The organism is Streptococcus sp. FSL E2-3494 (assembly GCF_038007085.1).
Lineage (GTDB): Bacteria > Bacillota > Bacilli > Lactobacillales > Streptococcaceae > Streptococcus > Streptococcus thermophilus.
This window is the reverse complement of the sequence record NZ_JBBOWN010000002.1, coordinates 57,672-173,014: the sequence shown is the minus strand read 5'-3', so window position 1 is coordinate 173,014 and position 115,343 is coordinate 57,672. Positions and strand designations below refer to the sequence as shown.

Annotated in this window: 95 protein-coding genes, 2 tRNA genes, 3 rRNA genes, 1 other RNA gene and 16 pseudogenes (2 of these 117 cut by a window edge); 95 read left to right on the top strand and 22 right to left on the bottom strand. The window is 40.2% G+C overall.

All coding sequences use genetic code 11. The annotated features are described in order from the left end of the window. Positions 1 to 392 (bottom strand): annotated as a pseudogene (locus NST05_RS09235) (CHAP domain-containing protein) (its annotated part extends 316 nt beyond the left edge of the window); the annotation flags it as partial. A 57-nt stretch (positions 393 to 449) separates the two neighbouring features. Beyond that, positions 450 to 1,130, bottom strand: a complete 681-nt coding sequence (locus tag NST05_RS09230; RefSeq protein ID WP_014621075.1) for an IS6 family transposase — start codon at positions 1,128 to 1,130, stop codon at positions 450 to 452. A 168-nt stretch (positions 1,131 to 1,298) separates the two neighbouring features. Here NST05_RS09230 and NST05_RS09225 point away from each other — a divergent pair, with 168 nt between their 5' ends. After that, positions 1,299 to 2,597 carry a polysaccharide deacetylase family protein gene (locus NST05_RS09225; protein WP_071417287.1) on the top strand — a complete coding sequence of 433 codons (1,299 nt, stop codon included), beginning with the start codon at positions 1,299 to 1,301 and terminating at the stop codon, positions 2,595 to 2,597. A 519-nt stretch (positions 2,598 to 3,116) separates the two neighbouring features. On the opposite strand, the gene dhaL is transcribed toward NST05_RS09225, so the two are convergent. Both dhaL and NST05_RS09215 read right to left on the bottom strand, forming a co-directional pair. Then, the gene (dhaL, locus tag NST05_RS09220; RefSeq protein ID WP_256498068.1) at positions 3,117 to 3,611 is read right to left on the bottom strand and encodes a dihydroxyacetone kinase subunit DhaL; all 495 of its coding nucleotides are present in this window, start codon (positions 3,609 to 3,611) and stop codon (positions 3,117 to 3,119) included. Continuing rightward, positions 3,590 to 4,270 carry an IS6 family transposase gene (locus tag NST05_RS09215; RefSeq protein ID WP_014621075.1) on the bottom strand — a complete coding sequence of 227 codons (681 nt, stop codon included), beginning with the start codon at positions 4,268 to 4,270 and terminating at the stop codon, positions 3,590 to 3,592. The genes dhaL and NST05_RS09215 overlap by 22 nt, the downstream gene beginning before the upstream one ends. A 155-nt stretch (positions 4,271 to 4,425) precedes the next feature. Here NST05_RS09215 and NST05_RS09210 point away from each other — a divergent pair. The 18 genes and pseudogenes from NST05_RS09210 to NST05_RS09125 all read left to right on the top strand — a co-directional run bounded on the left by NST05_RS09210 (position 4,426) and on the right by NST05_RS09125 (position 22,585). Next, positions 4,426 to 5,644: pseudogene (locus NST05_RS09210) on the top strand (CapA family protein). A 322-nt stretch (positions 5,645 to 5,966) separates the two neighbouring features. Next, the gene (locus tag NST05_RS09205; protein WP_071417285.1) at positions 5,967 to 6,233 is read left to right on the top strand and encodes an ACT domain-containing protein; all 267 of its coding nucleotides are present in this window, start codon (positions 5,967 to 5,969) and stop codon (positions 6,231 to 6,233) included. Between the two features lie 17 nt (positions 6,234 to 6,250). Beyond that, positions 6,251 to 7,588, top strand: a complete 1,338-nt coding sequence (locus tag NST05_RS09200) for a PFL family protein (protein WP_084828434.1) — start codon at positions 6,251 to 6,253, stop codon at positions 7,586 to 7,588. 116 nt (positions 7,589 to 7,704) lie between these two features. After that, positions 7,705 to 8,409, top strand: coding sequence for a histidine phosphatase family protein (locus NST05_RS09195; protein ID WP_071417283.1), 705 nt, complete (start codon positions 7,705 to 7,707; stop codon positions 8,407 to 8,409). After that, positions 8,396 to 9,193, top strand: a complete 798-nt coding sequence (locus NST05_RS09190; protein ID WP_037623333.1) for a M15 family metallopeptidase — start codon at positions 8,396 to 8,398, stop codon at positions 9,191 to 9,193. Before NST05_RS09195 ends, NST05_RS09190 begins: the two co-directional genes overlap by 14 nt. After that, positions 9,190 to 9,774, top strand: coding sequence for a glycoside hydrolase family 73 protein (locus tag NST05_RS09185; protein WP_084828435.1), 585 nt, complete (start codon positions 9,190 to 9,192; stop codon positions 9,772 to 9,774). The genes NST05_RS09190 and NST05_RS09185 overlap by 4 nt, the downstream gene beginning before the upstream one ends. Positions 9,775 to 9,961: 187 nt before the next feature. Continuing rightward, positions 9,962 to 11,044, top strand: a complete 1,083-nt coding sequence (hrcA, locus tag NST05_RS09180) for a heat-inducible transcriptional repressor HrcA (RefSeq protein ID WP_024704303.1) — start codon at positions 9,962 to 9,964, stop codon at positions 11,042 to 11,044. Further along, entirely contained in the window at positions 11,037 to 11,609 is a 573-nt protein-coding gene (grpE, locus tag NST05_RS09175) for a nucleotide exchange factor GrpE (protein WP_024704304.1), read from the top strand. Before hrcA ends, grpE begins: the two co-directional genes overlap by 8 nt. A 123-nt stretch (positions 11,610 to 11,732) precedes the next feature. After that, the gene (dnaK, locus tag NST05_RS09170) at positions 11,733 to 13,556 is read left to right on the top strand and encodes a molecular chaperone DnaK (protein ID WP_024704305.1); all 1,824 of its coding nucleotides are present in this window, start codon (positions 11,733 to 11,735) and stop codon (positions 13,554 to 13,556) included. Between the two features lie 427 nt (positions 13,557 to 13,983). After that, on the top strand, positions 13,984 to 15,135 hold the full coding sequence (dnaJ, locus tag NST05_RS09165; protein WP_024704306.1) for a molecular chaperone DnaJ: 1,152 nt from the start codon (positions 13,984 to 13,986) through the stop codon (positions 15,133 to 15,135). A gap of 105 nt (positions 15,136 to 15,240) precedes the next feature. Then, positions 15,241 to 15,987, top strand: a complete 747-nt coding sequence (gene truA / locus NST05_RS09160) for a tRNA pseudouridine(38-40) synthase TruA (protein WP_024704307.1) — start codon at positions 15,241 to 15,243, stop codon at positions 15,985 to 15,987. Next, positions 15,980 to 16,741, top strand: coding sequence for a bifunctional hydroxymethylpyrimidine kinase/phosphomethylpyrimidine kinase (locus tag NST05_RS09155; protein ID WP_024704308.1), 762 nt, complete (start codon positions 15,980 to 15,982; stop codon positions 16,739 to 16,741). Before truA ends, NST05_RS09155 begins: the two co-directional genes overlap by 8 nt. Beyond that, positions 16,731 to 17,201, top strand: coding sequence for an ECF transporter S component (locus NST05_RS09150; RefSeq protein WP_024704309.1), 471 nt, complete (start codon positions 16,731 to 16,733; stop codon positions 17,199 to 17,201). Before NST05_RS09155 ends, NST05_RS09150 begins: the two co-directional genes overlap by 11 nt. Positions 17,202 to 17,585: 384 nt before the next feature. Then, a 16S ribosomal RNA gene (locus NST05_RS09145) occupies positions 17,586 to 19,133 on the top strand. 54 nt (positions 19,134 to 19,187) lie between these two features. After that, a tRNA-Ala gene (locus NST05_RS09140) sits at positions 19,188 to 19,260 on the top strand. A 147-nt stretch (positions 19,261 to 19,407) separates the two neighbouring features. Then, positions 19,408 to 22,307: ribosomal RNA gene (locus tag NST05_RS09135) — 23S ribosomal RNA — on the top strand. 83 nt (positions 22,308 to 22,390) lie between these two features. Further along, positions 22,391 to 22,506: ribosomal RNA gene (gene rrf / locus NST05_RS09130) — 5S ribosomal RNA — on the top strand. The 16S, 23S and 5S rRNA genes sit together here with 2 tRNA genes alongside, the layout of an rRNA operon. 5 nt (positions 22,507 to 22,511) lie before the next feature. Then, a tRNA-Asn gene (locus NST05_RS09125) sits at positions 22,512 to 22,585 on the top strand. A 76-nt stretch (positions 22,586 to 22,661) separates the two neighbouring features. Here NST05_RS09125 and NST05_RS09120 read toward each other — a convergent pair. Continuing rightward, a pseudogene (locus tag NST05_RS09120) lies at positions 22,662 to 23,910 on the bottom strand (ISL3 family transposase). Between the two features lie 630 nt (positions 23,911 to 24,540). Here NST05_RS09120 and NST05_RS09115 point away from each other — a divergent pair. Further along, positions 24,541 to 24,757, top strand: a pseudogene (locus NST05_RS09115) (transposase); the annotation flags it as partial. Positions 24,758 to 25,091: 334 nt separating this feature from the next. Then, on the top strand, positions 25,092 to 25,589 hold the full coding sequence (locus NST05_RS09110; RefSeq protein WP_002949220.1) for a sigma factor: 498 nt from the start codon (positions 25,092 to 25,094) through the stop codon (positions 25,587 to 25,589). A gap of 99 nt (positions 25,590 to 25,688) precedes the next feature. On the opposite strand, the gene NST05_RS09105 is transcribed toward NST05_RS09110, so the two are convergent. Continuing rightward, entirely contained in the window at positions 25,689 to 26,531 is an 843-nt protein-coding gene (locus tag NST05_RS09105; protein WP_041828985.1) for a mechanosensitive ion channel family protein, read from the bottom strand. Between the two features lie 141 nt (positions 26,532 to 26,672). Here NST05_RS09105 and tig point away from each other — a divergent pair, with 141 nt between their 5' ends. From tig to NST05_RS09065, 8 genes and pseudogenes are all read left to right on the top strand, one after another. Further along, positions 26,673 to 27,956 carry a trigger factor gene (tig, locus tag NST05_RS09100; RefSeq protein ID WP_011680653.1) on the top strand — a complete coding sequence of 428 codons (1,284 nt, stop codon included), beginning with the start codon at positions 26,673 to 26,675 and terminating at the stop codon, positions 27,954 to 27,956. Positions 27,957 to 28,113: 157 nt separating this feature from the next. Further along, the gene (gene rpoE, locus NST05_RS09095) at positions 28,114 to 28,689 is read left to right on the top strand and encodes a DNA-directed RNA polymerase subunit delta (protein ID WP_024009706.1); all 576 of its coding nucleotides are present in this window, start codon (positions 28,114 to 28,116) and stop codon (positions 28,687 to 28,689) included. 250 nt (positions 28,690 to 28,939) lie between these two features. Further along, complete coding sequence (locus tag NST05_RS09090; protein WP_002949230.1) at positions 28,940 to 30,544, top strand: CTP synthase; 1,605 nt, start codon at positions 28,940 to 28,942, stop codon at positions 30,542 to 30,544. Positions 30,545 to 30,638: 94 nt separating this feature from the next. Next, the gene (locus tag NST05_RS09085) at positions 30,639 to 31,109 is read left to right on the top strand and encodes a DUF3013 family protein (RefSeq protein ID WP_084828437.1); all 471 of its coding nucleotides are present in this window, start codon (positions 30,639 to 30,641) and stop codon (positions 31,107 to 31,109) included. Between the two features lie 15 nt (positions 31,110 to 31,124). Beyond that, positions 31,125 to 31,571, top strand: coding sequence for an NUDIX hydrolase (locus NST05_RS09080; RefSeq protein WP_004197447.1), 447 nt, complete (start codon positions 31,125 to 31,127; stop codon positions 31,569 to 31,571). After that, complete coding sequence (gene prmA, locus NST05_RS09075; protein WP_084828438.1) at positions 31,571 to 32,524, top strand: 50S ribosomal protein L11 methyltransferase; 954 nt, start codon at positions 31,571 to 31,573, stop codon at positions 32,522 to 32,524. The genes NST05_RS09080 and prmA overlap by 1 nt, the downstream gene beginning before the upstream one ends. Then, positions 32,525 to 33,268, top strand: coding sequence for a 16S rRNA (uracil(1498)-N(3))-methyltransferase (locus NST05_RS09070; RefSeq protein WP_084825734.1), 744 nt, complete (start codon positions 32,525 to 32,527; stop codon positions 33,266 to 33,268). Between the two features lie 183 nt (positions 33,269 to 33,451). Then, positions 33,452 to 36,033, top strand: a pseudogene (locus tag NST05_RS09065) (bifunctional 2',3'-cyclic-nucleotide 2'-phosphodiesterase/3'-nucleotidase). Here NST05_RS09065 and nrdI read toward each other — a convergent pair. Further along, positions 36,020 to 36,478 (bottom strand): class Ib ribonucleoside-diphosphate reductase assembly flavoprotein NrdI, encoded by a 459-nt coding sequence (gene nrdI, locus NST05_RS09060; protein WP_084828439.1) that lies wholly within the window; start codon positions 36,476 to 36,478, stop codon positions 36,020 to 36,022. The pseudogene NST05_RS09065 and the gene nrdI overlap by 14 nt on opposite strands. A gap of 168 nt (positions 36,479 to 36,646) precedes the next feature. Here nrdI and NST05_RS09055 point away from each other — a divergent pair, with 168 nt between their 5' ends. The 9 genes and pseudogenes from NST05_RS09055 (at position 36,647) to ilvA (ending at position 42,849) form a co-directional block, all read left to right on the top strand. Beyond that, positions 36,647 to 38,866, top strand: a complete 2,220-nt coding sequence (locus NST05_RS09055; RefSeq protein WP_084828440.1) for a RelA/SpoT family protein — start codon at positions 36,647 to 36,649, stop codon at positions 38,864 to 38,866. Between the two features lie 12 nt (positions 38,867 to 38,878). Next, a complete protein-coding gene (dtd, locus tag NST05_RS09050) occupies positions 38,879 to 39,322 on the top strand; it encodes a D-aminoacyl-tRNA deacylase (protein WP_084828441.1) in 444 nt (147 codons plus the stop codon). Between the two features lie 298 nt (positions 39,323 to 39,620). Further along, positions 39,621 to 39,782, top strand: a complete 162-nt coding sequence (locus NST05_RS09045; protein WP_232992630.1) for a hypothetical protein — start codon at positions 39,621 to 39,623, stop codon at positions 39,780 to 39,782. After that, a complete protein-coding gene (locus NST05_RS09040; RefSeq protein WP_065972829.1) occupies positions 39,763 to 40,047 on the top strand; it encodes a glycoside hydrolase family 66 protein in 285 nt (94 codons plus the stop codon). Before NST05_RS09045 ends, NST05_RS09040 begins: the two co-directional genes overlap by 20 nt. Further along, positions 39,977 to 40,225, top strand: a pseudogene (locus NST05_RS09035) (glycoside hydrolase family 66 protein); the annotation flags it as partial. The gene NST05_RS09040 and the pseudogene NST05_RS09035, both read left to right, overlap by 71 nt. Before the next feature lie 86 nt (positions 40,226 to 40,311). Next, entirely contained in the window at positions 40,312 to 40,491 is a 180-nt protein-coding gene (locus NST05_RS09030; RefSeq protein WP_223899617.1) for a hypothetical protein, read from the top strand. A 195-nt stretch (positions 40,492 to 40,686) separates the two neighbouring features. Beyond that, complete coding sequence (locus tag NST05_RS09025) at positions 40,687 to 40,905, top strand: hypothetical protein (protein WP_223899612.1); 219 nt, start codon at positions 40,687 to 40,689, stop codon at positions 40,903 to 40,905. A gap of 18 nt (positions 40,906 to 40,923) precedes the next feature. After that, positions 40,924 to 41,286 (top strand): hypothetical protein, encoded by a 363-nt coding sequence (locus tag NST05_RS09020; protein WP_232693754.1) that lies wholly within the window; start codon positions 40,924 to 40,926, stop codon positions 41,284 to 41,286. Positions 41,287 to 41,598: 312 nt separating this feature from the next. After that, entirely contained in the window at positions 41,599 to 42,849 is a 1,251-nt protein-coding gene (ilvA, locus tag NST05_RS09015; RefSeq protein WP_084828442.1) for a threonine ammonia-lyase IlvA, read from the top strand. Between the two features lie 160 nt (positions 42,850 to 43,009). Here the strand turns inward: ilvA and def are convergent, their stop codons facing one another. Further along, positions 43,010 to 43,624 carry a peptide deformylase gene (gene def / locus NST05_RS09010; RefSeq protein WP_011225356.1) on the bottom strand — a complete coding sequence of 205 codons (615 nt, stop codon included), beginning with the start codon at positions 43,622 to 43,624 and terminating at the stop codon, positions 43,010 to 43,012. Positions 43,625 to 43,724: 100 nt separating this feature from the next. Then, positions 43,725 to 44,363, bottom strand: a complete 639-nt coding sequence (locus NST05_RS09005; protein WP_011680661.1) for a cyclic nucleotide-binding domain-containing protein — start codon at positions 44,361 to 44,363, stop codon at positions 43,725 to 43,727. Positions 44,364 to 44,469: 106 nt separating this feature from the next. Between NST05_RS09005 and NST05_RS09000 the strand changes: the two genes are divergently transcribed. Beyond that, entirely contained in the window at positions 44,470 to 45,633 is a 1,164-nt protein-coding gene (locus tag NST05_RS09000; RefSeq protein ID WP_011680662.1) for an MFS transporter, read from the top strand. Positions 45,634 to 45,781: 148 nt separating this feature from the next. Continuing rightward, positions 45,782 to 46,051, top strand: coding sequence for a 30S ribosomal protein S15 (gene rpsO / locus NST05_RS08995; protein ID WP_002949247.1), 270 nt, complete (start codon positions 45,782 to 45,784; stop codon positions 46,049 to 46,051). A gap of 229 nt (positions 46,052 to 46,280) precedes the next feature. On the opposite strand, the gene NST05_RS08990 is transcribed toward rpsO, so the two are convergent. After that, positions 46,281 to 46,862 carry a VanZ family protein gene (locus tag NST05_RS08990; protein WP_011225359.1) on the bottom strand — a complete coding sequence of 194 codons (582 nt, stop codon included), beginning with the start codon at positions 46,860 to 46,862 and terminating at the stop codon, positions 46,281 to 46,283. A gap of 337 nt (positions 46,863 to 47,199) precedes the next feature. Between NST05_RS08990 and NST05_RS08985 the strand changes: the two genes are divergently transcribed. The 3 genes from NST05_RS08985 (at position 47,200) to NST05_RS08975 (ending at position 49,116) form a co-directional block, all read left to right on the top strand. Further along, on the top strand, positions 47,200 to 48,375 hold the full coding sequence (locus NST05_RS08985) for an IS256-like element IS1191 family transposase (RefSeq protein WP_014622044.1): 1,176 nt from the start codon (positions 47,200 to 47,202) through the stop codon (positions 48,373 to 48,375). Between the two features lie 376 nt (positions 48,376 to 48,751). Beyond that, positions 48,752 to 48,922: a hypothetical protein gene (locus tag NST05_RS08980; RefSeq protein WP_167740656.1), complete on the top strand. Its 171-nt coding sequence runs from the start codon at positions 48,752 to 48,754 to the stop codon at positions 48,920 to 48,922. Positions 48,923 to 49,008: 86 nt separating this feature from the next. Next, a complete protein-coding gene (locus tag NST05_RS08975; RefSeq protein ID WP_081247985.1) occupies positions 49,009 to 49,116 on the top strand; it encodes an LPXTG cell wall anchor domain-containing protein in 108 nt (35 codons plus the stop codon). 86 nt (positions 49,117 to 49,202) lie between these two features. Here the strand turns inward: NST05_RS08975 and NST05_RS08970 are convergent, their stop codons facing one another. Then, positions 49,203 to 49,943: an amino acid ABC transporter ATP-binding protein gene (locus NST05_RS08970; protein ID WP_002949253.1), complete on the bottom strand. Its 741-nt coding sequence runs from the start codon at positions 49,941 to 49,943 to the stop codon at positions 49,203 to 49,205. Beyond that, positions 49,943 to 51,493, bottom strand: coding sequence for an ABC transporter substrate-binding protein/permease (locus NST05_RS08965; protein ID WP_011680665.1), 1,551 nt, complete (start codon positions 51,491 to 51,493; stop codon positions 49,943 to 49,945). The genes NST05_RS08970 and NST05_RS08965 overlap by 1 nt, the downstream gene beginning before the upstream one ends. A gap of 202 nt (positions 51,494 to 51,695) precedes the next feature. On the opposite strand from NST05_RS08965, the gene NST05_RS08960 reads away from it, so the two are divergent. Then, a complete protein-coding gene (locus NST05_RS08960; protein ID WP_011680666.1) occupies positions 51,696 to 52,550 on the top strand; it encodes an undecaprenyl-diphosphate phosphatase in 855 nt (284 codons plus the stop codon). Between the two features lie 51 nt (positions 52,551 to 52,601). Here NST05_RS08960 and NST05_RS08955 read toward each other — a convergent pair whose 3' ends face one another. Further along, positions 52,602 to 52,892, bottom strand: coding sequence for a DUF3021 family protein (locus NST05_RS08955; protein WP_223899616.1), 291 nt, complete (start codon positions 52,890 to 52,892; stop codon positions 52,602 to 52,604). A gap of 283 nt (positions 52,893 to 53,175) precedes the next feature. On the opposite strand from NST05_RS08955, the gene mecA reads away from it, so the two are divergent. From mecA to NST05_RS08785, 34 genes and pseudogenes are all read left to right on the top strand, one after another. Further along, entirely contained in the window at positions 53,176 to 53,925 is a 750-nt protein-coding gene (mecA, locus tag NST05_RS08950) for an adaptor protein MecA (protein WP_011680667.1), read from the top strand. Between the two features lie 3 nt (positions 53,926 to 53,928). Further along, positions 53,929 to 55,086: a glycosyltransferase family 4 protein gene (locus tag NST05_RS08945; protein ID WP_014621088.1), complete on the top strand. Its 1,158-nt coding sequence runs from the start codon at positions 53,929 to 53,931 to the stop codon at positions 55,084 to 55,086. A 160-nt stretch (positions 55,087 to 55,246) separates the two neighbouring features. Further along, the gene (sufC, locus tag NST05_RS08940; RefSeq protein WP_002947634.1) at positions 55,247 to 56,017 is read left to right on the top strand and encodes a Fe-S cluster assembly ATPase SufC; all 771 of its coding nucleotides are present in this window, start codon (positions 55,247 to 55,249) and stop codon (positions 56,015 to 56,017) included. Positions 56,018 to 56,053: 36 nt separating this feature from the next. Beyond that, the gene (sufD, locus tag NST05_RS08935) at positions 56,054 to 57,316 is read left to right on the top strand and encodes a Fe-S cluster assembly protein SufD (RefSeq protein ID WP_011680669.1); all 1,263 of its coding nucleotides are present in this window, start codon (positions 56,054 to 56,056) and stop codon (positions 57,314 to 57,316) included. Positions 57,317 to 57,369: 53 nt separating this feature from the next. Next, a complete protein-coding gene (locus NST05_RS08930; RefSeq protein ID WP_011225367.1) occupies positions 57,370 to 58,602 on the top strand; it encodes a cysteine desulfurase in 1,233 nt (410 codons plus the stop codon). Then, positions 58,589 to 59,023, top strand: coding sequence for a Fe-S cluster assembly sulfur transfer protein SufU (sufU, locus tag NST05_RS08925; RefSeq protein ID WP_014607895.1), 435 nt, complete (start codon positions 58,589 to 58,591; stop codon positions 59,021 to 59,023). The genes NST05_RS08930 and sufU overlap by 14 nt, the downstream gene beginning before the upstream one ends. Positions 59,024 to 59,102: 79 nt before the next feature. Continuing rightward, on the top strand, positions 59,103 to 60,521 hold the full coding sequence (sufB, locus tag NST05_RS08920; protein ID WP_002947647.1) for a Fe-S cluster assembly protein SufB: 1,419 nt from the start codon (positions 59,103 to 59,105) through the stop codon (positions 60,519 to 60,521). Positions 60,522 to 60,804: 283 nt separating this feature from the next. Continuing rightward, a pseudogene (locus NST05_RS08915) lies at positions 60,805 to 61,811 on the top strand (peptide ABC transporter substrate-binding protein); the annotation flags it as partial. A 7-nt stretch (positions 61,812 to 61,818) separates the two neighbouring features. Then, a pseudogene (locus NST05_RS08910) lies at positions 61,819 to 62,037 on the top strand (ABC transporter permease subunit); the annotation flags it as partial. A gap of 69 nt (positions 62,038 to 62,106) precedes the next feature. Further along, positions 62,107 to 62,508: pseudogene (locus tag NST05_RS08905) on the top strand (ABC transporter permease); the annotation flags it as partial. A gap of 13 nt (positions 62,509 to 62,521) precedes the next feature. After that, a pseudogene (locus tag NST05_RS08900) lies at positions 62,522 to 63,564 on the top strand (ABC transporter ATP-binding protein). Between the two features lies 1 nt (position 63,565). After that, entirely contained in the window at positions 63,566 to 64,504 is a 939-nt protein-coding gene (locus NST05_RS08895; protein ID WP_011680672.1) for an ABC transporter ATP-binding protein, read from the top strand. Between the two features lie 221 nt (positions 64,505 to 64,725). Continuing rightward, complete coding sequence (locus NST05_RS08890) at positions 64,726 to 64,914, top strand: hypothetical protein (protein WP_011225379.1); 189 nt, start codon at positions 64,726 to 64,728, stop codon at positions 64,912 to 64,914. 146 nt (positions 64,915 to 65,060) lie between these two features. Continuing rightward, entirely contained in the window at positions 65,061 to 65,927 is an 867-nt protein-coding gene (gene hslO, locus NST05_RS08885) for an Hsp33 family molecular chaperone HslO (RefSeq protein ID WP_002949275.1), read from the top strand. After that, positions 65,920 to 66,897 carry a tRNA dihydrouridine synthase DusB gene (dusB, locus tag NST05_RS08880; protein WP_011680674.1) on the top strand — a complete coding sequence of 326 codons (978 nt, stop codon included), beginning with the start codon at positions 65,920 to 65,922 and terminating at the stop codon, positions 66,895 to 66,897. Before hslO ends, dusB begins: the two co-directional genes overlap by 8 nt. Before the next feature lie 228 nt (positions 66,898 to 67,125). After that, the gene (locus NST05_RS08875) at positions 67,126 to 68,394 is read left to right on the top strand and encodes a peptidase (RefSeq protein ID WP_011225384.1); all 1,269 of its coding nucleotides are present in this window, start codon (positions 67,126 to 67,128) and stop codon (positions 68,392 to 68,394) included. A 105-nt stretch (positions 68,395 to 68,499) separates the two neighbouring features. Then, positions 68,500 to 68,943, top strand: a complete 444-nt coding sequence (locus tag NST05_RS08870; protein WP_014607905.1) for a zinc-dependent MarR family transcriptional regulator — start codon at positions 68,500 to 68,502, stop codon at positions 68,941 to 68,943. Position 68,944: 1 nt separating this feature from the next. Then, a complete protein-coding gene (locus NST05_RS08865; RefSeq protein ID WP_059257368.1) occupies positions 68,945 to 69,652 on the top strand; it encodes a metal ABC transporter ATP-binding protein in 708 nt (235 codons plus the stop codon). Then, on the top strand, positions 69,645 to 70,457 hold the full coding sequence (locus NST05_RS08860; RefSeq protein WP_084828444.1) for a metal ABC transporter permease: 813 nt from the start codon (positions 69,645 to 69,647) through the stop codon (positions 70,455 to 70,457). Before NST05_RS08865 ends, NST05_RS08860 begins: the two co-directional genes overlap by 8 nt. 161 nt (positions 70,458 to 70,618) lie before the next feature. Further along, positions 70,619 to 71,557 (top strand): AEC family transporter, encoded by a 939-nt coding sequence (locus NST05_RS08855; protein ID WP_011226824.1) that lies wholly within the window; start codon positions 70,619 to 70,621, stop codon positions 71,555 to 71,557. A gap of 150 nt (positions 71,558 to 71,707) precedes the next feature. Further along, positions 71,708 to 73,894: pseudogene (locus NST05_RS08850) on the top strand (PTS transporter subunit IIBC). A gap of 100 nt (positions 73,895 to 73,994) precedes the next feature. Then, the gene (locus tag NST05_RS08845; protein ID WP_024704165.1) at positions 73,995 to 74,807 is read left to right on the top strand and encodes an endonuclease/exonuclease/phosphatase family protein; all 813 of its coding nucleotides are present in this window, start codon (positions 73,995 to 73,997) and stop codon (positions 74,805 to 74,807) included. A gap of 108 nt (positions 74,808 to 74,915) precedes the next feature. Beyond that, positions 74,916 to 76,265, top strand: coding sequence for a glucose-6-phosphate isomerase (locus tag NST05_RS08840; RefSeq protein WP_011680683.1), 1,350 nt, complete (start codon positions 74,916 to 74,918; stop codon positions 76,263 to 76,265). A 187-nt stretch (positions 76,266 to 76,452) separates the two neighbouring features. Beyond that, on the top strand, positions 76,453 to 77,169 hold the full coding sequence (locus tag NST05_RS08835; RefSeq protein ID WP_002949309.1) for a YebC/PmpR family DNA-binding transcriptional regulator: 717 nt from the start codon (positions 76,453 to 76,455) through the stop codon (positions 77,167 to 77,169). A 125-nt stretch (positions 77,170 to 77,294) separates the two neighbouring features. Next, complete coding sequence (locus NST05_RS08830) at positions 77,295 to 77,633, top strand: preprotein translocase subunit YajC (RefSeq protein ID WP_011225395.1); 339 nt, start codon at positions 77,295 to 77,297, stop codon at positions 77,631 to 77,633. A gap of 128 nt (positions 77,634 to 77,761) precedes the next feature. Continuing rightward, positions 77,762 to 78,511: an isoprenyl transferase gene (locus NST05_RS08825; protein ID WP_002949314.1), complete on the top strand. Its 750-nt coding sequence runs from the start codon at positions 77,762 to 77,764 to the stop codon at positions 78,509 to 78,511. Between the two features lie 12 nt (positions 78,512 to 78,523). Next, positions 78,524 to 79,318 carry a phosphatidate cytidylyltransferase gene (locus NST05_RS08820; RefSeq protein WP_014607913.1) on the top strand — a complete coding sequence of 265 codons (795 nt, stop codon included), beginning with the start codon at positions 78,524 to 78,526 and terminating at the stop codon, positions 79,316 to 79,318. Positions 79,319 to 79,334: 16 nt separating this feature from the next. After that, on the top strand, positions 79,335 to 80,597 hold the full coding sequence (gene rseP, locus NST05_RS08815; protein ID WP_011680685.1) for an RIP metalloprotease RseP: 1,263 nt from the start codon (positions 79,335 to 79,337) through the stop codon (positions 80,595 to 80,597). Between the two features lie 70 nt (positions 80,598 to 80,667). Then, positions 80,668 to 82,530, top strand: a complete 1,863-nt coding sequence (locus tag NST05_RS08810) for a proline--tRNA ligase (RefSeq protein WP_134973053.1) — start codon at positions 80,668 to 80,670, stop codon at positions 82,528 to 82,530. A 615-nt stretch (positions 82,531 to 83,145) separates the two neighbouring features. Continuing rightward, positions 83,146 to 85,086 carry an ABC transporter substrate binding protein gene (locus tag NST05_RS08805; protein ID WP_084828446.1) on the top strand — a complete coding sequence of 647 codons (1,941 nt, stop codon included), beginning with the start codon at positions 83,146 to 83,148 and terminating at the stop codon, positions 85,084 to 85,086. Further along, the gene (locus NST05_RS08800) at positions 85,086 to 85,889 is read left to right on the top strand and encodes an ABC transporter ATP-binding protein (RefSeq protein WP_002949330.1); all 804 of its coding nucleotides are present in this window, start codon (positions 85,086 to 85,088) and stop codon (positions 85,887 to 85,889) included. Before NST05_RS08805 ends, NST05_RS08800 begins: the two co-directional genes overlap by 1 nt. 166 nt (positions 85,890 to 86,055) lie before the next feature. Continuing rightward, positions 86,056 to 86,343: a co-chaperone GroES gene (gene groES, locus NST05_RS08795; protein ID WP_024009719.1), complete on the top strand. Its 288-nt coding sequence runs from the start codon at positions 86,056 to 86,058 to the stop codon at positions 86,341 to 86,343. A 48-nt stretch (positions 86,344 to 86,391) separates the two neighbouring features. Beyond that, on the top strand, positions 86,392 to 88,011 hold the full coding sequence (gene groL / locus NST05_RS08790; RefSeq protein WP_084828447.1) for a chaperonin GroEL: 1,620 nt from the start codon (positions 86,392 to 86,394) through the stop codon (positions 88,009 to 88,011). A gap of 97 nt (positions 88,012 to 88,108) precedes the next feature. Then, positions 88,109 to 89,066: pseudogene (locus NST05_RS08785) on the top strand (IS3 family transposase); the annotation flags it as partial. On the opposite strand, the gene NST05_RS08780 reads toward NST05_RS08785, so the two are convergent. The 4 genes and pseudogenes from NST05_RS08780 to NST05_RS08765 all read right to left on the bottom strand — a co-directional run bounded on the left by NST05_RS08780 (position 89,019) and on the right by NST05_RS08765 (position 91,655). Further along, on the bottom strand, positions 89,019 to 89,297 hold the full coding sequence (locus NST05_RS08780; protein ID WP_252989161.1) for a superinfection immunity protein: 279 nt from the start codon (positions 89,295 to 89,297) through the stop codon (positions 89,019 to 89,021). The pseudogene NST05_RS08785 and the gene NST05_RS08780 overlap by 48 nt on opposite strands. 670 nt (positions 89,298 to 89,967) lie before the next feature. Continuing rightward, positions 89,968 to 90,271 (bottom strand): annotated as a pseudogene (locus NST05_RS08775) (DUF2752 domain-containing protein). After that, complete coding sequence (locus NST05_RS08770) at positions 90,271 to 90,603, bottom strand: TM2 domain-containing protein (protein WP_113870446.1); 333 nt, start codon at positions 90,601 to 90,603, stop codon at positions 90,271 to 90,273. The pseudogene NST05_RS08775 and the gene NST05_RS08770 overlap by 1 nt, the downstream one beginning before the upstream one ends. Before the next feature lie 179 nt (positions 90,604 to 90,782). Then, positions 90,783 to 91,655, bottom strand: a complete 873-nt coding sequence (locus tag NST05_RS08765; RefSeq protein WP_084828448.1) for an RluA family pseudouridine synthase — start codon at positions 91,653 to 91,655, stop codon at positions 90,783 to 90,785. Positions 91,656 to 91,720: 65 nt separating this feature from the next. Between NST05_RS08765 and pbp2a the strand changes: the two genes are divergently transcribed. The 5 genes from pbp2a (at position 91,721) to NST05_RS08740 (ending at position 95,780) form a co-directional block, all read left to right on the top strand. Next, on the top strand, positions 91,721 to 94,048 hold the full coding sequence (gene pbp2a, locus NST05_RS08760) for a penicillin-binding protein PBP2A (protein ID WP_340743000.1): 2,328 nt from the start codon (positions 91,721 to 91,723) through the stop codon (positions 94,046 to 94,048). Positions 94,049 to 94,096: 48 nt separating this feature from the next. After that, positions 94,097 to 94,249 (top strand): 50S ribosomal protein L33, encoded by a 153-nt coding sequence (gene rpmG, locus NST05_RS08755; protein WP_002946904.1) that lies wholly within the window; start codon positions 94,097 to 94,099, stop codon positions 94,247 to 94,249. An 8-nt stretch (positions 94,250 to 94,257) separates the two neighbouring features. Further along, positions 94,258 to 94,434, top strand: a complete 177-nt coding sequence (gene secE / locus NST05_RS08750) for a preprotein translocase subunit SecE (protein WP_011680694.1) — start codon at positions 94,258 to 94,260, stop codon at positions 94,432 to 94,434. 196 nt (positions 94,435 to 94,630) lie between these two features. Next, positions 94,631 to 95,170: a transcription termination/antitermination protein NusG gene (gene nusG / locus NST05_RS08745; protein ID WP_002883644.1), complete on the top strand. Its 540-nt coding sequence runs from the start codon at positions 94,631 to 94,633 to the stop codon at positions 95,168 to 95,170. Between the two features lie 121 nt (positions 95,171 to 95,291). Further along, complete coding sequence (locus NST05_RS08740) at positions 95,292 to 95,780, top strand: phosphatase PAP2 family protein (RefSeq protein WP_014607924.1); 489 nt, start codon at positions 95,292 to 95,294, stop codon at positions 95,778 to 95,780. A 131-nt stretch (positions 95,781 to 95,911) separates the two neighbouring features. Here the strand turns inward: NST05_RS08740 and NST05_RS08735 are convergent. Then, positions 95,912 to 96,742: pseudogene (locus NST05_RS08735) on the bottom strand (Cof-type HAD-IIB family hydrolase). Next, positions 96,717 to 97,466, bottom strand: a pseudogene (locus NST05_RS08730) (DeoR/GlpR family DNA-binding transcription regulator). Before NST05_RS08730 ends, NST05_RS08735 begins: the two co-directional pseudogenes overlap by 26 nt. A 175-nt stretch (positions 97,467 to 97,641) precedes the next feature. Between NST05_RS08730 and leuS the strand changes: the two are divergent. The 7 genes from leuS to pepC all read left to right on the top strand — a co-directional run bounded on the left by leuS (position 97,642) and on the right by pepC (position 106,460). Beyond that, complete coding sequence (gene leuS, locus NST05_RS08725; protein WP_340742999.1) at positions 97,642 to 100,143, top strand: leucine--tRNA ligase; 2,502 nt, start codon at positions 97,642 to 97,644, stop codon at positions 100,141 to 100,143. Between the two features lie 99 nt (positions 100,144 to 100,242). Then, a complete protein-coding gene (locus tag NST05_RS08720) occupies positions 100,243 to 100,698 on the top strand; it encodes a MarR family winged helix-turn-helix transcriptional regulator (RefSeq protein ID WP_023909370.1) in 456 nt (151 codons plus the stop codon). 56 nt (positions 100,699 to 100,754) lie between these two features. Further along, positions 100,755 to 101,987, top strand: coding sequence for an acyl-CoA thioesterase/BAAT N-terminal domain-containing protein (locus tag NST05_RS08715; RefSeq protein WP_340742998.1), 1,233 nt, complete (start codon positions 100,755 to 100,757; stop codon positions 101,985 to 101,987). A gap of 290 nt (positions 101,988 to 102,277) precedes the next feature. Further along, positions 102,278 to 103,732, top strand: a complete 1,455-nt coding sequence (locus NST05_RS08710; protein ID WP_232979817.1) for a nicotinate phosphoribosyltransferase — start codon at positions 102,278 to 102,280, stop codon at positions 103,730 to 103,732. An 11-nt stretch (positions 103,733 to 103,743) separates the two neighbouring features. Next, complete coding sequence (gene nadE / locus NST05_RS08705) at positions 103,744 to 104,565, top strand: ammonia-dependent NAD(+) synthetase (protein WP_002949400.1); 822 nt, start codon at positions 103,744 to 103,746, stop codon at positions 104,563 to 104,565. 15 nt (positions 104,566 to 104,580) lie between these two features. Further along, positions 104,581 to 105,021, top strand: coding sequence for a DUF805 domain-containing protein (locus NST05_RS08700; RefSeq protein WP_011680699.1), 441 nt, complete (start codon positions 104,581 to 104,583; stop codon positions 105,019 to 105,021). A gap of 101 nt (positions 105,022 to 105,122) precedes the next feature. Then, positions 105,123 to 106,460 (top strand): aminopeptidase C, encoded by a 1,338-nt coding sequence (pepC, locus tag NST05_RS08695; protein ID WP_014607929.1) that lies wholly within the window; start codon positions 105,123 to 105,125, stop codon positions 106,458 to 106,460. Positions 106,461 to 106,530: 70 nt separating this feature from the next. Here the strand turns inward: pepC and NST05_RS08690 are convergent. The 3 genes and pseudogenes from NST05_RS08690 to recU form a co-directional block, all read right to left on the bottom strand. Continuing rightward, positions 106,531 to 107,780: pseudogene (locus tag NST05_RS08690) on the bottom strand (ISL3 family transposase). A 205-nt stretch (positions 107,781 to 107,985) separates the two neighbouring features. Then, complete coding sequence (gene pbp1a / locus NST05_RS08685) at positions 107,986 to 110,316, bottom strand: penicillin-binding protein PBP1A (protein ID WP_100273714.1); 2,331 nt, start codon at positions 110,314 to 110,316, stop codon at positions 107,986 to 107,988. After that, the gene (gene recU / locus NST05_RS08680) at positions 110,316 to 110,912 is read right to left on the bottom strand and encodes a Holliday junction resolvase RecU (RefSeq protein WP_002949408.1); all 597 of its coding nucleotides are present in this window, start codon (positions 110,910 to 110,912) and stop codon (positions 110,316 to 110,318) included. Before recU ends, pbp1a begins: the two co-directional genes overlap by 1 nt. A 76-nt stretch (positions 110,913 to 110,988) precedes the next feature. Between recU and NST05_RS08675 the strand changes: the two genes are divergently transcribed. The 5 genes from NST05_RS08675 to NST05_RS08655 form a co-directional block, all read left to right on the top strand. Continuing rightward, on the top strand, positions 110,989 to 111,504 hold the full coding sequence (locus NST05_RS08675; RefSeq protein ID WP_002949411.1) for a DUF1273 domain-containing protein: 516 nt from the start codon (positions 110,989 to 110,991) through the stop codon (positions 111,502 to 111,504). 108 nt (positions 111,505 to 111,612) lie between these two features. Next, positions 111,613 to 111,945 (top strand): cell division regulator GpsB, encoded by a 333-nt coding sequence (gene gpsB / locus NST05_RS08670; RefSeq protein ID WP_014607932.1) that lies wholly within the window; start codon positions 111,613 to 111,615, stop codon positions 111,943 to 111,945. Between the two features lie 15 nt (positions 111,946 to 111,960). After that, positions 111,961 to 112,332, top strand: an RNA gene (gene rnpB / locus NST05_RS08665) — RNase P RNA component class B. Between the two features lie 149 nt (positions 112,333 to 112,481). Further along, positions 112,482 to 113,648 carry a THUMP domain-containing class I SAM-dependent RNA methyltransferase gene (locus tag NST05_RS08660; RefSeq protein WP_100273718.1) on the top strand — a complete coding sequence of 389 codons (1,167 nt, stop codon included), beginning with the start codon at positions 112,482 to 112,484 and terminating at the stop codon, positions 113,646 to 113,648. 2 nt (positions 113,649 to 113,650) lie between these two features. Further along, positions 113,651 to 115,343, top strand: the 5' portion of a protein-coding gene (locus NST05_RS08655) for a cell division site-positioning protein MapZ family protein (protein ID WP_064355650.1). The gene runs 170 nt beyond the window's last position; only the first 1,693 of its 1,863 coding nucleotides appear in the window; the start codon lies at positions 113,651 to 113,653; its stop codon lies beyond the right edge, outside the window.

The window sequence follows — 115,343 nt, the reverse complement described above, 5'->3', positions numbered from 1 at the left end:
TGTCCCCAAGGATAAGACAGTCCTGTGTGGCTTGAGGTATTGATTTCTTTGGTGAGGCTATAGCCTTGTGGGACATCCCCTGTTGTGACACCACCTCCGTCTCTGGTTTTTCCTGTCGTCTGTTCAGGGGCTTTTGGTGTACCTCCATGCTCATCGATATAGGTATCGAGTTTTTGCATGGTTTCAGCACGCCTTTTCCTAGAGCCAGAGGTATCGGTGAAGTAGACGCCACCATCTGTTGACGTGTTGAGAGAACCACTCGCAAATTTTTGCGCTTTGTCATCTTGGACTTTGAAGGTTTCATTTTTATTGCCAATGATGGTCTGCTTTGTGAGTCCAACAACGGCTACTTCATCGTTAAAATTATTGGCATTTTCTGGATTAGAGTCAAATGTGGTTCTGTTGCAAAGTTTTAAATAAAGAATAAAATCCCTTACGGTATCTATGATTTAGGCTGTTATTCCCATTAATACCTTGATTTCAGTAGACACCGAAAAGCCGAAGAGAGTGCCTTCTTTTCGGGTTTTCTTATATAATCCTCGAATGGCTTCCATGCCTTTAATCGTGGTTGAGGCAATGCGTAAACTTCGATAGAATTTATTGTGTCTCTTTACTGGACGATGGTCTTGTTCAATCAAATTATTCAGGTATTTAATGGTACAATGTTCTGTCCCTTGATAAAAGCCGTATTCTCTTAGTTTCTTAAAGGCACTTGTAATAGAGGGGGCTTTATCTGTGACTACAACCTTCGGTTCATCAAACTGCTTAACTAACCGTTCAAGAAAAGCATAGGCTGTTTGTGTGTCCCGTTTTTTACGTAACCAAATACCCAAGGTTAAACCATCTGCATCGATGGCTCGATACAAATAATGCCATTTTCCTTTAATTTTGATGTATATTTCATCCATTTTCCATGAATAAAAGGATTTTTTATTTTTCTTTTTCCAAATTTGATAGAGTAGTTTGCCATATTCTTGCACCCAACGATAAATCGTCGTATGAGAAACGTTAATGCCACGATCATATAAGATTTCTTGAACTTCACGATAGCTAAGGTTATAACGAAGATAGTAGCCCACGGCTACAATAATCACATCCTGCTGAAATTGCTTTCCTTTAAAATGATTCATCGTCATTCCTCCTGCTATCTTTTTCTATTATTCTACCTTATTTGATAGTAGATTTAAAACTTTGCAACAGAACCCTATATTCGTTACAATGGTTATGGGAAGTTTTTCAAAAGGTTAAGAAAAGCTTACGGGGGTTTTTGAAATCAAAAAGTAGTAGGGGACGATAAAATGAAACATACACACAAAATCATATTGGCTGTCACTTCTGTATGCACTGTTATTATTCTAGGTGTAAGTATCTTTTTTGTTACACAAGCAGTAACAAACAATAAATTAGAAAACACTAGTCAAACAACTCAACACTCAAGCAGCAGCTCAAAACCTGTTGAAGATAAACAAACGACGAAACAGCTTGATCAAGCAAAACAGCTTGCTGCAAGTTATCATTATGATGAAGCCATCGCCTTACTTGAAAAAGACGACGCCAAAGAAGCGCAACAATTGTTAGCAACTTTGAAAAAAGAAAAAGAATCCTTGGTAAAATGGGAAGACCCGACCAAAATCTCACACGTCTTCTTTCATAGTCTGATTGTTGATCCAGCTAAGGCTTTTCATACCCAGCAAGCACAAGGGTATAAAGATTATATGGTCACTATTTCCGAATTCAATAAAACCCTTGATCAGTTATATAAAAATAACTATGTTCTTGTTAATCTAAATGGATTAGTCAAAAAAGGAACAGATGGAAAACTGACCTTTACAGGTGTTTCTCTTCCAGAAGGAAAGAAACCGTTAATTCTTTCGCAAGACGATGTCAGCTATTATGAATACATGGACAATTCAGGATTTCCAAGTAAGTTGATTGTCGATAAACAGAACCAAATCAAGAATATTTATATCGACAATAAGAAGGAAACTGTTGGTGACTATGATATGGTTCCATTGATCGATTCATTCATTAAAAAACATCCCGATTTTTCTTATCAAGGCGCCAAAGGAACGTTAGCTTTAACAGGCTATAATGGTGTATTAGGTTACCGTACATCAAAATCAGAATATGGTGATAACGAAAAAACAAACAAAGAAATCGAAGCAGCCAAAAAAGTTGCTGATCAATTAAAGAAAGATGGTTGGAGTTTTGCTTCTCATACTTGGGGACACTTGAATATGACACAAGCTTCTTTAGCCGATATCCAACAAGATAATGAACGTTGGCAAAATGAAGTTGCACCTATTTTAGGCAAAACAAATATTTTGATCTACCCATTTGGCGCTGACATCAGCGATTGGCAACCTTATTCTGAAGCAAATCAAAAATTTGCTTACTTGAAACAACAAGGATTTGATATCTTCTGCAATGTCGATGCCTCAACTCCTGCATGGGGACAACTAGGAACTGACTACTACCGTAACGCCAGAATCAATATTGACGGTATCCGTTTCGAAGTTGACCTAAAAGGAGAAAATCCAATACTTGATCAATTTATCAACGTCAAAGAAGTGTATGACCAAAAAGATCGAGGATAGAGGTTGTGAAAGAAGCGTCCAGCTCCGAGCAAATAAGAACTAGATTTCTAAAATAGTTTCTCATATTTTGGAAATCTAGCGCTTATTGCTGAGGAGTTGCTTCTTGAACACCGTGGATAAGATTGTGAAAAGGCTGGTCTGCATCAAGCAATAAGAATGAACAGAGAAAAACAGCTTCTTGAATACCGCAGATAGGTTGTAAAAAAACCGTTTTGACCTGACGATAACCAGTAAAACAGAGGTGAGACCATTGCTAAAAGTAGCAGTGGTCTCATCTCTTTTTTTGCACAAGTCATATTTGATTGTTTCGTTATTTTAATCAGGATAAAGTTCTTTTTTTTTCATGCTAAAGAGTGATTCTTTCTTCTCGATTTTCACTTTCTTCGTTTAACTTTTGGTAAATACTTCTGTCAGAAAAAGCTCTAGGTAGACACACGAAAGCAGATAAAAAGCCTAACTTTTGCAACAGTTTATGCTGTCGTTCAAAGATAGGCTTTTACAGTTTATAAATAGCCCTTTCTATCCATGAATCACATCAAGTAATGTCTGGAATAAGATTGCACTAGAAGCTGCTCCTGGATCAATGTGTCCAATCGCCCGCTCCCCTAAATAAGAAGCACGTCCTTTTTTTGCGACCAAATTTTTAGTATGTTCTTTGGCATTTTCGATGACGTCTGCGGTTAGCTGATTGTTTTTTAATGCTTCCGTAACAGGCAACCAAACATCTAGCATTGTTTTATCCTCTGCTTCAGCTTTTCCTCTTGCTTGTATCCCATTTGTACCTTCTTCGATGATTTTCCCTAATTGCTCTTGTGAATTGATGACGTCAACATCCTTTGTCGCTTTCATCATGTTCATGAATGCTGAACCATATAGCGGACCTGAAGCTCCTCCAACTTTGGAGATCATTGCCATCGAAAGAACTTTAAAGGTATCACGGTTCTGTTGCAAAGTTTTAAATAAAGAATAAAATCCCTTACGGTATCTATGATTTAGGCTGTTATTCCCATTAATACCTTGATTTCAGTAGACACCGAAAAGCCGAAGAGAGTGCCTTCTTTTCGGGTTTTCTTATATAATCCTCGAATGGCTTCCATGCCTTTAATCGTGGTTGAGGCAATGCGTAAACTTCGATAGAATTTATTGTGTCTCTTTACTGGACGATGGTCTTGTTCAATCAAATTATTCAGGTATTTAATGGTACAATGTTCTGTCCCTTGATAAAAGCCGTATTCTCTTAGTTTCTTAAAGGCACTTGTAATAGAGGGGGCTTTATCTGTGACTACAACCTTCGGTTCATCAAACTGCTTAACTAACCGTTCAAGAAAAGCATAGGCTGTTTGTGTGTCCCGTTTTTTACGTAACCAAATACCCAAGGTTAAACCATCTGCATCGATGGCTCGATACAAATAATGCCATTTTCCTTTAATTTTGATGTATATTTCATCCATTTTCCATGAATAAAAGGATTTTTTATTTTTCTTTTTCCAAATTTGATAGAGTAGTTTGCCATATTCTTGCACCCAACGATAAATCGTCGTATGAGAAACGTTAATGCCACGATCATATAAGATTTCTTGAACTTCACGATAGCTAAGGTTATAACGAAGATAGTAGCCCACGGCTACAATAATCACATCCTGCTGAAATTGCTTTCCTTTAAAATGATTTATCGTCATTCCTCCTGCTATCTTTTTCTATTATTCTAACTTATTTGATAGTAGATTTAAAACTTTGCAACAGAACTGATGTAACCGTTTATTAATCTTTTTTATCATCTATGGATAACATTTTTTTGTTACACTAGGAGTATGAAAAAGGAGATATGATGAAACAGAGCCAAGCTAAAAAGCATGACAATACGATGACTAATAAGATTTTGATGAGGTTGATTGCTCTTGTCTTAGGTTTGCTTTTTCTTGAAATTTTGATTATTCATAGTAAAAATGAGCAGCAAAAGAGTGTTTCAAATCAAGTACAGACAGCACGTATCATGGCTAATGGGGACTTGCTTTATCATGATGGTCTCTATATGAGTGCCTTGCAGGCAGATGGCAGTTATGAATTTTACTGAAAATTTTACATATGTGAAGCCATGGTTAAAGCAGGCTGATTTGGTCTTGGGTGATTTTGAGGGAACTATCAATCCTGATTATCCTTTGTCAGGCTACCCTCTGTTTAATGCTCCTCAATCAGTGACGGCAGCTATTAGTGATGCCGGCTATGATGTTATGGATTTGGCCCATAATCATATTTTGGACTCTGGTTTAGAGGGAGCTTTTACAACAGCCGATGCATTTAAAGAGGTGGGCATTGACCCTGTTGGTGTTTATGAAAATCCTGTGCGTGATAAGGCGCCTCTGTTTATCAAGAATGTTAATGGCATCAAGGTAGCAATACTTTCTTATGCCTATGGTTTCAATGGCTTGGAGTCAAATCTGACCGAAAAAGAGATTGCGAATCATTTGTCGAATCTTGATGAAAAACGGATGAAAGTAGAGATTGAGCGGGCTGAAAAAGAGGCTGATGTTACGGTTATCATGCCACAGATGGGCGTGGAATATCGTTTGGAACCGACAGATGAACAGGTAAAGCTTTACTATAAGATGATTGATTGGGGTGCTGATATTATCTTTGGGGGCCACCCTCATGTGGTTGATCCGTCTGAAGTGGTTAAAAAGGATGGACAGCAAAAACTCATTATTTACTCAATGGGGAATTTCATCTCTAACCAGCGCATAGAGACTATGGATGGTGTGGATAGTGCAGCATGGACAGAGAGGGGCGTCTTAATGGATGTCACTCTTGAGAAAAATAATGGTCAAACCACGATTAAGACAGCTCAAGCGCATCCAACCTGGGTTAACCGCACACCTAAGGGAACAATTTCGCCAGAGGGATATCCTTTATATACTTATCAAACCTATATTTTAGAGGATTTCATTAAAGGTGGAAAATACAGAAATAAACTAGATGAAGACACTAAAGAGCGTATAGATACTGCCTATAAAGAAATGAATGCTCATGTTAATCTAAAATGGAAATAAAGCTAAGATATCGCTAAAATTTGGCGATATCTTAGCTTTATCGACAAGTTACCAACAGACTTATCAACAGGTGTGGATAAGTCTGTTCTCAGTGTTAAACCTTGATTTTTCATGGTTCTATTAGAATTGTATTGTTTTACTTGTTAACAAGTTTATCCACAAGTTGTTGGATTGATAGAGACTGAATTTTATAAACGATACTGGTTAAATGTTGTAGAAACATTCGTTTTTTTCCAATAAAAAAGGTGTAATTTCTATAAAAAATAGCGTTTTTAATCAAAATATGCTAAAATTATACAAAATAAAATGATGGAGGCTTCTCATGAAAGCGATTATTACAGTTGTAGGTAAGGATAAAGCGGGTATTGTTGCAGGTGTTGCGACTAAGGTCGCAGAACTTGGTTTGAATATTGATGATATCACTCAAACAATTCTTGATGAATTCTTTACCATGATGGCGGTTGTATCATCGGAAGATAAGAAAGATTTTACACACCTACGTGCTGAATTAGAAGCTTTTGGTGAATCATTAAACGTCAAAATCAATATCCAAAGCTCAGCGATTTTTGATGCTATGCACAACTTATAAGATAGGGGTAGTTGAAAATGGATATTAAACAGGTTACAGAAACCATTGCTATGATTGAGGAGCAGAACTTTGATGTTCGTACTATCACCATGGGAATTTCACTTCTAGACTGTATCGATTCAGATATTGATAAGGCAGCAGAAAAGGTATACAACAAGATTGTTTCTAAGGCTAAGAACTTGGTAGCTGTTGGTGACGAAATTGCGGCTGAACTTGGTATTCCGATTGTTAATAAACGTGTTTCTGTTACTCCGATTTCAATTATCGGTGAAGCGACAGATGCGACGGATTATGTACCGTTTGCTAAGGCACTAGACCGTGCAGCTAAGGAAATTGGCATTAACTTTATTGGTGGTTTCTCTGCATTAGTTCAAAAGGGCTACCAAAAAGGTGATGAGATTCTTATTGATTCTATCCCACGTGCGCTTGCTGAGACTGATTTTGTCTGCTCATCTGTTAATATTGGTTCAACAAAAACTGGTATTAACATGACAGCGGTACGTGATATGGGACGTATCATTAAAGAGGCTTCTGATGCAGATCCAATGGGTCCAGGTAAATTGGTTGTCTTTGCTAATGCGGTTGAAGATAATCCATTTATGGCAGGTGCCTTCCACGGTGTTGGTGAGGCTGACGTTGTAATCAATGTTGGGGTTTCAGGTCCTGGTGTTGTGCAACGTGCTGTTGAGAAGGTTCCAGGTGAAAGTTTTGATGTTTTAGCTGAAACAGTTAAGAAAACTGCCTTTAAAATCACACGTGTAGGGCAGTTGGTTGGTCAAATGGCTAGCGAACGTCTAGGTGTCGAGTTTGGTATTGTAGACTTGTCTCTTGCACCAACTCCAGCAGTAGGTGATTCGGTAGCTCGTGTACTTGAAGCCATGGGGCTTGAAGTTGTTGGTACGCATGGTACTACTGCGGCTCTAGCTCTTCTTAATGACCAAGTTAAAAAAGGTGGTATCATGGCATGTAACCAGGTCGGTGGTTTGTCAGGTGCCTTTATCCCAGTTTCTGAAGATGAAGGAATGATTGCAGCAGTTCAATCTGGGCATATCAACCTTGAAAAATTGGAAGCCATGACGGCTATCTGTTCTGTTGGTCTAGACATGATTGCCATTCCTGCTGATACGCCAGATACAACAATTGCGGCCATGATTGCCGATGAAGCGGCTATTGGTGTCATTAATCAGAAAACAACAGCTGTTCGTATTATTCCTTATGGTAAGGAAGGGGACATGTTGGAACTTGGAGGTCTTCTTGGTTATGCACCAGTAATGAAGGTAAACAAAGCTTCATCGGCGGACTTCATTGCGCGTGGTGGCCAAATCCCAGCCCCTGTTCACAGCTTTAAAAACTAAACGGATGATAAGTGCTTTACCGGATTGGTAAGGCATTTTCTGATGATTTCGCTAGCTAGATAGTCAGGTGGATTTGTGCTATAATGAGTTCAAAATGACGGAAAGAAGGAGGGGTCATGAGTAAGGTTAAGTTATATATTGCGAGACACGGCAAGACTATGTTTAATACTATTGGTCGTGTTCAAGGTTGGTCTGATAGCCCTTTGACCCCGTTCGGTGAAGAAGGAATTCGCGAACTGGGGTTAGGTCTGAAAGCGGCAGGTATCCCGTTCAAATCTGCTTATTCTAGTGATTCAGGTCGAACTATTCAGACCATGGACATCATTTTACGTGAGACGGGTTTGGAAACTATTCCTTATAAACGTGACAAACGTATTCGTGAGTGGTGTTTTGGTAGTTTTGATGGTGGCTATGATGGCGAGTTTTTTTATGGTGTATTGCCGAGAACAGCTGCTTTTCAAGGTAAGAATATACATGATGTAACTTATCCTGAGCTTGCCCAGAGTATCCTTGATGTAGATACGGCTGGTTGGGCAGAATCTTGGGAAGTTCTCAGAAAACGTATTATAGAAGGTTTTACAGCTATTGCAGAGGATCTTGAAAGGTCCGGTGGTGGTGATGCTTTCGTCGTTAGTCACAGTATGACCATTGCAACTTTTGCTTGGTTAATGGATCCTTCTGTCGAGCATCCTCCATTGGACAACGGTTCGGTTACTGTCGTTGCTTATGAAAATGGTAGATTCACATTGGAAACACTTGGCGATATGACTTATCGTCAGGTTGGACGAGAGATAATAGAAAAAGACAATGGTAAAAAATAGCTATCCGAGTCGCCGTCAGGCGAAAAAGCAAACCAATTGGTTTTTGGTTATCAGTGGCGTCTTGACTGCAATTCTTTTAGTTACAGCAGGACTTTATTCAGTATTTGGTGTCAGTCGTACGGTCCAACAAACCAATGGATCGTCAGTAACAAAAAATAGTAAGCAAATTACTGATTCGACTCAAAGCAAGGATACAAAAGGACTACCTGATGTATTGCCTAAAGACTGGAAATTGCTTTTGGTAAATCGAGATAATAAGTCTAAAGAGCTTAATCCTGAGCTTGTTAACGTATATGGTGTTTCTGTAGATGCGAGAATTGCGAAAAATGTTGAAGAATTTTTAGCAGCAGCTCAAGAAATTAATCCAAGCTATCATTTGATTTCGGGTTATCGTAGTGTTGCCTATCAGACAGAACTTTATAACAGTTATGTTCAGCAGGAAATGGCTGATGATCCTACTTTGACAGAGTCCCAGGCAGAGAAGAAGGTTCAGACTTATTCACAACCACCGGGTGCTAGTGAGCATCAGACAGGTCTTGCGATTGACATGAGTACTGTAGACAGTTTAGATGAAGCAGATCCAGCTACTGTGGCTAAGGTCAAAAAAATAGCGCCAAAGTATGGCTTTGTTCTTCGTTTCCCAGATGGTAAAACATCGTCAACAGGTGTGGGGTATGAAGATTGGCATTTCCGCTACGTTGGTAAAGAATCAGCAGAGTACATGACTGCACATAATCTTACTTTGGAAGAATATCTGGTACTATTAAAGGAGAAAACTAAGTGAGACGACGTTTTAAACTAAAAGCCTTTATAATCTTAGTTGCTGTTTTCGCTTTAGGGATTCTCTTACCGCTGATTCTTCATGCATCTACAGCTGATAATGCTCGTACGGTAAAGGTTGCCTATACGCAGAAAGGGTTTATTGAAAACTTAGCGCCAACAGCACAAAAAATGTCTAAAAACTATGGTGTCCCTGCGTCGATTCTCCTTAGCCAAGCCGCATATGAGTCGAACTATGGTAGTAGTCTCTTATCTGTTAAATACCATAATATCTACAGTCTCCCTGCTCGGCCAGGACAAGAACATATCTATCTAAAGGATAATGTTTATAGTAAAGGCAAATGGCAATATCAAAAAGTAGATTTTGCAGTTTTTAGAGACTGGTCAAGTTCTATGTCATCTTATCTAGAAGAACTACGCCAAGGTAGATGGGGAGAATCAACCTATAAAGAGGTGGCAGGAACTACGAGTTATAAAGTTGCGGCAGAAAAGCTACAAGCTGCAGGTTTTAATAGTGATCCTGATTACGCTAAACATCTTATTTCTATTATTGAGACCTATAATTTGGTAAAATATGATCTCTGAGATTAGAACACCCCTAAGGGTGTTTTTTAATGTTTCTAGGTCTCTAGATGTATTTTTAGCACTCTTTCAAAAAGAGTGCTAATTTTTTTGTTTTTTGGGTTGACATGTTTAAGTTTAGGTGTATAATAGAATCATAAGTTAGCAGTCGTTGTACGAGAGTGCTAATAAATAGAAATGAGGTGACATCGTGATTACGCAAAGGCAAAACGCTATTTTGAATTTGATAGTTGAGATGTTCACTCGTACACATGAACCAGTTTGTTCTAAAGCATTACAAGACTCGATTGATTCAAGTTCAGCGACCATTCGTAATGACATGGCTAAGTTAGAAAAGATGGGTTATCTTGAGAAAGCTCATATCTCTAGTGGACGCATGCCAAGCCGAGCAGGTTTCCAGTATTTTGTTGCTAATTCTTTGAATCTTGATACGATTGATGAGCAAGATGTTTACCAAGTTGTCAAGGCCTTCGACTTTGAAGCTTTTAAACTTGAAGATATCTTGGATGCGGCGGCAAAGCTGCTGGCAGAAATGACAGGATACACAGCAGTGATTCAAGATGTGGAACCGACCAGACAGCGTCTGACAGGATTTGAAATTGTTCAGCTGTCTAATCACGATGCGTTGGCAGTTCTGACTCTAGATGAATCTAAGCCAGTGACAGTTCAGTTTGCCATTCCAAAGAATTTCTTGTCAAGCGATTTGGAAATTTTTCATAAGCTTGTTCAAGGACGGTTTTTAGGAAATACTGTCTTAGATATCCATTACCGATTGAGAACAGAGACTCCTCAGATTGTGCAAAAGTATTTTAAGATAACAGATAATGTTTTAGATTTGTTTGATTATATCTTTTCACACCTCTTTAAGGAACTGATTTTTATAGAAGGTAAGGTTGCATCACTGGCCTATGCTGATTTGAACACTTATCAATTTTTGGATAATCCACAACATGTGGCTCTTGCGCTTCGATCAGCTATCTCCGATGATGAAGTGACCAAAATTTCGGTCGCAGAATCAACTGAAGAAGCTCTTGAAAATGTCACGGTTATGAGTCATAAATTCTTGATCCCCTATCGTGGGATGGCACTCATGCATGTGATTGGACCCATTGAAATGGATTATCGTCGCATGGTTAGTTTAGTCAACGTTATCAGTCGAGTTCTGGTTATGAAACTAACGGATTATTACCGTTATCTCAATAGCAACCATTACGAAGTTTTCTTAAGCCGTAACGTTTTAAAAAATATAGAAAGAGGTGAATGCCTTGACTGAAGATATTAAAAAAGAAGAAGTAAAAGAAGAGAAAGCTACCGAGACAACTGAAGAAGTTGTAGAAGAAGCAAAGGAAGCTACCGAGACAACTGAAGAAGTTGTAGAAGAAACAAAGGAAACTTCTGAGCTTGAAGAAGCTCAAGCGCGTGCAGAGGAGTTTGAAAATAAGTACCTTCGTGTCCATGCAGAGATGCAAAATATTCAACGCCGTGCTAAAGAAGAACGTCAACAATTACAAAAGTATCGTAGCCAAGATTTAGCAAAAGCAATCTTGCCAGCACTTGATAACATTGAACGTGCTCTTGCTGTTGAAGGATTGACTGATGATGTTAAAAAAGGTTTGGAAATGATACAGGAAAGTTTGATAAATGCTCTTAAAGAGGAAGGAATCGAAGAAATCGCAGCAGACGGTGAGTTCAATCACAACTTTCATATGGCTATTCAAACCATGCCTGCAGATGATGAGCATCCGGCGGATACCATCGCACAAGTCTTCCAAAAAGGCTACAAACTCCATGACCGCATCCTACGCCCAGCCATGGTAGTAGTATACAAAGAGAACTAAAAAAACCTTGTCCGAAACGACAATAAACTATGAGAGAAAAGATAAGAGGCAAGCCGAAGGTTTGCAAAAAGAAATATCAGAAAAGAAGAAAAAGCTTAGAAAAAGCTTAAGGAGATAAAACATATGTCTAAAATTATTGGTATTGACTTAGGTACAACAAACTCAGCAGTTGCAGTTCTTGAAGGAACTGAACCAAAAATCATCGCTAACCCAGAAGGAAATCGTACAACTCCATCTGTAGTTTCATTCAAAAATGGTGAAATCATCGTTGGTGATGCTGCAAAACGTCAAGCAGTCACAAACCCAGATACAGTAATCTCTATCAAATCTAAGATGGGTACTTCTGAAAAAGTTTCTGCTAACGGCAAAGAATACACTCCACAAGAAATCTCAGCAATGATCCTTCAGTACTTGAAAAGTTATGCTGAAGAATACCTCGGTGAAAAAGTAACCAAGGCTGTCATCACAGTTCCAGCTTACTTTAACGATGCTCAACGTCAAGCAACTAAAGATGCTGGTAAAATCGCTGGTCTTGAAGTAGAACGTATCGTCAACGAACCAACTGCAGCAGCGCTTGCTTATGGTTTGGACAAGACTGACAAAGAAGAAAAAATCTTGGTATTTGACCTTGGTGGTGGTACATTCGACGTATCTATCCTTGAACTCGGTGATGGTGTCTTTGATGTATTGGCTACTGCAGGGGACAACAAACTTGGTGGTGATGACTTTGACCAAAAAATTATCGATTACATGGTTGAAGAATTCAAGAAAGAAAACGGCATTGACTTGTCAACAGACAAGATGGCTCTTCAACGTTTGAAAGACGCAGCAGAAAAAGCTAAGAAAGACCTTTCAGGTGTAACTTCAACACAAATCAGCTTGCCGTTCATCACGGCTGGTGAAGCTGGACCTCTTCACTTGGAAATGACTTTGACTCGTGCCAAATTTGATGATTTGACTCGTGACCTTGTAGAACGTACTAAAACTCCAGTTCGTCAAGCCCTTTCAGATGCAGGTTTAAGCTTGTCAGACATTGACGAAGTCATCCTTGTTGGTGGTTCAACTCGTATCCCAGCTGTTGTAGAAGCAGTTAAGGCTGAAACTGGTAAAGAACCAAACAAATCAGTAAACCCTGATGAAGTAGTTGCTATGGGTGCTGCTATCCAAGGTGGTGTGATCTCTGGTGATGTGAAAGACGTTGTCCTTCTTGACGTAACACCATTGTCACTTGGTATCGAAACAATGGGTGGCGTCTTCACAAAACTCATCGAACGTAACACAACAATTCCAACATCTAAATCACAAGTTTTCTCAACTGCAGCAGATAATCAACCAGCCGTTGATATTCACGTTCTTCAAGGTGAACGCCCAATGGCAGCAGATAACAAGACTCTTGGACGTTTCCAATTGACTGATATCCCAGCTGCACCTCGTGGTGTCCCACAAATCGAAGTAACATTTGACATTGATAAGAACGGTATCGTATCTGTTAAAGCGAAAGATCTTGGAACTCAAAAAGAACAAACAATTGTCATCCAATCTAACTCAGGTTTGACTGATGAAGAAATTGAAAGAATGATGAAAGATGCTGAAGCAAATGCTGAAGCAGATGCAAAACGTAAAGCAGAAGTAGAACTTCGTAACGAAGTCGACCAAGCTATCTTTGCCACTGAAAAAACAATTAAAGAAACAGAAGGTAAAGGCTTTGATACAGAACGTGATGCTGCCCAAACAGCACTTGATGAGCTTAAGAAAGCTCAAGAATCAGGTAATCTTGATGACATGAAGGCTAAATTGGAAGCTCTTAACGAAAAAGCCCAAGCTTTGGCAGTTAAACTCTACGAACAAGCAGCAGCGGCACAACAAGCTCAAGCAGGAGCAGAAGGCGCACAAGCAACAGATAACTCAGGCGACGATGTCGTAGACGGAGAGTTTACTGAAAAGTAAGATGTAAAGACTGTTAAAATCTCACAGTGAAAATAGGAAATCAGGCGAAGAAGCTTTAGTTTCTAGAAAGAATTGCACCTAAAGGTAGCCTTATATGTAGTTCGCTAAAGCGAAAACTGCTACGTCTCTTTTTCACACAGAAGTTAAGGTGTGCTCAATTCAACCTTACGAGTTCAAAAACAAAGCATAAGAAGAAATCCAGAGGTTGCAAACCAGCCTCTGTTTTTCGCTAAAATAAGTGAAGTGAATATAATGTATATTTTACTTCATTTCGTAACAAATAAAATAGAAAGGATCAAAGAGTGTTCGTCGTTGAACACGGGCTATGGAACAAGCCAAAAAGATAGATGGTTTTGAGGGACCAGTAGTCCATCTTCGAAACTATTACTTTGGCTTTCTCCATTAGATGCCCTTTGTATCTTAAATTATGAACAATACCGAATATTACGATCGTCTTGGGTTATCTAAGGATGCCTCTCAAGACGAAATTAAACGTGCCTATCGTAAGCTATCTAAAAAATACCACCCAGATATCAATAAAGAACCAGGTGCGGAAGAAAAATATAAAGAAATTCTAGAGGCCTATGAAACTCTAAGTGATGCCCAAAAACGTGCAGCCTATGACCAATACGGACCAGACGGTGCGAACGGCTTTGGTGGCCAGGGTAGCTTTGGTGGCCAAGGTAGCTTTGGTGGCTTTGATGGTGGTGCAGGCTTCGGAGGTTTTGAGGATATCTTCTCGAGCTTCTTTGGTGGCGGTGCTACTCGCAATCCAAATGCTCCTCGTCAAGGAGACGACCTTCAGTATCGTGTCAACCTAAGTTTCGAAGAGGCTGTTTTTGGTGCTGAAAAAGAAATTCACTACAATCGTGAAGTGACATGTAAGACATGTTCAGGATCTGGTGCTAAACCTGGAACAAGTCCTGTAACCTGTGGTCGCTGTCATGGTCATGGGGTTATCAATGTTGATACACAAACACCACTTGGTATGATGCGTCGTCAAGTAACCTGTGACGTCTGTCACGGAACAGGTCAAGAAATCAAGGATCCTTGTCCAACTTGTCGTGGAACAGGTCGTGAAAAACAAAGCCATACAGTATCGGTCAAGATTCCAGCGGGTGTTGAAACAGGTCAACAAATCCGTCTTGCAGGCCAAGGTGAAGCTGGTTTCAACGGTGGTCCTTATGGAGACCTCTTTGTAGTCATCAATGTTAATCCAAGCGATAAATTTACTCGTGATGGATCGACAATTTACTATACACTTAACATTTCTTTTGTCCAAGCAGCTCTTGGTGATACTGTTGAAGTACCTACCGTTCACGGTAATGTTGAGATGGTTATTCCAGCGGGTACTCAAACAGGTAAAACTTTCCGTCTAAAAGGAAAGGGAGCGCCACGTCTTCGTGGAGGTTCACAAGGGGATCAACTCGTTACTGTCAAGATTGTAACTCCTACGAAGCTGAATGATGCTCAAAAAGAAGCTCTCCTTGCATTCGCAAAAGCAAGTGGTGATGAAAAGGTTGCACCACAGAAAAAAGGATTTTTTGACAAAGTAAAAGATGTTTTGGAGGATTTATAAAGAAAGGACGCTAAAAGCGTCTTTTTCTTTATTTTGGAAGCTGTATGGGGTCAGTTGGTGATTGACATACTTTTTATCCTTAAAGAAATCTGATATGATAATTTTATGGTTAGATATAAAGCGACAATTTCTTATGATGGAACACTTTTTTCAGGTTTTCAAAGACAACCAAATGCTCGTTCTATTCAAGAAGAGATTGAAAAGACTCTTTTGCGGCTAAATAGTGGTACTCCTGTAACTGTACACGGGGCAGGCCGAACAGATGCTGGTGTTCATGCTTATGGACAAGTTATCCACTTTGATTTACCTCGGGAGAGGGATCCAGAGAAGCTGCGTTTTGGTTTAGATACACAGTGTCCAGATGATATTGACATTGTTAGTATCGAGCTTGTATCGGAGGAATTCCATGCACGTTATAGTAAACATATTAAAACCTATGAATTCCTAGTAGATGCAGGGCGACCTAAGAACCCCATGATGCGTAATTATGCTGTCCACTATCCCTACCCTCTAAGTCTAGCTCTTATGCAAGAGGCTGCTATGGAATTGGTTGGCACACATGATTTTACAGGCTTCACAGCTTCAGGGACCTCTGTAGAAAATAAAGTGCGTACAATTACCCAGGCAAGTGTATCTATCGATGAGAAAACTGGGTTTTATGTCTTTACTTTTTCTGGGAATGGCTTTCTTTATAAGCAAGTTAGAAATATGGTTGGAACATTATTGAAAATTGGAAATGGACGCATGCCAGTTTCGCAAGTGAAGACCGTGTTGGAAAGTCGTGACCGCAATCTTGCGGGACCAACCGCAGCAGGTAATGGTTTATATTTGAAGGAGATACGATATGAGTGATGAATTAGTATTAGCGATTTCAGGGAATGATATTTTTAGTGGTGGCGGGCTTCAAGCGGATTTAGCGACATTTACAACTAATAAACAAAATGGTTTTGTAGCTATTACCTGTCTAACGGCTATGACTGAGAATGGTTTTGAGGTTATTCCAATCGATAGTAAGGTATTTAAACAACAACTTGACTCACTAAAAGATGTTCCTTTCTCAGCAATAAAAATTGGTTTATTACCTAATGTTGAAATTGCGGAATTAACCTTAGACTTTGTTAAAAAATGTCCAGAAATTCCAATTGTATTGGATCCCGTTCTAGTTTGCAAGGAGACACATGACGTTGAGGTTTCACAGCTACGTGATGAATTGGTTAAATTCTTCCCTTATGTTACAGTCATTACTCCAAATCTCCCAGAAGTAGAACTTCTTATTGACAAAAAAATACATACTATTGATGATATGAAGCTTGCAGCTAGTTGCTTAAAAGAATTGGGTGCTAAGACTGTCGTCGTAAAAGGTGGCAACCGTCTAGATGGTAATAAAGCGTTAGATGTTCTATACAATGGGAAAGAATATAAAATATTTGAGAAACCTGTTCTAGATAAAAATAATACAGGGGCAGGATGTACATTTGCTTCCAGCATAGCCAGTGAATTAGTCAAAGGATTTTCAGAAACGGAAGCTGTAGCCAATGCTAAGGTCTTTGTTTTTGAATCAATTAAACAGTCGAATGAATATGGAGTCGTTCAATATGCAAAATAAGAGAATAAAAAAACTAACGTTATTAGCCATTCTAACGGCTTTATCAGTAACCTTTGGGTTTGTAGCGAAAATTCCAACTCCAACAGGACTATTGACTTTGGTAGATGCAGGGATTTACTTCACAGCCTTCTACCTTGGTAAGAAAGAGGGAGCTATTGTAGGAGGTTTATCTGCTTTTTTGATTGATCTCTTATCATCTGCTCCTCAATGGATGTTCATAAGTCTATTTATTCATGGTGCACAAGGCTATTTTGCAGGGCTAAAAGGTGGCTACCGTCCCCTAGGTCTACTACTAGCCACTGTTGTAATGGTTGGTGGCTACGCCCTTTCTTCGGTGTTTATGTACGGAACAGGAGCTTCAATCGCAGAGTTGGTTCCTAATTTTTGTCAGAATGGTTTAGGCATTGTAATTGGTTGGCTATTATATCAAGCGTTCAAAAGAGTTCAATCAAACAAATGACAACAGATTTGTGATAAGCCTCTTGACAGCTATCCAAAAGGGTGCTAAGATACAAAAGTTGTCTTAAGCGATTTGTCTCTAACTCGTAAAGGTTCCAAAACTTTAAAAAAGCTATTGACAAGTTTAAGAAGGGATGATATTATAAATAAGCTGTTTCGTGAGAGACGGCCAGCACGAAGAAGAGAAAAAAACTTCAAAAAAAGTGTTGACAAGATATTCTGTCTTTGCTAGAATATAGAAGTTGTCTCAAGAGAGGCAAAGACCTTTGAGAACTGAATAAGAAACCAAGTGCAGGGTTATGATAGAAGAATTATAACCTGTCAATTTACAAGAATAAATCGTCAGACGACGGTAATGAGTTAACGCTCGAACAATTATTAAAGTATTAATGAGAGTTTGATCCTGGCTCAGGACGAACGCTGGCGGCGTGCCTAATACATGCAAGTAGAACGCTGAAGAGAGGAGCTTGCTCTTCTTGGATGAGTTGCGAACGGGTGAGTAACGCGTAGGTAACCTGCCTTGTAGCGGGGGATAACTATTGGAAACGATAGCTAATACCGCATAACAATGGATGACACATGTCATTTATTTGAAAGGGGCAATTGCTCCACTACAAGATGGACCTGCGTTGTATTAGCTAGTAGGTGAGGTAATGGCTCACCTAGGCGACGATACATAGCCGACCTGAGAGGGTGATCGGCCACACTGGGACTGAGACACGGCCCAGACTCCTACGGGAGGCAGCAGTAGGGAATCTTCGGCAATGGGGGCAACCCTGACCGAGCAACGCCGCGTGAGTGAAGAAGGTTTTCGGATCGTAAAGCTCTGTTGTAAGTCAAGAACGGGTGTGAGAGTGGAAAGTTCACACTGTGACGGTAGCTTACCAGAAAGGGACGGCTAACTACGTGCCAGCAGCCGCGGTAATACGTAGGTCCCGAGCGTTGTCCGGATTTATTGGGCGTAAAGCGAGCGCAGGCGGTTTGATAAGTCTGAAGTTAAAGGCTGTGGCTCAACCATAGTTCGCTTTGGAAACTGTCAAACTTGAGTGCAGAAGGGGAGAGTGGAATTCCATGTGTAGCGGTGAAATGCGTAGATATATGGAGGAACACCGGTGGCGAAAGCGGCTCTCTGGTCTGTAACTGACGCTGAGGCTCGAAAGCGTGGGGAGCGAACAGGATTAGATACCCTGGTAGTCCACGCCGTAAACGATGAGTGCTAGGTGTTGGATCCTTTCCGGGATTCAGTGCCGCAGCTAACGCATTAAGCACTCCGCCTGGGGAGTACGACCGCAAGGTTGAAACTCAAAGGAATTGACGGGGGCCCGCACAAGCGGTGGAGCATGTGGTTTAATTCGAAGCAACGCGAAGAACCTTACCAGGTCTTGACATCCCGATGCTATTTCTAGAGATAGAAAGTTACTTCGGTACATCGGTGACAGGTGGTGCATGGTTGTCGTCAGCTCGTGTCGTGAGATGTTGGGTTAAGTCCCGCAACGAGCGCAACCCCTATTGTTAGTTGCCATCATTCAGTTGGGCACTCTAGCGAGACTGCCGGTAATAAACCGGAGGAAGGTGGGGATGACGTCAAATCATCATGCCCCTTATGACCTGGGCTACACACGTGCTACAATGGTTGGTACAACGAGTTGCGAGTCGGTGACGGCGAGCTAATCTCTTAAAGCCAATCTCAGTTCGGATTGTAGGCTGCAACTCGCCTACATGAAGTCGGAATCGCTAGTAATCGCGGATCAGCACGCCGCGGTGAATACGTTCCCGGGCCTTGTACACACCGCCCGTCACACCACGAGAGTTTGTAACACCCGAAGTCGGTGAGGTAACCTTTTGGAGCCAGCCGCCTAAGGTGGGACAGATGATTGGGGTGAAGTCGTAACAAGGTAGCCGTATCGGAAGGTGCGGCTGGATCACCTCCTTTCTAAGGAAAAACGGAATGTACTTGAGTTTCTTATTTAGTTTTGAGAGGTCTTGTGGGGCCTTAGCTCAGCTGGGAGAGCGCCTGCTTTGCACGCAGGAGGTCAGCGGTTCGATCCCGCTAGGCTCCATTGAATCGAAAGATTCAAGTATTGTCCATTGAAAATTGAATATCTATATCAAATTCCATATGTAAGTAATTACATATAGATAGTAACAAGAAAATAAACCGAAACGCTGTGAATATTTAATGAGTTAGGTCGAAAGGCCAAAAATAAGGTTAAGTTAATAAGGGCGCACGGTGGATGCCTTGGCACTAGAAGCCGATGAAGGACGTGACTAACGACGAAATGCTTTGGGGAGCTGTAAGTGAGCAATGATCCAGAGATGTCCGAATGGGGGAACCCGGCAGGTAATGCCTGTCACTCATTACTGTTAAGGTAATGTAGAGGAAGACGCAGTGAACTGAAACATCTAAGTAGCTGTAGGAAGAGAAAGCAAAAGCGATTGCCTTAGTAGCGGCGAGCGAAACGGCAAGAGGGCAAACCGAAGAGTTTACTCTTCGGGGTTGTAGGACTGCAACGTGGACTTAAAGATTATAGAAGAACTACCTGGGAAGGTAGGCCAAAGAGAGTAATAGCCTCGTATTCGAAATAGTCTTTATACCTAGCAGTATCCTGAGTACGGCGAGACACGAGAAATCTCGTCGGAATCTGGGAGGACCATCTCCCAACCCTAAATACTCTTTAGTGACCGATAGTGAACCAGTACCGTGAGGGAAAGGTGAAAAGCACCCCGGGAGGGGAGTGAAATAGAACCTGAAACCGTGTGCCTACAACAAGTTCGAGCCCGTTAATGGGTGAGAGCGTGCCTTTTGTAGAATGAACCGGCGAGTTACGATATGATGCGAGGTTAAGTTGAAGAGACGGAGCCGTAGGGAAACCGAGTCTTAATAGGGCGCATTAGTATCATGTCGTAGACCCGAAACCATGTGACCTACCCATGAGCAGGTTGAAGGTGAGGTAAAACTCACTGGAGGACCGAACCAGGGCACGTTGAAAAGTGCTTGGATGACTTGTGGGTAGCGGAGAAATTCCAAACGAACTTGGAGATAGCTGGTTCTCTCCGAAATAGCTTTAGGGCTAGCGTCGATGTTAAGTCTCTTGGAGGTAGAGCACTGTTTGGGTGAGGGGTCCATCCCGGATTACCAATCTCAGATAAACTCCGAATGCCAATGAGATATAATCGGCAGTCAGACTGCGAGTGCTAAGATCCGTAGTCGAAAGGGAAACAGCCCAGACCACCAGCTAAGGTCCCAAAATATATGTTAAGTGGAAAAGGATGTGGGGTTGCACAGACAACTAGGATGTTAGCTTAGAAGCAGCTATTCATTCAAAGAGTGCGTAATAGCTCACTAGTCGAGTGACCCTGCGCCGAAAATGTACCGGGGCTAAAACATATTACCGAAGCTGTGGATACCTTTATAGGTATGGTAGGAGAGCGTTCTATGTGCGAAGAAGGTGTACCGTGAGGAGTGCTGGAGCGCATAGAAGTGAGAATGCCGGTATGAGTAGCGAAAGACAGGTGAGAATCCTGTCCACCGTAAGACTAAGGTTTCCAGGGGAAGGCTCGTCCGCCCTGGGTTAGTCGGGACCTAAGGAGAGACCGAAAGGTGTATCCGATGGACAACAGGTTGATATTCCTGTACTAGAGTATATAGTGATGGAGGGACGCAGTAGGCTAACTAAACCAGACGATTGGAAGTGTCTGGCCAAGCAGTGAGGTGTGATATGAGTCAAATGCTTATATCTTTAACATTGAGCTGTGATGGGGAGCGAAGTTTAGTAGCGAAGTTAGTGATGTCACACTGCCGAGAAAAGCTTCTAGCGTTAATTATACTCTACCCGTACCGCAAACCGACACAGGTAGTCGAGGCGAGTAGCCTCAGGTGAGCGAGAGAACTCTCGTTAAGGAACTCGGCAAAATGGCCCCGTAACTTCGGGAGAAGGGGCGCTGACTGATGGTCAGCCGCAGTGAATAGGCCCAAGCAACTGTTTATCAAAAACACAGCTCTCTGCTAAATCGTAAGATGATGTATAGGGGGTGACGCCTGCCCGGTGCTGGAAGGTTAAGAGGAGTGCTTAGCGTAAGCGAAGGCATGAATTGAAGCCCCAGTAAACGGCGGCCGTAACTATAACGGTCCTAAGGTAGCGAAATTCCTTGTCGGGTAAGTTCCGACCCGCACGAAAGGCGTAATGATTTGGGCACTGTCTCAACGAGAGACTCGGTGAAATTTTAGTACCTGTGAAGATGCAGGTTACCCGCGACAGGACGGAAAGACCCCATGGAGCTTTACTGCAGTTTGATATTGAGTATCTGTACCACATGTACAGGATAGGTAGGAGCCTATGACCTCGGGACGCCAGTTTCGAGTGAGGCGTTGTTGGGATACTACCCTTGTGTTATGGCTACTCTAACCCAGATAGGTTATCCCTATCGGGGACAGTGTCTGACGGGCAGTTTGACTGGGGCGGTCGCCTCCTAAAAGGTAACGGAGGCGCCCAAAGGTTCCCTCAGAATGGTTGGAAATCATTCGCAGAGTGTAAAGGTATAAGGGAGCTTGACTGCGAGAGCTACAACTCGAGCAGGGACGAAAGTCGGGCTTAGTGATCCGGTGGTTCCGTATGGAAGGGCCATCGCTCAACGGATAAAAGCTACCCTGGGGATAACAGGCTTATCTCCCCCAAGAGTTCACATCGACGGGGAGGTTTGGCACCTCGATGTCGGCTCGTCGCATCCTGGGGCTGTAGTCGGTCCCAAGGGTTGGGCTGTTCGCCCATTAAAGCGGCACGCGAGCTGGGTTCAGAACGTCGTGAGACAGTTCGGTCCCTATCCGTCGCGGGCGTAGGAAATTTGAGAGGATCTGCTCCTAGTACGAGAGGACCAGAGTGGACTTACCGCTGGTGTACCAGTTGTTCTGCCAAGAGCATCGCTGGGTAGCTATGTAGGGAAGGGATAAACGCTGAAAGCATCTAAGTGTGAAGCCCACCTCAAGATGAGATTTCCCATGATTTTATATCAGTAAGAGCCCTGAGAGATGATCAGGTTGATAGGTTAGAAGTGGAAGTGTGGTGACACATGTAGCGGACTAATACTAATAGCTCGAGGACTTATCCAACGAAAGTAACTGAGATATATTGACAACGATTTGGTTTCTTGATACAGTATAGATATTCAATTTTGAGTTGAGAATACTCAGAGTTAAGTGACGATAGCCTAGGAGATACACCTGTTCCCATGCCGAACACAGAAGTTAAGCCCTAGTACGCCTGATGTAGTTGGGGGTTGCCCCCTGTTAGATACGGTAGTCGCTTAGCCTTTATCCGCCATAGCTCAGTTGGTAGTAGCGCATGACTGTTAATCATGATGTCGTAGGTTCGAGTCCTACTGGCGGAGTATAATTTTTTAAGCTAGACATTGTCTAGCTTTTTTGGCTCTTTGTCAACTGTAGTGGGTGATGAAAAGCTAACATCTAGAGAGGACCGGATAGGTCCTTTTTTTATGTATGTTCAGAGTAATGAAGACACGCTTCTTAAAGTTGATAAAGTTTCTAAACCGAAGCCCAAGCGTTTGATGTCTTTGATCAACTTATTAGTCGCTTCAAGTTTTGCGTTTGAATAGTCCGTTTCTAGTGCGTTTTTGATGTATTGCTTGTGTCTAAGAAAAGTCCTAAAGACAGTTTGAAAATAATGATTGACCTTGCTCCTATTTTCCTCTATCAGTTCAAAGAACTCATCTACTCTCTTCTCCTGAAAGTGAAAAAGCAAAAGCTGATAAAGTGTATAGTAGTCAGTAAGCTCTTTTGAAAAGACTAGTGTCTTCGCAACAACTTCATGTGGTGCTAAAGTTTGGCGGAAAGTCTTTGAATAAAAAGAGTTGAGAGATAGTTTACGGCTGTCCTTTTGGAAGAGTCGCCAGTGATTTTTCAAGGCTCGATAGGGTAGTGACTTCTTATCGAACTGGTTCATAATTGCAATTCTTGTCTTTAAAAAGGCACGTCCAAGGTGCTGGATGATGTGGAAACGATCAAGAACGATTTTTGCGTTTGGAAAGAGCTTGCGAGCCAGTGGAATATAAGCTCCAGACATATCCATCGTGATAAACTGTACCTGTTGTCGGACTTTCAATGGATACTTCAAAAAGTAGTTTCGTATAGTAGTTTGGCGGCGATTATCAAGGATGGTTATGAGTTCGTTTGTCTCATAATTCTGCGCCACAAAAGCCAATTCCCCTTTCTTGAACCCAAACTCATCCCAGGACATAACGGCAGGGAGTTTGTCATAATGTTCCTTGAAAGTAAACTGATCAAGCTTACGATAGACAGTGGACGTCGACACGCGAAGTCTTCTTGCAATATCAGTTAGTGACACTTTCTCAGTTAGGAGTTGTGTAACTTTTTGTCGGACTAGATTGGAGATTTGGCAGTTTTTCTCAACGATAGATGTCTCAGCCACCCTTACTCTCCTACAACTTTTACACTGGAAACGACGTTTTTTCAGACGTAGTAGAGTTGGCGTTCCCGCTTGCTCGAGAAGAGGGATTTTAGAAGGCTTTTGAAAGTCGTACTTGATCATCTTTCCATGGCAATGAGGACATGATGGTGCAGGGTAATCAAATTTTGCTTGAATCTCGATATGAGTGTCAGTTTCAAAAACAAGTGAAATCTTGATATTTTGGTCTTTAATTCCGATTAATTCTGTGGTATTCTTAATAAGTCTCATAAGTTCTTCCTAATGATGGTTTGGTTGCTTTTCATTATAGTTCTTATGGGACTTTTTGTGTACACTCAAAAAGCTCTATAATCTCTACAGTAGTTTTACCCACTACAGAAATTATAGAGCCGCTTTTTTGTGTTATTTGTTAACTGTAGTTGATGACGAAAAGCTAATATCTAGATGTGTCTTTTCTATGTTACTTGAAAGTAAACTGATCAAGTTTAAGATGGACAAATGATACCCTTTTCAGTAAGGCGTTGTGTAACTTTTTTTCGAGAGTGTTGGTGTTCTAGTTTTGTTTAAACCTCGATTAAGGTATCTTTTTCAAATACAAGAGAAATAATGATGTTAGTGTCTGCAATTCTGTGGTATTCTTAATAAGTCTCATAAGTTCTTCCTAATAATGGTTAAGTTGCTTTTCATTATAGTTCTTACGAGAAGTTTTTGGGTACATTAAAAAAGCTCTATAATCTCTACAGTGGTTTTACCATCTATAGAAATTATAGAGCCTCGAATTCCTCTAGCTGTGCTAGTGGTTCTGAAAAGCTTTTAGCGATATATTAAAAATATCTCTCTAAAGTGTTATATTAGATAAGTTTTCGTGATCACTAACTGATATACTAAAGAAAATCCTTTATGAGACAGGATAATAATAGTTTAGTACATACTATAAGGAGTTATCAGTATCATATTGTGTTTGCACTAAAATATCGACGGCAGCTCATTTATGGAAAATACAAAACAATTATAGGTCAAATCTTACGATTATGTTGAAATACATGAAGCAGAGGCTTGCCCAGATCATATTCAGATGTTGGTGAGTAAATTATATAAACTAATTGTTTCTTCATTTCGGAAAAGCTAATTTAAAGTATAAATATGAGTATTGTAAATTTAGTTTTTAGGTTTTTGTTGATATTGAGAGTAGTTAGTCGGGTTAACGAGAAAAGGTGAGATGAAGGGAAACGATTCGTTAGATTTTTAGGCGTCTACCGTTAGCGGTGCCTTTTAGCTGAAGAACGAACCACCTGTTCTCGTGGGTGGTTTTGACTCTATCTCGCTTATTTAATTGTTTTAGTCAAGTTATTTATAGTGACATATATGTCTCTATTTTATTTTTCTACATTCTTTTATAATAGGTCTGTAATTATCTAATTACAAAATTTATATTTATTATTGGAGGTTCAATGGAACAAGAAGTTTTTGTTAAGGCATATGAAAAGGTAAGGCCAATTGTACTTAAGGCTTTTAGGCAATACTTTATTCAGCTTTGGGATCAAGCTGACATGGAGCAAGAGGCGATGATGACTTTGTATCAGCTTTTAAAAAAGTTTCCTGATTTAGAGAAAGATGATGATAAGTTACGTCGTTACTTTAAAACTAAGTTTAGGAATCGACTTAATGATGAAGTGAGGCGGCAGGAGTCAGTAAAACGTCAAGCTAATAGACAGTGCTATGTTGAAATTTCAGATATTGCCTTTTGTATTCCCAATAAGGAGCTAGATATGGTTGATAGACTTGCTTATGATGAACAGCTTAATGCTTTTCGTGAGCAGTTATCATCGGAAGATTCTCTTAAGTTGGATCGATTGTTGGGTGGTGAATGCTTTAGGGGAAGGAAAAAGATGATACGAGAGTTAAGATTTTGGATGGTTGACTTTGATCCATGTAATGAAGAAGACTGAGTTGAAATTATTCTCTAGTTTGTTTTATTCAATAGTTATGGACATTATTCGTATCAGTTAATTTGTTTATTAGTGACTCTCATTATAAGATGAGTTTGTTTATTTTACCTCTATTATGTTTCCAGTAATTCTTGGAAGGTCAACCTTTTCTTTAATTAGAGCTTCATGGTAAAGTTTTAAGAATTCTGCATAGATATGGACTTGTTGTCCATTTTTTGTAAAAATGTCAACACGAAAAACAAGTTGTCCGGAAGGTTTTGAAGTTAATCCGATGATATTTGGACTCCCAATAATTTCAGGATAATTTTCAATGTTGTCTTTATTAACTTGTTGGATAATGCTTGTTACTTTATTGATATCGGTAGAAGTATAGACTGGGATGTCAATTTGAGCTCTCATATCTCCACGAGATTTATTGGAAACGATTGTGATATTACGATTAGGTATAAAATGAAGTGTTCCATCAAAGTCTCGAATCTGAGTAGTGCGGATACCCATAGTAGAAACAAGACCTGTAATGGCTCCTACCTCAACAGAATCACCAACTTCAAATTGATCTTCTAATAAGATGAAAAAACCATTAACGACGTCAGATAGGAATCCTTGAGCTCCTAGACCAAGAGCAACACCGGCAAGTCCGGCTCCTGCTAGAAGGCTAGATACGGGAACACCCAAAATACTTAGAAGCCAGTATACAAGGAAAAAGTAAAGGATATAGTTCATGCAATTGTGCAGTAGGTGTTCAATAGTTTTTTTACGGGCGGATGTTTGAATGGTCCATGATAGTGAACGTCCGACAGTATGTTTAAACAGAAAGTTGATAATCTTTTTACTAAGCAGAAAGATGATGAGGAGAATGAGAAGTTTAATTCCTTTCGAAATAAGTAGCATTAGGCTTTCTTCGAAATTAAATTGCTGTATATATTTTTGTAAAATATTCATATCTCTAGTTTATCAAAATTTGTAAAAAGAAACAGTCTATAACGTTTTTCTTGTTATTAAATTGGAGAAAAAAACTTTCAAAAGGCTTTGAAATATGGTAAACTAAACTGTATCTATAAAAAATTTAAGGAGAATGACTACATGTCTGTATCATTTGAAAACACAGCCACAAACCGTGGTGTGGTGACATTTACTATCGGTCAGGATAAAATTCAACCAGCTTTGGATCAAGCGTTTAACAAGGTTAAAAAGAATTTGAACGTACCAGGTTTCCGTAAAGGACACATTCCTCGTGCCGTATTTAACCAAAAATTTGGTGAAGAAGCTCTTTACGATGATGCTTTGAATGCAATACTTCCAGCAGCTTATGAAGCAGCGATTGCTGAACTTGGTCTTGATGTTGTTGCACAACCAAAAATTGATGTAAAATCAATTGGAAAAGGTCAAGATTGGACACTTACTGCAGAAGTTGTTACAAAACCAGAAGTAAAACTTGGAGCATATAAAGATCTTGAAGTTTCAGTAGAAGTTTCAAAAGAAGTTACTGACGAAGAAGTTGATGCTAAGCTTGAAAACGAACGTAAAAACTTGGCTGAATTGATTGTTAAAGACGGTGCAGCTGAATATGGAGATACTGTGGTTATTGACTTCGTTGGTTCGGTAGACGGTGTTGAATTTGACGGTGGTAAAGGTGAAAACCACTCTCTTGAACTTGGTTCAGGTCAATTTATCCCAGGTTTCGAAGACCAATTGGTTGGAGCAAAATCTGGTGATGAAGTAGAAGTTAAAGTAACTTTCCCAGAAGACTATCAAGCTACTGATCTTGCAGGTAAAGCTGCTGTATTTGTTACTAAAGTTAACGAAGTTAAAGCTAAAGAAGTTCCTGCTCTTGATGATGAGTTGGCTAAAGACCTTGATGACGAAGTTGACACTCTTGATGAGTTGAAAGCTAAATATCGTAAAGAACTTGAAGCAGCTAAAGAAATTGCATTTGATGATGCTGTTGAAGGTGCTGCACTTGATTTGGCTGTTGAAAACGCTGAAATCGTTGAATTGCCAGCAGAAATGGTTGAAAATGAAGTTCACCGTGCTATGAACGAATTCATGGGTAACTTGCAACGTCAAGGTATTTCTCCTGAAATGTACTTCCAAATTACTGGTACAACCCAAGAGGATCTTCGTAAACAATATGAAGCTGATTCTGATAAACGTGTGAAAACTAACCTTGTTATCGAAGCTGTTGCTGCTGCGGAAGGATTTGACGCTACAGACGAAGAAATCCAAAAAGAAATCAATGACCTTGCAGCTGAGTACAATATGGAAGTATCACAAGTTTCTGAACTTCTTTCACCTGAAATGCTTAAACATGATATTGCTATGAAGAAAGCTGTTGAAGTTATTACAAGTTCAGCAAAAGTTAAATAATATACCTAAAATCAAGTTTCTGTTGAGACTTGATTTTTTATTCTATAAATACTTTGACTATTGACTCTTTTTAGCGTAAAATAGAGGGTAGCGAAATTTGATTGCTGGGTTATTTTCTAGTAGGAATTAGCTTGAGTAATAATGAAGGAGAACCGCTTTGGAACTAGACGTATTTGCTGGACAAGAAAAAAGTGAATTATCAATGATTGAAGTGGCCCGTGCTATCTTAGAAACACGTGGTCGTGATAAAGAAATGTATTTCAACGATTTAGTCAATGAAATTCAAAATTACTTAGAAAAATCGGATGCCGATATCCGTAGTGCTTTGCCATTCTTTTATTCAGATTTGAATACGGATGGAAGTTTCATTCCACTAGGTGATAACAAATGGGGCTTGCGTTCATGGTATGCTATTGATGAAATCGATGAAGAGGTTATCACATTGGAAGATATTGATGAAAATGCACCAAAACGTAAAAACAAGAAAGTTAATGCCTTCATGGATGGTGATGAAGATGCCATCGACTATAATGATGATGATCCAGAAGACGAGAACTTTACACCTTCTTCTGCTATTCTTGAATATGACAACGATAACGAAGATGATGAGAAAGCCGAGGTGGAATCTTATGATTCTGAGTTGAATGAAATTATTCCAGATGACGATTTAGATGATGTTGAGTTGTCTGAAGAAGATGACGATGATGACTATGAAGATGAGACAAATGACTAAGTTTTCATTGACAAATGGTTTTGGATAGTTTAGACTAATTATCGGGCACCTCTTTTAAAGAGGCCATGATTAAGGCTCCCAGAGTAAAACTCTTGGGGTCATTTTTGTTTTCAGTCATCTACTGGTTTTGTTGCTATTGAGTTACTAAATAGCACTCATGTTGTATACTGGTAAAGGACAATTTTGATTATCGAATACGGTAATCAATCTGCTTTTTTCATTGTTTTGTATTATTTTATAAGGAGTTAACATGACAAAATATATTTTCGTCACTGGTGGTGTGGTATCTTCAATTGGTAAAGGGATTGTAGCTGCGAGTCTTGGACGTTTGCTTAAGAATCGTGGACTTAAGGTTACCATTCAAAAATTTGACCCTTACATCAATATTGATCCAGGAACGATGAGTCCTTACCAACATGGTGAAGTTTATGTCACTGATGATGGTGCTGAAACGGACCTTGACCTTGGCCACTACGAACGTTTTATCGATATTAACCTTAACAAATACTCTAACGTTACTACTGGTAAGATTTATAGTGAAGTTTTACGTAAAGAACGTAAAGGGGAGTACTTAGGTGCGACTGTTCAGGTAATTCCGCATATCACAGATGCTTTGAAAGACAAGATTAAGCGTGCGGCGACAACGACTGATTCAGATGTTGTTATCACTGAAGTTGGTGGGACTGTTGGTGATATTGAAAGTCTTCCATTCTTAGAAGCTCTTCGTCAAATGAAGGCTGATGTGGGCTCTGACAATGTTATGTATATCCACACAACGCTTCTTCCATACTTGAAGGCTGCTGGGGAAATGAAGACAAAACCAACGCAACACTCTGTTAAGGAATTGCGTGGTTTAGGTATTCAACCCAATATGTTGGTTATTCGTACAGAGGAACCTGCTGGGCAAGGAATCAAGAATAAGTTGGCTCAGTTTTGTGATGTAGCACCTGAGGCTGTTATTGAATCACTAGATGTGGAACATATCTATCAAGTGCCACTTAATATGCAGGCTCAGGGTATGGATCAAATCGTTTGCGATCATTTGAAGCTGAATGCACCAGCTGCAGATATGACAGAATGGTCTGCTATGGTTGATAAGGTACTTAACCTTAAGAAAACAACTAAAATTGCTCTTGTTGGGAAATATGTGGAGCTTCACGATGCTTATTTGTCAGTGGTTGAGGCGCTTAAACACTCAGGTTTGGCAAATGATACTGCCATTGATATTGACTGGGTTAATGCTAATGATTTGACTGCTGAAAATGTTGCTTCTCGCTTGGCTGATGCTGATGGTATCATCGTTCCTGGTGGTTTCGGTCAACGTGGTACAGAGGGCAAGATTCAAGCTATTCGTTATGCACGTGAAAATGATGTGCCGATGTTGGGTGTCTGCCTCGGTATGCAATTGACATGTATTGAATTTGCTCGCCACGTTCTTCACTTGGATGGCGCTAACTCAGCTGAGCTTGATCCAGAAACTCAATACCCAATTATTGATATTATGCGTGATCAAATTGATATTGAAGATATGGGTGGTACTCTTCGTCTTGGTCTTTACCCATGTAAGTTGAAACCAGGTTCTAAGGCAGCAGCCGCTTACGGCAACCAAGAGGTAGTACAACGTCGTCACCGTCACCGTTATGAATTTAATACTAAGTTCCGTGAGCAGTTCGAGGCTGAGGGCTTTGTATTCTCAGGCGTGTCACCAGATAATCGTTTGATGGAAGTCGTAGAACTCCCAGATAAGAAATTCTTTGTTGCAGCGCAATACCACCCAGAATACCATAGCCGTCCAAACCATGCTGAAGAACTTTACAGTGCTTTTGTAACAGCAGCGGTTGAAAATGCTAAATAATGAACTAGAACAGAGTGGAATAGCCTACTCTGTTTTTTATTGGCTTCTTTTATGCTAAAATAAAGGGAATAATAAGAAAGAGTGAGGAAAACAAATGGCTGAGTTTGGCTTTTTGTCAGTATTAGAAGAAGAATTAGATAAGCACCTGGATTATGATTTTGCGATGGACTGGGATAAAAAGAATCACGCTGTGGAGGTGACGTTCATCCTAGAAGCGCAAAACAGTGGTAATGTGGAGACTATTGATGATAAGGGTGAAGTGTCTGATGAAGATGTTATTTTTGAAGATTACGTGCTCTTTTACAATCCAGCAAAATCGAGATTTGATGAGGAGGATTACCTAGTAACAATCCCATATGAACCTAAAAAAGGTCTGTCTCGTGAGTTTTTAGCTTATTTTGCAGAAACATTAAATGAGGTGGCAACGGAAGGGTTGAGTGACTTGATGGATTTTCTATCTGATGATGGACCTGAGGAATTCGGTTTGGTTTGGGACAAAGAAGCTTTCGAAAAAGGGAAAGCTCAACTTGAAGAGAAGGTGTTTTTTGCTTATCCAAGGTATTAAAGGGAGTGAAAAGGGATGGATGCTTATCTAAAGGATCAGTTAGATTTTACAGGTGTTAAGGTTGCCTTACTCGTAGAGAAAAGTATTCTGGTCGTTCTTAGAGATAATAAGACAGATATTCCTTGGCCAAATATGTGGGAATTACCAGGTGGTGGAAGAGAGGGCATAGAAACGCCACTTGAGTGTCTTCAACGTGAAGTCTGGGAGGAGCTAGGCTTGACTTTGAAAGAGGAATCGATTATTTGGTCGCGAATCTACCCTAGTATCTTGGATAAAGATAGGTTAGCTGTTTTTGTGGTTGCCCAAATTAGTCAGAAGCAGTATCAAGAGATTTGTTTTGGAGATGAAGGGCAGGAATTTAAATTGATGCCTATAGAGGATTTTATAAAAGCAGAAGGTGTCATTCCCCAGTTGCAAGAACGTTTTAAAGACTATTTAGTAGGAAAGGAAATAGATAATTAATGAACAAATGGCAAGAATTAACGATTGAAGTTAATCGTGAGGTCGAAGAGGCGGCTTCTAATATTTTAATCGAATCTGGGAGCCAGGGTGTGACTATTGATGACAGTGCAGATTATTTGGAAAATGCGGACCGCTTTGGGGAACTTTATCCTGAGGTTGAGCAGGTTGAGACAGTTAAAATTACGGCTTATTATCCGGAATCAGCAGATATCGAGGCTATTACTAAGCAGGTTAATGATCGTTTGGATGAGTTGACAGATTTTGGTCTTGAAACGGGAGATATTCACTTGGTAACTCAAGAATTGGTTGAAGAAGATTGGGCTGAGAATTGGAAAAAATACTATGAACCAGCTCGCATTACCCATGATTTGACCATCGTGCCGTCATGGACAGATTATGAGGCATCAGTAGGTGAAAAGATTATCAAGCTGGATCCTGGCATGGCCTTTGGAACAGGAACCCACCCAACGACTAAGATGAGCCTTTTTGCACTCGAACAGGTGCTTCGTGGTGGTGAGACGGTGATTGATGTGGGAACTGGTTCGGGAGTTCTCTCGATTGCTAGCTCTCTTCTTGGAGCCAAGGAAATCTATGCTTATGACCTTGATGATGTGGCGGTTCGAGTCGCACAGGAAAATATCGACATGAATCCTGGTATGGAAAATATCCACGTTGCTACGGGAGATCTTTTGAAGGGTGTAACTCAAGAAGCTGATGTTATCGTGGCTAATATTTTGGCGGATATTCTCATCCACCTGACGGAAGACGCCTATCGTTTGGTTAAGGATGAAGGTTATTTGATTATGTCAGGGATTATCTCTGAAAAATGGGATATGGTGCGTGAATCGGCTGAGAAAGCTGGTTTCCTCCTGGAAACTCACATGGTTCAGGGAGAGTGGAATACTTGTGTCTTCAAGAAGACGGATGATATTTCAGGTGTGATTGGAGGCTAAATGCAACAGTATTTTATAAAGGGGCAGGTTGAAAATCCAGTGATCATCAAAGACAAGGATGCTGTGAAGCATATGTTTAACGTTATGCGTTTAACAGAGGATGATCAGGTTGTCTTGGTTTTTGAAGATGGTGTCAAGCGCCTTGCTCGTGTGATTGATCGTGAGAATCATGTCTTTGAAGTGATTGAAGACTTAAATGAGACTGTCGAGATGCCTGTATCTGTAACCATTGCTTCTGGTTTTCCCAAGGGAGACAAGCTGGAACTGGTGACACAAAAGGTAACAGAGCTTGGAGCTCAGGCTATTTGGGGCTTCCCTGCCGACTGGTCTGTAGTTAAATGGGATGGTAAGAAGCTTGCCAAGAAGGAAGATAAACTTGCCAAAATTGCTCTAGGAGCTGCAGAACAATCCAAGCGTAATTGTGTTCCAGAAGTCAGATTGTTCGAGAAGAAGGGAGAATTTCTATCAGAATTAGCTCATTTTGATAAGATTTTTATCGCCTATGAGGAAACAGCTAAAGCGGGTGAGTTGGCTACTCTAGCTCGTGAGTTGGCTAAGGTGGAAAATGGACAGAAGCTCCTCTTTATCTTTGGACCAGAAGGTGGTATTTCTCCGTCTGAGATTGATGCATTTGAAGAAGCTGGTGGCGTTAAAATTGGCCTTGGACCGCGTATTATGCGGACGGAAACAGCTCCCCTCTATGCTTTGAGCAGTGTGAGTTATGCCCTAGAATTGAATAATTAAGAGAAAGTTGGCTTTGTTCCAACTTTTTTGTATTTGACACTTTTAAGCTAAGATTGAATCATGTCATTGGTTTTGTATGACAAATCGAGCATTTCTAAAAAAAGTTGATATTCTTATTTCGGTTTAATATAATTGTATTATCTTTATAAAAGGGGAAAATTTTAATGAAAACGGGATCGTTATGTGGCTCAATCCGCTGTTGTTTTGGGCCTTTTTGCTCTCTTGACTGTGCTACAAGTTGTGGGGTATGCTGATGAGGCAACGGCGCCCAGTTCCAACTACCCCAACTGAAACTGTGACAGATAGTGGAGCCACTATCGTATCAGGACAAGGAACTTCGGGGACAGCTGTTCAAGGAGGAACAGAGACTGTATCTGCTACACTAACACCAGTAGCGACAAATGCGTCTGTAGAAGCATCATCTTCTAGCTCAACAGTCCAAGCAAGTCAAGAAGCTAGTGCTGTTTTGACTAATGCCAATCAAGTGACACCAGCAGTGCCAGTACAGCCTGAAATCGTTACTGAACCTGCTCATGAGGGACAGACTGTTGATATGCAGATTTTGTCAACAACAGATATTCACACCAACTTGGTTAACTATGACTATTATCAAGATAAGCCGTCTCAAAGCATTGGTCTATCCAAAACTGCTTGTCCTTATCAAAAAAGCCCGTGAAACCAATCCCAATACGGTCTTGGTGGACAGTGGGGATATGATTCAAGGAACTCCTTTTGGAACTTATAAGGCCTTGATTGATCCTGTTGCCCAAGGTGAGACTCACCCTATGTACAAGGCTTTTGAGATGCTTGGTTACGATGCTGAAACGCTTGGAAATCACGAGTTTAACTTATGGCCTCGAATTTTTGGATCGCATGGTTAAGGCCGCTAAGATTAACATTATCAATGCTAATGTGCGCAATGCTCAGACAGGTGACTACTATTACAATCCCTATAAGATTGTTAATAAGACCTTTACCGATACGGATGGCAAACAGGTAACGCTAAAAATCGGTATTACTGGTGTCCTTCCAACGCAGATTTTGGTTTGGGATAAGGCCAATCTTGAAGGTAAGGTAACTGTCGACGATCCAATGGAGGCTGTTAAGACTATTGTTCCTCAAATGAAGGCTGCTGGGGCTGATTTTATTCTTGTTGCTGCTCATTCTGGTATTGGCGACAATGAATATACTAAGAACGAGGAAAATGAAGGTTACCAAATTGCTGGTATCGAAGGTGTTGATGCTGTTGCGACAGGACATTCTCATGCGGATTTCCCAAATGGTGATGGTACAAGTTTTTATGCCAAATATCCTGGTGTAGATGATGTCAATGGTCTCATCAATGGGAAACCTGTAGTTATGGCTGGTAAGTTCGGAGATCATCTCGGTATCATGGATGTCAAGTTGACTTATACGGATGGCAAATGGAAAGTTGTCAACAGTAAGGCTAAGCTTGAAAAAATTGATACTAAGTCAGATATTGCGGATAAAGCTCTAATTGACATGGCTGCTCATGACCACGATGGGACAATATCAACTATGTTCGTAAGGAAGTTGGTGAGACCACTGCCCCAATCACTAGCTATTTTGCTCAAGTTCAGGACGATCCATCTATTCAAATCGTAAACAATGCGCAATTGTGGTATGCCAAAAAACAAGTAGCGGGAACAGCAGATGAAAATCTACCAATCCTTTCAGCAGCTGCACCTTTCAAGGCAGGGAATCGTGGGGATGCAAGTTACTACACTGACATTCCAGCAGGTCCATTAGCCATTAAGAATGTCGTAGACCTCTACCTCTATGATAATGTCACTGCTCTTCTCAAGGTGACTGGTGCGCAGATTAAAGAATGGTTGGAAATGTCTGCAGGACAGTTCAATCAAATTGACCCTAACAGCAAAGAACCCCAACAACTCATTAACAGTAGCTATCCCTCATATAATTACGATGTGATTGATGGGTTGACTTACAAGTTCGATTTAACACAACCTAACAAGTATGACCGTAAAGGTAAGTTGGTTAACCAAGATGTCAGTCGTGTCCGTGATTTAGCTTATCAAGGTCAACCAATTGATTTGAATCAAACCTTCCTTGTCGTAACCAATAACTACCGTGCGACTGGTAATTTCCCTGGTGTTAAGGATGCCGCAGAAAAACGTCTCCTCAATCTTGAAAATCGTCAGGCCATCATTGACTATATTGTCAGTGAGAAAACGATTAATCCGAGTGCCGATGGGAATTGGAGTTTCCTTCCAAACATTGCAAATGCGGATATCCGTTTTGCCTCATCGGACAATGCACATGCCCACCTTGCTAATCAGGATGCTATTAGTTATGTGGGGCCATCAACACAGGCAGGATTTGCGGAGTACCGTTTGATTGTTAAGGAAAAAGCAAATCAAGTCGAGGATACGGCTAATAAAGAATCTGAGAAGTTATCAAAAGGTGCTGAGACAGTGGATCAAACTAAGCGCGTGACACCAAAGGTTATCGAAGGGTCTAGCTTGGTTAAACCTGCTACAGCTATTCAGTTGTCAAATTCTCAGGTAATCATCTTGCCTCAAGCTCAAATCCAAGAAACTCAAGTTTCAAGTTCTGCTGAGACTTTGCCAAATACAGGTTCAGATGAATCCGTGTCAGAAACTTTAGCTGGTCTGGTTCTTGTGACCTTGGCTGGTTTCTTTGGAATCAAGAAATACAAAAAAATTAAGCAAGAGAAAAAGCCCATGTCAGGGCTTTTTTGCTCTAGTTTTACAGTTGGATAAAGTTCTTTTGTGCTTCTAGGATAATAGGTGTTAGACGCTCAATATCGGACTGTGTACCACGTAGTTCAAAGTCTCCCAACATTGGGAAGCCAAAACGCTGGCTGTACTGTTTAGCAGTTAGGCAGTATTGGTTATTGAAGTTGCGGTTCCCAGAACCGATGATACCAAAGCAACGTTTGTGGTTGTCATGGGCTGCGATAAAGTCTCCCAGTGGATTGGTTAAGATTTCAACATCTCCATTGTCAACACCATTCCCACCTTCAAGGTAGGTTGGTAGGAGTGCAACAAACGGTTCATCCACTTGGAAGGTTTCATGATTAAGCTCTTTAATATTGATTTGGCGGCAATTAATCCCATGATTTAGGGAGAGATAATCAGACATACGTTTGACAAAGCTTTGGGTGTTACCGCTCAGGCTAATATACACGAGGGTGAGTTGAGACATGAGTGTCCTCTTTCTATCTATATCTTGTGTTTGTTCAATCATTCTAACACAAGATGTTGTGTTTTTCAAGTTGACTCCTCCCAGTTAATAATTACTTATCTAGCTCTTTTTCTTTACTTACAAAAGTGATAAAATAAAGGTTAATTAAAAGAAGCGAAGGAAGAAATCATGGCTAAAGATAAAAATGTAACAGGAGAAGAAATTTTAGACGTTTGCTCGGCCTATATGTCAGCAGATGATTTGAAATTAGTCGAAAAGGCCTGGCATTATGCGACGGATGCTCATAGTGAGCAATTTCGTCAGTCAGGAGAACCTTATATAATCCACCCTATTCAAGTGGCAGGTATTTTGGCAGATCTCCATCTTGATGCAGTAACAGTGGCCTGTGGTTTCTTGCATGATGTCGTTGAAGACACGGAAAAGACGCTAGATGATTTAGAAGCGGATTTTGGTACGGATGTACGCAATATTGTAGACGGTGTTACCAAGCTTGGTAAGGTTGAATATAAGTCTCACGAGGAGCAGTTGGCTGAAAATCACCGTAAGATGCTTATGGCCATGTCTAAGGATATCCGAGTAATCTTGGTTAAGCTGGCAGACCGTGTGCACAATATGCGTACTCTCAAGCATCTTCGTAAGGATAAGCAGGAGCGCATTTCTCGTGAAACGATGGAAATTTACGCTCCTTTGGCCCACCGTTTGGGTATCAGCCGTATCAAATGGGAATTGGAAGACACGGCTTTCCGTTACCTTAACGAGGTAGAATTTTATAAGATTTCCCACATGATGAAGGAAAAACGCCGCGAGCGTGAGGCACTTGTGGACGAGATTGTCGATAAAATTAAGACCTATACAGCTGAACAAGGGCTTGTCGGTGATGTTTATGGCCGTCCAAAACACATCTACTCTATTTTTCGTAAGATGCGTGACAAGAAGAAACGCTTTGATCAGATTTATGATTTGATTGCTATTCGTTGTGTCATGGAGACGCATAGTGACGTTTATGCTATGTTGGGATACATCCACGAGCTCTGGCGTCCTATGCCTGGACGTTTCAAAGACTATATTGCCAATCCTAAATCCAATGGTTATCAGTCTATCCATACGACGGTTTATGGTCCTAAAGGGCCTATTGAAATCCAAATCCGTACTAAGGAGATGCACCAAGTTGCCGAATACGGGGTTGCAGCTCACTGGGCTTACAAGAAAGGTATCAAGGGCAAGGTCGATTCGAAAGAGTCTGCTTTGGGAATGAATTGGATTAAAGATCTTGTGGAACTCCAAGATGCCTCAAACGGGGATGCTAAGGGATTTGTTGACTCTGTAAAAGAGGATATCTTCTCAGAGCGAATTTATGTCTTTACACCAAAAGGTGATGTTCAGGAATTGCCTAAAGATTCAGGTCCTATTGACTTTGCCTATGCCATCCATACCCAAGTCGGCGAGAAAGCCACAGGTGCCAAGGTTAATGGTCGTATGGTGCCTCTGACTGCCAAACTCAAGACGGGTGATGTGGTTGAGATTATTACCAATGCTAATTCCTTTGGTCCTAGTCGTGACTGGATTAAGATGGTCAAAACGACTAAGGCCAGAAATAAAATTCGTCAATTCTTTAAGAATCAAGACAAGGAAGCTTCAATCACCAAGGGTCGTGAGCTTTTGATAGCCTATTTCCAAGAGCATGGCTATATTGCCAACAAGTACCTAGACAAGAAACATATAGAGGAGATCCTTCCTCGTATGAGTGTGCGTAGTGAGGAAGCTCTCTATGCTGCTGTTGGTTTTGGTGAAATTAGTGCCGCTGCGGTTTTCAATCGTCTGACAGAAAAAGAACGCCGTGAGGAAGAGCGTGCTAAGGCAAAAGCTGAAGCTGAAGAACTAATGAATGGTGGCGAAGTCAAGACTGAGAAGAAAGATGTTCTCAAGGTTAAAAGTGAAAATGGAGTTATCATTCAAGGTGCCTCAGGTCTCCTTATGCGTATCGCTAAGTGTTGTAACCCAGTACCTGGAGATGAGATTGAAGGTTATATCACTAAGGGACGTGGAATAGCTATTCATCGCTCAGATTGTAATAATATCAAGAATCAAGAAGGTTATGAGCAACGTTTAATTGAAGTTGAGTGGGATGAACGCAATACCAATAAATCTTACTTAGCTGAGATTGATATCTATGGCCTAAATCGTTCGGGTCTTTTGAACGATGTTCTTCAAATCTTGTCAAATACAACCAAGAGCATTGCTTCGGTTAATGCACAACCAACTAAGGATATGAAGTTTGCCAATATTCACGTTAGCTTTGAAATTGCTAACCTTATTGAATTGACTGGCCTTGTGGATAAGATTAAAATTATTCCAGATGTTTATAGTGTTAAACGTACTAATGGTTAAGGAGTTTCTGCTATGAAGATTGTGATTCAGCGCGTGCAAAGTGCTTCTGTAGCTATTGAGGATAGTACGGTCGGTACTATTAAGCAAGGGCTTTTGCTCTTGGTTGGAGTTGGCCCAGAAGACACTAAAGAGGATCTTGACTATGCGGTTCGTAAGATTATCAATATGCGCATTTTTTCAGATGAAAATGGCAAGATGAATCTCTCTGTTAAGGATATTGGTGGTCAGATTTTATCGATTTCTCAGTTTACGCTTTTTGCAGATACGAAAAAAGGGAATCGACCGGCATTTACGGGAGCTGCAAAGCCTGACATGGCCAGCCAGTTCTATGACGATTTCAACCAATCCTTGTCAAGTCATGTTCCTGTAGAAAGAGGACGCTTTGGTGCAGATATGCAGGTTAGTCTGGTCAATGATGGCCCTGTTACTGTCATCTTGGATACTAAAAATAGATAAACAAATCATTTCTCACTTTGCATGGGAGATGTTTTTTATCCTCATCAAATTTAGGATTTTAGGAGCTGAAATGTCATCATTTACTGTTTATTTTTATCATTCTAGATAGAATTAGATAACTGGATATCTAATTTCTGAAAAAAACTGACTATTCAAGATGAAAAAATTACCGTTTATGAGGATTTCCGGAAATTCCCTTGTTTTACAAAAAATAACTCGAGTTTACAGCATGCAAATACAAATAGTAATAATTTGAAACGCTGAGGTGATTTAAACTTTTTTAGAGGGATAGGTAGATATGTTAAAGAAAGTAGCGTCAACTAAATTATTATCAGGCTTGTTTGTAGCCGGTGGTATCCTAGGGATGATTCAAGCTGCCAAGGCAGGTAACGTGGTCAATTCAGAAGTAATAAAACCAGTTATTAGTTATTCCAGGTCGTATGCAGATTGCCTACGGTGATTTGAAAGCACGTATTGATATGGTACGCAACAAAACTGAATCACTTATCGTTGGTGCTTACATGGAAGAATCAGGGATTGACTATACTGTTCTTGCTGGAAAAGCAACTAACAGTGTTGGTAAAAATGTTTTTGCGAGCAAGCCATTACAAGCCGACGCGGCTTTTCTGGTAGATGCGACAGTAGTTGCAGCTGGTGGTTATCACATGTCCATTGCAGCTCTTAACGTCTTTCAAAGTTGCCTATTACCAAACTCCATACCTTAGTGTAGCTAAGTATACTATTCGTAAGCTTTACAACTACCAACAGTTTATCACTGCTTATGAAAATCTTCTCCGTAGTGAGGGTGTGACTAACAGCAATCGGTCTGTATCTACTAAGAATGTTACTGGTGAAATCCTTTCTAAGGATGCTCTAGGTGTGACAGGTGATAAAGTTTGGATATTTGTCAAGTCTGGGAAAGGCTTATCAACAGTTCAAATGATTAACATGATCGGCATCAATGCGAGCTGCATAATGAAGAGGGGGATGTGGACAATAAAACACCATATGCTCAAGAAAATCTCACAGTTCGTCTTAGCCTATCAGGGAAAGCAGCTCAAGAGGCTGTTAAAATTGCAGATCAACTCTATGTGACGTCACCAGATGATTGGGCAACTTCGATTATGAGAAAGGCACAAGCAAGGCTTGAAACAGATGAAAATGATTAACCGGTACTTGTCATTTGAGTTCCTAAACTAACTCTTTGGAACATGCTTTAGTATACAAAGATTCAGAGGCTACAACAGATGTAAAACCATCTATGGAATCTCCTAAATTAGATGAGACATTTAAAGCATCACCATTAGTTGATGAGCTAGTAAATTCAGTAGCTGCTCCGGTAGGCAATAGCTGTATCAGAGATCTTGCATGCTAAGAAAGGTGATAACTCAGCGTCTAATACGGATCAAGGTTCAGTAGTATCAGATTCAATCAATATTTTAATTTCGGAGGCCGCAAGTATATCTGTTTCAGTCTCCTTGTCAGAAGTGTCAGAAAGTACAACAGCATCATTAGAAACGTCAACTTCAGAATCAGAAGTAGTTGAAGAACCAGCAGTTTATTTGACAGAATCAGAGAGCTAGGCAAGCACTTCAAATGAAATGATCTTTGAAGGAGTACCAGAAAACATCAATAGTTGGAATCGTCTTTCTGAAACTCCACGGGTCTCAGAATTTTTACCAAGTACTTTTAAAACAGTCACAGAAGTAGCATCACTCTTTAGTAATTATGAAAGATATTCAGAAACAGCTAGCTCGGAATCTCACTCTATGGTAGTAGCTACTTCGGAGGTTTCTATCGAAAAATTAGCAGTACCTATCTTGAAGGATACGGAGGGTGGCTTGTATGATGCAACAACAATCAGAAATATTGTTGAGATGATTGACAGCATCACAATGGATGTCAGTTATATGTGTAGCAGTCGTCAAGACCTTGTCAATACACCTTCGTCAGAGAACACCTAGAATGGTAGTTAAGATCTTAACCTTGCCAGTAAGATAAAGATGCAAGCAGATGATAAAAGATCAACTAAAAATCTTAAGGCTACATTGATAAAACAGCAAAATCTCATAAGTGGGGAGAACGTGTTGTTGCTATACTTAAAGCTATAGTCCTAGCAGAGGTGACAGTTCTTCGTAATTTCTTGATGTCAAAAAAGAATAAATAATAGGTAAAACTCTTTGTATGAACAAGGAGTTTTCTTTTGATAGATTGCTATTTTTCTGAAAATTGTGATACAATAGAAATAGTTTGAATTTTGTGTCAAAGGAGAGCCAATGATTACTGCAAATGATATCGTAAAGGCTAACGAAGTCTTAAAAAACGTGGTGGAGCGTACCCCACTAGATTTTGATCGCTACTTATCTGAAAAATATGGAGCGACTATTTATATTAAAAAAGAAAATATGCAAAAGGTACGTTCCTTTAAATTACGTGGTGCCTACTATGCGATCCATCAGTTAAGTGATGAAGACAAGGAACATGGTGTGGTCTGTGCATCAGCCGGAAACCATGCCCAAGGTGTTGCTTATACTTGTAATGAAATGAAGATTCCTGCAACTATCTTTATGCCAGTAACAACTCCTCTCCAAAAAATTGGTCAAGTACGTTTCTTTGGTGGCAAGTTTGTAACAATTAAATTGGTTGGAGATACCTTTGATGAATCTGCTAAAGCGGCACAAGAGTATAAGAAGTCGGAAGGGATGACTTTCATTGATCCATTCGATGATTATAATGTCCAAGCGGGTCAAGGAACTGTTGCTTATGAAATTTATGAGCAAGCTCAAGAGGAAGGTGTTTCCTTTGATAGTATCTTAGTGCCGGTAGGTGGGGGTGGACTCATCTCTGGTGTGGCTACCTATATCAAGGATGTGGCACCCTCTATAGAGGTTGTAGGTGTTGAGGCTAGTGGTGCTCGTAGTATGCGTGCAGCCTTTGACCATGGTTATCCTGTAAAACTTGAAAAGATTGATAAGTTTGCAGATGGGATTGCTGTCCAAAAGGTAGGTGCAAAAACTTACGAAGTTGCTCGTAAATATGTAGATCGTCTCTTGGGAGTTGATGAAGGATTAATCTCAGAAACCTTAATTGATATGTACTCGAAGGTTGGTACTATCGCAGAACCTGCAGGGGCAGCATCAGTTGCGGCACTTGAAGTGATTAAAGATGAAATTAAAGGAAAAACTATCGTTTGCATCATTTCAGGCGGTAATAATGATATTAACCGTATGCCAGAGATGGAAGAACGTGCCCTTATCTATGATGGAATCAAGCACTATTTTGTGGTTAATTTCCCACAACGTCCAGGAGCCCTTCGTGAGTTTGTAAATGATATCTTAGGGCCAAATGATGACATTACTCGTTTTGAGTACATCAAACGTGCCAATAAAGGGAAAGGTCCAGTTCTCATTGGTATAGCTCTTAGTGATAAGAATGATTATGATGGCCTTCTTGAGCGTCTTTCTGAATTTGATCCAAGTTACATTAATCTTAACGGAAATGAAACACTTTACAATATGCTTGTCTGAGGACGGGTTAATATAATGAAAAAAGAACTGATATTAGTCAGTTCTTTTCTATGTGTAAACTAACGATGAAATACTTTGAAGAATCCATCATAATCTAGAAAGACTTAAGGAGGATCATTTCTTCAATCTAAATCCCCAGTATCTCTACTGAGGATTCTCATTATTCGATAATCAAGAGTCCATCCTTGATAGTAAATGGATTGTCTTTATTGATACGGTCGTAGAACATGATACCGTTAGTATGGTCGATTTCATGTTGAACAACGATTGAGTCGTAACCACGGAGTTTAATACGTTTCTTTTCACCCTCTTTGTTGAAGTATTCAATAGTAACACGAGCATGGCGAACGACATATCCAGGAACGTCGCGATCGACTGAAAGGCATCCTTCACCGTTACCTAGAGCAGCCTCCTGAACAGAATGGGCAACTACTTTAGGATTATACATGATTTCTTGAAGGCTATAAGCTTCTTTAGGTGGATTCCCCTTAGCGTCTTCAGGATTTGGAACGAGAACAGCAATAATGCGTTTTGAAATATCTAATTGTGGTGCTGCAAGACCAACACCTCCTCGAAGTCCCATTTTTTCAGCGATAACAGGGTCCTGTGAATTACGAAGAAACTGCATCATTTTTTCACCAAGGATAATATCTTCATCTGAAAGTGGTAGGGTTACGTCTTCAGCGACAGCACGCAAGGTTGGGTTGCCTTCGCGTATGATATCGTTCATATCAATCATGTGGCTGGCGCGAATAATTTTGGTTTGAGCATCCATTTGTATACCTCTATTTTATTTGATTTACTTGTTTACTTGTTTATAACTATAGCACAAAAGGGTTGAAAGTTAAACCATCAAGGGCTAAAATAGCGTTTTTTTAATCGATGAAAGCCAAGGTTTCCAAGCTATCTCTCTGTAAAATGCGATAGGTTTTAAAAGCTTTCTTCTCAATGATTCCTTGGTCGATAAATTGTTTGATGACTCGCTGTACATGTCGATAGCTAGTCCCAAAACTAGAAGATAAAATGGATGGTGATAACTGAAAGATATCTTGTTCCTCAATATTCAAAATATGAGTAGCTAGACGCTCTTTGACAAAGTAGCTGGCATTCGTTGAGGCAGTAATGCCCTGTCTATGCAGAGCCATTGCTAGGTTACGCCCAATATGATAGAGAAAAATAGGGTCTTTGAGGAGTGCCTCTTTATTATTTAATGGGAGCTGGACTGTTTGAACTTCTTCTAAAGCAATGACTGAAGAACCCGCTAATTGATTGGTCATGAGTTCAACGTCTCCCAGTAGCTGTGGTTGTTGAGGCATTTCTAGGATGTGTTCTTTACCATTGGATAGGGAGCGAACAATTTTTACTCTACCTGATAAAATGTAGGTTAACTCAGTGATATCCTGTCCCTGAGTGCAAATGTAATTGCCTTTTTGAAAGGTGACTTTCTGTAATTGGCTGAGATAGGGGGCTGAGAAGACTTGTTCAAGTTGAGGGTGAATAGTGTGGTGACGCATACATCTCCTTTTTAGGACTTAGGTCCTATTTTTTTAGCTCTTCTTAGATTATAATGAAAAAATAACTATCAGACAAGTAAAGAAAGGATGCTCTTATCCCTATATTATGATTATGACAAAGATTTTAGAAAAAATGAGCCTACTCGGGCTATCTTTGCTTTTGATTTCGGCCTTCTCGATTTCAACCGCTCTACCACCTATGTTGGACTACTATAGTCCAACATATAATGCTTCTCAAGTCGAGCTTTTGGTGTCTGTCCCCTCTTTTTCCGTAGTGGCTATGCTCTTACTTAATCCTTTTGTTGACAAATGGTTAAATGACAGGCAATTGATTATGACAGGTTTAATTTTACTAAGTAGTGCTGGAATTTTTCCTTTCTTTGTACAATGGTATCCACTTGTTTTACTGTCTCGTCTTGTTTTTGGAATGGGTATCGGTTTCATCAATGCCAAGGCTATTTCTATCATTAGTCAGCGTTACCAGGGCAAAGAGAGGATTCAGATGCTTGGAATTAGAGGTTCCGTGGAATTGATTGGTGGGGCATCGTGTTCCCTTTTGGTTGGACAATTACTGAAAATTCATTGGACACTTGCTTTTCTTATCTACGGTTTTGGTTTTATCATCCTAGCCATGTACCTTCTCTTTGTACCACCGATGGAGCAGATAGAGAAGAAAGAGATACAAAAAAGTAAACAAGGTTTGAATAAAAAAGATTTTGCTATGATTTTAGGCATGGCCCTCTTGTCAGGTTTTGTGATTTGCATTAATTCATCGATTAGTTTGCGCGTGCCTCTTTTTCAAGTTGATGGTAAGACCATTGTAGGTGGGGAATCAGCTCTGGTACTTAGTTTGGAGCAGGGAATTGGAATTGCAGCTGGACTTAGCTTTGCTTCATTGCTAGCTCACATTAAGAACCGTCTCTTGCCGATGGCCCTGCTTTGCCTATCTATCTGTCTATTTGGAATAGCTCTGGCTAACAACTTGCTGACATTGATTTTGTCTTCTGTTGGTGTTGGTTTCTTTTACAGTATTATTTTGACCTTTATCTTTCATCGTCTTTCTGAATGTATTGCTAGAAATTTGCTGAATAAGGCGACGGCTTATGTTCTCTTAGGATGCAACCTAGGCTCAGCCGTATCCCCTTATGTTTTGAAATTGCTGGCACTGGTCTCTTCAAGTTTTAGTTGGATTTTCCTAGCTTATGCTATAGTTAGTTTTCTACTTTTCTTAGGCTTCCTTCTGAATTCAAGAATGGTCAAAAAACCCTAAGTTAGAAAGTCTCAAACAGTGAATTTGACGATTGACAAAGATTAGTAGATAAGCTAGAATAGAGAGGTCGTAAAGACAAACCAACTCTTTCTTGGTTTTAGGAGAGCCAATCCTAAGACTCGGATGGAGCAAAAAAAGGAGAAAAAACATGGCAATCTCAAAAGAGAAAAAAAATGAAATCATTGCACAATACGCACGTCACGAAGGTGACACTGGTTCAGTAGAGGTTCAAGTTGCTGTCCTTACTTGGGAAATCAACCACCTTAACGACCATATCAAACAACACAAAAAAGACCACGCTACTTACCGTGGTTTGATGAAAAAAATCGGTCACCGTCGTAACTTGTTGGCATACCTTCGTCGCAAAGACGTTAACCGTTACCGTGAGTTGATCAGCTCACTTGGACTTCGTCGTTAATTCAAGATAGCTTTGTATCTTGAATGAACGAAATTGAAACTGCTCCATGATGGAGCAGTTTTTATTTTTGATTAGGATTTTAGCCCAAGTTCAAAACAGCTAGCTGGATTCAGAAAGCTATTATTTTGTCTTTTATTCCGAACCTATAAGACGTCCTCGTTTAATTTTTTTGTATTCATCTAAAAAAGTGCCCTAACGGAACCTCCAGATTTAAGTTCTGGAGGCTTTTCTATGTTAAAATTTTTTTGATTAATGTTTGAAACTGAGGGAGTTGATGAATTGCAGTCCCGACAAGGAGACCTAACATATTTAAGACGATATCTCCTAAATCAAATATTCCAAGATGTCCAAAGTATTGGATGGATTCGACGGAGAAAAGGGCGATGAGACAGAGTAGGAGATTACTCATTCGGGAAGAAAAGAGGAGTCCTAGGGGGATGAACATTAATAGGTTCATGATGGGAACAAAGTGGCTGCCCCAGTGTAGTTCCTGAGCGAAGGAAAGAGGATTAAGGGATATCCCTTGGATGCCGATGTTTTTCAAGAAAAGTAGGTAAAAGAGAGAAAGAAAATAAATGAAGTAAAGTAGGAGAAGTGTTTGTTTTTTTATTTTCCTAGTGAGAAGGAGTTTCAAAAAAGCGTAGACGAAGTACCCTAATAAAATAATAATGACTAGGTTTAGGAAAACTTGGAAGTAGGGACCGTAATGGGCGATATAATGAACATATTGTTCCAGATGTCCTCTGTAAAACCAGTAAGACAAGCCAAGTGAGATGATTCTTAGTAGGATGTTACTCAATACTTTTTCCACTTTTCCCTTCCTTTTGCATATGATGAGTACACATTATATCAAAAAAATGTTTAAAGAAAGTTAAGAAACTGTAACGAAGATTTTATAGAATAGGTGGGTAGGGCAAAATCAAAGGCTAAAAAGGGACTTTGAAACAGCAATTCTACTTTTGACTAACAATTTTTGTAAGCAGGCTATGAAACCTTATAAAATAATTAAATTTTAAAAATTAGAAGATAATATCCTGCCTTAATACTGTTAAAATATTAGGTAGTGTAAAATAAGTTGTGTAAACACAAAAAGGAATAAATCCGTTATAGTAGAGTTGCAAAACATTACTAGAAAGAGATTTATTCCTATGACTCAGTTTACCACAGAACTACTTAACTTCCTAGCCCAAAAGCAAGATATTGATGAATTTTTCCGTACTTCTCTTGAAACAGCTATGAATGATCTGCTTCAAGCAGAGTTATCAGCCTTTTTAGGGTATGAACCTTACGATAAATTAGGCTATAATTCTGGGAATAGTCGTAACGGAAGCTATGCACGGAAATTCGAAACCAAATATGGGACTGTTCAGTTGAGTATTCCTAGAGATCGTAATGGGAACTTTAGTCCAGCTTTGCTTCCCGCTTATGGACGTCGAGATGACCACTTGGAAGAGATGGTTATCAAACTCTATCAAACCGGTGTAACGACTCGAGAAATTAGTGATATCATCGAGCGAATGTATGGTCATCACTATAGTCCTGCCACAATTTCTAATATCTCAAAAGCAACTCAGGAGAATGTCGCTACTTTTCATGAGCGAAGCTTAGAAGCCAATTACTCTGTTTTATTTCTTGACGGAACCTATCTTCCCTTAAGACGTGGAACCGTTAGTAAAGAATGTATTCATATCGCACTTGGCATTACACCAGAAGGACAGAAGGCTGTTCTTGGATATGAAATCGCTCCAAATGAAAACAATGCTTCTTGGTCCACCCTGTTAGACAAGCTTCAAAACCAAGGAATCCAACAGGTTTCTCTTGTAGTGACCGATGGCTTCAAGGGGCTTGAAGAGATTATCAATCAGGCTTACCCATTAGCTAAACAACAACGTTGCTTAATTCATATTAGTCGAAATCTAGCTAGTAAAGTGAAACGAGCAGATAGAGCGGTTATTCTGGAGCAATTTAAAACGATTTATCGTGCTGAAAATTTAGAAATGGCAGTGCAAATTTTAGAGAACGTTATCGCCGAATGGAAACCAAAGTATAGGAAAGTCATGGAAAGTCTGGAGAATACGGATAATCTTTTAACTTTTTATCAGTTTCCCTACCAGATTTGGCATAGCATTTATTCGACAAACCTCATTGAGTCTCTTAACAAAGAAATCAAACGTCAAACGAAAAAGAAGGTTCTTTTTCCTAACGAGGAGGCTCTGGAACGTTATTTAGTTACCCTGTTTGAAGATTATAATTTCAAGCAAAATCAACGCATCCATAAAGGGTTTGGCCAATGTGCTGACACACTTGAAAGCTTATTTGATTAACATTCTTCAACTCTACTTGAGTGTTTACACATAATTATTGACAGTATCAAATATTATTGTATAGTAGTGATTTTTAATAAAAAAAGTAGTTCGTCTTATGAATAAAAAGGTTTTGGCGACAGCTGGAATTGCAGCACTTGCAGTTTCTGCTTCAGTTGCTAAAGCTGATGAGGTAACGACAAATGATCAAGTCTTAACAACAGCATCAGTATTATAGACAGCTACACAAGCTATCCCAACTCAATCACAAGTAGAAACGGCTAGGGAACAAGCAAATGCTGCAAGTCAATCGGTATCGCATCAAGAGTTAGTAGTCGCTGATCACGAAGAGACTATCAATCATGCTAAAGCAAACTTAGCGACTGCAGATGCTAACTTGCAAAAGGCACAAACAGCAGCCGATGAAGCAAGTCTAGAAGCTATTGCTGTAGCTCAAGGTCAAGTATCCATCGCTGAAAATGAAGCTAACGAAACTAAGACAGCAGTAGCGACCGCTCAATCAGCAGAAAAAACTGCCAAAGATGTAGCAGACAAATTTATAATGTAGATGGTAAAGTTGTCGCTCTCACAACACAAGAAAAAGCCACTCAAACAAACGCTGAAAAACAAGTACCTGTTCAAGAAGTATACAGCTTGCCAGAAACAGGTGAGGTAACTGTAGTAGGACTTGCCTTTTTAGGTCTTTTTATGACACTATTGGCCTTTCTTGGTTTTGTTGACAGACGTACACGTCGTAACTAAGCAAATAGAGACAAAAAACGGCAGTTGCCGTTTCTTATATCAGAGAATCTAAAAAAGTTAAGGCCGAAACCTTAACTTTTTCGTTTTTAACCCAAGAAACGTTTGAGGAATTCCTTGGTACGTTCTTCTTTAGGATTTTCAAAGATTTGTTCTGGGCTACCTTGTTCAGCGATTACCCCTTTATCCATGAAGATGACACGGTCTGAAACATCGCGTGCAAACTCCATTTCATGGGTAACGATAATCATGGTCAACCCGGTTCCAGATAGCTCCTGCATGGTCTTGAGTACTTCCCCTACCATTTCTGGGTCAAGGGCTGAAGTTGGCTCGTCAAAGAGGATGGCTTCTGGGTCAACAGAGAGGGCACGAGCAATCGCCACACGTTGTTTTTGGCCCCCTGAAAGTTGTTTTGGTTTAGCTTTCCAGTATTGTTCCCCCATACCAACTTTCTCTAAGTTAGCTTTGGCGATACTCTCGGCTTCTTTACGGTCACGTTTGAGAACAGTTGTTTGAGCTACGATAGCATTTTCCAAGACATTAAGGTTTTCAAAGAGGTTGAAGGATTGGAACACCATACCGAGTCTCTCACGATAGGTAGTGAGATCATAACCTTTTTCAAGGACGTTATCCCCATGATAGAGGATTTCACCACCTGAAGGTGATTCGAGTAGGTTAATAGAGCGAAGGAAGGTTGATTTCCCTGAACCTGAAGAACCAATAATTGAGATAACCTCCCCTTTTTTGACACTGAGGGAGATATCTTTGAGAACTTCGTTTTTTCCGTATGATTTTTTGAGGTTTTTGATTTCTAAAATCGTCTCAGTCATTAGTGAACCCCTCCTCCTTGTGTGTAAGTATCTTGATCCAAACGGCGTTCTACATAACGCAAGATGCGAGTTACTGTGAAAGTAAGAACAAAGTAGATTGCTGCAATAACAAAGAATGTTTGGAAGTATTGGTAAGTTTGGGTTGCAACAGTGTTACCTGCGAAGTAAAGTTCCACGACAGAGATAACATTCAACACAGAGGTATCTTTAATATTAATGACGAACTCATTACCAGTGGCTGGCAAGATGTTACGGATAACCTGTGGAAGAACAATCTTGCGCATGGTTTGACCGTGGGTAAAACCAAGAGCAGTAGCAGCTTCGAATTGCCCCTTATCAACAGCGAAGATACCACCACGAACAATTTCACTCATGTAGGCTCCGGTGTTAATAGAAACAATGAATATAGCTGCCAGTGTACGGTCAATATTGATGCCAAAAGCTTGGGCAGTACCGTAATAGATAACCATAGATTGTACAATCATTGGTGTACCACGGAAAACTTCGATATAAACGTTAAGAAACCAACCGAAGATTTTTTGGAGCAAGGCTACAAATTTATTAGCAGCCTTAGGAGCTGTACGGTAAACACCAATCATAAGACCGATAAAAGTTCCGACAACAGTACCGATAATGGAGATAAGAAGTGTCATTGCTGTACCACGCAAGAATTGTGGCCAGTTTTTAGCAATAATAGTAGTCACTTGGCTAAAGAAGTTTCCTTTTTTAGCTTCATCAGTCTTATCTGCAGGTTGAATGTCAATGATGTGATCCATCAGTTTGACACGCTTTTCTTGGCTGATACCAGCAAGAACCTTATTGACTTGTTCCATTTGCTGGTTGTCTCCTTTACGAAGACCGACAGCCAAGGAAACATCATCGTCTGATACCTGGAAGCCGCCATCTTTAAGTGAAATCATCTTATATTTTGAGCTAGCCTTTTCAGCAGTGCGTGCTTCTGGTCGCTCTGAGACATAACCATCGATGATACCAGATGCAAGGGCTTGCCGCATCGCACCGAAGTCCCCCATGGCAGTTTGTTTGTTCACATTTGGAATCTGATCAATCAAGTTGTAGAGGTAAACTCCTTGTTGAGCTGTGATTTTAGCATTCTTGAAATCCTTGACGCTCTTAGCCTTGGCGTAATTGCCATCAGAGCTAACAACTATAACAGGTTCACTACGGTAGTAGCTATCTGAAAAGTCAATTTCTTGACGACGTTCAGCTGTTGGACTCATACCTGCGATAATCATATCAATCTTGCCAGAAGTGAGGGCAGGAATCAAACCTGTCCAAGCTGTTTTGACCACCAAGGGTTTCTTACCTTGGGCTTCAGCGATTTTTTTAGCGATTTGCACGTCATAACCGTTGGCATACTGTTTAGTACCTTCTATTGGAATGGCTCCGTTTGAGTTATCATCCTGTGTCCAGTTGAAAGGTGCATAGGCAGCTTCCATACCAACACGGAGATACTCGTCTGCTTGAGCGCTTGATACTCCGCCAAAAACGAGGAGGAGAGCCGCAAAGCAGGCTACAATAATTTTTTTCATTGAAACAATGTCTCCTATAAAAATGTCATTCCTTACTATTTTACAGGAAATTGAGACTGATGACAATAAGGTGATGCTAGAAAAAACTGTATATCAGGATTGTCTTTAAATACAGTTGCTAATTTGATATAATGGGGAGTATGATTTGGAGTCTTATTCACTATTGATGTGATAAGTCTAACATTTAAAAACGGAGATAATAATGCAAACGGCACAGTATATTATTGAATTACTAAAGGCAGTCTTTCTTGGGATTGTCGAAGGGATAACTGAGTGGTTACCCATCTCATCAACAGGTCATTTGATCTTGGTTAATGAATTCTTGAACTTAAGACAAAGTAAAGATTTCATTGATATGTTTAATATCGTTATCCAGCTTGGGGCTATTTTAGCAGTTATGGTCATTTACTTTAAACGTTTGAATCCCTTTCAACCTGGTAAAACAGCACGTGAAGTGCAGTTGACTTGGCAACTTTGGCTCAAGGTGGTCATTGCTTGTATTCCCTCAGCCTTCTTTGGTCTTCTTTTAGATGATTGGATGGAGGCCCACCTCAGTAATTTCTTTGTAGTAGCTATCATGTTGGTGGTCTACGGGATTGCCTTTATTTGGATTGAGGACCGCAATCGACGTGTAGAGCCTAAGGTAACGGACTTGGCACGTATGTCTTACAAGACCGCTTTCTATATTGGTCTTTTCCAAGTCTTGAGTATCATTCCAGGGACTAGTCGTTCAGGTGCTACTATTCTTGGGGGAATCATCGTTGGTACTAGTCGTAGCGTAGCAGCTGACTTTACCTTCTTCCTTGCTATTCCAACGATGTTTGGTTATAGTGGGCTTAAGGCAGTTAAGTATTTTATTGATGGGAACACCTTGACTGGTGGACAAGCGGCCATTCTATTGGTAGCTAGTGTGACAGCCTTTCTTGTCAGCCTATTTGTGATTCGCTTCTTGATGAACTATATTAAGAAACACGATTTCACTGTTTTTGGAAAATACCGTATCGTACTCGGTATCATTGTGCTTTTCTATGGAGCTGTCAAACTTATTTTTGGATAAAAAATTGAAAGGATTTCGATTGAAGTCCTTTTTATCTGGTTTAGAGATTAGTTATTGAGAAGTTTTCCAAAGATAAGATAAGCTAGTGTCTAAAGAACTAGTCCGCAAGTTAGGAAACCGGAAAGGATTTTCAATAAGTCTACAATCATTATGCAAGGGATGCCATCCGGAAAAACAGAGGATTGGAAGGATGGTAACATACAAGATCGAGAAGTGGAGGAGTGATTGTTGTCTGAATGTCAAATGATTATCGTCGTAAATGGGTGCAGTTGCCAGTATAGTGGCAAGGATTAATCCTGTAAGAAAGGTAGATTTGTTTACTTGATAAGGTTTTCCTGACAAGTAGAGAAAGAGCGTCAAAAAACTCGTTATTCTTACAGTATTGCTAGTTCGAAGTCATCCTTTTTTATAGGCAGTCATGGTTGTTACCTACAACTATATATCCACTTTTATTTTACTCTTTTCTAGGATAGCTGACAGCTATAAATAGGAAAATTCAAGTCTTTGCTAGTATTAGAGAATTTTAAAAAAAGCTTCCTAAAATAAGATCTAAACTTGTTCAGAAATTGATATCTCTTTGTTTTTCTAGTATAATGAAATAACTACTCGTGCGAGGTTTTTACATATGGAAATGAAACAAATAAGCGAGACAACTCTAAAAATCATGATTACCATGGAAGATCTTGAAGAACATGGTATGGAGCTGAAAGATTTCTTGATTCCCCAGGAAAAAACAGAGGAATTTTTCTATACTGTCATGGATGAGTTGGACTTGCCTGATAACTTTAAAAATAGTGGGATGTTGAGCTTCCGTGTCACGCCACGAAAGGATCGTGTGGATGTTTTTGTGACTAAATCAGATCTTAAGGAAGACCTTGATTTCAATGATTTGTCAGATATGGAAGACTATTCAGGACTTTCTCCAGAAGAATTCCTCAAAGCTCTTGAAGATAACTTTATGGATAAGGGAGATATTGAAGCCCACCATAAGCTCGAAGAGCATGATAAGACCTTGAAAGAGGTTGATGAGACTATGACAGAGCCGGCTAAGGAAGTGGCTGAGGAAACTATTCGTGAAGATTATACTCACTATGTCTTGGCTTTCTCTGACTTTGATCAAGTAGTGACCTTTGCGCAAGGTTTGAAGAATGTGTCAGTGGAGGGTTCTGAATTTTATAAACTTGGTGATGTCTACTATATGACTATCCTTCTTTACTTGGCTGATGAGCCCGATTATTACGCGAACAATATGTATGCGCGTTTTCTTGAATATGCGAATGTGGCAGACCGAACACGTCCCTATCTACAAGAGCATGCAACAATCTTGATGGAAGAGGACGCCTTACCGGTATTACAAGCAACGAAATGGAGCTAGGACATGCCTTGGACCATTAATTATATTTTTGTCTTGATTGGGACCTTTTTGATTGCCATTGTGGGAACCCCACTGGTTCGCTCTTTGGCCTTTCGAGTCGGAGCAGTTGATAATCCAAATGCAAGACGTATCAATAAAAAGCCAATGCCGAGTGCTGGTGGTCTAGCTATTTTCTTGGCTTTTGTACTGGCGACCTTGGTATTTATGCCTATGATTATTCAGAAGGATGTCTGGCATATTTCTTATTTTAGATACATCCTACCGGTTGCTGTGGGTGGTGCTATTGTGGTATTGACAGGTTTCATTGATGATATCTTTGAATTAAAACCTTTGCCTAAGATGCTCGGTATTGTTATCGGGGCTGTCATTGTTTGGGCTTTTACGGATTTTCGATTTGATAGCTTTAAGATACCTTTTGGCGGTCCCGTGATTCAGTTTGGTCCAGTCTTGACCTTGATTCTAACAGTGTTGTGGATTGCTGCTATCACCAATGCCATTAATCTGATTGATGGTTTGGATGGATTGGTTGGAGGAGTTTCTATCATTTCCCTGATGACCATGGGGGTGATTTCTTATTTCTTCCTCTATGATACTGATATTTTCTTGAACTTGACCATCTTTGTCTTAGTGGCTGCCATTATAGGCTTTTTCCCTTACAATTATCATCCAGCGATTATCTATCTAGGTGATACAGGGGCGCTCTTTATTGGCTTTATGATAGGTGTCTTGTCATTGCAAGGGCTGAAAAATGCGACAGCAGTAGCTATTTTGTCGCCTGTTATTATCCTGGGGGTGCCTATTACTGATACGGTGGTGGCTATTGTCCGCCGTAAGTTGTCAGGGCGCCCAGCCATGGAGGCTGACAAGATGCACTTGCATCATCGCCTTTTAGCTATGGGGTTCACTCATCGAGGAGCAGTTCTGGTGGTTTATGCCATCGCTACTCTCTTTTCATTGATTGCCCTCTTGTTGAATGTTTCCAGTCGTCTTGGTGGTATCCTTCTGCTCTTGAGTCTACTTTTAGGGATGGAAATTCTGATTGAAGGGCTCGAGATTTGGGGCATTGGTCGAACACCTCTCTTTAACTTCCTGAAATTTATCGGGAACAGTAATTATCGTCAAGCAATCATGTTGAAATGGAAGCAAGGTCGAAAAAAATAAACATTTGAAAAGCCAAGCAATGGCTTTTTTGTTATAATGATTCTAATTAAGGAAAATGGAAGTTCTCTTTTTATTTTCCGGAAAATAGTTTTGCTATTTTCAAAAAAATAATGCAATTAGCGAGCACATGCTCGCTGTATATATGGAAAAGGGGTATACAATGTCTGTACTTGAAATCAAAAATCTTCATGTTTCTGTTGAAGATAAAGAAATCTTGAAGGGGCTTAATTTGACTCTTAAAACTGGTGAGATTGCTGCTATTATGGGTCCTAACGGAACTGGTAAATCTACTCTTTCGGCTGCTATCATGGGTAACCCAAATTATGAAATCACAGAAGGAGACATCCTTTTTGATGGTGAAAGCATCCTTGACTTAGAAGTTGATGAACGTGCACGCCTAGGTCTCTTTCTTGCTATGCAATACCCAGCTGAAATCCCAGGGATTACAAATGCTGAGTTTATCCGTGCGGCTATGAATGCTGGTAAAGAAGATGATGAAAAGATTTCTGTCCTTGATTTCATCACTAAATTGGATGAAAAGATGGAATTACTTGGTATGCGTGAAGAAATGGCTGAGCGTTACCTTAACGAAGGTTTCTCAGGTGGTGAGAAGAAACGTAACGAAATTCTTCAGTTGCTTATGTTGGAACCTAAGTTTGCTCTTCTTGATGAGATTGACTCAGGTCTTGATATTGATGCTCTTAAAGTGGTTTCAAAAGGGGTTAACGCTATGCGTGGCGAAGGCTTTGGTGCTATGATTATCACTCACTACCAACGTCTCTTGAACTACATCACTCCAGATGTTGTACACGTAATGATGGAAGGTCAAGTGGTTCTTTCAGGTGGTCCTGAATTGGCTGCCCGTCTTGAGCAAGAAGGTTATGCGAAAATCGCTGAAGAGCTCGGTTACGAGTACCACGAAGAAGCCTAAGTCTGTTACTCGAAATAACTAGAAAAGGAGTAACCTATGTCAAAAGAATCTATTATCGCTTTTTCACAAGCAAAAGCAGAGCCACTCTGGTTGCAAGACCTTCGTCAAGCAGCGTTTGATAAGCTTGACGGTTTGGCTCTTCCGAAAATTGAGCGTGTTAAATTCCACCGTTGGAATCTAGGCGATGGAACGATTGCTGAAAATGAATCATCAGCAAATGTGCCTGACTTTACAGCGCTTGGAAACAATCCTAAATTGGTTCAAGTAGGAACAAATACTGTCCTTGAACAATTGCCATCTGACTTGATTAATCAAGGTCTTGTCTTCACAGACCTTGCAACAGCTCTTGAAGAAATCCCAGAAGTCGTTGAATCCTTCTTTGGTAAGGCTGTAGCCTACGATGAGGACAAATTAGCAGCCTATAACTATGCCTATTTCAATAGTGCAGCAGTCCTTTATGTACCAGATAATGTTGAAATTGACTTGCCAGTTGAGAGCTATTTCTACCAAGATGGCGATTCATCTGTTCCATTTAACAAACATGTTTTGATTGTAGCGGGTAAAAACAGTAAATTGACTTATCTTGAGCGTTTTGAAACGCTAGGTGAATCTACTGAAAAAGCTAGTGCCAACATTTCTGTGGAAGTTATTGCACAAGACGGTGCTCAAGTTAAGTTTGCGGCTATTGACCGTTTAGGTGAAAATGTCACAACTTATATCAGCCGTCGTGGTCGTATTGGTCGTGATGCAAGCATTGACTGGGCTCTCGGAATCATGAACGAGGGTAATGTTATTGCTGACTTTGATAGCGACTTGATTGGCAATGGAAGTCATGCCAATCTTAAAGTTATTGGTCTGTCATCAGGTCGTCAAGTTCAGGGGATTGATACTCGTGTGACTAACTATGGTAACAACTCTGTGGGACATATCTTACAACATGGCGTTATCTTGGAGCGTGGTACCTTGACTTTCAATGGTATTGGTCACATTGTCAAGGGTGCTAAGGGTGCCGATGCACAACAAGAAAGCCGCGTTCTTATGCTTTCTGATAAGGCCCGTTCAGACGCTAACCCAATACTTTTGATTGATGAAAATGAAGTTACAGCAGGACACGCTGCTTCAATCGGTCAGGTGGATCCAGAGGATATGTACTACCTCATGAGTCGTGGACTTGATCAAGAGACTGCAGAACGCTTGGTTATTCGCGGTTTCTTGGGAGCAGTTATCACTGAAATCCCAGTTAAGGAAGTGCGTGATGAGATGATTTCTGTAACTGATACAAAACTAAACAAACGTTAAGGACTATCAACGCAGATAGTCTAACCGATTATATATCTAGATAGGGAGATAAGATGTCAGCTCTAGATGCCTATAAGATTCGACAAGATTTTGCCATCTTAGATCAGGTAGTCAATGATGAACCTTTGGTATACTTGGATAATGCAGCGACGACTCAGAAACCTCAAGTAGTTTTGGACACCCTCATGGCCTACTATCGTGAGGAGAATGCTAATGTGCACCGTGGCGTGCACACTTTGGCAGAGCGTGCCACAGCTGCTTACGAAGCTAGTCGTGAAAAAATTCGCCAGTTTATTAGTGCCAAATCAACTAAAGAGATTCTCTTTACACGTGGAACGACAACTGGTCTTAACTGGGTTGGTCGTTTTGCAGAGCAGGTTCTTGAGCCAGGAGATGAGGTGGTTATTTCAATTATGGAACACCACTCTAATATCATCCCTTGGCAGGAAGCTTGTAAGAAGGCGGGGGCTAAACTTGTTTATGCTTACTTGAAAGATGGTCAGTTGGATATGGAAGACTTGGCCAATAAGATTAGTGAAAAGACAAAATTTGTCAGTCTGGCTCAGGTTTCTAACGTTTTAGGTTGCATCAATCCTGTTAAAGAGATTGCACAAATGGCCCACCGAGTTGGCGCCTATATGGTAGTGGATGGTGCCCAATCTGCACCCCACATGGCTATTGATGTTCAGGATTTGGATTGTGATTTCTTTATCCTTTCTGGACATAAGATGTTAGGCCCAACAGGGATTGGGGTTCTCTATGGAAAAGAAGAGATTCTCAACCAGATGAATCCTATCGAATTTGGTGGTGAGATGATTGATTTCGTTTATGAACAAGAAGCCACTTGGAAGGAACTGCCTTGGAAATTTGAGGCTGGCACACCTAACATTGCGGGAGCTATTGCACTAGGTACTGCTGTGGACTACCTCTCTGCTTTAGGTATGGAAAATGTTCATGCTTATGAGCAAGAGTTGGTAGACTATGTCTTGCCTAAGCTTCAAGCGATTGAGGGATTGACGGTATATGGGCCAGAAGATTCTGGCAAACATGCGGGTGTTATCGCCTTTAATATTAATGGACTTCATCCTCATGATGTGGCGACTGCCCTTGACTATGAAGGGGTGGCGGTTCGTGCGGGTCACCACTGTGCTCAACCTTTAATTAATCATTTAGGTATTTCATCGGCTGCCCGTGCAAGTTTCTACATTTACAATACCAAAGAGGATTGTGACAAGCTTGTAGAGGCAATTCTTGCGACGAAGGAGTTTTTCAATGGCACTCTCTAGACTAGATAGTTTATATATGGCTGTTGTGGCGGATCACTCTAAGAGCCCTCATCATCACGGTGTTCTACCTAATGTGGAGCAACTTCAACTGAATAATCCGACATGTGGAGATGTTATCAATCTGTCAGTTAAGTTTGATGGTGATATGATTGAAGACATCGCCTTTGCTGGTGATGGTTGTACCATTTCAACAGCCTCATCAAGTATGATGACGGATGCGGTTATCGGTAAAACTAAGGCAGAGGCTTTAGAACTAGCAGAAATTTTCTCTCTTATGATTCAAGGAAATCATAAAGTGGATGAGGATAAGTTAGGTGAGGCCAAGCTTTTGGCGGGGGTTTCTAAATTTCCACAACGTATCAAATGTGCAACGCTCTCTTGGAATGCCCTTAAAATGGCTATAGAGAGAAGTGAGTTCTAGGAAGCAATGGAGTAATTATCTTCCTTGCTCAAGTCTTAAATAAAGCAAATTAATCAAACCTTTGATAAAGGAAAATACTATGACTGAAACAAATGAAAAAGTAGAACCAAAACCCATTGATCTTGGGGAATATAAATACGGTTTCCGTGATGATGTGACACCAGTCTTTTCAACAGGAAAAGGAATCAGTGAAGACGTGGTCCGTGCCATGTCTGCTGAAAAAGAGGAGCCTGAGTGGATGCTTGAATTCCGCTTGAAATCATTGGAAACCTTTAACAAAATGGCTATGCAAGAGTGGGGGCCAGACCTTTCTGGTATTAACTTTGATGATCTGACTTATTTCCAAAAGGCATCAGACAAACCTGCTCGTGACTGGGAAGATGTTCCTGAGAAAATCAAGGAAACTTTTGAACGTATTGGTATTCCAGAAGCAGAACGTGCCTATCTTGCTGGAGCCTCAGCTCAGTATGAGTCAGAAGTGGTTTACCACAATATGAAAGAAGAGTATGACAAGTTGGGTATTATCTTTACAGATACAGATTCAGCACTTAAAGAGCATCCAGAACTCTTTAAGAAGTACTTCTCAAAACTGGTTCCGCCAACAGATAACAAATTTGCGGCCCTTAACTCTGCCTTCTGGTCAGGTGGTACCTTTATTTATGTACCAAAAGGCGTTAAGGTAGATATTCCGCTTCAAACCTACTTCCGTATTAACAACGAAGCAACTGCTCAATTTGAACGTACTCTTATCATTGTTGATGAAGGTGCCAGCGTTCACTATGTTGAAGGATGTACAGCGCCTACATACACAACGGCAAGCCTTCATGCGGCCATCGTTGAAATCTTTGCACTTGATGGTGCCTACATGCGCTACTCAACTATTCAAAACTGGTCAGATAACGTCTACAACTTGGTAACTAAACGTGCTACGGCTAAGAAAAACGCAACTGTTGAGTGGATTGATGGTAACCTGGGTGCTGAAGTAACCATGAAGTATCCATCTGTTTACCTTGATGGTGAAGGTGCACGTGGTACCATGCTTTCAATTGCCTTTGCTAATGCTGGTCAACACCAAGATACAGGGGCTAAGATGATTCACAATGCACCGCATACATCATCATCTATTGTTTCTAAATCAATTGCTCGTAATGGTGGTAAGGTTGACTATCGTGGACAAGTAACCTTCAACAAGGATTCCAAGAAATCAGTATCTCACATCGAATGTGACACCATCTTGATGGATGACTTATCTAAATCAGATACTATCCCATTCAACGAAATCCACAATTCACAAGTTGCGCTTGAACACGAAGCTAAAGTTTCTAAGATTTCTGAAGAACAGCTCTACTACCTCATGAGCCGTGGACTTTCAGAACAAGAAGCAACTGAAATGATTGTCATGGGATTTGTGGAACCATTTACCAAAGAACTTCCAATGGAATATGCTGTTGAGCTTAACCGCTTGATTAGCTATGAAATGGAAGGATCAGTTGGGTAAGCAGTAAGTTTGTGTAAAAATACAGAGTAAACTGAGAAATTGGTTCAAAATACTATAAGGTTAAGATATACTTCTTAGCCTTTTTTGTTTGGATTGATTGTAAAACGTTTATGTGTAGTGGACAAGAGCTACAGATGCGTCATTTTTTGGATATTTCGAGTCTTTTTCGAGACAAAATAACTGAATTGTCGAATTATTAAGAATTATGTCTTTATTTTAGACTATTTTAAGGTATAAATATACACGAAAGTAAATTTTTGATTGGAGGAGGCCTCTTATAATTATGATTAAGAAACGTAACTTTAAGAGTATTGTAGCTGTTGGAGTAATTGCTTTGGCTTCTGCAACACTTCTTGCTGCTTGTGGCTCAAAATCAACCTCAAGTAAAGATGAAATAACTGGTACACCCCTACTGAAATATTGACCCTTGATATTTCTAAAAAATTCAGATCACTATTCAGCCTTGGCGCTTGGGAACTCAGAAAGTAACTTACTTTGTGTTGATAAAAATGGGAAGTTACAACCTGATTTGGCTAAAAAGTTGATGTGTCATCCGATGGTTTGACTTATACAGTGACTCTTAGAGATGGCTTGAAGTATTCAGATGGTACTAAGATTACTGCTGAGGACTTTGTCTATACTTGGGAACGTATGGTTGATCCTGCTACAGCTTCTGAGTATTCTTACCTCGCTTCAGATTCTCACCTTGTTAATGTTGCAGACATTATTGCTGGTAATAAGAGCGTTGATGAATTGGGTGTTAAGGCTGAGGGAAATAAAGTTATCTTTACCTTCTCAAATCCTTCTCCACAATTCAAAAGTCTTTTGTCATTCTCAAACTTTGTCCCACAACATAAGGAATTTGTAGAAAAGACTGGAAAACAATATGGAACGAAGTCTGACAAACAAATTTATTCTGGACCTTTCAAGGTTGAAAATTGGAATGGTACAAGTGGTAGCTTCAAACTTGTCAAAAATAACAATTATTGGGATGCAAAGCACGTCAAAACAAAGACAATCAATATTCAAACGGTTAAAAAACCTGATACAGCTGTCCAAATGTATAAACAAAGTCAACTTGACTTTGCAAGCATTTCAAGTACGTCAGCAATCTTTAACTCAAATATAAAGAACAAAGATGTTGTTACAGTTCCAGAAGCAACAACAAGTTATATGACTTATAATGAAACTGGTAAAGTTAAAGGTCTAGATAATCTTAAAATCCGTCAAGCTCTCAACCTTGCTACCGACCGTAAAGGTATTGTCGAAGCTGCAGTTGCTACAGGCTCAGTTCTAGATCGGTCCAATGGCTGCTAATATTCTAACCGGTTCAGCACTTATAGAGCAGATTTTCTCAATTCCTGGGATTGGCCAACAGTTTGTTACCTCTATTCCAACAAAAGATTATCCTGTCATTATGGGAACCACTATCGTTTATGCCGTTATGCTTATGGTAGCTATCCTATTGACAGATATCATTACTAGTTTTGTGGATCCACGTGTCCGTCTGAAGTAAGGAGAGTATCATGGAAGAAAAACAACTAGTCAACCTTGTTGGTGCTGGAAATACTGAATCACAAGAAAAATCGGATGGACGTCTATGGCGCGTCAAGTCCGTAATTTGACCCTATCCTACCGAGAACGTGAATTTGTTTTAGCCTCACGCGCTTTGGGTGAAAATAAATTCAAGATAGCTTTTAAACATGTTTTGCCAAATATTTCAGGTATCATTATTGTTCAAATTATGATGACCGTTCCAAGTGCTATTATGTACGAGGCGGTTCTATCAGCTATCAATTTGGGGGTTAAGCCACCAATAATTTCTTTAGGTTCGTTGATTACGGATGCTTCTGAGAATCTTCAATACTACTCTTATCAGGTGCTTATTTCTGCCTTGGCTCTTGTTTTTGTCTCTCTTGCCTTCATTCTTTTAGGGGAGGACGGCTTGCGTGATGCATTTGACCTTAAATCTAACAAAGAAAACTAACAGGAGCGTAATAATAATGAAAGAAACGATTTTAAGTGTAAAAAATCTCCATGTTAATTTTCATACTTACGCTGGAGATGTAAAAGCGATTCGTGATGTCAATTTTGACTTGAAAAAAGGTGAGACACTGGCAATTGTTGGTGAGTCTGGTTCAGGAAAATCTGTAACGACAAGGACGCTAATGGGTCTATCAGACAAAAAAACGCTAAGGTAACTGGAGACATTACCTTTAAAGGGCGCGATATGCAAGCCTTAAGGGAGGAAGATTGGGTTAAAGTTCGTGGAAATGATATTGCTATGATTTTTCAAGATCCTATGACCAGTCTTGACCCTACTATGAAAATTGGGCGCCAAATTGCTGAGCCTATTATGTTTCATACCAAATTATATCAGAAAGAAGCCTTAGATAATGGCTTTACAATTAATGAAAGATGTTGGGATACCTAATGACGAAGAACATATAAATGACTACCCTCACCAATGGTCAGGAGGAATGCTTCACAGAGCAGTAATTGCCATTGCTCTAGCTGCAGCTCCTGAAATTTTGATTGCTGACGAGCCTACTACAGCTTTAGATGTTACGATTCAAGCACAAATTCTTCGTCTGATGAAAAAAATCCAAGAAGAGCGTGATTCATCCATTATTTTTATTAATCATGACTTGGGTGTTGTCGCTGGGATGGCTGATCGTGTAGCAGTTATGTATGCGGTAAAATTGTGGAATATGGGATTGTGGATGAGGTTTTCTATAATCCGCAACACTCATACACATGGGGACTTCTTAACTTTATGCCTACAACAGAAACAGAATCTGGTAGCCTAGAAGCTATTCCAGGAACTCCTCCAGATTGGCTTTATCCTCCTAAAGGTGATGCCTTTGCTGCTCGAAATGTCTTTGCTTTAGATATTGATTATCAGGAAGAATCGCCAATGTTTAAAGTATCAGATACGCATTTTGCAGCAACATGGCTCTTAGATGAACGAGCTCCTAAAGTAACCCCTCCTTCGCCAATATTGAAACGATGGGAAAAATGGTCAAAGATGAAGGAGAAATAAGATGACACAAGAACGTAAAAAGTTAGTAGAACTAAAAAATGTGTCTCTAACTTTTAATAAAGGAAAATCAAACGAGGTTGAGGCTATTGATGACGTTAGCTTTGATATCTATGAGGGCGAAATTTTTGGACTAGTTGGAGAATCTGGATCAGGTAAAACAACCATTGGGCGATTTGTTTTAAAACTTTCTGATATTGATTCGGGTACTGTTACCTTTTCAGGTAATGAGATATCAAGTTTAAAAGGGAAAGATCTTCATGATTTCCGTAAGATAGATCAGATGATCTTTCAAGATCCTCAATCTAGTCTTAATGGACGCATGAAAATCCGTGATATTATTGCTGAAGGCATTGATATTCATAAATTGGCTAAATCTAAGGAAGAGCGTGAAGCTAAGGTTAAAGAACTCATTGATTTGGTAGGGTTAAATGAAGATCACCTATCAAGATATCCCCATGAGTTTTCTGGTGGTCAACGTCAAAGGATTGGTATTGCGCGTGCTTTAGCGGTTAATCATCATTTTATTGTAGCAGACGAACCGATTTCTGCTTTGGATGTTTCTATTCAAGCACAAGTGGTTAATTTGATGCAGAAGTTGCAACATGAACAGGGGTTAACTTATTTGTTTATTGCCCATGACCTATCGATTGTTAAATATATATCCGATCGTATTGGTGCAATGCATTGGGGTAAACTTCTTGAAGTGGGACCAGCAGATGAGATCTATCATAACCCGATTCATCCTTATACAAAGAGTCTATTATCTGCAATTCCAGAACCAGATCCAGAAAGAGAGCGTAAGCGTCAGCATTTGATTTACGATTCCTCTATTGAAAATGATGGGGAAAATAGACAAATGTATGAAATCCGACCAGGGCATTTTGTTTATACTACAGTAGCAGAGGCTAAAAATTATAAAGAAGAAGTCAAGTCTAATTAAACTGTAAAAAGGTGGTGATTCTCTAGTCACCTCCTTTTGATTAGTAAGCGTTTACAATTCAGAGACAAAACAGTATAATAAGGGTAATAGAGCAATAGTTAAAGGGGACTAATATGGGAGTATACAACAATAGTGACTGGCTACTCAATCAGATTCGAGGGACAGCTAATGTCGTCATCAAGGCTTTTAAATTTGAGACTCTGGATATTGATTGAGGTCAGGTGGGAGACGATCAAGGGCAGACTGTTGATGGAAATGATTACATTGATGATTTGTTAATTCAGGAAAAGTATGATCAGGCGACAGCCTTCATTCATAGTCAACTCAAACGCTTGACGACTATTGACTATAATCTCCTTGTCAGCATCTATATTGAGTATTTGGAGAATTTATCACCTGTAATAAGGTAGAAGCATCATTTTGACAATAGGCAATTAGCAAGTTTGAGGGAAAAACTGTCCGAATTTTCATGATAATTTGCTAGAGAGAGTGGGAGAGGAAATGCCAAGCGTTTACGACTTTTCCATCCTCTTTTTTGTGTTATAATGGAAACACTATGGATAAATTAATTAAAACAATTTCAGAATCAGGTTCTTTCCGTGCTTATGCTCTTGATAGTACTGAAACGGTCAGAACTGCACAAGAAAAACACAATACATTATCGTCATCAACAGTTGCTTTGGGGCGTACCCTTATTGCCAATCAAATCTTGGCTGCTAACCAAAAGGGTGATAGCAAAATTACAGTTAAGGTTATCGGAAACGGCTCTTTTGGTCATATCATCTCTGTAGCTGATACCAAAGGACATGTTAAGGGCTACATCCAAAATCCAGGTGTAGACATCAAGAAAACAGCAACTGGTGAAGTTTTAGTAGGTCCTTTCATGGGGCAAGGACAATTTGTCTCAATCATCGATTATGGAACTGGTAATCCTTACACGTCATCAACACCGCTTATTTCTGGTGAAATCGGTGAAGACTTTGCCTACTATTTGACAGAGTCTGAGCAAACACCATCTGCTGTTGGTCTTAATGTACTTCTTGACAAAGAGGATAAGGTCAAGGTTGCTGGTGGTTTCATGCTTCAGGTCTTACCAGGAGCTAGCGAGGAAGAAATCGCTCGTTACGAAAAACGCATCCAAGAGATGCCAGCCATTTCAACACTTTTGGAGTCTGATGACCATATTGAAGCGCTCTTGAATGCCATTTATGGGGATGAGCCTTTCAAACGCTTGTCTGAAGAGGAGCTTAGCTTTGAGTGCGATTGCTCACGTGAACGCTTTGAAAATGCCCTCTTGACGCTTGGTAAGGATGAACTTCAAGCTATGAAAGACGAGGACCATGGGGCTGAAATCGTCTGTCAATTCTGCCAAACTAAGTATGAATTTTCAGAAGCTGATTTGGAGGAACTCATCAATGACTAAACTTAATTCATCCTTTATGATTGGAAATGTAGAGATCCCTCACCGAACAGTCCTAGCTCCTATGGCAGGCGTGACCAACTCTGCCTTCCGTACTATTGCAAAAGAGTTTGGTGCTGGTCTTGTGGTGATGGAGATGATTTCTGAAAAAGGTCTCCTCTACAATAATGAGAAAACCCTCCACATGCTTCATATTGATGAGAATGAACATCCAATGTCTATCCAGCTTTTCGGTGGTGATGCTGAGGGCTTGAAGCGTGCAGCTGATTTTATTCAGACCAATACCAAGGCTGATATCGTTGATATCAATATGGGTTGTCCGGTCAATAAGGTAGTCAAAAATGAAGCCGGTGCCAAGTGGCTCAAGGATCCAGACAAGATTTACCACATTGTCAAGGAAGTAACGTCAGTGCTTGATATTCCCTTGACCGTTAAGATGCGTACGGGATGGTCAGACAGTGATTTGGCTGTGGAAAACGCTCTTGCAGCTGAGTCTGCAGGTGTTTCTGCTCTTGCCATGCACGGTCGTACCCGTGAACAAATGTATACTGGTCACTGTGACCACGAGACGCTGGCTCGTGTTGCTAAAGCTATTACTAAGATTCCATTTATCGGAAATGGAGATGTGCGTAACGTTCAAGACGCTAAACTCATGATTGAAGAACTTGGCGTAGATGCCGTTATGGTGGGTCGTGCAGCCATGAATAATCCATACATCTTCACGCAAATCAATCACTTCTTCGAAACGGGAGAGGAGTTGCCAGATCTTCCGTTTGATAAGAAGCTGGACATTGCTGAAGATCACCTCAAACGTTTGGTAGACCTTAAAGGTGAGATGATTGCTGTCCGTGAATTCCGTGGTCTTGCTCCACACTATCTTCGTGGAACAGCAGGAGCAGCTAAGGTTCGTGGCGAAGTCTCGCGTGCCGAGTCTGTTGCTCAGGTCAAAGAAATCTTTGCGACTTTACGATGAAATAGAAAGAGCCCTGTTAGTATGTACTCTAACAGGGCTCATATATAATAAATTGCTTGTAATCTGACGAATAAAGCGATGAGACAGCTGTCTAACTCTTCAATATTCGAGTTCAGAGAAAAGAATCGATTACATATCTATGATTATTATCCTAATAATGAGGAGAGAGATGTAACTCATGAGTATCAATTTATGTTTAATCTATTTCTTACCCATCAGGAGGTTTAAATGCAGCTTTTTTTACAACACAAGCCTTATAGGGTTTTGACCCTATCCATCTTGTTAGGTATCTTTGGGACCACCTTGTTTGACTTGGTTTCGGTTCTCTATGCGGCTACCTTCCCTAATCCAGAATTGGCGGTGGGGTTGGCGAGTTTGATTACCTCGCTTCCCTATGTTTTTGATTTTATTGTGGGTTATGTCTCTGATCGAGCGTCAAATAGCTTTAAGGCCATGAAATTGGTACGCTGGTTGCAGATGAGTTTATATGTCTTTTTTGGGGTGTTAACCTTGCTTAAACCTAGTTGGTGGGTCTTCGTCTTGGTCCTAGCCATCAACTTTATGAGTGATATTATTGGTAATTACACTGCCTATCTCAATCTTTCCCTCAATCGTCGGGTGGTAGATGAGGAGAATTTTTCCTTAGCCATCTCTTTTCGTAAGGGAATGTCTAATATCGTCACCTTAGCGGGAAAGAGCGTGGGTGTCATGCTCATTGCCCTGCTGGCTCATAACTATTTCTTGTTTGCCTTGATTAATGTTTTGGTTTTCTTGGCTTCTTATCTGGTCTTGCGACGAGGGCGAAAACTTTTTGACCATCTTGATGAACCAATACCTGAGTCCAAAGAACAACAAGCAGAATCCTTAAAAGCCCTGATTTGTCAGTTTGTCAGGGACACCATAACTAATTTCACCTTTCTCAAATCCCAGTCCTCTATTTTTAATTTGGTCATGATTTACTCTAGTATGAACCTGCTCTCGTCAGCCATGGCCACCCTGTTGATGATTTATCTCTTATCGGTCAAGGAGTTGCAGTTGGGGTCTTATGCTGTGACTATCACAGTCTTTGAGTCTATTGAATTGGTTGCTTTCTTTTTAGGATCACTTTTTCCGTTCGACTTTTACCGCAAGTGGTCCATTAGGTCCAACCTGCTTTTTGAGAATAGTCTAGCATTGTTGATGATTATCAGTATCTTTGTATGGCACAATCCCATTGTCCTCTTTACCTTGCTTTTTCTTTCTTCTTATGCGACAGCCATTTCCAATCCAAAATCAGATACCATCGTCATCTTCTCCATTGTCGAAGAGCGACAGAACGCTGTCTTTAGTATCTTTTCAACCATTGTCACAGCGACTGTACCCCTGGGTGCAGCTGTGATTTTGGCCTTAAACCAGTCCTTGGGTGCTACTTGGTCATGGACTCTCTTGGCTTTCTTGGCGGTATTTAATATAGGTTATACCTGTTTTTGGAAGGAAGAGACACGGGCAGTATCTTAAACCTATTATCATTTTTAAGTCTAGCTGCGGTTGGACTTTTTATTTTTCCTTGCAAAACCTCTGTGTTTTCGATATAATTAACTGGTTAAGTAAATGGAGAAAGTAATGATAGAACTAGAAGAACAAGTAAATCAATTGATTAATCAAATTTTGCTTAAGGCTGAAAATCAGTATGAGCTCCTCATTGGTCAGTGCCGAAGTAAGGTTAAGTTGACCAACACCCAGGAGCATATTCTCATGCTTTTGTCTGAGGGGCAAAAGACCAATTCTGAGTTGGCTAAGGCTCTCAATGTCAGCCAGGCTGCTGTTACCAAGGCAGTAAAAACCTTGGTCAAAGAGGGCATGTTGGAGGGTAAGAAAGACAAGGATGATGGGCGCGTGACCTATTTCGTCTTGACACAAGAAGCTCAACCTATTGCCCAAGAGCATAAGGAACACCACCAAGAGACCCTTGGGGTTTATCGGTCTGTATTGGATCAGTTTGATCATCAAGAGCGTCAGGTTATTGGCCGTTTCTTGATAAAATTAGCAGAAAAAATAGAGGAATAAGATGCGTTATATTACAGTTGAAGGTCTGAGCTTCCAGTATGATGCGGAGCCCGTTCTGGACAATATTCACTATCATTTGGATTCTGGGGAGTTTGTGACCCTGACTGGGGAAAATGGAGCTGCCAAGTCAACGCTTATTAAGGCTACCCTAGGAATTCTCAAGCCTAAGAAGGGGATTGTGACGATTTCTGATATTAACAAAGATGGTAAGAAGCTTCGCATGGCCTATCTACCACAGCAAATTGCCAGCTTTAATGCAGGATTCCCAAGTACTGTTTATGAGTTTGTCAAGTCAGGTCGCTACCCCCATAAGGGGTGGTTCCGTCGTTTGAACAAACATGACTTAGAGCATGTTCAACGTGCTCTAGAGTCTGTAGGTATGTGGGAAAATCGTTACAAGCAGATTGGACATCTCTCAGGTGGTCAAAAGCAACGTGCTGTCATTGCTCGTATTTTCGCTTTAGATCCTGATATCTTTGTTTTGGATGAGCCAACGACAGGGATGGATGCAGGGACAGCCAATACCTTTTACGAACTCATGCACCACTCTGCTCATAATCATGGCAAGTCTGTCTTAATGATTACCCATGACCCAGAGGAAGTCAAGGAGTACACAGACCGTAATATTCACCTGGTTCGTAACCAGAAATTGCCTTGGCGTTGTTTCAATATCCATGAAAAGGATGGAGAGGAGCACAAACATGATTAGTGAATTATTATCCTATGATTTTATGCAACGTGCTATTCTCGCCGTGATTGCTATCAGTATCTTTTCGCCAATTTTGGGACTCTTCTTAATTCTTCGTCGTCAGAGTCTGATGAGCGATACTTTGAGTCACGTGTCCCTAGCTGGGGTGGCTGTTGGAATTTTCTTGGGACAATCAACCACTTGGATGACCCTTGTGGTTGTGGTTATTGCTGCTTTAGTTTTGGAATACCTCAGGGTCAGTTACAAGCATTATATGGAGATTTCAACAGCTATCCTCATGTCAATGGGATTGGCAGTGGCTCTTATTCTTAGTAACAAGGCGGGTAGCAGTAGTATGAGTTTGGATAGCTATCTTTTCGGTTCTATTATCACGATTAGCTCTGAGCAGGTGCATGCTCTCTTTGTGATTGCGGCTATTGTACTGATCTTGACTCTCCTCTTTATTCGTCCTATGTATCTTTTGACTTTTGACGAAGACACTGCTCATGTAGATGGCTTACCAGTACGTCTCATGTCGCTCCTCTTCAATATTGTGACAGGGATAGCGATTGCCCTGATGATTCCAGCAGCAGGAACACTTTTGGTTTCTACCATCATGATTCTCCCAGCAGCTATTGGTATGAAAATAGGTCAGACCTTCAAGTCTGTTATTTTCTGGGCTATTGGTATTGGTTTGGTTGGAATGCTCTCTGGTATCTTTATTTCCTATTATTGGGAAACACCAGCTAGTGCGACCATTACTCTTATCTTCATCGCCTTCTTTGGTCTGGTATCAATCTTTAGGCCTCTCTTAAAAGCAGAGTAAATAATAGAAAAGGAGCTTGAGAAATCGAGCTCTTTTTGTGATATACTAAAGTGGTTTTTTAGATTTGAGTTAAAAATAATGGTAGATTTCTAGTCAGAAAAAATCAGTCAGACTCTGCTATTGTCTGTCATAAATCGTAGCAAAAACAAAAAGGAGAAAATATGGAAATCTTTTTAACAAGTATATCTGGAATTCTAGTCATCCTGGGTATGATTTTAGTGGGCTTCGTCATGGGGGAAAAAGGCTGGTTTGATGACAAGTCGCGTGGCCTAATTGCTAAGATGGTCACTCAAATTGCCTTGCCCTGCTATATGCTTTATACCATCACGCAGCGTTTCACAGCAGCAGACCTGCTTAAGATGTTGCCAGAATTACGTTTTCCTGCTCTGTCTATGGTGATTTTGTTTGGAATTGCAACAGCAGTGGCTAGGATTTTTGCAGTCAGAAAGGATCGTCGTGGACTCTTTATTTCCATGTTTTTTAATTCTAATACGATCTTCGTGGGACTACCAATCAACCAAGCTCTTTTTGGAGATGCTAGTATTCCCTATGTTCTGATCTATTACATGTGTAATACGACTTTTTTCTGGACCTTGGGGACCTATCTCATCCAGCGAGATGGTGAAGGAGAAGCTGAGTTTGATTTAAAAACTAGTTTAAATAAGATTTTTTCTCCCCCTCTTATGGGTTTTATCATAGGTCTTATTATCGTTATTCTTCATATTCAGTTACCGACATTTTTAACCAGTGATTTGCAGTATTTAGGTAGTTTAACAACTCCTTTATCTATGATTTTTATCGGTTTGTCAGTGTCTAATGCAGGAGTGAAGCAGTTGGTTCTGAAAAAAGACCAGGTATTAATTCTGCTAGGACGCTTTGTGGTTGCCCCGGTTTTGATGGCTGCAATCGTTTATTGGTCCTCCTTACCAACTTTGATGAAGCAAGTTTTTATCATCCAGTCGGCTATGCCTGTCATGACCAATGCACCTGTGGTTGCTAAACTCTACGGAGCTGATAGTGATTACGCTGCTATCATGGTGACTGAGACTACCCTCGCGACCATGATCGTTATCCCAATTCTCATGGTTTTGATGGCCTAATAAATGTCTGAGTCATCCAGTTTTTTCTGGTGGCCTCTTTTTGTAAAAAAATCAAAAAAGTTTAAGAAAACGCTTTACAAATTATCAAAAAGTGCTATAAAGATTATATAATCTATGCAAACGCTCGCATCAAATATGGGAGGAAATGAAATGAATAAGCTAAAAGAAAACTTTGGCTTTGATTTCTGGCAAAAGTTTGGTAAGGCCCTCATGGTTGTTATCGCGGTTATGCCAGCAGCAGGTCTTATGATCTCTATCGGTAAAACGATTGCCATGATTAATCCAAACGCGGCACCACTCGTTATTACAGGTGGATTTCTTGAGCAAATTGGTTGGGGGATTATTGGTAACCTTCACATCTTGTTTGCCCTTGCCATTGGTGGTAGTTGGGCTAAGGAACGTGCAGGAGGTACTTTTGCAGCAGGTTTTGCATTTATCTTGATTAACCGCTTGACTGGTTCAATCTTTGGTGTTACTTCAGATATTCTTGCTGATAAGGGTGCTACAGTTCACACACTTCTTGGTCAAATCAATCAAGGTGTCTGACTACTTCATCAGTGTTTTGGAAGCTCTAGCCCTTAACATGGGTTGTATTTGTAGGTATCATCTCTGGTTTCATCGGAGCTACTGCTTACAACAAATACTATAACTTCCGTAAATTGCCAGAAGCTTTATCATTCTTCAATGGTAAACGTTTCGTACCATTCGTAGTTATTCTTCGTTCAGCTATTGCAGCCATCGTTCTTGCTATTGTATGGCCAGTTATCCAATCTTGAATTAACGGTTTTGGTATGTGGATTGCCAACTCGAAAGAAAATGCTCCAATTTTGGCACCGTTCTTGTTCGGTACATTGGAACGTCTTCTCTTGCCGTTTGGTCTCCACCACATGTTGACTATTCCAATTAACTACACTCAATTGGGTGGTACTTATGAAGTCTTGACTGGTGCTGCAAAAGGTACTAAAGTTTTGGGTCAAGAGCCACTCTGGCTCGCATGGGTTACTGACCTTGCTAACCTTAAAGGTGCGCATCCATATCAATATAGACACCTTCTTGAAGCCTATACACCAGCTCGTTTCAAAGTTGGTCAAATGATTGGTTCATTTGGTATCTTGATGGGTATGGTGGTAGCTATCTACCGTAACGTTGATGATGATAAGAAACATCAGTATAAAGGTATGTTGACTGCAACTGTGCTTGCAACATTCTTGACAGGGGTAACAGAACCTATCGAGTACATGTTCATGTTCGTAGCTACTCCACTTTACATCATTTACGCATTTGTACAAGGTGCTGCCTTTGCAATGGCTGACATCGTTCACCTCCGTGTTCACTCATTCGGTTCTATCGAATTCTTGACACGTACACCTTTCGCTATTAACGCTGGTTTGGCGATGGATATCATTAACTTCATTTGGGTAACTGTACTCTTTGGTGTTATCATGTTCTTCATTGCAAACTTCATGATTAAGAAATTTGATTACGCAACACCAGGACGTAATGGTAACTACGAACAAAATGACGATTCTTCAGAATCTGCTGGATCAGCAGGTGCTGGAACAAGCTCAGCAAGCTCACAAGTTATAAACATCATCAACCTTCTTGGTGGACGTGCTAACATTGTCGATGTTGATGCATGTATGACTCGTCTCCGTGTTACTGTTAAAAATGCTGAAAAAGTCGGAACTGAAGAACAATGGAAAGCTGAAGGTGCCTAAGGGTCTTGTTATTAAAGGCCAAGGTGTCCAAGATATCTACGGTCATAAAGTTGACATCTTGAAATCTGATATCCAAGACGTACTTGATTCAGGTGAAGTTATCCCTGAAACACTTCCAAGTCAAGTGACTGCTGTTCAAAAAGCAGAAGCTCAATTCAAAGGTGTGACTGAAGATGTTCACTCAGTTGCAGACGGTCAAGTTATCAGCATTGAAGATGTAAAAGATCCAGTATTTTCACAAAGAATGATGGGTGATGGTTTCGCTGTAGAACCAGAAAACGGTAAGATTGTTTCTCCATTAGCTGGTAAAGTTTCAAGCATCTTCCCAACTAAACATGCTCTTGGTTTGGTATCAGATAATGGACTTGAAGTTTTGGTTCACATAGGACTTGATACTGTTAGTCTTGAAGGTAAACCATTTGAGGTTAAAGTTACTGAAGGACAAACTGTTGCTGCTGGTGATCTCTTAGTGGAAGCAGATCTTGCAGCTATCCGTGAAGCTGGACGTGAAACTTCAACAGTAGTTGTCTTCACCAATACAGACGCGATTAAATCAGTTAAAGTAGAACATACAGGAAAATTGGTAGCTAATGCTCCAGTTGCAAAAGTAGAACTTTAATTTGTTAAATAATAATCAAGCAGACAGCCCAGGGGCTGTCTTGTTTGTAAAAGACCTTGTTGTCATTTCTATATGTAAGTGTCAGATAAAGGATAAGATTATGAAATTTCTAACCTTAAATACCCATAGTTGGATGGAAGAAGATGCAGAAGGAAAATTCCAAACCCTAAAGGAACAAATCCTTAAGGCTCAATATGATATCATTTGTTTCCAAGAAGTTAATCAGGAAATAGAGACGGCAGCTGTAGAAACGGATGCTTACTATCATGTGCTACCATCAGCAACATCAATCCACCAAGATCACTTTGTCCGTTTGCTTGTGGAAAAATTAGCTGAAGAGGGACTTCAATATCATTGGACGTGGGCTTATAATCACATTGGTTATGACCACCTTAATGAAGGTGTTGCTGTCTTGTCACGCCAACCATTGACAGCTAGCGAAATTTTAGTTTCAGATGTTGATGATCCAACAGACTATCATACACGCCGTGTGGCAGTGGCTGAGACGACTGTAGATGGCCGAGAAGTTGCTGTTGCTAGTATCCATCTTTCATGGTGGGATAAAGGTTTCCAAGAAGAGTGGGCACGCATTGAGGAACGTTTCCAATCTATTGGCAAACCTATTATCCTAGCAGGGGACTTTAATAACCCAGCAGGTCGAGAAGGTTACCAAACTATATTAGCCAGTCCGCTCAAACTTCAGGATAGCTTCCAAGTGGCTCAAAAAACAAATGGAAGCTATACAGTTGGACCTGGTATCGATGGTTGGAAAGGTAATGAAGAACCTTTACGTATTGACTATGTTTTTGCAAGCCAAGAGTGGGCAGTAAATCGCCTTAGTGTCATTTTTGATGGGAACAATCAATCTCTAGTAAGTGATCATTATGGCCTTGAAGCAGGACCTTACATTTAAATAGTAACTGTAACCTATCATGACCTAATGAGGGTAAAAAAACATTGTCAAAAGATAAATAAAAGAGTAAACTAGAAGCTGTAATTGAATTTTTATAAGGAGAGACTAATGGCTCATATTAAATTTGACTATTCAAAAGTTTTGGATAAATTTGTAGCACCACACGAAGTAGATAACCTTCAAGCACAAGTAACAGTAGCAGACGAAATGATCCGCAAAGGAACAGGCCCAGGTGCTGACTTCCTTGGATGGCGTGACCTTCCAGAGAACTACGATCGTGAAGAGTTTGATCGTATTTTGAAAGCTGCTGAAAAAATCAAAGAAGAAAGCGACGTTTTGGTTGTTATCGGTATCGGTGGTTCTTACCTTGGTGCTAAAGCAGCTATTGACTTCTTGAGCAATCACTTTGCTAACCTTCAAACAAAAGAAGAACGTAAAGCACCACAAATCGTTTATGCTGGGAACTCTATTTCATCAACTTACCTCGCTGACTTGCTTGAGTATGTTGAAGGTAAAGATTTCTCAGTTAACGTTATCTCTAAATCAGGAACAACAACTGAACCAGCTATCGCTTTCCGTTTGTTCAAGGAACTTCTTGTTAAGAAATACGGTCAAGAAGAAGCTAACAAACGTATCTACGCAACAACTGACCGCCAAAAAGGTGCTGTTAAGGTTGAAGCAGACGCTAACGGTTGGGAAACATTTGTTGTTCCAGATGATATCGGTGGACGCTTCTCAGTATTGACAGCTGTAGGTCTATTGCCAATTGCAGTTTCAGGGGCTGATATCAAAGCCCTCATGGAAGGTGCTAACGCTGCACGTAAAGAGTACTCTTCATCTAAAATCTCTGAAAATGAAGCTTACCAATACGCTGCAATTCGTAACATCCTTTACCGTAAAGGTTACACAACTGAAATCTTGGCAAACTACGAACCATCACTTCAATACTTCGCTGAGTGGTGGAAACAATTGGCTGGTGAGTCAGAAGGTAAAGACCAAAGAGGTATCTACCCAACCTCAGCAAACTTCTCAACTGACTTGCACTCTCTTGGCCAATTTATCCAAGAAGGTACACGTAATCTATTTGAAACTGTTGTTCGTGTAGACAAACCACGTAAAAACGTTGTTATTCCTGAATTGGCTGAAGACCTTGATGGACTGGGTTACCTCCAAGGCAAAGATGTTGACTTTGTTAACAAGAAAGCAACAGACGGTGTTCTTCTTGCTCATACAGATGGTGACGTGCCTAACATGTTCATTACTATCCCTGAACAAGATGCCTTTACATTGGGTTATATCATCTACTTCTTTGAGCTTGCTATCGCACTTTCAGGATACTTGAATGCTGTTAATCCATTTAACCAACCAGGTGTAGAAGCTTACAAGAAAAATATGTTCGCCCTTCTTGGTAAACCAGGATTTGAAGAACTTGGAGCAGAACTTAACGCTCGCTTGTAATTCTCAGATAGGATCAGCTTTGGCTGGTCTTTTTTCTGTTATTAGCACTTCGTCTTTATTTCAATTTTACTAACGGCAGTCAAAGTGCTATAATGTAAGGGATTGTGAATTTAGCGGGTTCTGCTATTTTCAAAAAAGAAAAAACAAATCAGAGATGTTATAACATCTCTTAGAAGAGGTGAATCCAATGGGACGTAAATGGGCTAATATCGTTGCTAAGAAAACTGCTAAAGATGGTGCTAACTCAAAGATTTATGCTAAGTTTGGTGTTGAAATCTATGTAGCTGCTAAACAAGGTGAACCAGATCCAGAGTCAAACTCAGCTTTGAAATTTGTTTTGGAACGTGCTAAACAAGCGCAAGTGCCAAAACATGTTATTGATAAGGCTATTGATAAGGCTAAAGGTAACACAGATGAAACTTTCGTTGAGGGGCGTTATGAGGGATTTGGACCTAACGGTTCTATGATCATTGTAGATACTTTAACTTCAAACGTTAACCGTACAGCTGCCAATGTACGTACTGCATTTGGTAAAAATGGTGGTAATATGGGTGCTTCAGGTTCAGTATCATACATGTTTGATAAAAAAGGTGTCATTGTATTTGCTGGCGAAGACGCAGATGCTATCTTTGAGCAATTGCTTGAAGCAGATGTAGACGTTGAAGATGTAGAAGCAGAAGATGGAACAATCACTGTTTATACAGAACCAACTGACCTTCACAAGGCGTTGGAAGCTCTCCGTGCTAACGGTCAGGAAGAGTTCCAAGTGACAGAACTTGAAATGATTCCACAAACTGAGGTTACTCTTGAAGGTGAAGACCTTGAGACGTTCAAAGGACTTATTGATGCTCTTGAAGCGGATGATGATGTTCAAAAGGTTTATCACAATGTAGCAGATATGTAATCTCATTAAACATTTTCTGTCTTGTAGAAAGTGTTTTTCTGTGGTCTGGTTAAGGATCTGCCTTGTTTGTCCTGACGTAATCTGATATAGTAGAAGCCAAGTGAATTATTGGAGGAACACGAAATATGAATATGATGCTATTGTTGGTCATTTATGCTGTTGCAATTGTTGGTTATGTGGTGTTTAGCCGTCGCCGTCAGGCGAAGGCTCAAGAAGATCGTTTTGCAGGTCTCGCTAAGGGTGCGGAAGTCGAAACAATTGGTGGTTTGATTGCCATTGTTGACGAAATTGATAAAGAAAATAATCGTATCGTCTTGGATGCGGAAGGTGTTTTCTTGACTTTTGACTTGAGCCGTTCAATCATGAAAGTGATCACGCCAGCACCAAGTACAGAAACAGCAGAGACTGTTAAAGAGACAATTGTTGAAGAAGATTCAGCAATTGAGTCTGCTGATGAAAAGTAAGATGTGTATTTTAGGCTAGGTTAAATCCTGGTCTTTTTGCATATTCTAATCTCCTTGGTATTAAATACTGTTCAGAACCCTTTAAAATGTGGTAGAATAAAGGATAAACTATATTTAGAGGATATTTCATGTTTAAATTTAGAAAAAAATCTCATCAAGAGGTTTTAGACAATATTCCTAATCATATCGGTATTATTATGGATGGAAATGGCCGTTGGGCTAAAAAGCGTCTACAACCGCGTGTGATGGGACATAAGGCTGGGATGGATGCCTTGCAAAAGGTAACCATCGAAGCGTCACAACTTGGAGTTAAGGTATTGACAGTCTATGCTTTCTCAACTGAAAACTGGTCACGTCCACAAGATGAAGTTAAATTTATCATGAATTTGCCAGTTGAATTTTTTAACAAGTATGTACCAGAATTAGACAAAAACAATGTTCGCATTTTGACAATCGGAGATAATAGTCGCCTACCTAAGGAAACCTTAGATGCTCTTGAAAAGGCAGTAGAGCAGACGAAACATAATTCCGGTTTGATACTTAATTTTGCATTGAACTACGGTGGTCGTGCGGAGATTGTATCGGCTGTTCAAGCTATTGCTAAAGAGGTTGAAATAGGGAGACTCAGACCTGAAGCTATTGATGAAGACCTCATTGCTAAGCATTTGATGACAGATAAGCTGCCATACCTTTATCGTGATCCAGATTTAATTATCCGTACGAGTGGCGAACTTCGTCTTAGTAATTTCTTGCCTTGGCAATCTGCCTATAGTGAGTTTTACTTCACAGATGTTTTCTGGCCAGACTTTGATCAGCAGGGACTACATCAAGCTATCTCTGACTACAATAAACGTCACCGTCGCTTCGGTGGTGTCTAGAAAGGACCTCTCATGCAAGAACGTTTAATTGGTGGGGGTGTGGCAGCAGCCATTTTCCTCCCATTGCTCTTTATCGGTGGTCTTCCTTTCCAGCTTTTGGTTGGGGCTATGGCCATGATTGCAGTGTCTGAGATGCTTCGGATGAAGCACTTGGAGATGTTCTCTATCGAAGGTGTTTTGTCTATGTTGGCAGCCTTTATTTTAGTAGTGCCCATTGACCATTATTTTAACAGTCTTCCAACAGATGCCAGTGTGACAGGTTTTGCCATTATTTCTTTTTTGATTTTAGCAGGAACTGTACTTAATAGCGACCACTATTCTTTTGATGATGCGGTATATCCAATCACTTCTGCCTTTTATGTTGGTTTTGGTTTCCAAAATCTCATTGCAGCACGTTTGGATAGCTGGGAAAAAGTTTTATTTGCCCTCTTCATTGTTTGGGCGACGGACATTGGTGCCTATCTCTTTGGTCGTCGATTTGGTCAAAAAAAGTTATTGCCAAAAGTATCACCTAATAAAACCATTGAAGGTAGTGTTGGTGGTATCTTATCAGCAATCATTGTAGCACTACTCTTTGGGTTGATTAATCATAATGTCTATGCACCCCATAGTTTCTTCTGGTTGCTTATCTGTACGATTCTCTTTAGTATCTTCGGTCAATTTGGTGACTTGGTTGAATCAGCTATTAAACGACACTTTGGTGTTAAAGACTCAGGTAACCTTATTCCTGGACACGGTGGCATATTAGACCGTTGTGATAGCTGGATTTTCGTTTTCCCAATCATGCACTTACTAGGACTTTTTTAAGGGTGGTGGTGTCTAAATGAAAGCTATTATTACTTTTTTACTGATTTTCTGTGTGATTGTCGTCTTCCATGAGTTTGGCCATTTCTTCTTTGCCAAACGATCAGGCATTCTGGTGCGTGAATTTGCCATTGGGATGGGTCCTAAAATTTTTGCACACACTGGTAAGGATGGTACCGTTTATACTATTCGTATCCTTCCTTTGGGTGGTTATGTGCGTATGGCTGGTTGGGGTGAAGATACAACTGAGATTAAAACGGGGAGTCCTGCTAGCCTAACGCTTGGAAAAGATGGCAAAGTGAGACGTATCAATCTTTCAGATCGTCAGGTTGACCAGACGGCTTTGCCTATGAACGTTACTGCCTATGATTTGGAAGATAAGTTAACTATTACAGGTCTTGTCCTAGGTGAGACCAAGACCTATGAGGTTGACCATGATGCCACTATCGTTGAGGAAGACGGTACGGAGCTTCGTATTGCTCCTAAAGATGTCCAATATCAAAATGCTAGCATTTGGGGACGTTTAATTACCAATTTTGCTGGTCCTATGAACAACTTTATTCTTGGGGTCTTGGTCTTTATTATCCTTGCCTTTGTTCAAGGTGGTGTTCAAGATACGTCGACCAACCTTATCCAGGTGGCTAATGGTGGTGCTGCCCAGGTGTCAGGTTTGAAAACTGGTGATGCCATCGTGGCCATTAACAAGGACAAGGTTACTGACTGGGACAGCTTGAAAGAAGCGTTGAGAGAGAATACCCAAAAATTCTCGAAAGGCGACAGCCTTTCTGTGACGGTTAAGAGAAGTAATGGTCAGGAAGAAACTATTTCTGTTAAACCCCAAGAGAGCCAAGGGAGCTACTTTTTAGGTGTCTCTCCTGTCTTAAAGACAGGTCTTAAAGATAAGATTTTTGGTGGTTTCCAAATGGCTTGGGAAGGTGCGACGGCAATCCTCGCTACGCTCAAAGGGCTCATTACCAACTTTAGCTTGAACAAGCTTGGTGGACCGGTTGCTATGTTCCAGATGTCTGCACAAGCCTCAGAAAGTGGGTTGATTTCCATTCTTGACCTTATGGGAATGCTCTCTATCAACTTAGGGATTTTCAATCTTATTCCAATTCCAGCCCTTGACGGTGGTAAAATTGTTATGAATATTATTGAAGCTATTCGTCGTAAACCACTTAATCAAGAAATTGAAAGCTATATCACACTCGCAGGTGTTGCGGTCATGGTTGTCCTTATGATTGCAGTAACTTGGAATGATATTATGCGTGCTTTCTTTTAATTAGAAACAAAGAAATGAAAGGAAGTCTAAGGAACTTGACCCACGGGCTAGCCTCCTTAGTATGTAAATAATGAAACAAAGTAAAATGTTGATTCCAACACTTCGTGAAATGCCAAGTGATGCTCAAGTTATTAGTCATGCCCTTATGGTACGTGCGGGTTACGTGCGTCAGGTCTCTGCTGGTATTTATGCTTATATGCCATTGGCAAATCGTGCTATCGAGAAATTTAAAACCATCATGCGTGAGGAGTTTGAAAAAATCGGTGCGGTTGAAATGTTGGCGCCAGCGCTTTTGACAGCAGATTTGTGGCGTGAATCTGGTCGTTATGAAACTTATGGTGAAGACCTTTATAAACTAAAAAATCGTGATAAATCTGACTTTATTCTCGGTCCAACTCACGAAGAAACTTTTACAGTCTTGGTTCGTGATGCGGTTAAATCATACAAACAATTGCCACTTAACCTTTATCAAATCCAATCTAAATATCGTGATGAAAAACGTCCTCGTAATGGTCTTCTTCGTACGCGTGAATTTATCATGAAGGATGCTTATAGTTTCCACCAAAACTACGAAGATTTGGATGTAACTTACGAAGACTATCGTAAGGCCTATGAAGCTATCTTTACACGTGCTGGCCTTGAGTTTAAGGCTATCATCGGTGATGGTGGTGCTATGGGCGGTAAGGATTCCCAAGAATTTATGGCTGTCACTCCTGAGCGTACGGACCTTAATCGTTGGGTAGTTCTTGATAAGTCAATTGCTTCATTGGATGAGATTCCAGAAGATGTCATGGAAGAAATCAAGAATGAATTGACATCGTGGTTGGTATCTGGTGAAGATACGATTGCATATTCTACAGAGTCAAGTTATGCAGCTAACCTTGAGATGGCAACAAACGCCTACACACCAGCGACTAAGGTTGTGACTCAAGAAGAAGTTTCACGAGTCGAAACACCAGGTTGCAAGTCAATTGACGATGTCGCTGCTTTCTTGAATATTCCAGAAGAACAAACGATTAAGACTTTGCTTTTCACTGCTGATGACGAACCAGTAGTGGCTCTTCTTGTTGGTAATGATCAAGTTAACGATGTGAAGTTGAAAAACTACCTTGCAGCTGACTTCCTTAAACCAGCTACAGAAGATGAAGCGCGTCAAGTCTTTGGTGCTAACTTCGGTTCTCTTGGTCCAGTTAATCTTCCTGAAAATGTTCGTATCATTGCAGACCGTAAGGTTCAAGACGTGGCTAATGCTGTTGTTGGAGCCAATGAAGATGGTTATCACTTGACAGGGGTTAACCCAGAGCGTGACTTCAAGGCAGAATACGTGGATATTCGTAAAGTTAAAGAAGGTGAGATTTCGCCAGACGGTCAAGGTGTCCTTCAGTTTGCGCGTGGTATCGAGATTGGTCATATCTTTAAACTTGGTACACGTTACTCTGAAAGTATGGGTGCTAACGTTCTTGACGAAAATGGTCGCGCAGTTCCAATTATCATGGGATGTTACGGTATCGGTGTAAGCCGTATCTTATCAGCTGTTATTGAGCAACATGCACGTCTCTTTGTCAACAAAACACCAAAAGGTCAATACCGTTATGCTTGGGGTATTAATTTCCCTAAAGAATTGGCACCTTATGATGTTCACTTGATTACAGTTAACACAAAGGACGAGGAAGCTAATGCATTGACAGATCGTTTGGAAGCTGCTCTTGCGGCTGAAGGTTACGATGTTTTGATAGATGACCGTAATGAGCGTGTTGGTTCTAAATTCTCTGATAGTGACCTTATCGGGCTTCCAATTCGTGTGACGGTTGGTAAAAAGGCAAGTGAAGGTATTGTCGAAGTTAAAATCAAGGCAACTGGTGACACTATTGAAGTGAACGCAGATAATTTGATTGAAACACTTGCTATCTTAACAACTGAACAAGATGCTTAATACTAAAAAATCTTTTCTTGCAGAGGCGGGAAGAGATTTTTCTTTTTAAACGACAAAGATTAATTGAGAAAAAGGAGATAAATTCCAATTTGACAGAATTGTCTAAATAGTGTAAACTTAAATCTATCTTAACTACGGAGGCATTACATGCTTGACAAATCTACCCACTGGGGAAATCTTAAAGCTTGTTATTACTTTAGTTTCTTTAGATAGGGCGTTTGTGTTTCAAGATACAAGCGTCAATAAGTTTGTATCTATGAAGCTAAAGCATTTTGTGATGGATTAGCCGATTAGATGAAGAGGTCTAACCGGTGACATAAGCTAGCTTGTGCTAGTCAAGATGCAGAGAACCAGTTGGGTCTGTCCTAGCTGGTTTTTCCATGCCGTGGTCTATTTTTAATTTCTCATTCTAAGCTAGAATTGTTCTTTAAACAGCAAGATTTAGCTTACTTTTGACGTGATAAATAAAGTGATTGTATCACTTGGGGATGCTCTTGAAGACTTGAGGATTTTTCATGGGCAATGAAACTGTTGTTTTCCCTGTGCCTCCAATGCTTCAGAAGAACATAAAAGGAAATTGGAAATAGATAAAATAAAAAAACAGAGGTGTACAAGATGAAGAAATTCTTGGTCAGTATGATGGCTGTTATAACAGCTGCCATCTTGGTTGCATGCTCCAATGCTTCTAACAAAGATTTAGTTCACATCGGTGTTCTCCAATATGTAGAGCATCCTTCCTTGTCAGCGACACGTAAAGGGTTCATTGAAGAACTCAAAGAGGAAGGGTATGTCGATGGTAGGAACATTAAAATCGATTATCAGAATGCACAAGGAGATCAGTCTAACTTGCAGACGATTTCTCAGTCGCTTATTGAAGATAATGATGTCATGTTGGCTATCGCAACCCCAGCAGCTCAGTCATTAAGCAGTTTGACAAAAGGTAAGCCAATTCTCTTTACGGCAGTGACGGATCCTGTCTCAGCTAAGTTGGTTAAATCTATGGACAATGTTGGTGGAAATGTGACGGGGACAAGTGACATGTCTCCTATCAATAAACAGGTTGAATTGTTGAAAAAGGTCTTTCCAAACACTAAAAAAGTTGGGATTATGTATACGACCAGTGAGCGTAACTCAGAAGTTCAGGTTGAAGAAGCCAAGAGATACTTTAAGGAAGCTGGTATTGAAACGGTTATTAAGGGGATTTCATCAACCAACGATATTCAAGATACAGCCAAAAGCTTGATGAGTCAGACCGAAGTCATTTTTATTCCGACTGACAATACCATTGTTAGTGCCATTAATACCTTGGTAGACCTTTCTAAAGAGACTAAAGTTCCTGTTGTTGGTAGTGATGCTGGTAGTGTAGAAAAAGGTGTCCTATTCACTTATGGAACCAACTATGAAGCGCTTGGTCGTCAAACAGGTAAGTTAGCAGGTCGTGTTCTGCGAGGTGAGAAAGTTAAGGACATTGATGCGGAGTACCCTAAAACTCTAAATGTTGTGGTTAATCATGATATGGCTAAAGAACTTGGCATTGATGTTTCTAGCATTAGTGATGAGGAATCTAAAGTATCAACGAAAGATGACAAACCGATTGCCAAAAAAGATAAGGGTGTCATTAAGCTTAAGGTGAATAAGTCATCTAAGAATGGCTTTTCAAATGTGGTTCTAACATCCATTTCTCAGGGACTTCTCTGGGCGATTATGGCTATTGGGGTCTTCATTACCTTCCGTATTTTGGACCTTGCCGATTTGACAGCTGAGGGAACCTTTCCACTTGGTGCTGCAACGACAACTATCATGATTATCCGTGGTATCAACCCAATCTTTGCAACTCTAGGTGGTTTTGTAGCTGGTATGTTTGCAGGTGCTGTGTCTGGCTTTATGCATACGAAAATGAAGATACCAGCACTATTAACAGGGATTATTACCCTAACAGGGCTCTATTCAGTTAACCTTTTGGTTCTCGGAAGTGCCAATATCTCTCTTTCAGGACATAATACGCTAGTGACTATGGTGATGGGGCTTGGATTGTCTAAGCTGAGTGGTGTGATTCTATTAGGACTAATCTTCGTTAGTCTTGTAGTGTTTATGTTGGTTGTTCTCCTTAATACACAGGTTGGACTTGCTCTTCGTGCAACAGGTGATAATCTTGCCATGGGAGAAGCTAATGGTATCAAGGTTGATCGTATGAAGATTCTTGGTTACATGATTTCCAATGGTTTGATTGCCCTATCAGGTGCTCTCCTAGCTCAAAATAATGGCTATGCGGATATGAATATGGGTACAGGTACAATCGTAAATGGCTTGGCTGCAATCATCTTGGCTGAGGTTATCGTTAAGTATTTACCACTTGGCAAACGTCTTTGGTCAATTGTTGTCGGAGCTGTTCTCTACCGTTTGGTCTTGGTTATGATCCTTGCCATGAACGTTGATGCTCAAATGCTGAAATTAGCTTCAGCTATCTTGCTTGCTATCATCCTTTATGTGCCTGAAGTACGACAAAAATTGAAAATCAATCCTAACAAATCCTTGACTCCAGGAGGTGACAAGTAGTGGCTTTACTTAGTTTACAACAGATTCATAAAACTTTTGAAAAAGGCACAGTCAATGAAAATCACGTCCTGCGTGGTTTAGATCTCGACATTGAACAGGGAGATTTTATCTCTGTCATCGGGGGAAACGGTGCTGGTAAGTCAACCTTGATGAATTCAATTGCTGGTGTTCTCAGCATTGATGAGGGGGATATCTTGTTGGACGGTCAATCTATTAAGAAAGCATCTGTAGATGAGCGCTCTAAAGACATTAGCCGTGTTTTCCAAGATCCTCGAATGGGTACAGCGACAAACCTTTCTATCGAAGAAAATATGGCAATCGCCTATCGTCGTGGCAAGAAACGTAGCTTCTTTAAAAAGTCTATCACTGAAAGTGAACGTCAAATATTCAAGGAAGCCTTGGTAGATCTTGGTCTTGGTCTTGAGAATCGTATGAAGACTGATGCTAATTTCTTGTCAGGTGGACAACGTCAGGCCTTGACGCTTGCTATGGCGACCTTGGTTCGTCCAAAGATTTTGCTGCTAGATGAACATACAGCAGCACTGGATCCTAAGACAAGTGACATGGTCATGAATTTGACGCGTAAGATTGTTGAAGAACAAAAGTTGACAACTCTTATGATTACCCACAATATGGAACATGCTATCGAATATGGAAACCGTTTAGTTATGCTCTATCATGGTAAGATCGTCGTAGATGTGCAAGGTGAAAAAAAGAAAAACCTCACTGTTGCAGAGCTTATGGCCCTCTTCCACAAAAATAGTGGACAAGTTCTCAATGACGATGCCTTGGTACTCGGTTAATATACTAGAAAAAAACTATCCAAAGTTTAGATTTTGGATAGTTTTTTCTTGACTATTTTTGACTAAGTGCTAAAATGAAAATATAGATTAGCAGTTGTCTATCGTGAGTGCTAAAACAACATTTTAAACGTTGCTAATCTAAATAACATTTTTGGAGGTAATTGGTATGGCATTAAAACCATTGGGCGATCGTATCATCGTCCGTTTTGAAGAAACAGAAGAAAAAACAGCTAGTGGCTTTGTATTGGCAGGAGCTAGTCATGAAACAACTAAGACTGCAGAGGTCTTGGCGGTAGGTGAAGGTACCCGTACTCTTACTGGGGAATTGATTGCACCTAGTGTTGCAGTAGGCGATAAGGTCCTTGTTGAAAATGGTACAGGTGTCAGTGTTAAAGACGGAGAAGATTCCGTTTCAATTATCCGTGAAGCAGATATTTTAGCAGTCCTAGCTTAAATTCTTGCTAATCAGATATAAATTAAGATAAAGAAGGAGTGAGTAATTATGGCAAAAGATATTAAATTTTCATCAGATGCACGTGCAGCAATGGTTCGTGGTGTTGATACTTTAGCTGATACCGTTAAGGTAACGCTTGGCCCTAAAGGTCGTAATGTTGTTTTGGAAAAGGCTTTTGGTTCACCACTTATCACTAATGATGGTGTGACAATTGCTAAAGAAATTGAACTTGAAGATCATTTTGAAAATATGGGTGCCAAGCTCGTCAGCGAAGTGGCTTCAAAAACTAATGATATTGCCGGTGACGGAACAACTACAGCCACTGTTTTGACACAAGCTATTGTTCGTGAGGGGCTAAAAAATGTAACAGCTGGTGCTAATCCAATCGGTATCCGTCGTGGGATTGAAGCAGCTGTAGCTGCAGCTGTGGAAGAGCTTAAAGTCATTGCTCAACCAGTTGCTAATAAGGAAGCTATTGCTCAAGTTGCTGCGGTTTCATCTCGCTCTGAAAAAGTTGGTGAATACATTTCAGAAGCAATGGAACGCGTTGGTAATGATGGTGTTATCACTATTGAAGAGTCTCGTGGTATGGAGACAGAACTCGAAGTGGTTGAAGGTATGCAATTTGACCGTGGATATCTTTCTCAGTACATGGTTACTGATAATGAAAAAATGGTCGCAGATCTTGAAAATCCATTTATTCTTGTGACTGACAAGAAAATTTCAAATATCCAAGATGTTCTTCCACTCTTGGAAGAAGTGCTTAAGACCAGTCGTCCACTTTTGATTATTGCTGACGACGTGACTGGTGAAGCTCTTCCAACACTTGTTCTTAACAAAATTCGTGGAACCTTTAATGTCGTTGCTGTTAAGGCGCCTGGCTTTGGTGACCGTCGTAAAGCGATGTTGGAAGACATTGCTGTATTGACTGGAGCAACTGTTATTACTGAGGATCTTGGTCTTGAACTTAAGGATGCAACTATGGAATCACTTGGTCAGGCTTCGAAAGTAACTGTGGATAAGGATAGTACAGTTATCGTTGAAGGAGCAGGAAGCGCAGAAGCAATTGCTAACCGTGTTAAGCTCATTAAATCTCAATTGGAAACAACAACATCTGAATTTGACCGTGAAAAACTTCAAGAGCGTTTGGCTAAATTGTCAGGTGGTGTTGCAGTTATTAAGGTTGGTGCAGCCACAGAAACAGCTCTTAAAGAAATGAAACTTCGTATCGAAGATGCTCTCAATGCTACTCGTGCCGCTGTTGAAGAAGGTATAGTAGCTGGTGGTGGTACAGCCCTAGTTAACGTCATTGCTAAGGTTGCTGAACTTGATCTTGAAGGTGACGATGCTACAGGACGTAATATTGTCCTCCGTGCCTTGGAAGAACCTGTTCGTCAAATTGCTTATAATGCCGGTTATGAAGGTTCAGTTATCATTGATAAATTGAAGAATAGCCCAGTTGGTACAGGATTTAACGCTGCCAATGGCGAATGGGTAGATATGGTTGAATCAGGAATCATTGACCCAGTTAAGGTAACACGTTCAGCCCTTCAAAATGCTGCTTCAGTAGCTAGTCTTATCTTGACAACAGAAGCAGTCGTTGCCGACAAACCTGAACAAAAGGCTCCAGCAGCGCCAGCTATGGATCCAGGAATGATGGGTTACTAAGATTTAAGAAAGAAAAAAACCTAGGAGAAGTCGAGAAGTGAACTGCACCCCAAAAGTTAGACAGAAAAATCTAACTTTTGGGGTGTTTTTTTTTATTATGAAATTAACTTATGAAGATAAAGTTCAAATATATGAATTGAGAAAGCAAGGAGAAAGCTTTAAACGACTTTCAAATCAATTTGGGGTGAACGTTTCTTGTCTAAAATATATGGTGAAATTAATTGACCGTTATGGAATAAACATCATCAAAAAAAGGAAAGAATCGTTATTATTCTCCTAAATTAAAACGAGAAATGATTGATAAAGTGCTACTTGAAGGTCGTTCACAAAAAAGTGTAAGTCTTGATTATTGTCTTCCAAGTGGTGGAATGTTGCCTAACTAGATAGCACAATATAAAAAAATGGGTATACAATTCTTGAGAAAAGAAGAGGCAGAGTACCTAAAATGGGGCGTAAACGTAAGAAAACTTGGGAAGAAATGACAGAACTAGAGCGATTCCAAGAGGAGAATGAACGCTTACGTACCGAGGTGGCCTACCTAAAAAAGTTAAAAGAGTTAGAGGAAAGGGACGAAGCCTTACAGCGAGAAAGGCAGAGACAATTAGAGAAATGGTTTCAGGAGGATTTCGACTCGATTTACTTCTTGAAACAGCACGTTTAGCTCGCTCGACTTACTATTATCAGTTGAAACAACTAGATGGGCACGACAAAGATAAAGAGACTAAAGGCGAAATTCAAGAAATTTATTATGAGCATAAAGGAAATTATGGCTATCGCCGAATAACTCTGGAATTGAGGAATCGTGGTTTTGTAGTGAACCAGAAGAAGGTCCAACGTCTGATGAAGCTCCTTGGTTTAAGTTCCCAAATTCGTCGTAAACGCAAGTATTCTTCATACCAAGGAGAAGTTGGCAAGAAAGCAGATAACCTTAGTGACCAAGGTTGGCAATACCAACATCAGTATTATCATCAATTTTTAGAGGATAAAGGGACCCCCAACCGTCAATGTCACGTAAGGGGAATCGTCCAGACAATGGCATGATGGGATCCTTGTTTACCTGACATCTGCATCATAATTTGTTGCTGTCTAGTGCGTTCTGCTTCCTTATTCGTATTGATAGAAATAATAAGCAAGATGATCCATCCAATGAAAGTCCAGCTTAACAGTATTGAGAAAAGAAAGATTAGCCATTTCTTTTCTGTTTTGTTTAGAAGTGCTGGTAGGATGTCAATAATGATTGCTGGTAGACCCACAATCAAAGTCCAAAATGTCAAACCTAATCCCATGCTAGAATCATCTCCAATAACTCCAAGTAAGAACCATCCAAGAGCCCAAAGGATAACTGGTATGGTAGCGATGGCTATCATGATGAGGTTTGTTTGAGATTTATTTTCTGGCTTTTTCCAAGCCTCATTAAGAGTGCTGTTTGTTTGTGGGAAGCTTGCATGAGCTTGCTCGGCAAAGGAATTTAAAGGCTTATTAGTAGTGTCTTGTATTGGATTTATTTGTTCTTGAAAGTTGGCTGTTGGAGCTTCTTGACCTATGTTAGGAGTTTGGAAAGTTTGTCTTTCATCGATACTAGAATCATCCAAGGATTCTTCAGTGACATCATAATTGTCAACATCATTTTTGACAGTTTCTACAGTCTCTGCTGATGGTTCAGGTTCTGTATGTTCAACAGTTTCTGAGTTTTGTGTCTTTTCTACAGTCTCTTTTTGTGAGAGTTTTTTTGTTGCTTCGACAGTTTGTTTGGGGGTTTCTCAGACAAACTCGCCTCGATTGGCTGCTTCAGCCATTTCTTGGATACTTGGATTACGTCCGTGGACTGCTTGGAAAAAATCAATCCAATCTTGTTGTTTCATATAGTTAAACTCCATTTGTTTCGATTATAAATTTTGATGCTTACAATTATAGCAATAGTGTAAGGGATATGCAATGGGAGTTGGATAGGACAGTTTATTTCTCTATAATCTTTTTGTCACTAAAGATTATAGAGAAAGAAATAGGTTAAGATATAGACCACTAGAGGATATATCAGTGGATTATAGTCCCAGGCTCCTTGCCAATCTAGGTGTAAGAGTCTAACACTAGCGCGTGTCAAACCTGCGCTTCACCCCTTGAGTCCAAATGGTTTTAGGATAAGGTTGAGTGGTGTTGGGAGATGTAAAAGGTAGACTCCATAAATTGCCATTAAAACAAAGAGATATAATCTAAAAAAACGCTGGTGGTAGGCCCACAAGCGTGTGAAATAGTTTTTCATTACCCAATAACAGCAAAAAGTTTTTGAGCATTTGATTGGCGAGTAGCATCCATGATGAGAAACCAGTCAACGATTGACCAGATACCACAACCACCACATGTCAAAAGTTTACCGATACCAAGACCAACTTGCCCCAACATAAAGCGGTCGATTCCAAGAGAACCACCAAAGAGTGAGATGACAAGCATCATCGTAGGATCTTGGAATCTGATTGAGTAAAGCTGTGAAAGTTGCTGTTCAGGAAGTGCCTCAAGACGTTGTCGGATGTACTGAACTTGTTCTGTTGGGAAATACTTAGCGTTAATTGCTAGCCATTGATCGACTGGATTCATAATTAAACACTCCTAAAATTTTAAATTATACGTAAAGGATAACATAATGTAAAGGAGAGTCAAGGTAGTCAAGGCTTTCGAAATCAATAAAAGCAACTTATTTGCAAGGTTCCGCTGTCTTATAACGAGAAGATCATTAGGATAATCCTTTCGCACTATGTTTGAGAGTGAGTTTGCTTTTATGATTTGTGATTTCTCAACACTTGTTCAAAACTTTCTGATTTAACCTTAACAGTGACTTTTTCGAGTGTTAAGGGGTGAGTGAAACTAAGGGAGTGGGCGTGTAGCATGAGTCTAGATGCTGGCTGATAACTGTAAAGTGGGTCCCCCAGAATAGCATGACCGTGATGGGACAGATGCACACGAATTTGGTGAGTTCGGCCGGTTTTTAGTTGGCAGTTGACCAGACTGGCTCCTTCAAAGGTTTTGAGACGTGTGACGGTTGTATACGCACTCTGCCCTTTTCGAGGATCCACCACCCGTTTTCTACGATCGTGGCGGTCGCGTCCAATCTTATCCTTATAAACAGTTTTCTTGGTCTGAAATTTACCTTCAGTCAATGCCCAGTATTGACGCTGAATCATCTTATCTTCTAAAAGCCGGTTAAGAATTGGCAGGATAAACGGATTTTTAGCGAAAAGCACAGCTCCACTAGTTTCCATATCTAGTCGATGAACGACGTAACAGGTTTGCCCACAATAAGCCGAAACATGGTTAAGAAGAGCGATTTCTGTGGGTTCATTGCCATGCGTCTTCATTCCTTCAGGCTTATTGACCACGATGAGATGCGAATCCTCATAGAGAGGCTTTACCAAATTGGCATCTCCCATAGGGATAGTTTTATTAGGATAGTCCTCTGTGTCAAAGGTCAGGCTAATCCTATCACCTTCTTTAACAGGACTCTGCCAATTAATAGTTTCTCCATTGATAAGGACATATTTTTTCGTGCGTAGGAAATGACGAATCTTACGAGGAATGAGGAGTTTGGTTTCTAGTAATTCTTTGACAGTTGTTGCAGGGTAGGGATTGATAATTTCTACGTGTAAAGTCATAGTTTCATTATATCATGAACGTTTAAAAGAGGACAGAACCTGTAAAAACTTGGTATAATAGGTTTATGACACTTTTTGATAATCTAAAAAACAAACTTTTTAAAGAAGAAACTAGCGGGAAGGGTAAGGAACCCCAGCCTGCTGGAAAATCGAAGGATTTACAAGATAGGATAAAAGGTCTTTTTGCCAAGAAGCCTGATGAGTTTGAACAAGCCGTTGAAGAACTTGACATGTCACGAGAAGGCCAAGAGACTTCACGTTACCAACGTTCTAAGCAAAAGAAACCTATTGACACGACCAAACCCTTAGGTAAGGTTCGGGCTTTCTTGAGCAAGTTCACTCTTTCGCCAAGAAATCCTATTCGCCGTTTCTGGCGTCGCTATCATATTGGTAAAATTCTCTTTATCTTGGTAGCCGTGTTGGTTCTGACAGTAGGCTCCTATCTCTTCTATATCGCTAAGACGACCAATGTCTCAGATCTTCAGGATGCCTTGAAGGCTACTACGGTTATCTATGACAAAGAAGGCAATCAAGCTGGTTCACTGTCAGGGCAAAAAGGGACCTATGTGGAGCTAGATGCTATTAGTGATAGCCTAGAAAATGCCGTCATTGCAACGGAGGATCGCACCTTCTACAAAAATAGTGGGATTAACGTCAAACGTTTCCTCCTAGCCATTGTTTCCATGGGCCGATTTGGTGGTGGTTCGACCATCACACAACAGTTGGCTAAAAATGCCTTTTTGACTCAGGAACCGACAGTAACTCGTAAGGCCAAGGAATTCTTTCTTTCTTTGGAACTAACCAAGAAATACAGCAAGCAAGAAATCCTTACCATGTATCTCAATAATGCCTACTTCGGAAACGGTGTTTGGGGTGTTGAAGACGCCAGCCAAAAATACTTCGGGACAAGCGCTGCCAATCTAACGGTGGATGAGGCAGCGACACTTGCAGGTATGCTTAAGGGACCTGAAATTTACAATCCGATTGATAATATCCAAAATGCAACCAACCGCCGAAACACTGTCCTTGCCAATATGGTAGATGATGAGAAGTTGAGTCAAGCTGATGCTGATAGTGCAGCTGGAGTTGATATGGCTAGTCGCTTGGTTGATACTTATCAAGGGACTGGTGATGACTATAGGTATCCGTCTTACTTTGATGCTGTCATTGAAGAAGCTACTAAGACTTATGGCTTGAGTGAGGATGAAATTGTTAAAAATGGCTACAAAATCTATACAGAGATGGATGTCAACTCACAGGCTAATATGCAGCAGACTTATGAAAATAGTTATCTCTTTCCAACGTCAGAAAGTGATGGTAGCACAGCCCAGTCAGCTAGTGTAGCACTTGATCCATCAACTGGAGCGGTTCGTGGTTTGGTAGGTCGTGTAGGTGGTACAGGTGATGCAACCTTCCGTAATTTCAACTATGCAACCCAAGGGAAGCGTAGTCCTGGTTCGACAATCAAACCTTTGGTGGTTTATGCTCCAGCTCTGGCTTCAGGGTGGAGCATCAATAAGGACCTACCTAATACGCCAATTGATTACAATGGCTATACCCCAACCAACTATGGTGGTGTTGAGACTGAGGATGTGCCCATGTATCAAGCTTTGGCCAACTCTTACAATATTCCGGCAGTTTATCTCTTTAACCAAATTGGTATACAAAAAGGGATTAGTTACGGTCAGAAATTTGGTCTTAACTTTGATAATGTTCCAGAAGAATTAGGGATTGCACTCGGTGGTGGTGTGACAGCTAGTCCTCTACAAATGGCTCAGGCTTATGCGACCTTTGCCAATGGTGGGGAGATGAATACAGCTTATTTTATCACTAAAATTGAAAATGCTAGTGGTGATATCATTGCTACCCATAGTAAGAAGTCTAAACGTATTATCAGCCAGTCTGTAGCTAACCAGATGACTAGCATGATGCTCGGTACCTTCTCAAATGGTTCCGCTGTTAACGCCAACTATACGGGTTACACTATGGCAGGTAAGACAGGTACTGTTCAGGCCGAGTTTAACAAAGATTTGACCAGTGACCAGTGGGTAATTGGCTATACTCCTGATGTGGTTATAACGACTTGGATTGGTTTTGATAAGACTGACGAGAATCACTACTTAACAGGAGCAAGCTCAGGAACAGCTTCAACTATTTTCAGCTATATCGCTGCAGATGTTTTGCCAAATACACCAGGTAATGAGTTTACTGTTGAAAATGCCTATGCGGCTGATGGTCAAACCTTAGATTATACAGCAAATCCAAACGATTCACGTAATAGCAATAATAAGTCATGGACAGACAAGGCTTCAGACGTTGTCGATGATGTAAAAGATCAAGCAAGCAGCCTATGGGGTAGGGTCTCAGACTCCTTCTCAGGTCTATTCAGATAGCTTGTCAATTAAGTTTAAAAGTGGTAAGATAAAAAGAACGGAGGCGTTATGGCACAGAAAAAAGCAAGCCTAGCGTGTGCAGATTGTGGGAACCGAAACTACTCGATTAGTGTTAGTAGCACTCCCAAACCAACACGACTAGAAGTGAACAAGTTTTGCAAAAATTGTAAAAAATATACCTTGCATAAAGAAACAAGATAGGAGACACCGTGAGACAAACCGGAAGTATTTTCAAAGTCTTGAAAGACACGACTTGGCCAGAGCGTAAACAACGCTGGCACGATTTTAGTTCAGTTCTTGAGTATACTGCATTCTTCACTGTCATCATCTATGCGTTTGATGAATTGTTGAGTCGCACTATGTCAGCACTGATTAACTTTTTCTAAAGAAAACATAAAAAGAGTGGGCATGCTTGCTCTTTTTTGTTATAATAAATGCAGATAAAAGCGAGAACAAGGGCCTCCAGGCTTTTTTATTACGCTTTGAATTAAAACATAGGCATTCATTTACATTTAACGCTTGCGCCTCGAATATTGATGGTCATGTTTAAATGTCATTTAGAACAAAGAAAGGAATCCTAAAATGCTAGATTCATTCGACAAGGGCTGGTTCGTCCTTCAAACGTATTCAGGATACGAAAATAAAGTTAAAGAAAATCTTTTGCAACGAGCTCAAACTTATAACATGCTTGAAAATATCTTGCGTGTTGAAATCCCAACTCAAACTGTCAATGTTGAGAAAAACGGTAAAGTTAAAGAAGTGGAAGAAAACCGCTTCCCTGGTTACGTTCTTGTTGAGATGGTAATGACAGACGAAGCATGGTTTGTTGTTCGTAATACTCCAAACGTTACTGGTTTCGTTGGTTCACACGGAAACCGTTCTAAACCAACACCACTTTTGGAAGAAGAAATCCGTCAAATCTTGATTTCAATGGGTCAAACAGTTGATGTCTTTGATACGAATATCAAGGTTGGTGACGTGGTTCAAATCATCGATGGTGCCTTTATGGGGCAAGAAGGCCGTGTTGTCGAAATTGAAAACAACAAGGTTAAAATCATGATTAACATGTTTGGTTCAGAAACAGCTGCTGAGCTTGAACTCTACCAAATCGCTGAACTTTAAAATAGTCAAAAAGGTTGGAACCAGGAGCTTCAACCTCGTAAGACTATCTCATTAAACATGGGGGAGAGACTAGAATCTAGATTTTTAAATTTAGTTCTGTGTCACTCCCTTTTTCTAACGGATGATGAATTATAAACAATTTTACGATAAGATTAGCGGTCCATTGCGTCCTTATGCTAAGGTCTTGGGAGGATTGAACAAGGCTATAACAAGGACTTTTTACCTGCTTTTTCCTATATTTCTTATTTTGGTTTGGCTGAGGCATGGCTGGTTTGTTCTTTTTACGACAGTGCTTATTATGGGAGAAGGCTTTTTTCTGCTTTCTCTTGGTCGTAGCCTTTATAATCGCCCACGCCCTTATCAGACCTGGGACATTCAGCCTCTTATTAAAAAGGATAGTCTTGGCAAGTCATTTCCTAGCCGTCATGTTTTTTCAGCAACGACCATTGCCATGTTTACCTTATTGCTTAATCCGTGGCTAGGTGGGACTATGCTTTTTCTCGCAGCAATTTTGGCTATCTTGCGCGTGCTAGGTGGTGTTCATTATCCTAGTGATGTTTTGGCAGGCTATGTCATTGGAATTCTTGTTGGCCTCCTTCTTTACCTTTAGAAATTTTTGGTCTTCTTCGAGAGAGGAGGGCTTTTTTCATTGAAAAAAGAAAAGGACCCTTTGGGGACCTTTTCTCTTGTTCTAAAATTCGAGTTGGCGATTAAAGGTTGTTCCCACCATTCGATATTGGCTTAGTTTAAAACATGCTCTATGATAGCTTGTGTTACTCCATGTTGATCATTTGAGGCAGTCACTAGATTTTCAGACTTCTTGACTCCCTCAGGTGCATTGACCATAGCAACTCCTAGGCTAGCCAGAGCGAGCATAGGACTATCGTTGAAATTATCACCAATAGTCATAATCTGTTCAAGAGGAATGTCATAATACTTAGCAACCTCAAGGAGAGCATGTTCTTTAGAAACGTGCTTGGCAGTGACTTCTAAGTAGTTATCTTTGGATAAGTAGAAGACTGTCTGTGGAAAACCCATGCTTAGGAGTTTTTGGTGGAGGTCCTGGATAAACTTCAGGCTCATCAATCAACAATAGCTTGTGGATAGAAGGCTTTGAATCTGAGACAGTGTCTTGGAGTTGCTTAATAATAGGAGATTCACCCGTGATACTTGCTTCCAACTGAGACCATTTGTTTAGTTGGTTGGTAATCCAATCCTTGCCAGAGTAGATATTCACAGAAACACTTGGATAGTCTGTGGATAAGTAGTTAATAAATGTTCGAGTTTCGGATTTATCCACAGGATGTTCTATGATAGTACGATCACCCTCAAGTACTAGGCCCCGTTGTAGCAGGTGATAGGATTGTCATGAAGTCCTAGTTTATGAGCAATTGGTTGCATTCCTAGTGGAGAATGGGCAGAAGCTAAAACAAAAGGTATCTTCGCCTTTTCAAGCTCTGGCATGACTTCAATCAGTTGATCATCTACCTGGTGGTTACTAGTGAGAATAGTCCCATCAATATCGCTGATAATCAAACGAATTTTACTAATAATCGCTATCCTTTCCATCATATAAAATTATTACTTTATCTATATCAGACTCAGGCTCCTTATCTGTAATCCAATAGTCAAAGTCCTCAAGTTTACCCAAGATATATTTGGAATGCTTTTCATATTTGTCAGATTCAGCAATAAGTATCTTAGTTCTAGTAGCTTGCTAGGCTAGCTGTTTGACGGCAACGTCTTCTTCATCTTCAAAGCTAACCAATCCTTGACTGAGACTAGCCGCTCCAAAGAAGGCTAAGTCAAATTGTAGATGTTGCAAGATCTGTGCTTCGTGAATCGAGTAGTAGAAGCGGTTTTTAGTGTAGAATTTGCCTCCCAAGAGATGAAAATCAATCCCTTCCTTACCACTTAGGACCAAGGCATTATCCAAGGAGTGGGAGTAAACAGTAACGTTCTTAGTTAATTTTTGTGAAACTTCAAGCATCAAGGTAGAAACATCGAAAAAAAGTAGAGATTGTTCTTTGATGAAGCTAAGCGCCAGGTCTGCCATTTTTTTCTTATCTTCTGTGAGTCCTTTCTGACGTTCTTGGAAGCAAAGAACACTGGTGTTTTTAACTGGAAGAATACCGCCATGGGTACGTTGAGCCAGATTCCTCTGGCTGAGACAATCAAAATCTCTTCTGACAGTATCTTTTGAAACTCCTAATTCATCAACCATTTCTTTGACAGATAGGTTTCCTCGCTCTTCCAAGAGCATCAAAATTCTCTCAAATCGTTGTTCCTGATACATGAGTCACCTGCTTTCTGATATTAGTATAGTATCTTTTTACGTTTTTTGTATATAAAAATGCAAAAAAAAACGCAAACTAACCCAGGTTCAAGTTACCTCGTAAACTTCTCTTACTATCTTTAAAAATCCTTCAAAAATGCTATAATAGAAGCATTACGAATATTGGAGAGAAACCATGAGTTTTTACAATCATAAAGAAATCGAGCCTAAGTGGCAAAAATACTGGGCTGACCATCACACATTTAAGACAGGAACAGATGCTTCAAAACCTAAGTTTTATGCGCTTGACATGTTCCCTTACCCATCTGGAGCGGGTCTTCACGTAGGACACCCAGAAGGCTACACAGCGACAGATATCCTTAGCCGTTTCAAGCGTGCCCAAGGCTATAACGTCCTTCACCCAATGGGATGGGATGCTTTTGGTTTGCCTGCAGAGCAATATGCTATGGATACTGGTAATGATCCAGCTGACTTTACAGCGGAAAATATTGCCAACTTCAAACGTCAAATCAACGCGCTTGGCTTCTCTTACGACTGGGATCGTGAAGTCAACACAACAGATCCAAACTACTATAAGTGGACGCAGTGGATTTTCACCAAGCTTTACGAAAAAGGTTTGGCTTATGAGGCGGAAGTACCAGTAAACTGGGTTGAGGAACTAGGAACAGCTATCGCCAATGAAGAAGTCCTTCCGGACGGAACTTCTGAGCGTGGTGGCTATCCAGTTGTCCGTAAACCAATGCGCCAATGGATGCTTAAAATCACTGCTTATGCAGAGCGATTGCTCAATGACTTGGATGAGTTGGATTGGCCAGAGTCTATCAAGGACATGCAACGCAACTGGATTGGTAAATCAACTGGTGCCAATGTCACCTTCAAAGTGAAAGGTACTGACAAGGAATTCACCGTCTTTACGACACGTCCGGATACTCTTTTCGGTGCGACCTTCACTGTTTTGGCGCCTGAGCATGACTTAGTAGATGCTATCACAAGTCCTGAACAAGCTGAGGCTGTAGCTAACTACAAACACCAAGCTAGCCTTAAATCAGACTTGGCTCGTACCGACCTTGCCAAGGAAAAAACAGGGGTTTGGACTGGAGCTTATGCTATAAACCCTGTTAACGGTAGAGAAATCCCAATCTGGATTGCGGACTACGTTCTCGCTAGCTACGGAACAGGTGCAGTTATGGCCGTACCTGCTCACGATGAGCGTGACTGGGAATTTGCTAAACAGTTTGGTCTTCCAATCGTAGAAGTACTTGAAGGTGGCAACGTTGAAGAAGCAGCTTACACAGAAGACGGTCCTCATGTCAACTCTGACTTCTTGAACGGGCTTAACAAAGAAGAAGCTATTGCTAAAATTGTAGCTTGGTTGGAAGAAAAAGGCTTTGGTCAAGAAAAAATCACTTACCGTCTCCGCGACTGGCTCTTTAGCCGTCAACGTTACTGGGGTGAACCAATCCCAATCATTCATTGGGAAGATGGCACTTCAACAGCCGTTCCAGAAAGCGAATTGCCACTTGTCTTGCCAGTAACCAAGGACATCCGTCCTTCAGGTACTGGTGAAAGTCCATTGGCTAACTTGACAGACTGGCTTGAAGTGACTCGTGAAGATGGGGTCAAAGGTCGTCGTGAAACCAACACCATGCCACAATGGGCAGGTTCAAGCTGGTACTATCTTCGCTATATCGACCCACATAACACAGAAAAATTGGCAGATGAGGACCTCCTCAAACAATGGTTGCCAGTCGATATCTACATGGGTGGTGCAGAACACGCCGTTCTTCACTTGCTTTACGCTCGTTTCTGGCACAAATTCCTCTATGACCTCGGTGTCGTTCCAACTAAAGAACCATTCCAAAAACTCTTTAACCAAGGAATGATCTTGGGAACAAGCTACCGTGACCACCGTGGTGCACTTGTGGCGACTGACAAGGTTGAAAAACGTGACGGTTCCTTCTTACATGTGGAAACAGGGGAAGAGTTGGAGCAAGCACCAGCCAAGATGTCTAAATCCCTCAAGAACGTAGTCAACCCGGACGATGTGGTGGAACAATACGGTGCTGATACCCTTCGTGTCTATGAAATGTTCATGGGACCACTTGATGCCTCAATCGCTTGGTCTGAAGAAGGATTGGAAGGAAGCCGTAAATTCCTTGACCGTGTTTACCGTTTGATTACAAGTAAAGAAATCGTTGCGGAAAACAATGGCGCTCTTGACAAGGTTTACAACGAAACCGTTAAATCTGTTACAGAGCAAATCGAGTCTATGAAATTCAACACAGCCATTGCCCAACTCATGGTCTTTGTCAATGCAGCTAACAAGGAAGACAAACTCTATGTAGGCTACGCCAAAGGATTTATCCAATTGATTGCACCATTTGCGCCTCACTTGGCAGAAGAACTCTGGCAAACAGTCGCAGAAACAGGTGAGTCTATCTCTTATGTAGCTTGGCCAACATGGGACGAAAGCAAATTGGTTGAAGACGAAATCGAAATCGTCGTTCAAATCAAAGGTAAAGTCCGTGCCAAACTCATGGTTGCTAAAGACCTTTCACGTGAAGAGTTGCAAGAAGTTGCTCTTGCTAATGAAAAAGTTAAAGCAGAGATTGATGGCAAGGAAATCGTGAAAGTGATTGCGGTACCAAATAAACTCGTTAATATCGTTGTGAAATAAAAATAAATCCTTCGGAGCTTAGCTCTGGAGGATTTTTTTAGGCTCAACTTGACAAGAAAATATCTTTTTGTTAATCTTATTAACAAAAAGAGGGACACTATGAATAAGAAAGAACTGCATAAGTTTAATAATCGTTTTAACAGTTTTGTTTTAGCCTTTGAACAGTTGAAAAAAGATCAACATCGGAACAGTATTGATAAATCAATCACTATTAATGAAGTCCATTTGATTGACCTAATAGGTCGGAATCAGCCTGTGAATTTAGTGACATTATCTGAGTTACTTGAAGTGTCTAGGAGTGCCATTACTCAGAGTGTTAGACGTTTAATCAAGAAAGACCTCGTTTCTTTTGAATTTGCACCAGATAATGAAAAAAATAAATATCTGATATTATCCCAAAAAGGGGTTGACGTTTTTAACATTCATAAAGAGCAGCAAGAACATATTGAGACAGCCATTTTTTCAGTTTTAAAAAACTATAGTGATGAGGACCTTCAAAGGGTTATGAAACTGATGGATGATGTTGAACAGGTGTGGCGAGAATTACCGTGGTAAAAATCACGGTAACTTTAAAACTATATTGTTAATCATATTAACAAAAAGAGGAAGATATGAATATGCAAATTGAACTTATCCCAGCGTCTGAGTTAGCAGATGAATCTTTTAATATTGTCATTAATGGTTTAAAACCAAGAGAAACCTATCGAGTCGAAATGTATTTATCCGATTATTATTGTATCAATGCTCCCATGCTTTTAGCTCATGATGTTTTATGGAAATCAACAGCGACTTTTGTATCAGATAAGAATGGTATTATTGATATTTCACAAACTCCATCTTGTTCTGGCTCTTATGAAGATATTGCAACAATGGGGTTATTCTTTAATGCCAAACCCTTGACCAATAGGAAAAAGAAACTTCCAAACTCTCTTTCTAAAATTCCCTTATTAGATCACTTTTTTGTGGAAATCAAAATTATACAAGGTAATACTGTCGTCGCAAAGAGAACTTTCACAAGACATTATATGAGTTCGCAAATTAGTCATCAAGATATTTACGGGAAACATTTTCAAGGGAGACTCTTTTATGATAAAAAGGCAATAAAAGCACCAGCATTGATTATTGTGAGCGGTAGTGAAGGAAGGATTGAAAAGGCACAGAATATAGCTCAGCTTCTATCTTCTAGAGGTTATATTTGCCTAGCAGTTGCCTACTTTGATTTAGAGGGGTTGCCAAAACATTTGGAACGTATTCCTTTAGAGTGCCTTGTGGAAGCAAAGGATTATCTACGTCAGCATCCGCAAGTAGATAGTGAAAGAATTGGAATCTATGGACGGTCTAAGGGAGCAGAGTTAGTTTTAGCTGAGGAGAGCATTTTTAATGACGTTCAATGTTTGGTACTAAATTCACCCTCTGATGTGGTGTATGAAGGGATAAAAGGAAAATGGAACTCCCATACTTCTTCTTGGACGTATTTGCAAAAAGAACTTCCTTATCAAAAGTTTCGACTTAGAGATTATCTGTTCAGCAAACTTTTAAAAAAATCCTTCCCTAAAGATTGCTCTGCTAGGATAGATATTGGTCAAATGCACTCACCAATCTTATTGCTCGGAAGTACTGTTGATGAAATATGGGATGCCTCGTCAGCAATTGATGATATTGTTTCATATTATAAAGGACCCCACATTACATTTAAAAAATACCATGAAACAGGTCACATGTTGACAGTGGCTTATCAACCAAATCATCGCTATCGAAAAGATTGGCGTTTATTGATGAAAGAGAGTAAGGATTCTTGGTTGGCTACAATTCATTTTTTTGATAGGCATTTGAAGAAGCAATAACATAAGATTATAAATATGCTATAATAGTCCCAACTAAGATAAAAACACAGTTCTGGTTGGTAGTCCAGACGTAGGCAAGCCTATCAGTAACCTAAGGATATGAATAGAAATGAAGAGTAGTCCATCAAGGCTACTCTTTTTCGTCAAAGGAACCATTAGAAAAATCGGAAAATCCAAACAATATTTAACTTTCTGAAATGTGGAGACAATTGCTCAAAAATGCTATAATAGTCAGCATAAACAAGCTATTAATAACAAAAAATAAGTACCTATTCGATTGGAGGAAATCCTTGTATAAAGATGATAGTTTAACCTTGCACACGGACTTGTATCAAATCAATATGATGCAGGTCTACTTCAACCAAGGTATTCACAATAAAAAGGCCGTTTTTGAAGTTTATTTCCGTCAACTTCCGTTTAAAAATGGCTTTGCTGTGTTCGCAGGTCTGGAGCGTATTGTCAACTATCTTGAAAATCTGACTTTTTCAGAAACTGATATTGCTTATCTGAAGGATTTAGGCTATCCGAAGGATTTTCTGGACTATCTGGCCAACCTAAAACTCGAGTTGACTATCAATTCAGCCCTTGAGGGTGATTTGGTATTTGCTAATGAACCGATTTTTCAAGTGGAAGGTCCCTTGGCTCAGTGTCAGTTAGTAGAGACTGCCCTACTGAATATCCTTAATTACCAGATTCTTATTGCGACTAAGGCAGCTCGTATTCGTTCTGTTATTGAGGATGCTCCTCTGTTGGAATTTGGGACACGTCGTGCCCAAGAGATGGATGCAGCAATATGGGGGACGCGTGCAGCCGTGATTGGTGGTGCTGACGCAACTTCAAATGTACGTGCAGGTAAGATTTTCGGTATTCCTGTTTCAGGTACTCATGCCCATGCCCTTGTTCAAGCTTATGGAAACGATTATGATGCCTTTAAAGCCTATGCATCTACTCATAAAGACTGCATATTTCTTGTGGATACCTATGATACCCTTAAGATTGGTGTTCCAAATGCTATCCGTGTGGCTAAAGAGCTAGGTGATAAGATCAACTTCTTGGGTGTTCGTCTTGATTCAGGTGACTTGGCTTATCTGTCTAAGCAGGTCCGTAAGCAACTAGATGCGGCTGGTTTCCCTGATGCCAAGATTTACGCTTCAAATGACCTTGATGAAAATACCATTCTTAACTTGAAAATGCAGAAGGCCAAGATTGATGTTTGGGGTGTTGGTACTAATCTTATCACAGCCTATGATCAACCAGCCTTGGGTGCGGTCTACAAAATTGTCTCAATCGAGAATGATCAGGGAGTCATGCAGGATACCATCAAGTTGTCCAACAACGCTGAGAAGGTTTCGACACCAGGTAAGAAGCAAGTGTGGCGTATTACGAGTCGTGCTAAGGGGAAATCAGAAGGTGACTATATCACCTTCGCTGACACGGATGTTAATGCTTTAGAAGAAATTAACATGTTCCACCCGACTTACACCTACATTAACAAGACTGTCCGCGATTTTGATGCGGTGCCACTTTTGGTCCCAATCTACGACAAGGGGCAACTAATCTATGATTTGCCAAGTCTTGATGAAATCAAGAACTATGCGACTAAGAAATTGGATGAGCTTTGGAATGAGTACAAGCGCGTTCTTAACCCCCAAGATTATCCAGTTGACTTGGCCAAAGATGTCTGGGATCACAAGATGACCTTGATTGATAATATGCGTAAGAAAGCCCATGACTTGTCAGAGTAAAAGGAGAAAATATGACTTTGCAAGAAACTATTATTGCTCAACTAGGAGTTAAACCTAGCATTAATCCGAAGGAAGAGATTCGAAAATCCGTTGATTTTTTGAAGGCCTACATGATCAAACATCCATTCCTTAAAACATATGTTTTAGGGATTTCAGGAGGTCAGGATTCTACATTGGCTGGTCGTCTTGCGCAACTTGCGGTTGAAGAACTTCGTGCAGAGACAGAAAAAGACTATCAGTTTATCGCCATTCGTTTACCATATGGAGTTCAAGCAGATGAAGACGATGCCCAACGTGCCCTAGCTTTTATCAAGCCAGATGTAAGTCTTACGATTAACATTAAAGAAGCTGTTGATGGTCAGGTTGCTGAACTGGCCAAGGCAGGTGTAAACGTATCTGACTTTAATAAGGGAAATATCAAGGCCCGCCAACGTATGATAACCCAATATGCGGTTGCTGGTGAAAATAGTGGAGCAGTTATTGGGACAGACCACGCCGCTGAAAACCTTACAGGGTTCTTCACAAAATTTGGTGATGGTGGTGCGGATATCCTGCCACTCTTTCGTCTAAACAAGCGTCAAGGCGCTGCCCTTCTTGCAGAGCTTGGTGCTGATAAAGCCCTTTATGAAAAAGTACCAACAGCTGACCTGGAAGAAGATAAACCAGGAATTGCCGACGAAGTGGCATTGGGAGTGACCTATCATGAGATTGATGATTACCTTGAAGGCAAGGAAGTATCAGCCAAAGCTCAGGAAACGATTGAGACTTGGTGGCGTAAAGGTCAACACAAACGTCACTTGCCAATCACCATTTTTGACGATTTTTGGAAATAATAAGAGAAATGATTTATGATTAAAGCTTATATTGATTTTTGGAATCGTGCCTTTGATTTTAGTGGACGTTCGACACGCCCAGACTACTGGTGGGTTTACTTGATTAATGTCATCATTAGTACTATCCTTGTAGTAGGTTTTGTTCTCATTCCTTTCTTCAGTAATGTGTCTCATAACCCAGCGATATTAAATGACTCAACTGAAATACAAAAAATGATTTTGAAATATATGTCACCAATAATGATTTTTGGATTGATCATATTAATTCCACAACTGTCCCTTCAATTTCGTCGTTTGCGAGATGCAGGTATTCATCCGGCTTGGGGGCTTCTAAGTTGTATAGGGCTTGTACCAATCTTGACTTTCTTCTCATTCATTGGAAGTATTGTACTCATTGTCATGTCATGTCAGCCAACTAAACCAGCACCTGAAACGCTTTTTGATAAAGTTGAATAAGATTGTCGTACCCCTAGGTTTAACCTAGGGGTATTTTTAAATTGAATTTTCAGAAATTAGTGATAAAATAGATAGTAATAAGTCTTAAAAGGAGGAATCTTATGACTTCACTATCAACAGATTTCACAGAAAAACTATTTGCAGATTATGAGGCCAATGCCAAGTATGGCGCTATTGAAAATGCAGTAACCCATAACGGCTTGCTTAAATCTATCGAGACACGTCAATCAGAAGTGGAAAATGATTTTGTTTTCTCAATTGATTTGACTAAAGATGAGGTGTCTAACCAAAAAGCTTCAGGTCGTTGCTGGATGTTTGCGGCCCTTAATACTTTCCGCCATAAATTGATTTCAGACTTCAAATTGGAAAGTTTCGAGCTTTCTCAAGCCCACACATTTTTCTGGGATAAATATGAAAAATCAAACTGGTTCTTGGAACAAATTATTGCTACAGCAGATCAAGAAATTGGTAGTCGTAAGGTTAAATTCCTTTTGGATACCCCTCAACAAGATGGTGGACAATGGGATATGGTCGTATCACTCTTTGAAAAATATGGTGTTGTACCAAAATCAGTATATCCAGAATCTGTAGCTTCAAGCAATAGTCGTGAGCTTAATCAATACCTTAATAAACTCCTTCGTCAAGATGCCCAAATCTTGCGCGATTTGATTGCCAGTGGTGCTGATCAGGCTGCTGTTCAAGCTAAAAAGGAGGAGTTCCTTCAAGAAATCTTCAATTATCTTGCCATGACCCTTGGCTTGCCACCACGTCAGTTTGATTTTGCCTATCGAGATAAAGATGATAACTATCGATCTGAGAAGGGTATCACGCCACGGGCCTTCTTTGAAAAATATGTTGGCCTTAAACTCAGCGACTATGTATCAGTTATCAACGCTCCAACAGCTGATAAACCTTACGGAAAATCTTACACGGTTGAGATGTTGGGAAATGTTGTAGGTGCGCCAAGTGTTCGTTATATTAACCTGCCAATGGACCGATTCAAAGAGCTTGCTATTGCACAGATGAAGGCAGGAGAGAGTGTATGGTTTGGTTCAGATGTTGGTCAGGTTTCGGACCGTCAAAAAGGTATTCTTGCAACTAATGTTTACGACTTTACAGCTAGCATGGATATTAACTGGACTCAAGACAAGGCTGGACGTTTAGACTACAGTGAATCTCTCATGACCCATGCCATGGTATTGACAGGTGTTGATCTGGATGCTGATGGTAAACCAATTAAATGGAAGATTGAAAACTCTTGGGGAGATAAGGTTGGACAAAAGGGGTACTTTGTTGCTTCTGATGCTTGGATGGATGAATATACATATCAAATCGTTGTTCGCAAAGATTTCCTTACAGCTGAAGAGTTGGCTGCCTATGAAGCAGATCCACAAGTGCTTGCGCCTTGGGACCCAATGGGATCTCTTGCTTCAAAATAAGAGGATATTTCAAAAACACTGGATAGAATTGGCTCTTTGTCAACTGTAGTGGGTGACGAAAAGCTAACATCTAGAGAGGACCGGATAGGTCCTCTTTTTATGTATGTTCAGTGTGATGAAGACACGTTTCTTAAAGTTGATGAAGTTTCTAAAACCGAAGCCCAAGCGTTTAATGTCTTTAATTAACTTATTAGTCGCTTCAAGTTTTGCGTTTGAATAGTCTGTTTCTAGTGCATTTTGGATGTATTGCTTGTGTCTAAGAAAAGTCCTAAAGACCGTTTGAAAATAGTGATTGACCTTGCTTCTATTTTCCTCTATCAGGTCAAAGAACTCACCTACTCTCTTCTCCTGAAAGTGAAAAAGCAAAAGCTGATAAAGTGTATAGTAGTCAGTAAGCTCTTTTGAAAAGACTAGTGTCTTCTTAACAACTTCATGTGGTGCTAAAGTTTGGCGGAAAGTCTTTGAATAGAAAGAGTTGAGAGATAACTTACAGCTGTCCTTTTGGAAGAGTCGCCAGTGATTTTTCAAGGCTCGATAGGGTAGTGACTTCTTATCGAACTGGTTCATAATTGCAATTCTAGTCTTTAAAAAGGCACGTCCAAGGTGCTGGATGATGTGGAAACGATCAAGAACGATTTTTGCGTTTGGAAAGAGCTTGCGAGCCAGTGGAATATAAGCTCCAGACATATCCATCGTGATAAACTGTACCTGTTGCCGGACTTTCAATGGATACTTCAAAAAGTAGTTTCGTATAGTAGTTTGGCGGCGATTATCAAGGATGGTTATGAGTTGGTTTGTCTCATAATTCTGCGCCACAAAAGCCAATTCCCCTTTCTTGAACCCAAACTCATCCCAGGACATAACAGCAGGGAGTTTGTCATAATGTTCCTTGAAAGTGAACTGATCAAGCTTACGATAGACAGTGGACGTCGACACGCGAAGTCTTCTTGCAATATCAGTTAGTGACACCTTCTCAGTTAGAAGCTGTGTAACTTTTTGTCGGACTAGATTGGAGATTTGGCAGTTTTTCTCAACGATAGATGTCTCAGCTACCGTGACTCTTCTACAACTTTTACACTGGAAACGACGTTTTTTCAGACGTAGTAGAGTTGGCGTTCCCGCTTGCTCGAGAAGAGGGATTTTAGAAGGCTTTTGAAAGTCGTACTTGATCATCTTTCCATGGCAGTGAGGACATGATGGTGCAGGGTAATCGAGTTTTGCTTGAATCTCGATATGAGTATCAGTTTCAAAAACAAGTGAAATCTTGATATTTTGGTCTTTAATTCCGATTAATTCTGTGGTATTCTTAATAGGTCTCATAAGTTCTTCCTAATGGTAGTTTTGTCACTTTTCATTATAGTTCTTATGGGACTTTTAGTGTACACTCAAAAAGCTCTATAATCTCTACAGTAGTTTTACCCACTACAGAAATTATAGAGCCATAGACCAGTGTTTTTAGTTGACTTCATTAAAATTTATGGTTGTAAAAAGAGCTATCTAATGGATAACTCTTTTCAATTCCTTTTTACTCATCTACTGTAGAAGTAGAAGTGTTTGAATTTGAATTCTCAGCACCGTTAGAACCCGATGTTGAAGGATTTGTTGATGCATCTGGGCCATACTGTTGACTATCTTGTGAACTTGATGAGTCACTACTTTTACCATAATCCGAACTTGATGAGTCACTACTTTTACCATAATCCGAACTTGATGATGAGCTAGATGTTCCTAGTGATCCGGTATAAACATTTGACGTTGACGAACCAGTTAGGAAGACGTAACTACCATTGTTGTAAACACCACTAGGCATATCGAAATCTTTCGAACCTGCACCATACATCTGGTTGAGGTATCTACTTGTTACACCGTAGATTTGTTTAGCAATGTCAAGGTCTGAATCATGAAGTGGTGTTTTACGGTTTTTGTAACCTGTCCAAATCGCCATTGCATACTTAGTATTGTAACCAACGAAAGATTCATCTGGAACCATAAGATAAGCATAGACGCCACTTTCTTTTTGTACCTTGTAGTATTCATCGTCATCATAGTTAGATGTACCAGTCTTACCAGCATTGAATGTACCAGGGACATAAGCTTCAGTCGCTGAACCACCTGTCATTACTTGTTTCAACATGCTTGACATCATGTAAGCTGTTTGTGGCGACATGGCCTCGACACCTTTAGAATCAAATGATTTTGTTGAACCGTCTTCAAATTTGATTGATTTAATGTAAGATGGTTTATAGTAAGTACCGCCATTTGCAAAGGCAGCATAGGCCGCAGCCATTTTCTCGCTTGATGCACCGTACTTAGGATCTGACGATGTTGTTGAAGATGAGATGGCATTTGAGTAATACATTTCTGGATACTCAATACCCAAATCTTTCAAGAAGGACTGTGCATATTCCAAACCAACCGCCTGAAGAGCTTTAACAGCTGTTACGTTACGTGATTGTTGAAGCGCATAAGTCAATGAAATGCTTCCGTAATACTTACGGTCCCAGTTGTAAACTGGCGTTGAGGAACCTGGGAAATTGTAAGGATTATCGTAAACAGTCGTACCAGTGTTTGTATAAACACCTTTTTCAATAGCAGGAGCATAGTCAGTGATTGGTTTCATTGCAGAACCCCAGTCACGGTCTGTTTGAACAGCTTGGTTGGTACCAAGTGCAATGTTTTCGTCTTGGTGACGTGAACCCAATTGGGCAACGACACGACCATTAGTAACATCAATAATAGTAGAAGCAACTTGGAGACTATCGTTTGGATAGTATACGTAGTCGTTAGTATTATAGACGTTCCAGATATATTTTTGAATATCTGGATTAAGGTTAGTGTAGACGTCGAGTCCAGCTGAGTAGATATCAGCATTGGCTTCGGTAGAGACTTGTTCAATAACTTGTTTGATGTAGTTATCTAGGTATGGTTCGTAGCTAGCTTTATTCGTAAGTGGAAGAAGACCATCTGATATATCCGTTGCTTTAGCTTGCACGTACTCCTCTTTAGAAATATTTTTGTCTTCATACATTTCATTAAGAACAGTGTTGCGACGTTCTTTAGCAGCATCCGGATTAGTATAAGGATCATATTGTGTTGGTGCTTGTGGGATACCAGCAAGAAGAGCTGCTTGGGCAACTGAGAGGTCACCTAATTCTTTACCAAAATAAGATTTAGCTGCGGTCTTCATACCGTAGTAACCATTACCCATATAAACCTTATTAACGTAGAAGGTCAAGATTTCTTGTTTAGTATACTGACGCTCCATTTGGAGAGATAACCATATTTCTTGTGACTTACGTTTAAGGGTTTGGTCTGATGTATTAGTTGAGAAGTAGGCTAACTTAATCAACTGTTGGTCAAGTGTAGATCCCCCTTGAGTGCTGTTATGGCGAAGGTTGTTAATAGCGGCTCCCATAATACGATAAACGTCAATGCCGCGATGGGTAAAGAAACGCTTATCCTCGATAGAGGTAATTGCATTGACTAGGATTATAGGAATCTCATCTGTTGATGCACTTTCACGTTTTTCGGATCCCAAGTCAGCAATAAGACTACCATTACCATCGTAAATCCTACTTGAGTTTGTTGATTGCAACTTGTTCTCGGTAAGTTTAGGAACACTGCTAACATAGTAAGCAAAGAGTCCACCACCAGCGATGACACAGATTACAAAGAAAGTGAGTAGTCCAATAAAAGCGTATTTTGCAATACGCCATCCTAAATTTTGATCTGAAGCAGTTGAGCGTTTTCCTTTGCTATAGCGAGAAGAATCTGAACGTTTAACCTGTGTGTTTTTAGCACGTTTAGTTGAACCGTTAAGTGATTCTTTAAAGTTGCTGAAATTAAATTTAGCCATTATGTGTTACCACCTAATAATTTTTCAATGATCTCTAAATAAGGAACTTGAGGATAAGCTGATTCTGCGATTGCATAACCTCTTTTTTTGATATAATCAAGAGGCATTGATTTTGTCCCCTTATCAATTTGATAAAAAGCGATTAAGTCTTTGGCAGGCAGAAGGTAGGTTTCCTTAAGCGTTGAAAAGTGGAGTAGCACGAAGCAGATTCCATCTTGATTGATGACCTGAGACATGTGCTTAATTTGATGCGCATGAAAGTTTTTCATAGGCATAGATGTCTTTTGCCGTGTCTCTTTGGCTTCAAAATCAATATAGTATCCTTTGTAAACGCCAGAGTAGTCAGTAGTTGAGGCTTGCCTAAAGTAAGCTTCTACAATCTTTGCTCGTGAGCGTTTTGGATAATCGACTTTGACGATCTGAACCGGTGTAGGTTTCTTATGAATAACGGCTAAGCCACGCGACAAATAGTAATCATTAGTCGCATTAATAGCAGATTCAAAGTTCATCCCCCGATTGGCAAAGTCAACTCTATTAGATTTTTTAGTACGTACTTGTGCTATCTTACGAGATATCTGATGGGGATAGTTTACCATTTCTTTCCCTTCTTATTTATAAGATATGCATAAAGACTATTTCATTATACCATAAAATGAGCGAGGAAAACAATAAATGACATCACTACTCATAACGGGCTATAAGAGCTTTGAACTTGGTGTTTTTAAAGACAAGGATCCTAAGGTAAATATCATTAAGAAAGCAATCAAACGTGATCTTAAACGTTTTTTAGATGAAGGTGTGGATTGGATGATTTTTACTGGGAACCTTGGTTTTGAATTTTGGGCGCTAGAAGTGGCTAAGGAACTTCAGAAAGACTACCCTTTGAGGTTAGCGACGTTATTTCCATTTGAAACACACGGTCAGAATTGGAGTGAAGCTAACCAAGAAAAATTGGCAGCCTTTAAACAAGTTGATTTCGTAAAGTATAGTTTTCCAGCTTATCAATCGCCAGCTCAGTTCAAACAATTTAATCAGTTTCTCATCGATAATACAGACCAAGCTTATTTATTTTATGAGCCTGAAAATGAAACAAATTTAAAATATTTTTACAATATGATAATAGCAGCAAGTGATTATCCCTTATTTCGATTGACTTTTGATGACCTCAATGAAGTCATGTCGGAATAGGATATAATTGCGTTTTAAACTTGCATTTTTATATTTTTTTCTGTATCATGAAAACAATAGACTGTAAAGTATTAGTAAGTTGGATAAGACAAGTATTGGAGAAGAATAATGGCTAAGATTAATTTAACGCCCAAGAAAATCTACGAACAAGAATTTAAAACAAGCATACGTGGATACGATAAAACAGAAGTTGATGAGTTTCTAGATGATGTGATCAAAGATTACACTGTCTACATTGCTCTAGTTAAGGAATTGCAAGAAGAAAATGCAAAACTGAAGGCTAAGGCAACATCGGCTCCTGCAAGCCGTCCCGCATATGCAAGTGCGACAAGTGAACCATCACATGCCACTGCCAATATTGCTTCGGCTTCAAACTATGATATCTTAAAACGTATCAGTCGTTTGGAAAAAGAGGTCTTTGGAAAACAAATCGTCGAATAAAACTGGTTTTGTGCAATTTTCGGATAATCGCATGGTTGCAAGTAAGTCTTCCATGAGGAAAGTCCATGCTAGCACTGGCTGTGATGCCAGTAGTGTTTGTGCTAGGCGAATCAATAAGCCTAGGGACTTGATTTTCAAGTTACGGCGAGCGAACTGGCTAAGTCTTCGGATAGGTTTTAGTAGCTCTGAAAGTGCCACAGTGACGGAGTTTTTAGGGAAACCTAAAAAGTGGAACGCGGTAAACCCCTCAAGCTAGCAACCCAAACTTTGGTAGGGGCATGGGATGGCCGGAAACGAACGGACCATTCTGACTGCTATGCAGTAGACAGATGATTATCGAAGGAAGTGGTACCTAGTCACTTCTGGAACAGAACATGGCTTATAGAAAATTGCATATAGGTGAGGCTGGGACACATGTCTCAGCCTTCTTTTAGCAAGAATCGTCTCTTTTGCGTCTACCATCTAAGGGCAAGAGTGAATAATAAGCTATAGCTTAGGGAAATTTGTACTCGTAATAATTAGGTAAAAGGATGACAATGAAAGAAACATTTACATTAGTAGCAACTGCTGCAGCCGGACTTGAAGCTGTGGTTGGACGTGAACTACGTGAGTTGGGGTATGAGACCCAGGTTGAAAATGGTAAGGTGCGTTTTCAAGGTGATGTTCGTGCAATTGCTGAAACTAACCTTTGGTTGAGAGCTGCAGACCGTATCAAGATTGTGGTGGGTGAGTTTCCAGCACGTACTTTTGAGGAGCTTTTTCAGGGAGTTTTTGCTTTGGACTGGGAAAATTATCTTCCCTTAGGTGCAAAGTTCCCAATTTCAAAAGCTAAGTGTGTTAAATCAAAGCTTCATAATGAGCCGTCTGTTCAGGCGATTTCTAAAAAAGCTGTCGTTAAAAAACTACAGAAGTATTTCCACCGTCCGGAAGGAGTGCCTCTTCAAGAAACAGGTGCGGAATTTAAGATTGAAGTTTCCATCTTAAAGGATAAGGCTACTGTTTTAATTGATACTACAGGCGCTAGTCTTTTTAAGCGTGGTTATCGTACTGATAAAGGTGGGGCACCTATTAAAGAAAATATGGCAGCTGCTATTCTTGAACTTACCAACTGGTATCCTGACAAACCTTTGATTGACCCAACTTGTGGTTCGGGGACCTTCTGTATTGAAGCTGCTATGATTGGAATGAATATTGCACCAGGTTTTAATCGTGATTTTGCTTTTGAGGCATGGAATTGGGTGGGTAAAGATTTAGTACAGTCAGTACGAGATGAAGCTGATAGCAAGGCAAATTACGATGTTGCATTAGACATTATGGGGTGTGATATTGATAGCCGTATGGTTGAGATTGCTAAGGCTAATGCTCGCGAAGCTGGTCTTGAAGATGTTGTTAAATTCAAACAAATGCGTTTACAGGACTTGAAAACAGATAAAATAAACGGTGTCATTATTTCAAATCCTCCTTATGGGGAGCGCTTGTTGGATGACAAGGCCGTGGATATCTTGTATAATGAAATGGGTCAAACTTTTGCGCCGCTTAAAACGTGGAGCAAGTTTATCTTGACCAGTGATGAACAATTTGAAAGTAAATACGGCATGAAAGCTGATAAAAAACGTAAGCTTTATAACGGAACACTTCGCGTTGATTTGTATCAATATTTTGGAGAGCGTGTTCGCCGTTCTGAGGCTAGAAAGGTAAATTAAACGTGTCAGAAGATAAAACACAAAATGGCTATGAAGAAAGCCAAGAGTTAGATTTCCAAGATGCCAAGGAAATGACAGTCGGTGAGGCTGTCCGCAAAGAAGCTGAGATTAATGCTGGTGTAACCGAAACAGATAGTATTTTGGATAAGTATATTAAGCAACATCGTGAAGAAGTTACCTCACAAAAATTTTCAAAGAAAATTGAAGCAGATGGCGATACATCACCCTTGGATGCCTTCATTCAAAAGCAACGTCAGGAATTTGCTGATTCAGGTTTGATTGGTCAAACATTGGCTAATGAGTCAACTAACTCAACGACTGCTGACGAAACAGTAACACCTATTACATCTGGTTTTGGCACAACTGAAACTAAGGCAGATGATACTCAAGCTCCTGTTGACTCTGAAATCACTGTGAAACCAGAAAGTGAAAGCTCTGAAACCATCATAACATCAACTAATGCTGATCGTTTTATCACGTCAGAAGCAGAAAAATTTGATCTTGGTGAAGCCCTTACTGCGACGACTACCTCAACTAATCAACAAGTTGATAACACTGCTATGGTAGACAATGTTGATGATCCGGAACCAGAAAGTACTTTACCTGCTGATGACAAGTCTTCTGAACCACAAGCCTCTAAACCTCTGTTGGAAGATGTTGGAGTCTCAGAAACAATCGACTCAGACGCTATTGCCACAACAGTTGCTGGTGTAACAGGAGTTAAAGCTGATGAAGCAAAAGCGACACCAAAAGTGTCTATGACAGTTAGTCGTCCATCAGCAGAAGATAAAATCTCTTCAGGGTCTATTTCTCCATCTCATAAAGGTGTCTTTGATGGTGATATTCCAGTTTATCGCCGTAAGGGTGTTGTTATCGGTGCTCTCACGGTTCTTGCTCTAGCTATAATTGGTGGGAGCTATGCTCTTTATAAAGTAACACATAGCCAATCTGCGAAAACTACAAGCACTGCTTCTTCAGCAGTGATATCATCATCAAGCAAGGGCGCATCAGCTTCTGATAATAAAGCCTTCGAAGACATGTATAAGAATTTCTTCACAGATGATGAGCAAACAAAACTAGCTAATGATCAATTTGGTAAGCTATCAGACTTGGAAAAACTACTTAAAAAATTGGAAAAAACCAAGTATTATGATGCAGCTAAGACCAAATACGATAACTTGAAGAAACAAATCGAAGCAATTGAAAAAGTCAATAGTAAGTATGAATCAGATGCTCTTGTAGACGGTAGCTATAATGCCTCTATCTCAGTTAAATCTGATGCAAACTTTAATGATCTTTCAGAACGTGTAACAAATACTGGCAATGCTAGTCTTGATAGCATTATCCAAGAAGTCATTAAGGGCGGTAAAACACAGCTTGAAGAAAAGGGTAAGGCTGCAAGTGCAACGTCTGCAGTGACAGCTTCTGAAAGTGTTAATACCGCTACTCCTTCGGGAGACAACACATCTGGAGCAGCTAATTCAGGTGTAACAGGTGCGGCTGGTGGAGTTTCTAGTGGTACAGCTGCAACTTCAACAGTTGTGACACGTGGCATCATGAATTACAATCCATCTATCCTTCAACGTGATCGCTCTCGTGTGCCTTATAATGCAAACGTAGTAGCGGATACAAGTAATCCAGCTTGGACTTGGGCTGATGGTGTTCTTGATAAGATCATTGCAACATCTCACTCAC

Bases quoted from the DNA above. Each gene is read 5' to 3' on its own strand.
- NST05_RS08930 (WP_011225367.1), top strand. From the start codon at position 57,370: ATGTCAGCTCTAGATGCCTATAAGATTCGACAAGATTTTGCCATCTTA.
- NST05_RS09045 (WP_232992630.1), top strand. From the start codon at position 39,621: ATGTTAAAGAAAGTAGCGTCAACTAAATTATTATCAGGCTTGTTTGTA.
- NST05_RS08830 (WP_011225395.1), top strand. From the start codon at position 77,295: ATGAATATGATGCTATTGTTGGTCATTTATGCTGTTGCAATTGTTGGT.
- NST05_RS08860 (WP_084828444.1), top strand. From the start codon at position 69,645: ATGATTAGTGAATTATTATCCTATGATTTTATGCAACGTGCTATTCTC.
- sufU (WP_014607895.1), top strand. From the start codon at position 58,589: ATGGCACTCTCTAGACTAGATAGTTTATATATGGCTGTTGTGGCGGAT.
- NST05_RS09000 (WP_011680662.1), top strand. From the start codon at position 44,470: ATGATTATGACAAAGATTTTAGAAAAAATGAGCCTACTCGGGCTATCT.
- NST05_RS09005 (WP_011680661.1), bottom strand. From the start codon at position 44,363: ATGCGTCACCACACTATTCACCCTCAACTTGAACAAGTCTTCTCAGCC.
- NST05_RS09205 (WP_071417285.1), top strand. From the start codon at position 5,967: ATGAAAGCGATTATTACAGTTGTAGGTAAGGATAAAGCGGGTATTGTT.
- NST05_RS09190 (WP_037623333.1), top strand. From the start codon at position 8,396: ATGGTAAAAAATAGCTATCCGAGTCGCCGTCAGGCGAAAAAGCAAACC.
- ilvA (WP_084828442.1), top strand. From the start codon at position 41,599: ATGATTACTGCAAATGATATCGTAAAGGCTAACGAAGTCTTAAAAAAC.
- NST05_RS08805 (WP_084828446.1), top strand. From the start codon at position 83,146: ATGAAGAAATTCTTGGTCAGTATGATGGCTGTTATAACAGCTGCCATC.
- dtd (WP_084828441.1), top strand. From the start codon at position 38,879: ATGAAGATTGTGATTCAGCGCGTGCAAAGTGCTTCTGTAGCTATTGAG.
- NST05_RS08965 (WP_011680665.1), bottom strand. From the start codon at position 51,493: ATGAAAAAAATTATTGTAGCCTGCTTTGCGGCTCTCCTCCTCGTTTTT.
- nadE (WP_002949400.1), top strand. From the start codon at position 103,744: ATGACTTTGCAAGAAACTATTATTGCTCAACTAGGAGTTAAACCTAGC.
- dnaJ (WP_024704306.1), top strand. From the start codon at position 13,984: ATGAACAATACCGAATATTACGATCGTCTTGGGTTATCTAAGGATGCC.
- NST05_RS08835 (WP_002949309.1), top strand. From the start codon at position 76,453: ATGGGACGTAAATGGGCTAATATCGTTGCTAAGAAAACTGCTAAAGAT.
- NST05_RS08870 (WP_014607905.1), top strand. From the start codon at position 68,500: ATGATAGAACTAGAAGAACAAGTAAATCAATTGATTAATCAAATTTTG.
- pbp2a (WP_340743000.1), top strand. From the start codon at position 91,721: ATGACACTTTTTGATAATCTAAAAAACAAACTTTTTAAAGAAGAAACT.
- NST05_RS08660 (WP_100273718.1), top strand. From the start codon at position 112,482: ATGAAAGAAACATTTACATTAGTAGCAACTGCTGCAGCCGGACTTGAA.
- NST05_RS09055 (WP_084828440.1), top strand. From the start codon at position 36,647: ATGGCTAAAGATAAAAATGTAACAGGAGAAGAAATTTTAGACGTTTGC.
- NST05_RS09195 (WP_071417283.1), top strand. From the start codon at position 7,705: ATGAGTAAGGTTAAGTTATATATTGCGAGACACGGCAAGACTATGTTT.
- NST05_RS08675 (WP_002949411.1), top strand. From the start codon at position 110,989: ATGACATCACTACTCATAACGGGCTATAAGAGCTTTGAACTTGGTGTT.
- truA (WP_024704307.1), top strand. From the start codon at position 15,241: ATGGTTAGATATAAAGCGACAATTTCTTATGATGGAACACTTTTTTCA.
- sufD (WP_011680669.1), top strand. From the start codon at position 56,054: ATGTCAAAAGAATCTATTATCGCTTTTTCACAAGCAAAAGCAGAGCCA.
- NST05_RS08715 (WP_340742998.1), top strand. From the start codon at position 100,755: ATGAATATGCAAATTGAACTTATCCCAGCGTCTGAGTTAGCAGATGAA.
- NST05_RS09105 (WP_041828985.1), bottom strand. From the start codon at position 26,531: ATGAATATTTTACAAAAATATATACAGCAATTTAATTTCGAAGAAAGC.
- NST05_RS09225 (WP_071417287.1), top strand. From the start codon at position 1,299: ATGAAACATACACACAAAATCATATTGGCTGTCACTTCTGTATGCACT.
- dnaK (WP_024704305.1), top strand. From the start codon at position 11,733: ATGTCTAAAATTATTGGTATTGACTTAGGTACAACAAACTCAGCAGTT.
- NST05_RS08825 (WP_002949314.1), top strand. From the start codon at position 77,762: ATGTTTAAATTTAGAAAAAAATCTCATCAAGAGGTTTTAGACAATATT.
- NST05_RS08845 (WP_024704165.1), top strand. From the start codon at position 73,995: ATGAAATTTCTAACCTTAAATACCCATAGTTGGATGGAAGAAGATGCA.
- NST05_RS08960 (WP_011680666.1), top strand. From the start codon at position 51,696: ATGCAAACGGCACAGTATATTATTGAATTACTAAAGGCAGTCTTTCTT.
- NST05_RS09090 (WP_002949230.1), top strand. From the start codon at position 28,940: ATGACAAAATATATTTTCGTCACTGGTGGTGTGGTATCTTCAATTGGT.
- NST05_RS08970 (WP_002949253.1), bottom strand. From the start codon at position 49,943: ATGACTGAGACGATTTTAGAAATCAAAAACCTCAAAAAATCATACGGA.
- groES (WP_024009719.1), top strand. From the start codon at position 86,056: ATGGCATTAAAACCATTGGGCGATCGTATCATCGTCCGTTTTGAAGAA.
- rpsO (WP_002949247.1), top strand. From the start codon at position 45,782: ATGGCAATCTCAAAAGAGAAAAAAAATGAAATCATTGCACAATACGCA.
- def (WP_011225356.1), bottom strand. From the start codon at position 43,624: ATGGATGCTCAAACCAAAATTATTCGCGCCAGCCACATGATTGATATG.
- NST05_RS08770 (WP_113870446.1), bottom strand. From the start codon at position 90,603: ATGAATCCAGTCGATCAATGGCTAGCAATTAACGCTAAGTATTTCCCA.
- rseP (WP_011680685.1), top strand. From the start codon at position 79,335: ATGAAAGCTATTATTACTTTTTTACTGATTTTCTGTGTGATTGTCGTC.
- NST05_RS09040 (WP_065972829.1), top strand. From the start codon at position 39,763: ATGCAGATTGCCTACGGTGATTTGAAAGCACGTATTGATATGGTACGC.
- gpsB (WP_014607932.1), top strand. From the start codon at position 111,613: ATGGCTAAGATTAATTTAACGCCCAAGAAAATCTACGAACAAGAATTT.
- NST05_RS09200 (WP_084828434.1), top strand. From the start codon at position 6,251: ATGGATATTAAACAGGTTACAGAAACCATTGCTATGATTGAGGAGCAG.
- NST05_RS09110 (WP_002949220.1), top strand. From the start codon at position 25,092: ATGGAACAAGAAGTTTTTGTTAAGGCATATGAAAAGGTAAGGCCAATT.
- NST05_RS08895 (WP_011680672.1), top strand. From the start codon at position 63,566: ATGACACAAGAACGTAAAAAGTTAGTAGAACTAAAAAATGTGTCTCTA.
- NST05_RS08820 (WP_014607913.1), top strand. From the start codon at position 78,524: ATGCAAGAACGTTTAATTGGTGGGGGTGTGGCAGCAGCCATTTTCCTC.
- NST05_RS08875 (WP_011225384.1), top strand. From the start codon at position 67,126: ATGCAGCTTTTTTTACAACACAAGCCTTATAGGGTTTTGACCCTATCC.
- NST05_RS08810 (WP_134973053.1), top strand. From the start codon at position 80,668: ATGAAACAAAGTAAAATGTTGATTCCAACACTTCGTGAAATGCCAAGT.
- NST05_RS09070 (WP_084825734.1), top strand. From the start codon at position 32,525: ATGCAACAGTATTTTATAAAGGGGCAGGTTGAAAATCCAGTGATCATC.
- NST05_RS08985 (WP_014622044.1), top strand. From the start codon at position 47,200: ATGACTCAGTTTACCACAGAACTACTTAACTTCCTAGCCCAAAAGCAA.
- NST05_RS09150 (WP_024704309.1), top strand. From the start codon at position 16,731: ATGCAAAATAAGAGAATAAAAAAACTAACGTTATTAGCCATTCTAACG.
- NST05_RS09085 (WP_084828437.1), top strand. From the start codon at position 30,639: ATGGCTGAGTTTGGCTTTTTGTCAGTATTAGAAGAAGAATTAGATAAG.
- hslO (WP_002949275.1), top strand. From the start codon at position 65,061: ATGGATAAATTAATTAAAACAATTTCAGAATCAGGTTCTTTCCGTGCT.
- pepC (WP_014607929.1), top strand. From the start codon at position 105,123: ATGACTTCACTATCAACAGATTTCACAGAAAAACTATTTGCAGATTAT.
- NST05_RS08720 (WP_023909370.1), top strand. From the start codon at position 100,243: ATGAATAAGAAAGAACTGCATAAGTTTAATAATCGTTTTAACAGTTTT.
- mecA (WP_011680667.1), top strand. From the start codon at position 53,176: ATGGAAATGAAACAAATAAGCGAGACAACTCTAAAAATCATGATTACC.
- nrdI (WP_084828439.1), bottom strand. From the start codon at position 36,478: ATGTCTCAACTCACCCTCGTGTATATTAGCCTGAGCGGTAACACCCAA.
- NST05_RS08865 (WP_059257368.1), top strand. From the start codon at position 68,945: ATGCGTTATATTACAGTTGAAGGTCTGAGCTTCCAGTATGATGCGGAG.
- sufC (WP_002947634.1), top strand. From the start codon at position 55,247: ATGTCTGTACTTGAAATCAAAAATCTTCATGTTTCTGTTGAAGATAAA.
- NST05_RS09020 (WP_232693754.1), top strand. From the start codon at position 40,924: ATGATCTTTGAAGGAGTACCAGAAAACATCAATAGTTGGAATCGTCTT.
- NST05_RS08780 (WP_252989161.1), bottom strand. From the start codon at position 89,297: ATGGGATTAGGTTTGACATTTTGGACTTTGATTGTGGGTCTACCAGCA.
- groL (WP_084828447.1), top strand. From the start codon at position 86,392: ATGGCAAAAGATATTAAATTTTCATCAGATGCACGTGCAGCAATGGTT.
- recU (WP_002949408.1), bottom strand. From the start codon at position 110,912: ATGGTAAACTATCCCCATCAGATATCTCGTAAGATAGCACAAGTACGT.
- NST05_RS08840 (WP_011680683.1), top strand. From the start codon at position 74,916: ATGGCTCATATTAAATTTGACTATTCAAAAGTTTTGGATAAATTTGTA.
- nusG (WP_002883644.1), top strand. From the start codon at position 94,631: ATGCTAGATTCATTCGACAAGGGCTGGTTCGTCCTTCAAACGTATTCA.
- sufB (WP_002947647.1), top strand. From the start codon at position 59,103: ATGACTGAAACAAATGAAAAAGTAGAACCAAAACCCATTGATCTTGGG.
- NST05_RS09155 (WP_024704308.1), top strand. From the start codon at position 15,980: ATGAGTGATGAATTAGTATTAGCGATTTCAGGGAATGATATTTTTAGT.
- NST05_RS08945 (WP_014621088.1), top strand. From the start codon at position 53,929: ATGCCTTGGACCATTAATTATATTTTTGTCTTGATTGGGACCTTTTTG.
- leuS (WP_340742999.1), top strand. From the start codon at position 97,642: ATGAGTTTTTACAATCATAAAGAAATCGAGCCTAAGTGGCAAAAATAC.
- NST05_RS09080 (WP_004197447.1), top strand. From the start codon at position 31,125: ATGGATGCTTATCTAAAGGATCAGTTAGATTTTACAGGTGTTAAGGTT.
- rpmG (WP_002946904.1), top strand. From the start codon at position 94,097: ATGGCACAGAAAAAAGCAAGCCTAGCGTGTGCAGATTGTGGGAACCGA.
- NST05_RS09230 (WP_014621075.1), bottom strand. From the start codon at position 1,130: ATGAATCATTTTAAAGGAAAGCAATTTCAGCAGGATGTGATTATTGTA.
- prmA (WP_084828438.1), top strand. From the start codon at position 31,571: ATGAACAAATGGCAAGAATTAACGATTGAAGTTAATCGTGAGGTCGAA.
- NST05_RS08855 (WP_011226824.1), top strand. From the start codon at position 70,619: ATGGAAATCTTTTTAACAAGTATATCTGGAATTCTAGTCATCCTGGGT.
- NST05_RS08765 (WP_084828448.1), bottom strand. From the start codon at position 91,655: ATGACTTTACACGTAGAAATTATCAATCCCTACCCTGCAACAACTGTC.
- dusB (WP_011680674.1), top strand. From the start codon at position 65,920: ATGACTAAACTTAATTCATCCTTTATGATTGGAAATGTAGAGATCCCT.
- NST05_RS08740 (WP_014607924.1), top strand. From the start codon at position 95,292: ATGATGAATTATAAACAATTTTACGATAAGATTAGCGGTCCATTGCGT.
- NST05_RS08700 (WP_011680699.1), top strand. From the start codon at position 104,581: ATGATTAAAGCTTATATTGATTTTTGGAATCGTGCCTTTGATTTTAGT.
- tig (WP_011680653.1), top strand. From the start codon at position 26,673: ATGTCTGTATCATTTGAAAACACAGCCACAAACCGTGGTGTGGTGACA.
- pbp1a (WP_100273714.1), bottom strand. From the start codon at position 110,316: ATGGCTAAATTTAATTTCAGCAACTTTAAAGAATCACTTAACGGTTCA.